Source organism: Streptomyces broussonetiae (assembly GCF_009796285.1).
GTDB classification, from domain to species: Bacteria; Actinomycetota; Actinomycetes; order Streptomycetales; family Streptomycetaceae; genus Streptomyces; species Streptomyces broussonetiae.
Genome location: NZ_CP047020.1, coordinates 4032404 through 4147746, shown reverse-complemented (window position 1 = coordinate 4147746; position 115343 = coordinate 4032404). Strand labels below are relative to the sequence as shown.

94 protein-coding genes, 3 rRNA genes and 1 pseudogene (2 of these 98 running past the window's edge) are annotated in these 115343 nt (G+C 71.0%); 53 read left to right on the top strand and 45 right to left on the bottom strand.

What is annotated here, in order from left to right; all coding sequences use genetic code 11:
- The 3 genes from GQF42_RS19125 to GQF42_RS19115 all read right to left on the bottom strand — a co-directional run.
- Positions 1–527 carry the 5' portion of a hypothetical protein gene (locus GQF42_RS19125; RefSeq protein WP_158921520.1) on the bottom strand. The gene continues 250 nt to the left of window position 1, outside the view, so 527 of the gene's 777 nt are visible here — the first part of the coding sequence; its start codon is at positions 525–527; the stop codon falls past the left edge of the window.
- A gap of 283 nt (positions 528–810) precedes the next feature.
- Positions 811–2031 (bottom strand): acetyl-CoA C-acetyltransferase, encoded by a 1221-nt coding sequence (locus tag GQF42_RS19120; protein WP_158921518.1) that lies wholly within the window; start codon positions 2029–2031, stop codon positions 811–813.
- A gap of 121 nt (positions 2032–2152) precedes the next feature.
- Positions 2153–3172 (bottom strand): SGNH/GDSL hydrolase family protein, encoded by a 1020-nt coding sequence (locus tag GQF42_RS19115; protein ID WP_199272724.1) that lies wholly within the window; start codon positions 3170–3172, stop codon positions 2153–2155.
- 162 nt (positions 3173–3334) lie between these two features.
- Here GQF42_RS19115 and GQF42_RS19110 point away from each other — a divergent pair, with 162 nt between their 5' ends.
- Positions 3335–4726: a cystathionine beta-synthase gene (locus GQF42_RS19110; protein ID WP_158921516.1), complete on the top strand. Its 1392-nt coding sequence runs from the start codon at positions 3335–3337 to the stop codon at positions 4724–4726.
- Between the two features lie 390 nt (positions 4727–5116).
- On the opposite strand, the gene GQF42_RS19105 is transcribed toward GQF42_RS19110, so the two are convergent.
- Entirely contained in the window at positions 5117–5950 is an 834-nt protein-coding gene (locus tag GQF42_RS19105; protein WP_158930320.1) for a helix-turn-helix transcriptional regulator, read from the bottom strand.
- A gap of 168 nt (positions 5951–6118) precedes the next feature.
- Here GQF42_RS19105 and GQF42_RS19100 point away from each other — a divergent pair, with 168 nt between their 5' ends.
- Complete coding sequence (locus GQF42_RS19100) at positions 6119–6880, top strand: SDR family oxidoreductase (protein ID WP_158921514.1); 762 nt, start codon at positions 6119–6121, stop codon at positions 6878–6880.
- Between the two features lie 15 nt (positions 6881–6895).
- Here the strand turns inward: GQF42_RS19100 and GQF42_RS19095 are convergent, their stop codons facing one another.
- From GQF42_RS19095 to GQF42_RS19065, 7 genes are all read right to left on the bottom strand, one after another.
- Positions 6896–7321 (bottom strand): hypothetical protein, encoded by a 426-nt coding sequence (locus GQF42_RS19095; protein WP_158921512.1) that lies wholly within the window; start codon positions 7319–7321, stop codon positions 6896–6898.
- 60 nt (positions 7322–7381) lie between these two features.
- Positions 7382–7990 carry a carbonic anhydrase gene (locus tag GQF42_RS19090; RefSeq protein WP_158921510.1) on the bottom strand — a complete coding sequence of 203 codons (609 nt, stop codon included), beginning with the start codon at positions 7988–7990 and terminating at the stop codon, positions 7382–7384.
- A gap of 118 nt (positions 7991–8108) precedes the next feature.
- Positions 8109–9527, bottom strand: a complete 1419-nt coding sequence (locus tag GQF42_RS19085) for a purine-cytosine permease family protein (RefSeq protein ID WP_233273384.1) — start codon at positions 9525–9527, stop codon at positions 8109–8111.
- On the bottom strand, positions 9528–10460 hold the full coding sequence (locus tag GQF42_RS19080) for an ABC transporter substrate-binding protein (protein WP_158921508.1): 933 nt from the start codon (positions 10458–10460) through the stop codon (positions 9528–9530).
- Positions 10461–10552: 92 nt separating this feature from the next.
- Complete coding sequence (locus GQF42_RS19075; RefSeq protein WP_158921506.1) at positions 10553–11215, bottom strand: ABC transporter permease; 663 nt, start codon at positions 11213–11215, stop codon at positions 10553–10555.
- A gap of 1 nt (position 11216) precedes the next feature.
- Entirely contained in the window at positions 11217–11858 is a 642-nt protein-coding gene (locus tag GQF42_RS19070; RefSeq protein ID WP_158921504.1) for an ABC transporter permease, read from the bottom strand.
- A complete protein-coding gene (locus GQF42_RS19065) occupies positions 11855–12889 on the bottom strand; it encodes an ABC transporter ATP-binding protein (RefSeq protein WP_158921502.1) in 1035 nt (344 codons plus the stop codon). Before GQF42_RS19065 ends, GQF42_RS19070 begins: the two co-directional genes overlap by 4 nt.
- 141 nt (positions 12890–13030) lie before the next feature.
- Here GQF42_RS19065 and GQF42_RS19060 point away from each other — a divergent pair, with 141 nt between their 5' ends.
- From GQF42_RS19060 to GQF42_RS19050, 3 genes are all read left to right on the top strand, one after another.
- Positions 13031–14548 (top strand): aromatic amino acid ammonia-lyase, encoded by a 1518-nt coding sequence (locus tag GQF42_RS19060; protein WP_199272723.1) that lies wholly within the window; start codon positions 13031–13033, stop codon positions 14546–14548.
- Positions 14545–15429, top strand: coding sequence for a MurR/RpiR family transcriptional regulator (locus GQF42_RS19055; protein WP_158921498.1), 885 nt, complete (start codon positions 14545–14547; stop codon positions 15427–15429). The genes GQF42_RS19060 and GQF42_RS19055 overlap by 4 nt, the downstream gene beginning before the upstream one ends.
- Before the next feature lie 106 nt (positions 15430–15535).
- On the top strand, positions 15536–16129 hold the full coding sequence (locus tag GQF42_RS19050; RefSeq protein ID WP_158921496.1) for a hypothetical protein: 594 nt from the start codon (positions 15536–15538) through the stop codon (positions 16127–16129).
- 4 nt (positions 16130–16133) lie between these two features.
- Here the strand turns inward: GQF42_RS19050 and GQF42_RS19045 are convergent, their stop codons facing one another.
- The 5 genes from GQF42_RS19045 to GQF42_RS19025 form a co-directional block, all read right to left on the bottom strand.
- Positions 16134–16508, bottom strand: coding sequence for a roadblock/LC7 domain-containing protein (locus tag GQF42_RS19045; RefSeq protein ID WP_158921494.1), 375 nt, complete (start codon positions 16506–16508; stop codon positions 16134–16136).
- Positions 16509–16537: 29 nt separating this feature from the next.
- Positions 16538–17035 (bottom strand): roadblock/LC7 domain-containing protein, encoded by a 498-nt coding sequence (locus GQF42_RS19040; protein ID WP_158930318.1) that lies wholly within the window; start codon positions 17033–17035, stop codon positions 16538–16540.
- Between the two features lie 46 nt (positions 17036–17081).
- Positions 17082–17876, bottom strand: coding sequence for a transcriptional regulator (locus GQF42_RS19035; protein ID WP_158921492.1), 795 nt, complete (start codon positions 17874–17876; stop codon positions 17082–17084).
- On the bottom strand, positions 17873–18259 hold the full coding sequence (locus tag GQF42_RS19030) for a hypothetical protein (protein WP_158921490.1): 387 nt from the start codon (positions 18257–18259) through the stop codon (positions 17873–17875). Before GQF42_RS19030 ends, GQF42_RS19035 begins: the two co-directional genes overlap by 4 nt.
- 169 nt (positions 18260–18428) lie before the next feature.
- Entirely contained in the window at positions 18429–19811 is a 1383-nt protein-coding gene (locus GQF42_RS19025) for a type III PLP-dependent enzyme domain-containing protein (RefSeq protein ID WP_158930316.1), read from the bottom strand.
- 150 nt (positions 19812–19961) lie between these two features.
- Between GQF42_RS19025 and hutU the strand changes: the two genes are divergently transcribed.
- The 4 genes from hutU to hutI are packed head-to-tail and all read left to right on the top strand — an operon-like array spanning position 19962 to position 25421.
- Positions 19962–21626, top strand: a complete 1665-nt coding sequence (gene hutU, locus GQF42_RS19020; RefSeq protein WP_158921488.1) for a urocanate hydratase — start codon at positions 19962–19964, stop codon at positions 21624–21626.
- Between the two features lie 53 nt (positions 21627–21679).
- Positions 21680–22882 carry an allantoate amidohydrolase gene (locus GQF42_RS19015; RefSeq protein WP_158930314.1) on the top strand — a complete coding sequence of 401 codons (1203 nt, stop codon included), beginning with the start codon at positions 21680–21682 and terminating at the stop codon, positions 22880–22882.
- Positions 22879–24216, top strand: coding sequence for a formimidoylglutamate deiminase (locus GQF42_RS19010; RefSeq protein ID WP_158921486.1), 1338 nt, complete (start codon positions 22879–22881; stop codon positions 24214–24216). Before GQF42_RS19015 ends, GQF42_RS19010 begins: the two co-directional genes overlap by 4 nt.
- Positions 24217–24245: 29 nt before the next feature.
- On the top strand, positions 24246–25421 hold the full coding sequence (hutI, locus tag GQF42_RS19005) for an imidazolonepropionase (protein ID WP_158921484.1): 1176 nt from the start codon (positions 24246–24248) through the stop codon (positions 25419–25421).
- A gap of 31 nt (positions 25422–25452) precedes the next feature.
- Here hutI and GQF42_RS19000 read toward each other — a convergent pair whose 3' ends face one another.
- Together GQF42_RS19000 and GQF42_RS18995 are read right to left on the bottom strand one after the other, a co-directional pair.
- Positions 25453–27084 (bottom strand): RICIN domain-containing protein, encoded by a 1632-nt coding sequence (locus tag GQF42_RS19000; protein ID WP_158921482.1) that lies wholly within the window; start codon positions 27082–27084, stop codon positions 25453–25455.
- Between the two features lie 1052 nt (positions 27085–28136).
- Entirely contained in the window at positions 28137–29033 is an 897-nt protein-coding gene (locus tag GQF42_RS18995; RefSeq protein ID WP_158930312.1) for an RNA polymerase sigma factor SigF, read from the bottom strand.
- Between the two features lie 263 nt (positions 29034–29296).
- Between GQF42_RS18995 and GQF42_RS18990 the strand changes: the two genes are divergently transcribed.
- The 6 genes from GQF42_RS18990 (at position 29297) to GQF42_RS18965 (ending at position 34838) form a co-directional block, all read left to right on the top strand.
- The gene (locus tag GQF42_RS18990; RefSeq protein ID WP_158930310.1) at positions 29297–29689 is read left to right on the top strand and encodes an STAS domain-containing protein; all 393 of its coding nucleotides are present in this window, start codon (positions 29297–29299) and stop codon (positions 29687–29689) included.
- A gap of 278 nt (positions 29690–29967) precedes the next feature.
- Complete coding sequence (locus tag GQF42_RS18985; RefSeq protein WP_158921480.1) at positions 29968–30537, top strand: ATP-binding protein; 570 nt, start codon at positions 29968–29970, stop codon at positions 30535–30537.
- Positions 30538–30752: 215 nt separating this feature from the next.
- Entirely contained in the window at positions 30753–31481 is a 729-nt protein-coding gene (locus GQF42_RS18980; RefSeq protein WP_158921478.1) for an LPXTG cell wall anchor domain-containing protein, read from the top strand.
- Positions 31482–31546: 65 nt separating this feature from the next.
- Positions 31547–32437 carry a COG1470 family protein gene (locus GQF42_RS18975; RefSeq protein ID WP_199272721.1) on the top strand — a complete coding sequence of 297 codons (891 nt, stop codon included), beginning with the start codon at positions 31547–31549 and terminating at the stop codon, positions 32435–32437.
- On the top strand, positions 32434–33564 hold the full coding sequence (locus GQF42_RS18970; protein WP_158921476.1) for a hypothetical protein: 1131 nt from the start codon (positions 32434–32436) through the stop codon (positions 33562–33564). Before GQF42_RS18975 ends, GQF42_RS18970 begins: the two co-directional genes overlap by 4 nt.
- Positions 33561–34838 carry a hypothetical protein gene (locus GQF42_RS18965; protein ID WP_407699499.1) on the top strand — a complete coding sequence of 426 codons (1278 nt, stop codon included), beginning with the start codon at positions 33561–33563 and terminating at the stop codon, positions 34836–34838. The genes GQF42_RS18970 and GQF42_RS18965 overlap by 4 nt, the downstream gene beginning before the upstream one ends.
- Positions 34839–34909: 71 nt before the next feature.
- Here GQF42_RS18965 and GQF42_RS18960 read toward each other — a convergent pair whose 3' ends face one another.
- On the bottom strand, positions 34910–36415 hold the full coding sequence (locus tag GQF42_RS18960) for an oligopeptide:H+ symporter (RefSeq protein ID WP_158921474.1): 1506 nt from the start codon (positions 36413–36415) through the stop codon (positions 34910–34912).
- A 495-nt stretch (positions 36416–36910) separates the two neighbouring features.
- Here GQF42_RS18960 and GQF42_RS18955 point away from each other — a divergent pair, with 495 nt between their 5' ends.
- The gene (locus GQF42_RS18955; RefSeq protein WP_020940464.1) at positions 36911–37588 is read left to right on the top strand and encodes a response regulator transcription factor; all 678 of its coding nucleotides are present in this window, start codon (positions 36911–36913) and stop codon (positions 37586–37588) included.
- Positions 37589–37628: 40 nt separating this feature from the next.
- The gene (locus GQF42_RS18950; RefSeq protein WP_158921472.1) at positions 37629–38900 is read left to right on the top strand and encodes an ATP-binding protein; all 1272 of its coding nucleotides are present in this window, start codon (positions 37629–37631) and stop codon (positions 38898–38900) included.
- Between the two features lie 113 nt (positions 38901–39013).
- Here GQF42_RS18950 and GQF42_RS18945 read toward each other — a convergent pair whose 3' ends face one another.
- Complete coding sequence (locus tag GQF42_RS18945; protein ID WP_158921470.1) at positions 39014–39520, bottom strand: GtrA family protein; 507 nt, start codon at positions 39518–39520, stop codon at positions 39014–39016.
- Positions 39521–39702: 182 nt separating this feature from the next.
- Here GQF42_RS18945 and GQF42_RS18940 point away from each other — a divergent pair, with 182 nt between their 5' ends.
- From GQF42_RS18940 to GQF42_RS18930, 3 genes are read left to right on the top strand one after another with little or no spacing between them, the layout of a single operon-like run.
- Positions 39703–40842: a 5-(carboxyamino)imidazole ribonucleotide synthase gene (locus tag GQF42_RS18940; RefSeq protein ID WP_158921468.1), complete on the top strand. Its 1140-nt coding sequence runs from the start codon at positions 39703–39705 to the stop codon at positions 40840–40842.
- Complete coding sequence (gene purE / locus GQF42_RS18935) at positions 40839–41360, top strand: 5-(carboxyamino)imidazole ribonucleotide mutase (protein WP_158921466.1); 522 nt, start codon at positions 40839–40841, stop codon at positions 41358–41360. Before GQF42_RS18940 ends, purE begins: the two co-directional genes overlap by 4 nt.
- Positions 41361–41365: 5 nt before the next feature.
- Complete coding sequence (locus GQF42_RS18930) at positions 41366–42550, top strand: dipeptidase (protein ID WP_158921464.1); 1185 nt, start codon at positions 41366–41368, stop codon at positions 42548–42550.
- Between the two features lie 5 nt (positions 42551–42555).
- Here GQF42_RS18930 and GQF42_RS18925 read toward each other — a convergent pair.
- Positions 42556–43638, bottom strand: a pseudogene (locus GQF42_RS18925) (alkene reductase); the annotation flags it as partial.
- A 61-nt stretch (positions 43639–43699) separates the two neighbouring features.
- Between GQF42_RS18925 and GQF42_RS18920 the strand changes: the two are divergent.
- Positions 43700–44059 carry a MerR family transcriptional regulator gene (locus GQF42_RS18920; protein WP_158930306.1) on the top strand — a complete coding sequence of 120 codons (360 nt, stop codon included), beginning with the start codon at positions 43700–43702 and terminating at the stop codon, positions 44057–44059.
- Between the two features lie 125 nt (positions 44060–44184).
- Complete coding sequence (locus GQF42_RS18915) at positions 44185–45285, top strand: dipeptidase (protein ID WP_158921462.1); 1101 nt, start codon at positions 44185–44187, stop codon at positions 45283–45285.
- A gap of 1 nt (position 45286) precedes the next feature.
- On the opposite strand, the gene GQF42_RS18910 is transcribed toward GQF42_RS18915, so the two are convergent.
- Together GQF42_RS18910 and GQF42_RS18905 are read right to left on the bottom strand one after the other, a co-directional pair.
- A complete protein-coding gene (locus GQF42_RS18910; RefSeq protein ID WP_158921460.1) occupies positions 45287–45679 on the bottom strand; it encodes a VOC family protein in 393 nt (130 codons plus the stop codon).
- A gap of 143 nt (positions 45680–45822) precedes the next feature.
- Positions 45823–47166 (bottom strand): UDP-glucose dehydrogenase family protein, encoded by a 1344-nt coding sequence (locus GQF42_RS18905; protein ID WP_158921458.1) that lies wholly within the window; start codon positions 47164–47166, stop codon positions 45823–45825.
- Positions 47167–47345: 179 nt separating this feature from the next.
- Here GQF42_RS18905 and GQF42_RS18900 point away from each other — a divergent pair, with 179 nt between their 5' ends.
- A complete protein-coding gene (locus tag GQF42_RS18900; RefSeq protein WP_158921456.1) occupies positions 47346–48503 on the top strand; it encodes an acyl-CoA dehydrogenase family protein in 1158 nt (385 codons plus the stop codon).
- A gap of 164 nt (positions 48504–48667) precedes the next feature.
- Positions 48668–49030, top strand: coding sequence for a four-helix bundle copper-binding protein (locus tag GQF42_RS18895; RefSeq protein WP_158921454.1), 363 nt, complete (start codon positions 48668–48670; stop codon positions 49028–49030).
- A gap of 83 nt (positions 49031–49113) precedes the next feature.
- On the opposite strand, the gene GQF42_RS18890 is transcribed toward GQF42_RS18895, so the two are convergent.
- Positions 49114–50439 (bottom strand): LCP family protein, encoded by a 1326-nt coding sequence (locus GQF42_RS18890; RefSeq protein WP_158921452.1) that lies wholly within the window; start codon positions 50437–50439, stop codon positions 49114–49116.
- Between the two features lie 119 nt (positions 50440–50558).
- On the opposite strand from GQF42_RS18890, the gene GQF42_RS18885 reads away from it, so the two are divergent.
- Positions 50559–51119 carry an acyl-CoA thioesterase gene (locus GQF42_RS18885; RefSeq protein ID WP_158921450.1) on the top strand — a complete coding sequence of 187 codons (561 nt, stop codon included), beginning with the start codon at positions 50559–50561 and terminating at the stop codon, positions 51117–51119.
- A gap of 165 nt (positions 51120–51284) precedes the next feature.
- Here GQF42_RS18885 and GQF42_RS18880 read toward each other — a convergent pair whose 3' ends face one another.
- On the bottom strand, positions 51285–52790 hold the full coding sequence (locus GQF42_RS18880; RefSeq protein ID WP_446447336.1) for an LCP family protein: 1506 nt from the start codon (positions 52788–52790) through the stop codon (positions 51285–51287).
- 128 nt (positions 52791–52918) lie between these two features.
- Here GQF42_RS18880 and GQF42_RS18875 point away from each other — a divergent pair, with 128 nt between their 5' ends.
- Positions 52919–53947, top strand: coding sequence for a glycosyltransferase family 2 protein (locus tag GQF42_RS18875; RefSeq protein WP_158921448.1), 1029 nt, complete (start codon positions 52919–52921; stop codon positions 53945–53947).
- Positions 53948–54052: 105 nt separating this feature from the next.
- On the opposite strand, the gene GQF42_RS18870 is transcribed toward GQF42_RS18875, so the two are convergent.
- From GQF42_RS18870 to GQF42_RS18855, 4 genes are all read right to left on the bottom strand, one after another.
- The gene (locus GQF42_RS18870) at positions 54053–55654 is read right to left on the bottom strand and encodes an LCP family protein (protein ID WP_158930302.1); all 1602 of its coding nucleotides are present in this window, start codon (positions 55652–55654) and stop codon (positions 54053–54055) included.
- A 143-nt stretch (positions 55655–55797) separates the two neighbouring features.
- The gene (locus GQF42_RS18865; RefSeq protein ID WP_158921446.1) at positions 55798–57555 is read right to left on the bottom strand and encodes an LCP family protein; all 1758 of its coding nucleotides are present in this window, start codon (positions 57553–57555) and stop codon (positions 55798–55800) included.
- Positions 57556–57785: 230 nt separating this feature from the next.
- Positions 57786–59000, bottom strand: a complete 1215-nt coding sequence (locus GQF42_RS18860; RefSeq protein ID WP_158921444.1) for an LCP family protein — start codon at positions 58998–59000, stop codon at positions 57786–57788.
- Positions 59001–59144: 144 nt separating this feature from the next.
- Complete coding sequence (locus tag GQF42_RS18855; RefSeq protein WP_158921442.1) at positions 59145–59900, bottom strand: TIGR03089 family protein; 756 nt, start codon at positions 59898–59900, stop codon at positions 59145–59147.
- Positions 59901–60009: 109 nt separating this feature from the next.
- On the opposite strand from GQF42_RS18855, the gene GQF42_RS18850 reads away from it, so the two are divergent.
- Positions 60010–61362 (top strand): peptidoglycan recognition protein family protein, encoded by a 1353-nt coding sequence (locus tag GQF42_RS18850; protein ID WP_158921440.1) that lies wholly within the window; start codon positions 60010–60012, stop codon positions 61360–61362.
- Positions 61363–61575: 213 nt separating this feature from the next.
- Positions 61576–62658: a mannose-1-phosphate guanylyltransferase gene (gene manB / locus GQF42_RS18845; RefSeq protein WP_158921438.1), complete on the top strand. Its 1083-nt coding sequence runs from the start codon at positions 61576–61578 to the stop codon at positions 62656–62658.
- Positions 62659–62870: 212 nt separating this feature from the next.
- On the opposite strand, the gene GQF42_RS18840 is transcribed toward manB, so the two are convergent.
- The 4 genes from GQF42_RS18840 to GQF42_RS18825 form a co-directional block, all read right to left on the bottom strand.
- The gene (locus GQF42_RS18840) at positions 62871–63893 is read right to left on the bottom strand and encodes a DNA-3-methyladenine glycosylase family protein (protein ID WP_199272719.1); all 1023 of its coding nucleotides are present in this window, start codon (positions 63891–63893) and stop codon (positions 62871–62873) included.
- A 77-nt stretch (positions 63894–63970) separates the two neighbouring features.
- Complete coding sequence (locus tag GQF42_RS18835; protein ID WP_158921436.1) at positions 63971–65278, bottom strand: coenzyme F420-0:L-glutamate ligase; 1308 nt, start codon at positions 65276–65278, stop codon at positions 63971–63973.
- Positions 65275–66234 (bottom strand): 2-phospho-L-lactate transferase, encoded by a 960-nt coding sequence (gene cofD, locus GQF42_RS18830; protein WP_158921434.1) that lies wholly within the window; start codon positions 66232–66234, stop codon positions 65275–65277. Before cofD ends, GQF42_RS18835 begins: the two co-directional genes overlap by 4 nt.
- 93 nt (positions 66235–66327) lie before the next feature.
- Positions 66328–66870: a cysteine dioxygenase gene (locus GQF42_RS18825; RefSeq protein WP_158921432.1), complete on the bottom strand. Its 543-nt coding sequence runs from the start codon at positions 66868–66870 to the stop codon at positions 66328–66330.
- Between the two features lie 614 nt (positions 66871–67484).
- Between GQF42_RS18825 and GQF42_RS18820 the strand changes: the two genes are divergently transcribed.
- From GQF42_RS18820 to GQF42_RS18810, 3 genes are all read left to right on the top strand, one after another.
- A complete protein-coding gene (locus tag GQF42_RS18820; RefSeq protein WP_003975777.1) occupies positions 67485–67748 on the top strand; it encodes a WhiB family transcriptional regulator in 264 nt (87 codons plus the stop codon).
- Between the two features lie 171 nt (positions 67749–67919).
- The gene (locus GQF42_RS18815) at positions 67920–71594 is read left to right on the top strand and encodes a glycosyltransferase family 2 protein (protein WP_158921430.1); all 3675 of its coding nucleotides are present in this window, start codon (positions 67920–67922) and stop codon (positions 71592–71594) included.
- Positions 71591–73129 (top strand): DUF5719 family protein, encoded by a 1539-nt coding sequence (locus tag GQF42_RS18810; RefSeq protein WP_158921428.1) that lies wholly within the window; start codon positions 71591–71593, stop codon positions 73127–73129. The genes GQF42_RS18815 and GQF42_RS18810 overlap by 4 nt, the downstream gene beginning before the upstream one ends.
- 78 nt (positions 73130–73207) lie before the next feature.
- Here the strand turns inward: GQF42_RS18810 and GQF42_RS18805 are convergent, their stop codons facing one another.
- Positions 73208–73591, bottom strand: coding sequence for a metallopeptidase family protein (locus tag GQF42_RS18805; protein WP_158921426.1), 384 nt, complete (start codon positions 73589–73591; stop codon positions 73208–73210).
- 483 nt (positions 73592–74074) lie between these two features.
- Here GQF42_RS18805 and GQF42_RS18800 point away from each other — a divergent pair, with 483 nt between their 5' ends.
- The 6 genes from GQF42_RS18800 (at position 74075) to GQF42_RS18775 (ending at position 79924) form a co-directional block, all read left to right on the top strand.
- On the top strand, positions 74075–74497 hold the full coding sequence (locus GQF42_RS18800) for a DUF3499 domain-containing protein (protein ID WP_010034669.1): 423 nt from the start codon (positions 74075–74077) through the stop codon (positions 74495–74497).
- 125 nt (positions 74498–74622) lie between these two features.
- On the top strand, positions 74623–75987 hold the full coding sequence (locus GQF42_RS18795) for a phosphomannomutase/phosphoglucomutase (RefSeq protein WP_158921424.1): 1365 nt from the start codon (positions 74623–74625) through the stop codon (positions 75985–75987).
- A 160-nt stretch (positions 75988–76147) separates the two neighbouring features.
- Positions 76148–76318 (top strand): Trm112 family protein, encoded by a 171-nt coding sequence (locus GQF42_RS18790; protein WP_158921422.1) that lies wholly within the window; start codon positions 76148–76150, stop codon positions 76316–76318.
- Positions 76319–76437: 119 nt separating this feature from the next.
- On the top strand, positions 76438–77565 hold the full coding sequence (locus GQF42_RS18785) for an SIS domain-containing protein (RefSeq protein WP_158921420.1): 1128 nt from the start codon (positions 76438–76440) through the stop codon (positions 77563–77565).
- Between the two features lie 86 nt (positions 77566–77651).
- Positions 77652–78803, top strand: coding sequence for a mannose-6-phosphate isomerase, class I (manA, locus tag GQF42_RS18780; RefSeq protein WP_158921418.1), 1152 nt, complete (start codon positions 77652–77654; stop codon positions 78801–78803).
- 140 nt (positions 78804–78943) lie between these two features.
- The gene (locus GQF42_RS18775; protein ID WP_158921416.1) at positions 78944–79924 is read left to right on the top strand and encodes a cation diffusion facilitator family transporter; all 981 of its coding nucleotides are present in this window, start codon (positions 78944–78946) and stop codon (positions 79922–79924) included.
- A gap of 19 nt (positions 79925–79943) precedes the next feature.
- Here GQF42_RS18775 and lepB read toward each other — a convergent pair whose 3' ends face one another.
- Both lepB and GQF42_RS18765 read right to left on the bottom strand, forming a co-directional pair.
- Positions 79944–80636: a signal peptidase I gene (gene lepB, locus GQF42_RS18770; protein WP_158921414.1), complete on the bottom strand. Its 693-nt coding sequence runs from the start codon at positions 80634–80636 to the stop codon at positions 79944–79946.
- A 200-nt stretch (positions 80637–80836) separates the two neighbouring features.
- Positions 80837–82987: a fructose-specific PTS transporter subunit EIIC gene (locus GQF42_RS18765; protein WP_158921412.1), complete on the bottom strand. Its 2151-nt coding sequence runs from the start codon at positions 82985–82987 to the stop codon at positions 80837–80839.
- A gap of 468 nt (positions 82988–83455) precedes the next feature.
- On the opposite strand from GQF42_RS18765, the gene ahcY reads away from it, so the two are divergent.
- Both ahcY and GQF42_RS18750 read left to right on the top strand, forming a co-directional pair.
- Positions 83456–84913, top strand: a complete 1458-nt coding sequence (ahcY, locus tag GQF42_RS18755) for an adenosylhomocysteinase (protein WP_158921408.1) — start codon at positions 83456–83458, stop codon at positions 84911–84913.
- A 169-nt stretch (positions 84914–85082) separates the two neighbouring features.
- Positions 85083–85697, top strand: coding sequence for a hypothetical protein (locus tag GQF42_RS18750; RefSeq protein ID WP_158921406.1), 615 nt, complete (start codon positions 85083–85085; stop codon positions 85695–85697).
- 97 nt (positions 85698–85794) lie between these two features.
- Here the strand turns inward: GQF42_RS18750 and GQF42_RS18745 are convergent, their stop codons facing one another.
- On the bottom strand, positions 85795–86754 hold the full coding sequence (locus GQF42_RS18745; RefSeq protein WP_199272718.1) for an RDD family protein: 960 nt from the start codon (positions 86752–86754) through the stop codon (positions 85795–85797).
- Positions 86755–86905: 151 nt separating this feature from the next.
- On the opposite strand from GQF42_RS18745, the gene GQF42_RS18740 reads away from it, so the two are divergent.
- The 4 genes from GQF42_RS18740 to rrf all read left to right on the top strand — a co-directional run bounded on the left by GQF42_RS18740 (position 86906) and on the right by rrf (position 93644).
- Positions 86906–87913 (top strand): stage II sporulation protein M, encoded by a 1008-nt coding sequence (locus tag GQF42_RS18740; protein WP_158921404.1) that lies wholly within the window; start codon positions 86906–86908, stop codon positions 87911–87913.
- 576 nt (positions 87914–88489) lie between these two features.
- Positions 88490–90015 (top strand): 16S ribosomal RNA (locus GQF42_RS18735).
- Positions 90016–90330: 315 nt separating this feature from the next.
- Positions 90331–93434 (top strand): 23S ribosomal RNA (locus GQF42_RS18730).
- A gap of 93 nt (positions 93435–93527) precedes the next feature.
- Positions 93528–93644 (top strand): 5S ribosomal RNA (rrf, locus tag GQF42_RS18725).
- The 16S, 23S and 5S rRNA genes sit together here, the layout of an rRNA operon.
- 102 nt (positions 93645–93746) lie before the next feature.
- Here rrf and GQF42_RS18720 read toward each other — a convergent pair.
- From GQF42_RS18720 to GQF42_RS18700, 5 genes are all read right to left on the bottom strand, one after another.
- Positions 93747–95057, bottom strand: a complete 1311-nt coding sequence (locus GQF42_RS18720) for a DUF58 domain-containing protein (protein ID WP_158921402.1) — start codon at positions 95055–95057, stop codon at positions 93747–93749.
- Positions 95057–96046, bottom strand: coding sequence for an AAA family ATPase (locus GQF42_RS18715; RefSeq protein ID WP_158930296.1), 990 nt, complete (start codon positions 96044–96046; stop codon positions 95057–95059). The genes GQF42_RS18720 and GQF42_RS18715 overlap by 1 nt, the downstream gene beginning before the upstream one ends.
- A complete protein-coding gene (locus GQF42_RS18710) occupies positions 96046–97242 on the bottom strand; it encodes a DUF4350 domain-containing protein (protein ID WP_199272717.1) in 1197 nt (398 codons plus the stop codon). Before GQF42_RS18710 ends, GQF42_RS18715 begins: the two co-directional genes overlap by 1 nt.
- The gene (locus GQF42_RS18705) at positions 97239–97940 is read right to left on the bottom strand and encodes a DUF4129 domain-containing protein (RefSeq protein ID WP_199273071.1); all 702 of its coding nucleotides are present in this window, start codon (positions 97938–97940) and stop codon (positions 97239–97241) included. Before GQF42_RS18705 ends, GQF42_RS18710 begins: the two co-directional genes overlap by 4 nt.
- A 91-nt stretch (positions 97941–98031) precedes the next feature.
- Complete coding sequence (locus tag GQF42_RS18700) at positions 98032–99375, bottom strand: proline-rich domain-containing protein (RefSeq protein ID WP_158921398.1); 1344 nt, start codon at positions 99373–99375, stop codon at positions 98032–98034.
- A 140-nt stretch (positions 99376–99515) separates the two neighbouring features.
- Between GQF42_RS18700 and mtnA the strand changes: the two genes are divergently transcribed.
- The 7 genes from mtnA to GQF42_RS18665 all read left to right on the top strand — a co-directional run bounded on the left by mtnA (position 99516) and on the right by GQF42_RS18665 (position 108468).
- Positions 99516–100655, top strand: coding sequence for an S-methyl-5-thioribose-1-phosphate isomerase (mtnA, locus tag GQF42_RS18695; protein ID WP_158921396.1), 1140 nt, complete (start codon positions 99516–99518; stop codon positions 100653–100655).
- An 8-nt stretch (positions 100656–100663) separates the two neighbouring features.
- Positions 100664–101353 carry a two-component system response regulator MtrA gene (mtrA, locus tag GQF42_RS18690; RefSeq protein WP_191870552.1) on the top strand — a complete coding sequence of 230 codons (690 nt, stop codon included), beginning with the start codon at positions 100664–100666 and terminating at the stop codon, positions 101351–101353.
- A gap of 1 nt (position 101354) precedes the next feature.
- Complete coding sequence (gene mtrB / locus GQF42_RS18685; protein ID WP_199272716.1) at positions 101355–103472, top strand: MtrAB system histidine kinase MtrB; 2118 nt, start codon at positions 101355–101357, stop codon at positions 103470–103472.
- Positions 103462–105300 (top strand): LpqB family beta-propeller domain-containing protein, encoded by a 1839-nt coding sequence (locus GQF42_RS18680; RefSeq protein WP_199272715.1) that lies wholly within the window; start codon positions 103462–103464, stop codon positions 105298–105300. The genes mtrB and GQF42_RS18680 overlap by 11 nt, the downstream gene beginning before the upstream one ends.
- Positions 105301–105613: 313 nt before the next feature.
- Positions 105614–106513: a ComF family protein gene (locus tag GQF42_RS18675; protein ID WP_158921394.1), complete on the top strand. Its 900-nt coding sequence runs from the start codon at positions 105614–105616 to the stop codon at positions 106511–106513.
- Between the two features lie 311 nt (positions 106514–106824).
- The gene (gene hpf, locus GQF42_RS18670) at positions 106825–107517 is read left to right on the top strand and encodes a ribosome hibernation-promoting factor, HPF/YfiA family (protein ID WP_158921392.1); all 693 of its coding nucleotides are present in this window, start codon (positions 106825–106827) and stop codon (positions 107515–107517) included.
- 204 nt (positions 107518–107721) lie between these two features.
- On the top strand, positions 107722–108468 hold the full coding sequence (locus GQF42_RS18665; protein ID WP_158921390.1) for a response regulator: 747 nt from the start codon (positions 107722–107724) through the stop codon (positions 108466–108468).
- Between the two features lie 13 nt (positions 108469–108481).
- Here the strand turns inward: GQF42_RS18665 and GQF42_RS18660 are convergent, their stop codons facing one another.
- Entirely contained in the window at positions 108482–109657 is a 1176-nt protein-coding gene (locus GQF42_RS18660) for a winged helix-turn-helix domain-containing protein (RefSeq protein WP_158921388.1), read from the bottom strand.
- A gap of 63 nt (positions 109658–109720) precedes the next feature.
- Positions 109721–110290 (bottom strand): GNAT family N-acetyltransferase, encoded by a 570-nt coding sequence (locus GQF42_RS18655; RefSeq protein ID WP_158921386.1) that lies wholly within the window; start codon positions 110288–110290, stop codon positions 109721–109723.
- Positions 110291–110544: 254 nt separating this feature from the next.
- On the opposite strand from GQF42_RS18655, the gene secA reads away from it, so the two are divergent.
- On the top strand, positions 110545–113355 hold the full coding sequence (secA, locus tag GQF42_RS18650) for a preprotein translocase subunit SecA (RefSeq protein WP_158921384.1): 2811 nt from the start codon (positions 110545–110547) through the stop codon (positions 113353–113355).
- Positions 113356–113470: 115 nt separating this feature from the next.
- Here secA and GQF42_RS18645 read toward each other — a convergent pair whose 3' ends face one another.
- On the bottom strand, positions 113471–113989 hold the full coding sequence (locus GQF42_RS18645) for an Rv3235 family protein (protein WP_158921382.1): 519 nt from the start codon (positions 113987–113989) through the stop codon (positions 113471–113473).
- Positions 113990–114281: 292 nt separating this feature from the next.
- Here GQF42_RS18645 and GQF42_RS18640 point away from each other — a divergent pair, with 292 nt between their 5' ends.
- On the top strand, positions 114282–114794 hold the full coding sequence (locus GQF42_RS18640) for a DUF6912 family protein (RefSeq protein ID WP_158921380.1): 513 nt from the start codon (positions 114282–114284) through the stop codon (positions 114792–114794).
- Positions 114795–114852: 58 nt separating this feature from the next.
- On the top strand, positions 114853–115343 hold the 5' portion of the coding sequence (locus GQF42_RS18635) for an HAD family hydrolase (protein ID WP_158921378.1). The gene runs 178 nt beyond the window's last position; the window shows 491 of its 669 coding nt (coding positions 1–491); its start codon is at positions 114853–114855; its stop codon lies beyond the right edge, outside the window.

Sequence of the window (115343 nt, the reverse complement as noted above, 5' to 3'; positions counted from 1 at the left end):
CGGTCGGCGGCCAGCTGCTCCAGCGTGGTCACCGTGCGCTCGTGGTCGTTCACGGCCGGGGACTGCGCCGGGACGAAGTCGGGGTGCGAGGGGTGGCGGCGGCGGGCCGCGGCCAGCTCCGGGGACTCCCCGGCGAACTCGTCGGCCTCGGCGGTCGGCTCCGACACGGGCTCCAGGCCGGCGAAGTCGCTCTGCCGGGGCAGGAAGAGATCGGCGTCGGACAGGCCGAGCAGCGAGGGGGCGTCGGAGACGTCACGCGCCTCCTGGGCGGCCCAGAAGGCACGCGCCTCGGCCAGCTCCCGCTCCCGCTCCTCGGCGAGCGCCTCGGCCACGGCCGCGCGTATCTGGTCGGCGTGGGAGCGGGCGCTCGGCAGCAGGGCGCGCGTGGCGGCCTGCTGGTTCTCGGTGAGCTGCCGCTGCAGCTCACCGAGCTGACGGCGCAGCTTGAGAACGGTGCGCAGGACGGCGACGCCCACGGCGCCGGTGGCGGCCGTGGTGAGCAGCAGGGCGATCGGCATGGCGCTCACTGACGTTCTCCCGGTTCAAAGTCGACCCCCGACTTCCTACATCAGCTTGAAGGGTGGACTAACCAGCTGTCAGTGCGTAACGTCACGAAACGGACAGGACTTTGGCTCTGTGGATTCCTCGCAGACCGCGCCGACCCGCGCTGACCTGCACTTATACGCCGGGCGAGCGAGATAGGTCACATCCTGGGGGAGATTGGATCACGGAAAGGCCCGGATCCGTGGTGTTTCCTCGGATCCGGGCCGATTCCTGACGTGACGTGCCTGTCCCGCTACGGACGGTGGGTCAGCTGAGGCGCTCGATGACCATCGCCATGCCCTGGCCGCCGCCGACGCACATCGTCTCCAGGCCGAACTGCTTGTCGTGCCACTGCAGGGAGTTGATGAGCGTGCCGGTGATACGGGCGCCGGTCATGCCGAAGGGGTGGCCGACGGCGATGGCGCCGCCGTTGACGTTCAGCCTGTCGATGTCGATGCCCAGCTCCCGGTAGGAGGGGATCACCTGGGCGGCGAAGGCCTCGTTGATCTCGACCAGGTCGATGTCGTCGATGGTCAGGCCGGCGCGGCGCAGGGCCTGCTTGCTGGCCTCGACCGGGCCGAGGCCCATGATCTCGGGGGACAGGCCGGAGACACCGGTGGAGACGATGCGGGCGAGCGGGGTCAGGCCCAGCTCGCGGGCCTTGGTGTCGGACATGATGACGACGGCCGCGGCGCCGTCGTTGAGCGGGCAGCAGTTGCCGGCCGTGACCAGCCCGTCCGGGCGGAAGACCGGCTTGAGCCCCGCCACGCCCTCCAGGGTGACGCCGGCTCGGGGGCCGTCGTCCTTGCTGACGACCGTGCCGTCCGGAAGGGTCACCGGGGTGATCTCGCGCTCCCAGAAGCCGTTCTTGATGGCCTGCTCGGCGAGGTTCTGCGAGCGGACGCCGAACTCGTCCATCTCCTGGCGGGTGACGCCCTTGGCGCGGGCCAGGTTCTCGGCGGTCTGGCCCATCGCGATGTACGGGTCGGGCACCAGGCCGTCCTCGCGCGGGTCGTGCCAGGTGGAGCCGGTCGACTCGGCCACGGCGGCGGTACGGGCCTCGGCCTCGGCGAACAGCGGGTTGTGCGTGTCCGGCAGGCCGTCGGAGCTGCCCTTCACGAACCGGGAGACCGTCTCGACACCGGCCGAGATGAAGACGTCGCCCTCGCCGGCCTTGATGGCGTGCAGGGCCATGCGGCTGGTCTGCAGGGAGGAGGAGCAGTAGCGGGTGATCGTGCAGCCCGGCAGGTGGTCCATGCCCATCTGCACGGCGACGATACGGCCGAGGTTGTGGCCCTGCTCGCCGCCGGGCAGGCCGCAGCCGAGCATCAGGTCGTCGATGTCCCTGGGGTCCAGCTCGGGGACCTTGGCGAGCGCGGCCTGGATGATCGTGGCGGTCAGGTCGTCGGGGCGCAGATCCTTCAGGGAGCCCTTGACGGCGCGGCCGATGGGGGAGCGGGCGGTCGAGACGATGACGGCTTCGGGCATCACGGCTCCAGTGGGCGGTGTTGTGTGAGCAGGGCCGTTTGGGAAGTTACCCGTACGTATGAACCAGGTCACTGGTGTGGTGGTGTGACACTGACCGCAGTTTTCTAAGCGCTTGCTTGGGTCAGATCGACGGAGTCGCCGGCTCGGCCTCCGGCACCCTGCGCCGCCGCCTCCGCTTGAGCAGCGCCCACGGTCCCCGCGGCCCCGTCGGCATCGCCGCCGTGACCTCCGTGCCCGCCTCCGAGGCCGCCTCGGCCGCGGCGCGGGCCACCGGCAGGAAGCCCTCGCGGCGCGTCACGTCCGGGCGCTCCTCCTCGGCCGGCCACAGGCCGAGGGCGGCGCAGACGGTGGGCAGGACGGCCATCGCCGCTGTCGCATAGCCCTCCGCCGAGGGGTGGTAGTTGTCCGGACCGAACAGCTCGCGCGGGTTCGCCTGGAACTCCGGGCCCAGCAGGTCGCCCAGCGACACCGTGCGGCCCCCCTGCTCCACCGCGCCGATCGTCTGGGCCGCCGCGAGCTGCCGGGACGCCCGCCGGGCCAGCCAGCGCAGCGGCTGCTGCACCGGCTCGATCGTGCCGAGGTCGGGACAGGTGCCGACCACCACCTCGGCGCCCGCCGTGCGCAGCCGTCGTACCGCCGCCGACAGGTGCCGTACCGAACGGGTCGGCGGCATCCGGTGGGTCACGTCGTTCGCGCCGATCATGATCACGCAGACGTCGGGAACGGGCGTCGGGGCGGCGAGGACCGACGCCACCTGGCGGTCCAGGTCGTCGGACTGGGCTCCGGGCACGGCGACGTTGCGCAGGTCCACCGGGCGCTCGGCCACCGCCGCGAGCCCCGACGCCAGCAGCGCCCCCGGCGTCTGGCCCGCCCGGTGCACGCCCTGTCCGGCCGCCGTCGAGTCGCCGAGCAGCGTCAGCCTGAGGGGCGGTTCGCCGGGGACCTCGTAGGTGTGGCCGTACACGCCGTCGGCCACCGGCACCCGGCCCCCGCTGCCGTTGCCCACATGGCGCCGGGCCAGCCGTACCTCCGCCAGCAGCAGACCGACGGCGGCCGCGCCGACCAGTCCGGCCCCGCCACCGCCGTACGCCGCTCCGGCCGCGATGCGCCGGGCCACTCGCGCCCTAGACATGCTCGTCATGCGTCGCCGCCACCTCCCACGTAGCCGTACACCCACTCCTTGCCCCGTACAGGCCGTACGCCAATCTCAACAGGGAGTGAACGGCCACCACGGCTCACTCGTGGGCCGTAGGCTGGCGGAACCACTACGACCACTGTTTTTTTGCAGCAACCGGAGACAACGGTGCAATTCCACGACTCGATGATCAGCCTCGTCGGCAACACCCCGCTGGTGCGGCTCAACAACGTGACCAAGGGCATTCAGGCGACAGTCCTTGCCAAGGTGGAGTACTTCAACCCCGGCGGTTCCGTGAAGGACCGCATCGCCCTGCGCATGATCGAGGCCGCCGAGCAGAGCGGCGAGCTGAAGCCCGGCGGGACGATTGTGGAGCCCACCAGCGGCAACACCGGTGTGGGGCTGGCGATCGTCGCCCAGCAGAAGGGCTACAAGTGCATCTTCGTGTGCCCCGACAAGGTGAGCACCGACAAGATCAACGTGCTGCGCGCCTACGGTGCGGAGGTCGTGGTCTGCCCTACCGCCGTGGATCCCGAGCACCCCGACTCGTACTACAACGTCTCCGACCGGCTCGTCCGCGAGACCCCGGGCGCCTGGAAGCCGGACCAGTACTCCAACCCCAACAACCCGCTCTCCCACTATCACTCGACCGGTCCCGAGCTGTGGGAGCAGACCGAGGGGAAGATCACCCACTTCGTGGCGGGCGTGGGCACCGGCGGCACCATCTCCGGCACCGGCCGCTATCTCAAGGACGCCAGTGACGGCACGGTCAAGGTCATCGGTGCCGACCCGGAGGGCTCCGTCTACTCCGGCGGCTCCGGGCGGCCGTACCTGATCGAGGGCGTCGGCGAGGACTTCTGGCCGACCGCCTACGACCGCACCGTGGCCGACGAGATCGTCGCCGTGTCCGACAAGGACGCCTTCCAGATGACCCGCCGCCTGGCCAAGGAGGAGGGGCTGCTGGTGGGTGGCTCCTGCGGCATGGCCGTCGTGGCCGCGCTGCGGGTCGCCGAGCGGCTGGGCCCCGATGACGTGGTCGTCGTCCTGCTGCCGGACAGCGGGCGTGGTTACCTGTCGAAGATCTTCAACGACGAGTGGATGGCCGACTACGGCTTCCTCGAGGACGAGGGCCCCAGCGCCCGTGTCGGTGACGTCCTCAACTACAAGGCGGGCGGCTCCATTCCGTCCCTGGTGCACATGCACCCGGACGAGACCGTCGGAGAGGCCATCGAGGTGCTGCGCGAGTACGGCGTCTCGCAGATGCCGGTCGTCAAGCCCGGCGCCGGGCACCCCGACGTGATGGCCGCCGAGGTCGTCGGCTCGGTCGTGGAGCGCGAGCTGCTGGACGCCCTGTTCTCCCAGCGGGCCTCCCTGGGCGACCCGCTGGAGAAGCACATGTGCCCGCCGCTGCCGCAGGTCGGCTCCGGCGAGCCGGTCGGCGACCTGATGTCGGTGCTCGGTGCGGCAGACGCGGCCATCGTCCTGGTCGAGGGCAAGCCGACCGGCGTGGTCAGCCGCCAGGACCTGCTGGCCTTCCTGGCCGACGGCGGGAAGCAGTAGCCGAACAGGTGGTGAACTGCCGGTTTCCGTGCGCCCCCTGCGGGTGGTCTGCCGGTCGGGCGGACTTCGCGGAAGTGGTACGAGCGTGTCACGTCCGCGCAGCACACGCTTAACACGACTCCGGCACATTAGTGGGTGTCGGCAGGGCAGCGGGGTACCTCCCAGGCGTTGAGCACTGGGGGAGGCTCCCCGCCCCGGCCGGCGCCGAACGGCGCCAAGGACCTCCGGAGCGGCTCCCGGACCTCCATGGACGCCACGGACGCGTAAGCCCGGCCCTGACCCGGCCCGCGTCCTTCGCGGGGACCGCCGTCGTCCCGCCCCCCAGCAATGGGGGTGCGGCGGTCCCCGCGCAAGTCCTTCCGGCCGGCCCGGCCCGAGGGCGCAAGAGGGTCAGACGGCCGTCCAACTGCCCAGCAGGGCCAGACGCTCCGCCGTCCGTGAACCCTTCTCCGGCGTGTACACCACGAGCGTCTGCTCCGGGTCATGGCCGACCGCCAGGGTCTCGTACGGCAGGGTCAGCAGGCCTGCGACCGGGTGCCGGATCTTCTTCACGCCGTACGCGCACTCCTTGACCTCGTGGTCCGCCCACAGCCGCCGGAAGTCCGCGCTCTTCAGGGAGAGTTCGCCGACCAGGGCGCACAGGCCGGGGTCGTCGGCGTACGTGCCGGCGGCAAGCCGCAGGTTCGCCACCGTCGTCGCGGCCACCGCCGACCACTCCGGGTACAGGTCATGGGCGGACGGGTTCAGGAAGACCTGCCGGGGCATGTTCCGCTCGGCCGGGGCGAGGCGGCTGAAGCCGTTCACCGCGTCGCCGAGCGCGTTCCACGCGAGCACGTCCATCCGGCGGCCCAGCACGAACGCCGGGCTGCGCTCCATGCCGTCGAGCAGCGTCTGCACACCGGGGCGGACCTGCAGCGCGGGCTGCCGAGGGGACCGTCTGCCCTGCTGCCGGTGCTGCGGGCGGGCCACGGTCCGCAGGTAGGCGTGCTCGGTCTCGTCCAGCCGCAGCACCCGGGCGATCGCGTCCAGCACCGCATCGCTCACGCTGGGGCCCCGGCCCTGCTCCAGGCGGATGTAGTAGTCGACGCTCACCCCCGCGAGCTGGGCCACCTCCTCGCGGCGCAGGCCCGGTACGCGGCGCCGCCCGTGCCCGGGCAGGCCCACCTCCTCGGGCCGGATGCGTGCACGGCGCGAGCGCAGGAAGTCGCCGACCTCGCCGTCCAGCCAGTCCCCGTCTGCGTTCATGCCCCGATCGTAGGGGAGGTGCCCGGGGCGGAACCTGGTACTGGCAGACCCAGGAAAAGTGCATCCCTGGGTACGGCCGCGGGATCCGGCGAGGGTGGTGTCGGCCGCCGGGGAACCGCTCCGGCACAGCTCCCCAGGGGGAACCCCATGTCGTACCCGAACCTGTCCGGTCGCACCGTCGTCGTCACCGGGGCCGCCAGCGGTATCGGTGAGGCGCTCGCGCTGCAGCTTGCCGCCGAGGGCGCCCGGGTGGCGCTGCTCGCCCGGCGTGCCGACCGGCTGCGGGCGCTGGTGGAGAGGATCCGGGCCGACGGGGGCGAGGCGCTCGCCGTGGCCGCCGACGTCACCGACGATGCGTCCGTGGACGCCGCCCGGGAACTGGTGCACACGACGTTCGGGGCCGTCGACCTCGTCGTCAACAACGCCGGTGTCATGCTTCCGAACCCCGTCGCCGAGGGCCGGATCGACGAGTGGCAGCGGATGCTCGACACCAACGTCGCCGGTGTGCTGCGGATCGTCCGCGCCTTCGGCGCCGACCTGGTGGCCGCGGCTGCCGAGGGCCGCAGCGCCGACCTGGTGAACGTCTCCTCCATCGGCGCCCACATCCCGTTCCCCAACTACGCGGTGTACGGCGCCACGAAGGCGGCCGTCACCCATCTCTCGCAGTCGCTGCGCACCGAGTTCGGGCCGCGGGACGTGCGGGTGACGAACATCGAGCCGGGGCTGACGGAGACCGAACTCGCGACGCACATCGACAGCGCCGAGCTGTCCGGGCAGCTGGACGGCATGCTGGAGGCCGTCGGCACCCTGTCGGCGGCGGAGGTCGCGGACGTCGTCGTCTACGCCACGAGCCGCCCCCGGCACGTCAACCTGCGCCAGATCGTGGTGCTGCCCACCCGGCAGGCCTGAGCCCGCAGGGCCCGGTCAGGCGTCCTCGTGGGAGCGGTCGCGCCGGCCGGCGAGCAGCTCGGGGTTGAGCCGGACCGCCTGGGCGAAGTTGACGCCGACGATGCCGGCCCAGGCGGCGATCGTCCCGGTCGTCCCCGCGATGCCGCCGGCGACAGCGGTCAGCGGGATCGCCAGGACCAGCGAGATGATCGCGAACCCGAAGCGCTCCACCCAGGTGTCGGCGTCCTTCGGCCGCCGGGCACCGCGCGCGCTCACCATCTGCTGCTCGGCCAGGTGCCGCCGCACCCGGCGGTCCACCGCGTCGTCGATCCGCCGCTCGACCTTCTCCAGGAAGGAGTCCACCAGGGCGGCGTCGTAGTCGTCGCCCAGGTCGCGGCGTGCCCGCACCGTGGCGTCGAGTTCCTTGCGCAGGTCCACGTCCCGCGGGTCCAGAGTGCTCATGCCGTTCAGGGTAGGCAGCGGTCCCCTGCGCCGCACTGGGGTTAGCCCCCTTGTTGCGGGTCAGGGCAGCAGGCGCACGACCCCGGTGCCCGGGTCGAACCGGGCCGCCTCCACCCCGGCGGAACCGAACGCGGGGTCGGCGCGGATCACGTCCCGTACCCACGCGGTGTGTGCCCGCATGGTGTGCTCGGCCCAGTTGCCGGGCCGGACCCGGGTGCGCCGGGCGGCCGGGGCGATCTCGTCCACCAGCAGTTCCAGATGGCCCGGTACGGCCGCCCCCGTGCGCACGTGTTCCAGCGTGGCGGCGACGGCGCCGCACCGCTCGTGCCCGAGCACCAGCACCAGCCGGATGCCCAGCTCCTGGACGCCGTACTGGACCGAGCCGAGCACGGCCTCGTCCAGCACCTGGCCGGCCGTCCTGGTGCACAGCAGGTCCCCGAGCCCCTGGTCGAAGACCAGCTCCGCGGGCTCCCGGGCGTCGACGCAGCCGACGATCACCGCGAACGGGTGCCGCCTGGCCGCCGGCAGCGGCCGGCGGGGGCGGCCGGCGGCGTAGCGGGCGTTGCCGGCGAGGAGTTCGTCGAGCGCGGCGGCCGGCGAATCCGCGACGGGGGCGGCCGGGCCCGCGGCGGTGGCAGCGGTCAGGAACGTCCTGCGGGGGGAGACCATGACGCTTCCTCAGAAGTCGTACCAGTAGCGCCTGTTCGCGACGTACGTGTTCACGGTACGCAGGGGAAACGTCACGCTCGGTGGCCGTTTAACGACCTTTGGCCGATTCGTCGTCGGATCATCGCCGTGGCGATACCGCCCCTTGGCCGGCGGTGGGCGCGGGCGCCGCGGGCTCCGGCGCGTGCGCCGCGCCTCGCCGTCCGGCCAGCCAGTACAGCAGCGCCGGTACGGCCAGACCGACGATCCAGGAGATGTCCGCGCCGCCCAGCGGCTCCACCAGCGGGCCGGTGTAGAAACTCGTGGCGAGGAACGGCAGTTGGGCGAGCAGGCCGACCGCGTAGACGGTGAGGGCGTCCCAGCGCCAGGCGCCGTAGCGGCCGTGCGGGTCGGACAGGGCCGGGATGTCGTACCGCTCCTTGGCGATCAGGTAGTAGTCGACCAGGTTGATCGCCGACCACGGCGTGAAGAAGGTCAGCAGGAACAGCAGGAAGTCCTTGAAGGAGGACAGGAAGCTGTCCTTGCCGAGCAGGGCCACCGCCGTGCCGGCCACCATGACCAGCGCGATGTAGGCCGCCCGTCCCGTCCGCGACAGCTCGCGCTGCCCCCGGAAGCCGCTGACGCCCGTCACCATCGACATGAACCCGCCGTAGGTGTTGAGCACGTTGATGGTGAGCTTGCCGAGCGCGATCACGAAGTAGAAGAAGGACGCGACCAGGCCGGTGCCGCCGAGCGCGACGACGTAGCCGACCTGGCTGTCCAGGAACTTCTGGCCCGCCGTCGCCGCCACCAGGACACCGAACGTCATCGACCACTGCGAGCCGAGTGCCGAGCCGGACAGGGTCCACCAGAAGGTCGCCCTCGCCGACGTCGTGCGGGGCAGATAGCGCGAGTAGTCCGCGACGTACGGCCCGAAGGCCAGTTGCCAGGAGGCGGACAGGGACATCGCCAGCAGGAACATCGGCAGGGAGAAGTGCGCGTCGTGCAGCAGGGCGCCCACGTCGGCGCGATCGAGGAGGCGTATGCCCAGGTAGACGAAGGCGAGGGCGCAGACGGTGCTCGCGATGCGGCCGAGGGCGTGGATGACCCGGTAGCCGACCGCCGCCATGAGGGCCGTGACGGCCGCGAAGACGACGATCCCGGTCGTGTCGTTCGTGTGCGTCAGCTCGCCCACCGCCTGCCCGGCGAGCACACTGCCGGAAGCGAAGAAACCGACGTACATCACGACCACCAGCAGCAGCGGTACGGCCGCCCCGCGCACCCCGAACTGCGCCCGCGACTGGATCATCTGCGGCAGCCCGAGCCGGGGACCCTGTGCCGAGTGCAGGGCCATCACGGCGCCGCCGAGCAGATTGCCCAGCACCAGGCCGACCAGCGACCAGACGACGTCCCCGCCGAAGACGACCGCGAGCGCGCCGGTGACGACGGCCGTGATCTGCAGGTTGGCGCCGAGCCAGAGGGTGAACTGGCTGAAGGCCGTGCCGTGCCGCTCCTCGTCCGGGACGACGTCGATGGAGCGCAGTTCCACCAGGCCGCTCATCTACTTCACCAGTCCGTGCTGCTTGGCGTAGGCGTTCGCCACGTCCTCGGGGTCCTTCTTGTCCTTGTCCACCAACCGGTTCAGCTCGGTGAGCTGGGCCGTGGTCAGCAGGTTGCCCAGCTGGGCGAGGGCCCTGCGGACCGTGTCGTCGGCCTTGCGGTCGGCGACGAGCGGGACGATGTGCTGGCTGGGGATCAGGTGCTCGGGGTCGCTGAGCACGACCCAGTCGTTGGCCTGGATGTCGGTGTCCGTCGTGAACAGGTTCGCCACGTCCACGTCGCCCTTCTTCAACGCGCCCTTGACCAGCGGACCGTCGGAGTCGAGCGACTTGAACTCCTTGAACGTGACGCCGTAGACGGCCTTCAGGCCGACCGCGCCGACCTGGCGCTTCTTCACCTCGGGCGCGGCCCCGATGACGAGCCTGCCGTTCTGCTTCCTCAGGTCCGCGAGGGACGCCAGCCCGTACTTCTTCGCGCTCTCGCGGGTGACGACGAAGGCGTCGGAGTCCTCCGCCATGCCGTACGGGAGCACCTGGAGTCCGGAGGGCAGGGCCTGGGCGAGGGCGTTCTGCATCGCGCCGGACTCGGTGGCCGTGGCCTTGGGGTCCAGGTAGTTGAGCAGGGCGCCCTGGTACTCGGGCAGCAGGTCGATGTCGCCGCCCTCGAGGGCCGGGATGACGATCTCGCGGGTGCCGAGGTTGGGGCGGACGGTCACCTTCACGCCCGCCCCCTGCAGGGCGGCCGCGTAGAGGTAGCCGAGCACCTGGTTCTCGGTGAAGTTGGCGGTACCGATGGTGACTCCGCCCTTGCTGGAGCCACCGCCGCCGGCGCCGGAGCCGCCCGCCTTGAGGGAGGTGACACCGCCCGCGCAGGCGGAGAGGGCGGGGACGGTGGCGACCGCGAACAGGCCGCCGAGGACAGTACGTCGGTTCATTTCGGGGTTCCCGGGTCTTGGGCGGTTCGGTGGTCGGACGGAGTGATGGTCGGACGGTGGTCGGACGGGGTGATGGTCGGACGGTGCGGCGGTCAGACGGTGCGATGGCGGAAGAGGAAGCGCTGGAGGCCGGCGAGGGCCACGTCCAGGACGACGGCGACGGCGGCGACCAGCACCGCGCCGCCGAGCACCTGGACCAGGTCGCGCTGGGCGAGGCCGTCGAAGACGTAGCGGCCGAGGCCGCCGAAGGAGACGTACGCGGCGATGGTGGCTGTCGCGACCACCTGGATCAGGGCGAGGCGCAGGCCCGTCATGATCAGCGGCAGTGCGAGCGGCAGCTCGACCTGACAGAGCACCTGGTGGCCGCGCATGCCCTGGCCGCGCGCCGCGTCCTTCACGTCCGGGTCGACGGCGGTCATGCCCGCGTAGGTGTTGGTGACGATCGCGGGGACGGCGAGGGCGACCAGTGCGACGTACACCGGCAGCATCGACAGGCCGCCGGCCAGGAAGACCAGCACGACCAGGCCGACGGTCGGCAGGGCGCGGCCGAAGGAGGCGAGGTTGATCGCGAGGAAGGCGCCCTTGCCGGTGTGGCCGATCAGCAGGCCGAGCGGGAGGCCGATGGCGGCGGCGATGAGCGTGGCCAGCAGGGAGTACTGCAGGTGCTCGGCGAGGCGGTGGGCGATGCCGTCGGGGCCGGTCCACTGGGCACTGCTGGTCAGCCAGGTGCCGAGGTTCTTCAGGAGCGTGTACATCTCAGGCTCGCCTCCTGGCCCAGGGGGTGAGGGCGTACTGGACGGCGACCAGGACCGCGTCGGCGACGACGGCGAGGAGCAGGGTGAGGACCACTCCGGCGATCACCGGGGTCGGGAAGTTGCGCTGGAAGCCGTCCGTGAAGAGCTGACCGAGGCCGCCGTCGCCGATGTAGGTGGCGACGGAGACGAGGGAGATCGACATGACGGTGGCGATACGGACGCCCGCGAAGATCACGGGGAGCGCGAGGGGGAACTCGACGGTGAGGAGCGTGCGCAGGGGGCGCGTGCCCATCGCCTTCGCCGCCTCCTTCACCTTCGCCGGGACCGAGTCGAGGCCCTCGACGGTGTTCCGCAGCAGGACGACCAGGGTGTAGACGGTCAGGCCGGTCACGGTGGTGGTGCGGGTCAGGCCGCTGACCGGCAGCAGCAGCACGAAGATCGCGATCGACGGGATCGTGAACAGGATGTTGGACAGGCCGAGCAGCGCGCCGCGCAGCCGGGGGACGCGGTGGGCGACCACGGCCAGCGGGAGCGAGATCAGCAGGCCGAGGGCGACGGCCGTCAGGGCGGCCTGGAGGTGGGAGAGCGTGAGGGTGGTGAGGTCGTCGGTGTGGGCCGATATCCAGGACCAGTCGATCGTCATGCGACCACCCGCACTTCGGCGTGGGCCCGGCCGGCGTGTTCGTGGATGTCGTCGCGGGAGGAGACACCGGTGAGGGTGCCGTCGGCGTCGACGCGGGCGATCAGGCCGGTGGGGGAGGCCACCGACTCGTTGAGGGCCGACAGCAGGGAGTCGCCGTCCGTCAGCGGGCGGACCGGGACCTCGGTGTCCTTCGAGGCCCAGTGCAGGGGCCTGCCCTGCGCGTCGAGGACGAGGGCCCAGGTGCCGCCTTGCGGCGCCGGTCCCTGGGGGACGTCGGCGAGGGTCTTGAGGGACAGCAGCTTCAGTCCGCGTTCGGCGCCGAGGAAGTCGGCCACGAAGTCGTCGGCCGGGCGGGCCAGGAGGTCGGCGGGCGGGGCGCACTGGACGAGGTGGCCGCCCGTGCGGAACACGGCGATCTGGTCGCCGAGGCGCACCGCCTCGTCGATGTCGTGCGTGACGAACACGATGGTCTTGCTCAACTCGTCCTGGAGCCTGAGCAGTTCGTCCTGGAGCTGGGTGCGTACGACCGGGTCGACCGCGCCGAACGGCTCGTCCATCAGCAGCACCGGCGGGTCGGCGGCCAGGGCGCGGGCCACGCCGACGCGCTGCTGCTGGCCGCCGGAGAGCTGGTGCGGGTAGCGCTTGCCGGCCTCGGGGGCGAGGCCCACGGTCTCCAGCAGTTCGGCGGCGCGGGCCCGGGCCCTCCTGCGCGACTGGCCCAGCAGGAGCGGGACGGTGGCGATGTTGTCGAGCACCGTGCGGTGCGGGAAGAGGCCGGCCTGCTGGATGACGTAGCCGATGGAGCGGCGCAGCTCGGCCGCGTCCTGCCGGGTGACGTCCCTGCCGCCGACGCGGATGGTGCCGGAGGTCGGCTCGACCATCCGGTTGATCATCCGCAGGGTGGTGGTCTTGCCGCAACCGGAAGATCCGACCAGGACGGTGACGCCGCCCTGCGGCATTTCCAGGGTGAGGTCGTGGACTGCTGTGGTGCCGTTGGGGAAGCGCTTGTGGACCGCGTCGAACTGGATCATGAGATGTCCCTTGCCCGGCTGTATAACGTCATGCAGAGTTCTTGGTGTGTGAATAGCTTGTCAACGGGTCGGTGTTAATCCGCTGTAACGGATGACCGAGGAGCAAGACCTGATGTCCGGGTTGAGGGGAGTTTGGGCGTGATGTCGTCTCGCATCGTGGACGCACCGTTGTCCGTGCCGTCCGCCAGGACCGCGACCGTGGTCCTGGACGGCTCCGCACTCGGCGTCGAGGACGTCGTACGCCTCGCCGACGGCGCCGCGCGCCCCGCCCCCGGGGCCGACGCGATGGTGCGCGCGGAGCACTCCTGGAACGCCGCCCGGCAGATCGCCGCGACCGGGCGCGTCTACGGCCGCTCCACCGGCGTCGGCGCCAACCGGAACGAGGACGTGCCCACCCGGGCCGCCGCCGGCCACGGCCTGCGCCTGCTGCGCAGCCACGCCGGTGCCATCGGCGCCGAGCTGCCCGCCCGGCAGGTGCGCGCGGCGCTCGCCGTCCGGGCCAACCAGCTGCTGGCCGGCGGCGCCGGACTGCGGCCGAGCGTGGTCACCGCGCTGTGCGAGGCACTGGAGTCGGGCGCGTATCCGGTCGTCAACGAGTTCGGCTCCGTCGGCACCGGCGACATAGCGGCCCTCGCGCAGGTCGGGCTCGCGCTCGCCGGGGAGCACCCGTGGCGCGGTGCCGGTGCCCCCGTCCCCCAGCCCCTCGACAACAACGACGCCCTCGCCCTGATCAGCAGCAACGCCTTCACGCTCGGCCAGTCCGCGCTCGCCCTGCACGAACTGCGCGGGCTCATCGGCGCCACCCAGGTCGTCGCGGCGCTCTCCCTGCTCGCCGTCGACGGCTCCCACGAGGCCTACGCCGCCCCCGTCCACGCCGCCCGCCCGCACCGGGGGAGCGCCGAGGCGGCCCGGCGGATGCGGGAGCTGATCGGCGCCGCGGACCGGCCGACCCCGCCGCTCGGCCGGATCCAGGACCCGTACGGCTTTCGCTGTCTGCCCCAGATACACGGTCCCGCGCACGACGCCGCCGACGCCCTGGAGCAGGTGCTGACCGTGGAGATCAACGCAGCCGCCGAAAACCCGCTCATCGCCCCCGAGGACCTCGCCGCCTACCACCACGGTGGCTTCTACCAGGCCCAACTCGCCCTGGCCCTCGACCACTTCAGGCTCGCGCTCACCCAGGTGGCCCGGCTGTCCACGTCCCGCCTGTCCACCCTCAACGAGCCCGCCTACACCCGGCTGCGGCCCTTCCTCGCCGACAACGAACCGGCCTCCTCCGGCGTGATGATCCTGGAGTACGCGGCCGGCGCCGCCCTCGGCGACCTGCGGGCCTTCTCCGCGCCCGCCTCGCTCGGCCACGCTGTACTCTCCCGGGGCGTCGAGGAACAGGCGAGTTTCGCCTCGCTCGCCGCGCGGCAGACCCTGCGCGCGTGCGGTGCGTATCGTCTGGTGGTCGGCTGCGAACTCGTCGCCGCGGTCCGCGCGCTGCGCCAGCGCGACCTGCGGCCCGACCCGGGGCTGCCGGCCGGCCGGGCGTTCGCGCTCGCCGAGCCGGTCCTCGACGCCGACCCGGCCGACCGGCCGCTCACGGACGACGTGACGGCGGCAGCCGCACTGCTCGACCGGTTCACGGACATCTGGAGGGGGAGCGCGACATGAGCGTGGACAGGAGTACCGGTACGACGGAAGGTGCGCCGTCCGGTGCCGTGGACAGTCCCGCGGGCCGGTTGCAGGCGCTCTTCGAGGGGCACCGGCTCACCCCGACCCAGCGCCGGATCGCGCACAGCATGGTCCGGCGGGCCGCCGACGTCCCCTTCCTGTCCAGCGTGGAGCTGGCCGAACTGGCCGGGGTCAGCCAGCCGTCGGTGACCCGGTTCGCCGTCGCCCTGGGCTTCGACGGCTATCCGGCGCTGCGCAGGCACCTGCGCGAGGTCGTCCCCGCCGAACCGGCCTCCGAGGCGGGCGCGTTCAACGAGTACCAGCAGGCCGTCGAGGCCGAGATCGAGAACCTGCGCCACCTTGCCGACCTGCTCGCCGACCCGCGCCCGGTGCAGAAGGCCGGCCGGATCCTCGCCGCCTCCCGGCCGCTGCCGGTGCTCGGCCTGCGCGCGGCGGCCTCCCAGGCGTACGGCTTCGCCTACTTCGCCGCCAAGGTCCACCCGGACGTCCGGCTGCTCAACGAGGGCGGCACGATGATCCAGGACCGCATCGACGCGGCCGTCCGCGCGGGCGCCCGCGCGCTGCTGTGCTTCGCGCTGCCCCGGCATCCGCGCGAGGTCGTCGACACCCTCGCCTACGCCAAGGACGTGGGCCTCACGACCGTCACCGTTGCCGACTCCGTGTTCGCGCCGGTCGCCAAGTACTCCGACCTGCTGCTGCCCGCCGCCGTCGGCACCGGGCTCGCCTTCGACACCGCGTGCGCGCCGATGCTGCTCGGGCGGGTGCTGCTGGAGGCGGTCTGCGACGACCTGCCCGAGGCGCAGGCCCGGCTGGAGGAGTTCGACGCGAAGGCGGCGACCCGGGGCCTGTTCGTGGAGTGAGCCTCTGAGGGGGCGCTCTCAGACTCGTCTCACGTTCCCTCGTTACCGTGCCCGGCCGACAGCACTGTGCCGACAGCACGGTGCCGGGACGACGAGGAGGCGGATCATGGGGCGCGGAGCACACGGAGCACAGGGCCTGGCTCGGGTGGCCGTCGTCGTACGGGCCGGGGCCGCACCGCTGTGGTGGTCCGGGGTGGCTGCGACCGGGTTCGGGGCGCTGCCGCCCGGGGTGGGCGGACGCCGGATCGGGGTGCTGGCCGGGGCCGCGATGTTCATCGTCGCCGCCGCCGTCGTACCCCTGGTACGGCGGCGGCGGTACGTCGTACTTGCCCGCGCGGCGACCCGCGCGGGCAAGTACGACGTGCTGCAGGACCGGGCGGTGACCGTGCGCAACTGGCGCCGGGGCCACCGCTGGTGGCTGCTGCTGGCCTTCGCCGCCGCCCTCGGCTCCGCCTTCGCGATCCCCGCGGCCGGCGGCATGCTGCTCGCCGGGCTCGGCACCGGGCTGCGGCTGAAGGCCGCCTGGATCGGGCGGCGCGAGCGGGCCGGGCAGACGCTGCTGTGGGTGCGCGTCGACTGGCTCGGCCGGCGCGGCGGACGCCCGGTGGGCAAGGCCGTGAAGGGCCTGCGCGGTACGGGCGTCGCGGCCGGCGACGCGGCCCCGGGCGGGGCCCGCCGCCGTAGTGCCGCACTCGTCTAGCGGTTCAGACCTCCAGGTCCTCCTCGATCCGCTTGAGCTGGTGCCGGGCCATCGCCAGGTTGGCCCGGCCGGCGTCGAGGACCAGGTAGAGGAACAGGCCGTTGCCGCCGCGGCCCTTGAGCAGGCGGATCAGGTGGTACTGGTCCGACAGCGTGATCAGGATGTCCTCGATCTCGGCCTTGAGGCCCAGGTGTTCCATCGTGCGCATCTTGGCGCGGATGACGTCGGTGTTGCCGGCCGCGGCCACGTTCAGGTCGAAGCTCTTGCTGCCGCCCATCGTGCCCAGCGCCATGCCGCTGGTGTAGTCGACGAGCGCGACGCCCGTGGCACCCTCGATGGAGGTGAGGGCTTCCTTCAGCGCGGTCTCGGTGTTGGCCATGGTGGTCCTTTCGAAACGTTCGGATGTGCTCAGCTGTCGGTCGTGGTGTGCGCCTCGGTGGTCGTGGCGCGGGGTGTGCGGGTGGGACGGGTCCGTGCGGGTGCGCTGCGGGTGGTCGTCGGACGTGCCGTGGCCCGGGCGGCGGCCTCGGCGGCGTCGAGCAGCTCCCCGATCCGGGCGCCGGCCCGGCGGCCCTCCAGGTGCAGCCGGCCGACGTTGACCCGGCCTTCGGCGAGCAGGGTCAGCACGGCGGTGCGGCCGGCCGCGTAGGTGGCGACGTAGCCGCCCTCGCCGCGCACCAGCAGCTCGCGCAGGCCGCCGTGCCCGGTGGCGTCGCTGATCCTTACGGCGACGCCGAGTGCGGCGGCGGTGAGCGCGGCGAGGCCCTCCGGGTCGACCCCGGGGGTGTCATGGGCGACGACCAGCCCGTCGACGCCCGCCGCCAGGGCGCCGGTGAGCTGCGGCACCCGGGTCCGCAGTCGGCGCAGCTCCTCCAGAACGGTCTGGAGGTCCTCCTCGGACACGATCAGCTCTCTCCTCTCGGCGGGGCGGTGCTCGGCGGGGCGGTGCCGTTCAAAGCGCCTCCAGCGCATCCCTGAGCCTCTTCAGCAGCGCGATGTCGGGGTCGGTGACCGGGGGTGGGTGGGCCGGGGCGGGGGCCGGGACCGTGGGGTGCGCCGCTACGAGGTGACCGGCCGCCGCGAGCCGGCGTACGTCGACCAGCGTGTGGAACGCCTGCCTGCCCAGGTCACGGGCGATTCCGGTGGCCGAGCGGATGCCGTCCACGCGGTCCAGGACCGCCCGCTGCCGGGGGGTGACCGGGGCGGCGGTGACCGGGTCCGCGCGGATCAGCGGTGCGCTGTCGGTGGCCGGGTCCGGCCACAGCCGGTGCAGCAGCAGGCGGCGGCGCAGCGTCTCGCGTTCCAGCGCGACGACCGGCACCGAGGGCAGCGGGCCGAGCCGGGGGCCGTTGTCGTAGCGGAAGCGGCCGGGGGCGCTGCTCGGGGCCAGCGTGAAGAACCCGGCGTCGTACAGAGCGTCCAGATGGCACAGTTCCAGCGCGCCTGACGGTAACTTGCCCGAATCCAGAAGGAGTTCGGCCGCTTGTGACGGGCCCGTGCAGTGCGCGGCGGCCTGCTGCCAGGCGGCGGTCGCAAGGGTGCCGTGGGCCGTGAGGAGCACGTCGAGGCCCGGGGAGCAGGGGCTCTCGGCGTGCACCACCCGGCCCTCGGCCAGGTACAGGGTGCCGTGCTCGCGGACCAGGACGCCGGTGGCCCGTTCCTCGGCGAGCCGGGTCAGCATCGGCGACAGGGCCCGGCCGGCCGAGGTGTCCCGTACCGGCAGCGGCGGTATGTGCGTCACGGTCATCCCAGCACCAGCCGCGCGGCCATCTCGCCGAGCCGGATCCGGGCGAGCGCGAGATTGCCGTCCTCGCGGCCGATCCACAGGTGCAGGAACACGCTGCTGTCGAAGGAGGTGTCCACGAAGCGCAACAGGTGGTAGCTGTCGCGGTTGCTGACGATCACGTCCTCGACCGGCGGCCCCTCACCGTCGGCCCCCGCAGTGAAGGCGCCGTGCTCGGCGGCCATCCGGGCCAGCTCGGCCGCCTCGGCGGCGGTCGTCTCATGGTCGCCGCCGGGGGCGTCGCCGACCGTGCCGAGCGCCAGTCCGCTCGTCCAGTCCACCAGCGCGGCGCCCCGCGCACCGGGCAACCGCATTGCTTCCAGCAGACACTCGTCGATTCCGGGCACCGTGGCTCCCCTCCCGCCTGGGAATCCGGCTGAGTGACGCAGACACTACGCAACGTGTGCGCGAGGGGTGAGGCCTTTGGCATTTTCCAGTGGAACATGCGTCCGGCGTACTAGTGTGGGTCAACTGACCTCTGTTGCGGGTGAGTTGATCCATTTCGCCGGGAGTACGTCAACGGCTCCCGGGCGCCCGCAGGGTGGTGAGCGCATCCGCGTGCGCCCCACCGGACTCCGCCACCACCTCGGCGACGGTCTGCGGCTCCCGTACGGTGGCGAAGGCGATGCCGCCCGAGCCGTCCGGAGCGAAGCCGTAGATTCCGGGCCGGGCGAGGGAGTTGTAGGCGTAGTGGTGGGCGAAGTAGTACGCGCCGGTGTCCAGTGCCGCCGCATGGTCGCCCTGCTCCAGCTCGGGCAGCGTCCGCCCCTCGGCGAGCAGGTCGCCCGAGAAGCAGGCCGGCCCCGCCACGTCCTGCACCACCTCCGGCCCCTGCTTGGGGCGCCCCTTGGCGTCGTACGCGGCGATCCGCAGCGGCCATGCCTCGGGCGCGTACACCGTCCGCGTCGCCACCTGCACACCCGCGTGCGTCACCGCGATCCGCCGCCCGCCCGCGCTCTTGGCGTACTCCACCCGTGCCACCACGGTCCCGTGCCGGGCCATGAGGGAGCGCCCGAACTCCGTCACCAGCCCGTACCGCCCGTCGAACAGCCCGGGCGCCTCCTCGGCCAGCACGCGCACGTACTGCGCGTACGTCGGTGCCGACGCCTCCGAGGCGAAGTCCACCGACAGCCCGCCACCGATGTCGAGCGTGTCGACCTGCCGCCGCCCGGCGCGTGCGTTGATCTCCTCCGCGAGCGCGTACGTCTCCGCCGCGCCCCGCGCCAGCAGCGGCAGCGGGATGCCCTGCGAACCGGTGTGCGCGTGCAGCCGGGTCAGCCACGGCCGCTCCAGGAACGCCCGGACGACCCAGTCGCGCGCCCCCTCGTCGCGCAGGCCCACCCCGAACTTCGCGGTCGCCGTAGCCGTGGAGGTGGCCCGGATGGCGCCGCCGCCGAGCTGCGGGTTGACCCTCAGGCCCAGCGGGGAGCGAGGGGCCGCCCGGCCGACCAGGGCGTCCAGCCGGTCCAGCTCCTGCGGGTTGTCGGCGTTCACGGCGATGCCCAGGGCCAGCGCCTCGCGCAGTTCGGCCGGTGTCTTCGCGGGCGCGTCCAGCACCGTCCGCTCCGCCGGAATCCCGGCCGCCCGCGCCAGTGCCAGCTCGCCCGGGCTCGCCACTTCCGCGCCGAGGCCCGCCTCGCGCAGCAGCCGCAGCACCGGCACCAGCGGGGTGGCCTTCACGGCGAAGGCGTGCAGCACCGGGGTGCCGGGCGGCACGGCCGCGTCGAACGCCGCCCGCAGGGCCGCCGCCGACTCCCGGATCCCGCTCACGTCCAGCAGTCCCACCACGGCCGCGTCCGGACCGAGCAGGCCCTGCTCCGCGGCGGCACGCACCGCCTCGTCCCGCCGGGCGACCCGCTCCCGCGCCTGTCGCACCTCGCCCGCAGCCCGGCCCTCGATGTCCCGTTCCACAGCTTCTCCCCTCGTGTCCGCCTTCGGTGCATCCAGCCAAACACCACCGGCGCGCGAAGAGGCCCGCCCTGATGTATTGACTAGTTCTATTCAGGCGGACAGGATGTGAATAGACGTAGTAACAGGAGGAGGCAGACGATGTCGGGACCCCGCCCCGTACGAGCACCGCGCGGCACGGAACTGAGCGCCCTGGGATGGCAGCAGGAGGCCGCCCTGCGGATGCTGCAGAACAACCTCGACCCCGAGGTCGCCGAGCACCCCGACAAGCTCGTCGTCTACGGCGGCACCGGCAAGGCCGCCCGCGACTGGCGCTCCTTCGACGCGATGGTGCGCACCCTGAGGACCCTCAAGCAGGACGAGACCATGCTGGTCCAGTCCGGCCGCCCGGTCGGCGTGATGCAGACCCACGAGTGGGCCCCGCGCGTGCTGATCGCCAACTCCAACCTGGTCGGCGACTGGGCCAACTGGGAGGAGTTCCGCCGCCTGGAGGCCCTCGGGCTGACCATGTACGGCCAGATGACCGCCGGCTCCTGGATCTACATCGGCACCCAGGGCATCCTCCAGGGCACCTACGAGACCTTCGCCGCCGTCGCCGCGAAGAAGTTCAACGGCACCCTGGCCGGCACGATCACCCTCACCGCCGGCCTCGGCGGCATGGGCGGCGCCCAGCCGCTCGCCGTGACGATGAACGACGGCGTCGCCATCTGTATCGACTGCGACCCGCGCGCCATCGAGCGCCGCATCGAGCACCGCTACCTGGACGTCAGGGCGGACTCCCTCGACCACGCGCTCCAGCTGGCCACCGAGGCCCGCGACGCCCGCCGCCCGCTGTCGATCGGCGTCCTCGGCAACGCGGCCGAGCTGGTCCCGCAGCTGCTCGCGATGAACGCCCCCATCGACATCGTCACCGACCAGACCTCCGCCCACGACCCGCTGTCGTACCTGCCGGTGGGCGTGGCCTTCGAGGACATGGCCGACGCCGCCGCCAAGGACCCGGCCGGGTTCACCACGCGTGCGCGTGAGTCCATGGCGAAGCACGTCGAGGTCATGGTCGGCTTCATGGACGCCGGCGCCGAGGTCTTCGACTACGGCAACTCCATCCGCGGCGAGGCCCAACTCGCGGGCTACGACCGCGCGTTCGCCTTCCCGGGCTTCGTCCCCGCCTACATCCGCCCGCTCTTCTGCGAGGGCAAGGGCCCCTTCCGCTGGGCCGCCCTGTCCGGCGACCCCGCCGACATCGCCAAGACCGACAAGGCGATCCTGGAGCTGTTCCCGGAGAACGAGTCCCTGGCCCGCTGGATCAAGATGGCCCGCGAGCGCGTCCACTTCCAGGGCCTGCCCGCGCGCATCTGCTGGCTCGGCTACGGCGAGCGCGACAAGGCCGGCGAGCGCTTCAACGACATGGTGGCCTCCGGCGAGCTGGCCGCCCCGCTGGCGATCGGCCGTGACCACCTGGACTGCGGCTCCGTGGCCTCGCCGTACCGCGAGACCGAGGCCATGCTCGACGGCTCCGACGCCATCGCCGACTGGCCGCTGCTCAACGCCATGGTGAACGTGGCGTCCGGTGCGTCCTGGGTGTCCATCCACCACGGCGGCGGCGTGGGCATGGGGCGGTCCATCCACGCCGGGCAGGTGACGGTCGCCGACGGTACGAAGCTGGGCGGCGAAAAGATCCGGCGCGTACTGACCAACGACCCCGGTATGGGTGTCATCCGGCATGTGGACGCGGGCTACGACATCGCGGAGTCGGTGGCGGCCGAGCGCGGGGTCCGGGTGCCGATGCGTGAGGGTGACGAGGCGTGACGGTAGAAGTGGGCGGAACGGCTTCCGCCCCCAGCGCCCCCTCCTTCCAGGAGATGTGGCGCGAGTTGCTTCCCGTCGGCCGTCACCCCGGCTCCGGCGGTTACCGGCGCTTCGCCTGGACCGGCGCCGACGCCGAGTGCCGGGCCTGGTTCAGGCAGCAGGCCGAGGGCCGCGGGCTGGCGTACGAGGTGGACCGGAACGGGAACCAGTGGGCCTGGCTCGGTGACCCGGCTGCCGGGGACGCCGTCGTCACCGGGTCGCATCTCGACTCCGTGCCGGACGGCGGGGCCTTCGACGGGCCCCTCGGGGTCGTGTCCTCCTTCGCCGCCCTCGACGAACTGCGCCGCAGGGGAGCGCGGTTCAGCAGGCCGCTGGCCATCGTCAACTTCGGGGACGAGGAAGGCGCGCGCTTCGGGCTCGCCTGTGTCGGCTCCCGGCTCACCGCCGGGCAGTTGACCGTGGAGCAGGCGCACCGGCTGACCGACGGGGACGGGATCACGCTCCCGCGGGCCATGGAGGCCGCCGGGTACGACCCCGAGGGCATCGGGGCCGACCCCGAACGGCTGGCCCGGATCGGCGCCTTCGTGGAACTCCACGTCGAACAGGGCCGGGCGCTGGACCTGTCCGGCGACCGGGTCGGCATCGCCAGTGCCATCTGGCCGCACGGCCGCTGGCGGTTCGACTTCCGGGGCGAGGCCAACCACGCCGGCACGACCCGGCTGGTGGACCGGCGCGACCCGATGCTGTCGTACGCCGAGACCGTGCTCGCCGCCCGCCGCGAGGCCCGGCTCGCCGGTGCCGTCGCCACCTTCGGCAAGATCTCCGTGGAGCCCAACGGGGTCAACGCCATCCCGTCCCTGGTGCGCGGCTGGCTCGACTCCCGGGCCGCCGACCAGGACACCCTGGACACGGTGGTCGGCGGCATCGAGAAGGCGGCCCGGGAGTACGCCGACGCCCACGGCATCGATCTCGACGTCGTACGGGAGTCCTTCACGCCCGTTGTCGAGTTCGACCACGCCCTGCGCGACGAACTCGGCCGCATCCTGGGCAAGGACACCGGACTGACGGTGCCCGTCCTCGGGACCGGGGCCGGACACGACGCCGGGATTCTCTCCGGGAGCGTTCCGACCGCCATGCTGTTCGTGCGCAACCCCACCGGTGTCTCGCACTCCCCGGCCGAGTCCGCCGCCGAGGACGACTGCGTGGCCGGGGTGCACGCACTCGCCGACGTACTGGAAGGGCTGGCCTGCAGGTGACCAAGGCGACCTACTGGCTGGAGCACGCCTGGCTCGACACCCACGTCGAGCCGGGCGTGGCTCTCGCCACCGAGGACGGGCGGATCAGCGCCGTCCGTACCGGCGTCCCCACCCCGCCGCCCGGTGCCGAGGTGCTGCGCGGCCTGACCCTGCCCGGCCTGGCCAACGCCCACAGCCACGCCTTCCACCGGGCGCTGCGCGGCACCGTCCAGGTCGGCTCCGGGACCTTCTGGACCTGGCGCGAGGTGATGTACTCCGTCGCCGACCGGCTGACCCCGGAGACCTACCACGCGCTGGCCCGCGCGGTGTACGCGGAGATGGCCCTGGCCGGCATCACGGCCGTCGGCGAGTTCCACTACGTGCACCACGCCCCCGGCGGCACCCCGTACGCCGACCCCAACGCCATGGGCGAGGCGCTGATCGAGGCCGCCGCCGACGCCGGTATCCGCATCACCCTCCTCGACACCTGCTACCTGTCCGCCGGCTTCGGCGAGGCCCCCAACGGCCACCAGCTCCGCTTCTCCGACGGCAGCGCGCAGGCCTGGGCGGCACGCTGTGCAGTTCTCAAGGAACGGGATCACGCACGGATCGGGGCGGCGATCCACTCCGTACGGGCCGTGCCCGCCGACCAGTTGGCGACCGTGGCCGGATGGGCCGAGGAGCGGCGGGCCCCGCTGCATGTGCACCTGTCGGAGCAGACCGCCGAGAACGATGCCTGCCTCGCCGCCCACGGCTGCACGCCCACCCGGCTGCTCGCCGACCACGGCGTGCTCGGGCCGCGCACCACCGGCGTGCACAACACCCACCTCACGGACGAGGACATCGCGCTGCTCGGCGCCAGTGGCACCGGCACCTGCATGTGCCCGACGACCGAGCGGGACCTGGCCGACGGCATCGGCCCCGCCGTCGCCCTCCAGCGGGCCGGCTCCCCGCTCAGCCTCGGCTCCGACAGCCACGCCGTCGTCGACCTGCTCGAAGAGGCGCGCGCGATGGAGCTGAACGAGCGGCTGCGCACCCGCACCCGGGGCCACTGGACGGCCGCCGCCCTGCTGCGGGCCGCCGGCGCCGACGGGCACGCCGCCCTCGGCTGGGACGCGGCCGGCACCCTCGAGGCGGGGGCGCTCGCCGACTTCACGACGATCGCCCTCGACTCGGTCAGGACAGCGGGCCCGCTGCCCAGGCTGGGCGCCGAGACGGCCGTATTCGCGGCGACCGGGGCGGACGTGCGGCATACGGTCGTGGGCGGGCGGCATGTCGTACGCGACGGGGCGCACACCCTTGTACCCGACGTGCCGCAGGCGCTGTCGGCCGCTGTCGAGGCCCTCCGCGACTGAACCCCATCGCCCCCCACAAGGACGACACCATGAGCAGCAGCACCGTCATCACCAACATCGCCACGCTGGTCACCAACGACCCCTCCTCCGGTGACGGATCCCCCCTGGGCCTGATCCAGGACGCGGCCGTCGTCATCGACGGCGACCGCATCGCGTGGACCGGTGAATCCAGCAAAGCACCCGCCACTGACAACCGGGTCGACGCGGGCGGCCGGGCGGTGCTGCCGGGCTTCGTTGACTCCCACTCGCACCTGGTGTTCGCGGGCGACCGCACGCAGGAGTTCAACGCCCGGATGTCCGGCCGCTCCTACACCGCGGGCGGCATCCGCACCACGGTCGCCGCCACCCGGGCGGCGAGCGACGAGGACCTGGAGGCGAACCTCACCCACTACCTGGCGGAGGCGCTCCGGCAGGGCACGACCACCTTCGAGACGAAGTCGGGCTACGGCCTCACGGTCGAGGACGAGGCCCGCGCCCTGCGCATCGCCGCGCGGCACACCGACGAGGTGACGTACCTCGGCGCGCACATCGTCTCCCCGGACTACGCCGACGACCCGGCCGCCTATGTCGCCCTGGTCACCGGCGAGATGCTGGACGCCTGCGCGCCGCACGCCCGCTGGATCGACGTGTTCTGCGAGAAGGGCGCCTTCGACGGCGACCAGGCCCGCGCGATCCTCACCGCCGGCAGGGCGAAGGGCCTGCACCCCCGCATCCACGCCAACCAGCTTTCCTACGGCCCCGGCGTCCAGCTCGCCGTCGAACTCGACGCGGCCAGTGCCGACCACTGCACGCACCTCACCGACACGGACGTGGACGCCCTGGCGAACAGCGACACGGTCGCCACGCTCCTGCCCGGCGCGGAGTTCTCGACCCGTGCTCAGTGGCCGGACGCCCGCCGTCTCCTCGACGCCGGCGCGACGGTCGCCCTGTCCACGGACTGCAACCCGGGCTCGTCGTTCACCTCCTCCGTCCCCTTCTGCATCGCCCTGGCCGTCCGCGACATGCGGATGACCCCCGACGAGGCGGTCTGGTCGGCCACGGCGGGCGGTGCGGCGGCCCTGCGCCGTACCGACATCGGCCGCCTCGCCCCCGGCGCCTTCGCCGACCTGACCCTTCTGGACGCGCCGAGCCACGTCCACCTCGCCTACCGGCCGGGTGTACCGCTGGTCGACGGGGTGTGGCGGCGGGGAGTGCGGGTGGCCTGAACGGCCTTACGCCCTGGGGGAGTCGGGGCTGTCAGGCGGCGCCCGCCCGCCACTGCTGGTCCGGGTCGCCGTCCAGCGGTTCCAGGGACACCCCGTACCGGCCGTCCGGGGTCACCGCGGTGTCTGGGGCGATGTCCGGGCGGATCGTGCCGTCGACGGCGACCGTGAAGCGGAGGTTGTCGCCGTTGTCGCCGTAGACCGAGTCGCAGGTCCAGATGCCCACGCCGCGGTCGGTCGCGCCCCGGCTGTCCAGGCAGAAGGAGTCGTCGGCCGCCGAGCGCAGGACGCCCAGGCGGGTGTCCACGCGCCAGCGTTGGGTCGGGGAGCCGGAGCAGCGGGCCGTGACGACGTCGTTGCCCTGTTCCAGGTCGCCGTCGCGGATGTCCAGGCAGCGGCCCGTGGCGAGGTTGACCACCTGGGCGAAGGCCGTTCCCGGGGGCTCGGGAGCGGGGGCCTGGGGATGTGCGGTCGGTGTCGGCGTCGGGCCCGGTGCAGACACGGACGCACTGGCTGAAGTCCGGCTTGGCGCGGGCGGGTTGGAGGAGGCCGACGGGGATGAGGGCGGGGTCGGGGACGCGGACGGGGACGTCGAGACCGTTGCCGTCACCGTCACCGGGGGAGGGGTCGGTGTCGCCGCGGTCGGCTCCTGGCCCGCGGGACCGTCCGGGGTGAGCAGGAACACCAGCAGCGGGGTCAGGGCCACGCCCAGGGCCGCCGAGGCCAGCAGGAGGCGTCGCGCGGGCGGCCAGGTCGCCCGTACCGAGGGCACTTCGTGGGTGGCCGGCGGCTCGTGCGCGCGCAGGTACGCCGTGCCGCGCCACGGCAGGAGGCCCTCCGCCAGGGTCTGCCGGGGCGTGTCCCGCAGGGCCCGCAGGTCCTCGAACGCGGCCGTGCAGTGCGGGCAGCGCGCCATGTGGGCGTCCAGATCGGCACTGCGGCGTGGGCCGTCCGGCCGTACGGCCTCCTCGATCAGCCGGCGGAAGTCGGCACAGCGCGGGTCGTCGGAGGCAGCCAGGCGCCGACGGAGACAGGCCTGGGACAGGGCCTGGAGCGCCTGTGGGGTGCCGTACGCCACGTCCGTGCCGCTCAGGCCGAGGAAGGCGGCGGTCCGCTCCTGCGGCTCCCGCTCCAGTACGCCGTACCAGATCAGGCCCTGGGTGCGGGAGGGCAGCGAGCGGAACGCGGGGAGGAGGGGCGGGGTGGGGCCGTCGGGCAGGCCGGACGCGTTCAGTACGAGCAGCAGGCCGGGGTCGACGCCCGCGGAGCGCTCGTCCTGCGCCCAGGCCGTCGCCAGCCTCGCCGTCAGCAGCAGGAGCCGGTGGCGCAGCGGGACGGCCGGGTCGACGCCGCGGGCTGTCTCGCGGGCCGCCGTGGTGAAGGTCTCGGCCGCCAGCCGCCGGGCGGCGGACTCGCCCGCGGCACACAGCCGGGCGTAGGCCAGGACCGCCGGGTGGTGACGTCTGCGCAGTTCCTGGAGCGCCGGGTAGGCGGTGGGGGCGGGGGAGCGGAGGAGGTCGGTGAGCCGGGAGTCCGCGGCGCCCTCGAGTCCTCCACCCGCCGTGGCCTCGCCCGCTCCGGCCCGGCCGCTCTCGGCGCCGTCCGTCCCGGCCTCGCGGGTTTCGGCCCCTTCCGGCCCGTCCCCGACGCCGTCCCCCTGAGCCATCGTCCAGCCTCCTCGTGACGCCGGGTGGCCGCGCCGTTGCGACCCCCGTCCGGCATACCAGCCGGTTTGGGGGCCCATGCTGGTGGAGGGGACCGTGCGGGAAAAGAGGTTTCCCCCGGTAACCGGATAACGGTTGGGGCCGGGGGCGGAGAGCCACGGGTCAGGGGGGCGGAGCCCGACGGGCCGGGGCGGAGGCTGAAGGCCGGGGGCTGGGGCCGCTGGCGGTGGCCGGTGGCCGGTTGCCGAGGACGGTGGCGGGGCCGGAGGAGGACTACGGCCGGGAGCGTCGCCGTGGCCCGGTACCAGCGGGGCAGGGGGTTGGTGGCTGGTGGCCAGAGGACCGTAGCCGGGTACGTTGCAGAGCCCCGGGGCGCCGGCGGGGCTGGTGGCCGAAAACGGCGGCGGGTGGAGGGCCGCGGCCGGGGATGCCGCGACGGGAGCGGTTGCCGGGAACGGTGGCGGGCCGGTGGCCGAGAGCCGCGGCCGGGGGCGGTCGCGGTGGCCCGGTGCCGGCGGTGGCTGGTGGCGGTAGCCGGTGGTCGAGCATGGTGGCGGCGGGTGGATGGCCGCGGCCGGGGATGCCGCGACGGGAGCGGTTGCCGGGAACGGTGGCGGGGTCGGTGGCCGAGAGCCGCTGCCGGGGGCGGTCGCGGTGGCCCGGTGCCGGCGGTGGCTGGTGGCGGTAGCCGGTGGTCGAGCATGGTGGCGGCGGGTGGAGGGCCGCGGCCGGGGACGCCGCGGTGGTCCGGGCCCGACGGGGCCTGTGGCTGAGTACGGGTCCGGTGGCCGAGCGCGGGGCCGGCGGGTGGAGGGCCGTGACCGCGGACGCCGCGGCGGTCCGGTGCCGACGGGGCCTGTGGCTGAGTACGGGTCCGGTGGCCGAGTGTGGCGGTGGGGCCGCAGGGCGGCGGCGGGCCGGAGACCGGTGGCGAAGGGGTGTGGCCGGTGATGAAGGGGCGGGGCCGGGGACGCCGCAGCGCCCCGGTACCGGTGGGGGCCGGTGGCCGGGGCGCTGCGGCGGTGTCGGCGGCGTCAGGGACAGGAGGTGGTGGTCACTCCTCCACCGTCAGCCCCCTGCGCAATCGCACCAGCGTGCGCGACAGCAGCCGGGACACATGCATCTGGGAGATGCCGAGTTCGTCGCCGATCTCGGACTGCGTCATGTTCGCCACGAAGCGCAGGGAGAGGATCTTCCGGTCCCGGGGCGGGAGTTCGGCGATCAGCGGCTTGAGCGACTCGACGTACTCGATGCCCTCCAGGCCGTGGTCCTCGTACCCGATCCGGTCCGCCAGCGCGCCCTCGGTCTCGTCCTCCTCGGGCTGGGCGTCCAGCGAGGAGGCGGTGTAGGCGTTCGAGGCGGCCATGCCCTCGACGACCTCGTCCTCCGAGAGGCCGAGCCGCTCGGCCAGCTCCGCGACCGTGGGCGCGCGGTCCAGCTTCTGCGCCAGCTCGTCCCCGGCCTTGGCCAGGTCGAGACGGAGTTCCTGCAGCCTGCGCGGGACCCGCACGGACCACGAGGTGTCACGGAAGAAACGCTTGATCTCGCCGATGATCGTCGGCATCGCGAAGGTGGGGAACTCCACTCCGCGCGAGAGCTCGAAGCGGTCGATCGCCTTGATCAGGCCGATGGTGCCGACCTGGATGATGTCCTCCATCGGCTCGCTGCGGGAGCGGAAGCGCGAGGCGGAGAACTTCACGAGCGCGAGGTTCAGCTCGACGAGGGTGTTGCGGACGTACGAGTACTCGTGCGTCCCTTCCTCCAGCGAGGCGAGGCGCTCGAAGAGGGTCTTGGACAAGGCCCGTGCGTCGACGGGACCGATCTCGTCGTACGGCGGGATCTCCGGGAGTCCCTCGATGGGGTCGAGGGGTTCGATGGCATGATCCAGCTGGTCCGGTGGGGGTGTCGACGTCGCGTTCTGGGTATGCGATGCGTCGAGCCGGGGTGACATGGTGTCCTCCATCGTTCTCGGCATATGGCAGCCGAAGCCAGTGCGTGCACTGCGGTGTGCGGCGCCTCCGAAGCCGACGTGGGCCCGTTGCGGGCCCGGTGGGAAATGTTTCCTTACTACCCCTACCGGCTTCCCTGAACCGATCGCAAGTGCGTTCTGTTCGAGTATGTCCGATTATGCGAGGTTGTTCGGGTGTCGAAGTGTGCTTGGAAGGCGTAATGTTCGAGGGCATCAGCAGCCACGACCTCGGGAGAGAGAACGGCATGGACCACGGGATGGTCGGCAGCGCACAGTCGGGCCGGCTTCTGGTGGAGGTGCGGGAAGAGGGCTCGAGCGCTGTCGTGAAACCGGCGGGTGAACTCGATCACCACACCGCCGATCTGCTGCGCGAGCCCCTCGACAACCTCCTGGCCAAGGGTTACTCGCGTCTTGTCGTGGACTGCACGCGCCTGGACTTCTGTGACTCCACCGGCCTGAACGTCCTGCTCGGCGCCCGGCTGAAGGCGGAGGCCGCCGGAGGCGGGGTTCACCTGGCGGGGATGCTGCCGGTGGTGGCCCGCGTGTTCGAGATCACGGGGGCCGAGGCGGTCTTCACCGTGCACGACTCCGTGGCGGCGGCCCTGGCCGGTGACGGCGCCGACGACCGCGCCGACTGAGCCCGGCCTGCTGCTTTCCGTCCTTCTGTCGTCCCGCTCTCCCGTCTGTCGCCCCGTCGAGGGGACCGCTATGTCCCATGCCGTCACCGGAGGCCCGGTGGAGGGGGCGAAATGGGGGGTGTTCCGCCGGGTCGGCCGGGCAGGAGAGGGCAGGAGGAGGCGGGAGTGCACAGAAGCAGGCAGGAACGGGCAAACAAGAAGACCGGTCGGTGTCGGCCGGTGCAGGCCCTTTGAATCGTTGAATTGTGAAACTGGTGGATCGGTGAGGTGAAGCGCTGATGAGCACCACCCGGCCTTGCTCGCCGGGCGACCGCGGCCCGGAGCCGGGCGGCGCTGCCGGGGTGTCCGAGGAGGGTGCGCCGAGCATGGGCGCGCCCGCGGGGGCAGCCGCGTCGTCCGTGTCGTCCGGCTCCGTCGACGGCATCGCGGGCACCGGCGGCCGGCAGGTCCGCCGTCTCGTACTGGAGGGGGAGAGCGGGGTCGTCCCGCTCGCCCGCGACTTCACCCGCCAGGCGCTGTACGCCTGGGGCTGGCTGCCCGCCGCGACCGCCGACCAGCGGGCCGCCGGCGAGGACGTGCTGCTCGTCGTCTCCGAACTGGTCACCAACGCCTGCCTGCATGCCGAGGGTCCCGACGAACTCGTCCTCGTCCGCTACGACAAGGTGCTCCGGCTGGAGGTCTCCGACCGTGGCACCGGCGAGCCCGCCCCGCGCACTCCGCACCGCGCCGGCCGCCCCGGCGGTCACGGCATGTTCATCGTGCAGCGGCTGTGCCTGGACTGGGGTGTCGTACGTGTTCCGGGGCGGGCGGGAAAGACGGTGTGGGCGGAGCTGGGCGCTCCGCTCTGAGGGCGGTTCGGTGCCGTCCGGGTGTCCGTCGTCTTCGGGCGCGGGCGCGTCTGTGGTGGCTCGTACGGCTCCCCGCTCCCCTTGGGGCGCTCCCCTCCGGGGCGCTCGCATCGTCACAGATCCTCCGTGCGCCTTGTCTTCCCTCCTTGCGACCCCGGGCGTACCTTGACGGCCGAATCTGATGTGTCGTCAGGAATGAATGGGGTGGACCGACCGTGTCGTACCCGAAACGAACCGCCGCGCTCGCGTCCGCCGCGGCGCTCGCCGGCTCGGTGGTGCTGCTGGCCGCGCCGGCGGCCCACGCCGACGTCATCGACGTCAACTACCGCTGCCAGACACCGATCGGGATCAAGAGCGCCGTCTCGCCCATCGACATGAAGGGCGTCAAGAGCGGCAGCGGCTACAAGATCACCATGTCCTGGCAGAAGGGCGTGTCCTCCAGCCCGGTCGAGCTGGGCAAGGGCGCGATGAGCCCGAGCGCCACCATCGTGCTGGGCGGTGCGGACAGTGGCACGCTGCCGGTCAGCGGTCCGCCCAACGCGGCCGCGATCCCTGCCAACACCCCCATCAAGATCAGCGACTTGAGCGGTACCTACACGCCGAAGAAGACCGGCAAGGTCACCTTCACGCCGGGCACGCTCACCATCAAGGCCCTCGGTACGACCACGACCTGCACGCCGACCAACAGCCCGGGGCCGGGACTGACGCTCGACGTGACGGCGGCCGGCGGCGGCTCGTCCTCCGGAGGCTCCTCCTCGTCGTCCTCGGGCGGCTCCTCCTCGTCCTCCGGTGGTTCCGCGTCGTCGTCCTCCGGCGGACAGCTCCCGCAGACCGGCCCGCAGGACTCGGCGGTCGCCCTCGGCACGCTCGGCGCCACGGTGTTCCTCGCCGGCGCGGCGGGCACGTTGTGGCTGACCCGGCGCGGCCAGTCCCTACGCCGCTGACCCCAGGCCCACGACCCGCGGCCGAGCCGTCCGCCGCCGCACCCCGGCCACCGCTGGAGCCGCCCATGCCGTCCGTCGCCCGCACCCTGCCCGTGACCCTGTGCCTGCTGTTCACCGCGCTGGGCGCGGCACCCCGTGCCGCCGCGGACACGGGCGCGGCCACGGACTGGTCCGCCGCGCCCGCGGGCGGCGCCCGCCCGTCCTTCTACGCCGAGGGCACGCCCGGAACGGTCCTGCAGGACACGGTGACCGTCACCAACTCCGGGCGCGCGCCGGTCGTCGTACGGTTCTTCGGTACCGGCCTGCGGACCGTCTTCGCCCGGAAGGCCGGGCAGGGGCTGCGCGTTCCCGCCCGGACCCGCGCCGAGGTGCCCTTCACGGTGACCGTGCCGACCGCGGCCACGCCCGGCGTCCGCTCCGGCGCCGTCGTCGTACGGGACGCGCGCGGGCGCACGGCGAGTGTCCCGGTCCGGCTGCGCGTCGGCGGTCCGGTGCTCGCGGCGCTGACCGTCGAGCACCTCGCCGTACATGCCCACAGCATGACGTACGACCTGGTCAACCGCGGTACGACCGTCCTTGTGCCGACCCTCGCGGTGCGCGCGGACGGTGTGTTCGGGCGGGTCCTGGACCGTGCCCCGCGCACGCTCCCGGTCCGGCTGAGCCCCGGTGCGCGCCGGAAGCTGACCGAGCCGTGGCCGGGCCGGCCCGCGCTGGACGCCGTCGACGTACGGCTGACGGTCACGGCGCAGGGCGGGGCGCACGACACGGCGACCGTGTCGGCACGGTTCGTGCCCTGGCCGGGGATGGCGGAGGCGGGCGGCGCGGCGCTGGCCGGGGCGGGCGCGGTGCTCGCCGTACGCCGCCGCCGAAGCAGGGCGTCCATCGGGCCGCGGGGTGCCCCGGTACAGGAACTCCCTTGCCCAGAGCACGAGTTGACGGAAGGGGTGGCGAAGTGAGCGGAACGGCAAGGCTTCTGCGGCTGTCCACGTGCCTGGCGGTGCTCGCGCTGCTCCTGCTCCCGCTCGGCACCCCGGCGACCGCGGCGGACGGGCCGACGGTGCAGCTGTCGGCGACCCAGGCCGGTACCGGCGGCTCGGTCACCGTCAGCGGGACCGGCTGGCGGTCGCACACACTGCTGATGCTGCTGATCTGCGGACGGGCCACCCCCTCCCGGGGCGTGATCGGCGGCACCAACTCCTGCGCCAACGGCGACGGGCGGGCCGTGACCACCGACGCGCAGGGATCCTTCAGCCGCGCACTCCCGGTCGCCGAACCGCCCGTGCCCTGTCCCTGTGTGGTGCACGTGGCCACGGTCACCGGGACCGCGGCGCAGGCGGACGCCGTCCTGGACGTCGCCGGGCATCCGGTCGCGCCGCTGCCCGCCGAGGACTCCGGCGGCCGGCTGGCGATCCTGTCCGACACCCGGCTGTCCGGTTCGAGCGGTCTGCTCACCTGGTTCGGAGCGCCGCCGAGCCGGTCCCTGGTCCTCACCGTCGGCAACACCGGCCTGGGCACGATCAAGGACCCGGTGTTCCAGGTCGGCTCGGCGCACGGCGTCTTCGCCCCGCAGTGGGACGACCAGCAGTGGCAGGGCACCCTCGCACCCGGCAGGAAGGCGCAGGTCAAGCTGCCGGTCGAGCTGACGGCCGGGGCCCACGGCGACTACACCGTGTCCCTGAAGTACGACGGCAAGGTGCTCGCCGAGCAGCCCTGGGGCGTGGCCCGTCCCTGGGGCGTGACCCTGTTCTGGATCCTGCTCTGCCTGGTGATCCCGGCCGCGTTGTTCCGCATCGGCATGGCCGTCGTGGACCGGCTACGGCCGCACCGCCCGGGCGGCGCCCGCCGCACCGGCGCCCGTCACAGCGACGTGAGCCGCACCGGCCCCTGGCGGTTGCCCCGGCCCGCCCTGCGGCTGCCACTGCCGGGCTTGCGCGCCGACGCCGAAGAGCAGCCCCCCTCGACTCCGGCCCTGCCGTGGTTCACCCCGGACTCCGTCCCGGGCGGCCCGGCCGGCCGGCTCTCCGCACCGCACACCGACAGCCCGTCGAGTCCTACGACTCCCACCACGAAGGGACCCACGTGAGCATCCGAAGGAGAGGTACGGCCGCGGGCGCGGCGCTGGCGCTGTGCGGTGCGGGCGTCCTGCTGGGCCTCGCCGCGACCCCCGCACAGGCGGCCGACGTGTCGTTCGCCACCCACTGTGTGCCGCCCGCCGGCATCACTCCCGTCGACGGCACCACCAAGGTCGAGATCACCGCGCCGGCCACGGCGAAGGTCGGCGACACGGTGGACGTCGTGTGGAAGTTCGTCCAGGCCGCCTCCAAGAATCCGAACATCATCGACCTGCCCGCGAACTCGGTCCAGCCCTCCGGGGTGCTGAAGGCGGCCGGCGCGCAGAGCGCCGACATCGCCATGCAGGGCCCGCGGCAGAACCCCGCGATCCCCAAGGGCGGTGACATGGTGCTGTCCGACATGAAGGGCAGCCTGAAGCTGACGAGCGCCGGCGAGGTGACGCTGACGCCGGACGCCTACACCGTCAACGCGATGTCGACCGACACCAAGTGCACGCCCAAGGAGACCGTCCAGAAGGCGGCGACGATCCAGGTGACCGGCGGCGGCACGTCCAGTACGACGCCGACACCGACGCAGTCGACGACCCCGACCCAGTCGGGCACACCCACCCAGTCGGCCACCCCCACCGCCACGTCCTCCGGCGGCAGCGGCGGGCAGAGCGACTTCACGGGCAAGGAGGTGCAGATCCCGTACGCCTGCAAGACCCCGATCGGCGACAAGAGCGCGACCTCGCCGGTGCAGATCAACGCGAAGAAGAACGGCGGGAACTTCGACGTCACCGTGGAGTTCAAGAAGTCCGTGATGGACAGCCCCGCCGACATCCCGGCGAACTCCGTGAAGCCGTCCATGGAGGTGGCGCTGGGCGGCGCCGACAAGGGCACGGTGCACGTGGAGGGGCCGACCAACGCGAACCCCATCAAGTCCGGCGACCCGATCACCATCCCCAACCTCACCGGCACCTACAAGCCCGGTGCCAGCGGCACTTCGACGCTGTCCCCGGGCGTGCTGACGGTCAAGGCGCTCGGGACGACCACGACGTGCACACCGACCAGGACGCAGGTGTCCCTGACCCTGGACACCAGCCAGCAGCCGGGCGGCGCCTCGGGCGGTACGTCCACCTCGGGCGGCTCGAGCGGCGGCAGCACCAGCGGCGGCTCCGGCGGCCTCGCCCAGACGGGCGCGAGCGACCACGGCGCGCTCAAGGCACTCGGTCTGGTGGCGGGCACGGCGATCCTGCTGGGCGGCGCGGTGTTCACGTTCATGCCGGGACGCAGGACGCGCTGAGCCCGGACATGTGAAAGAGGGCCATCGCATCCGGAGACGCGATGGCCCTCCTCGGGCTTCGGGGAGCTACGTCAGTGCACGTCGCCCATCAGCTTGTTGACCTTCTTGCGGTACATCCACACCGCCGCACCGGCGAGCACGGCGAGCACGGCCTCCAGGGCGACGAAGCCCTGCTTGTCGAGGTTCATGCCGCCGACGGCCGGGTTCGACACCAGCGCGGTGATCGAGTCGCCCGCGGTGACCGCGAGGAACCAGACACCCATCATCTGGGAGGCGTACTTCTTCGGCGCCATCTTCGTCGTCACCGACAGACCCACCGGGGACAGCGTCAGCTCACCGATGGTCTGCACGAAGTAGATCGCGACCAGCCACATCGCCGCGGCCTTGTGACCGCCGTCGGCGATCGACAGCGGGGCGAGGAAGAGGAAGAAGGACGCGCCGATCAGCACCAGACCGGAGGCGAACTTCACGATCGTGCTCGGCTCCTTGCCGCGCCGGTTCAGCCACAGCCACAGCCAGGCGAAGACCGGCGCCAGGGCCATGATCATGACCGGGTTGACCGACTGGTACCAGGAGACCGGGAAGCCCCAGCCGAGGATCGAGTTCTTGGCGCTGCTGTCGGCGAACAGCGACAGGGTCGAACCACCCTGGTCGTAGATCATCCAGAAGACGGCGGCGGCGACGAAGAACCAGATGTACGCCGAGACCTTCGACTTCTCGCCCGCGTCCAGGTCCTTGTCCCGGCGGATGCGGGCGATGACCAGGATCGGCACGATCAGGCCGATGACCGTGAGCGGGATCAGCGCCCAGTTCAGGGTGAAGTGGCCGGTGCCGCCGACGACGCCGTAGAAGACCGCGGCGATCGCCAGCCAGATCAGGCCCTTGCGCAGGGTGGCGGACTTCTCCTGGGCCGTCAGCGGGGTCGGGACCTTGCTGCTCTGCTCGCTCAGGTGACGGCCGCCGAGCAGGTACTGGGCCAGACCCAGCGCCATGCCGAGCGCGGCCAGCGCGAAGCCGAGGTGCCAGTTGACGTTCTCACCGACGGTGCCGATGACCAGCGGCGCGACGAAGGCACCGACGTTGATGCCGATGTAGAAGAGAGTGAAGCCACCGTCACGGCGCGGGTCGTCCGGGCCCTTGTAGAGGTGGCCGACCATCGTGGAGATGTTGGCCTTCAGCAGACCCGAGCCGATGGCGACGAGGCCGAGACCGACGAAGAAGCTGGCGGCCACGGGCAGTGCGAGGCACAGGTGACCGAGCATGATGATCAGGCCCGCGACGGCGACCGTCTTGCGGGGGCCGAGCACGCGGTCGGCGAACCAGCCGCCGGGAAGGGCGAGCAGGTACACGAGCGACACGTACACCGAGTAGATCGCGGTTGCCGTGCCCGCGCTCAGATGCAGGCCACCCGGGGCCACCAGGTACAGCGGAAGCAGGGCCCTCATGCCGTAGTAGGAGAAGCGCTCCCACATCTCGGTCATGAAGAGAGTGGCCAGGCCGCGGGGGTGGCCGAAGAAGGTCTTCTCGGAGCCGGGGGTGCCCGGGCGGACCGAGTCCTTCGTCAGGCTGGACGCCATGGTCGTTCCTTGCTGGTCGGGACGCGCTGCTGGAGCGTTGCGCGCCCGGTGGGGGTGCGGCCGGCACCGGCAGGGTCGGTCGTCCACCCCCACGCCCGGGGGGAGTCCGTCTCCGGATCACGGAAGCGGCGGACGGCGACCACCGGGATCCACGCCCCGACGCGACGATGCGTCCGGGGCCCGGCCAGAGGTCATTCCTTTCGAGGCTGGCGCTTGCCAACCCGTACACAAAAGAGACCTTCAGCGTCAGATGCCCGCCAAAGGTCCCCGGATGTACTACAGGCGTTCACGTCACTGTACGGCAGGACACTGCCGGATATGGAAGGACTTGAGACGCGGATCACAGGTGTTGGGGGAACCGCGGAACCGGATTCGAAGGTCTCCCCTACGATCGCATCTCCGGACCGATGGTTCGTACCAGCAGTTCAGCAAGGTAAGAGTTCCGGGAAGCGATCACACCCCAGCAGAGTGTGCGAGCGGTCTACCATCACCTCTATGACCCGTGTACTGCTCGCCGAGGACGACGCGTCCATCTCGGAGCCGCTGGCCCGCGCCCTGCGCCGGGAAGGTTACGAGGTCGAGGTGCGCGAGGACGGACCCACCGCGCTCGACGCCGGAATGCAGGGCGGCGTCGACCTGGTCGTACTGGACCTGGGGCTGCCCGGTATGGACGGCCTGGAGGTCGCCCGCCGGCTGCGGGCCGACGGCCACACCGTGCCGATCCTCATCCTGACCGCGCGCGCCGACGAGGTGGACACCGTCGTCGGCCTCGACGCGGGCGCCGACGACTACGTCACCAAGCCCTTCCGGCTCGCCGAACTGCTCGCCCGGGTGCGGGCGCTGCTCCGGCGCGGCGCCGCCGAGCCCCAGCAGCCGCCGGCCACCCACGGGGTGCGGATCGACGTCGAGTCGCACCGCGCCTGGATGGGCGACGAGGAACTGCAGCTCACCGCCAAGGAGTTCGACCTGCTGCGGGTGCTGGTGCGCGACGCCGGCCGGGTCGTCACCCGCGACCAGCTGATGCGCGAGGTCTGGGACACCACGTGGTGGTCGTCCACGAAGACCCTCGACATGCACATCTCCTGGCTGCGCAAGAAGCTGGGCGACGACGCGGCGAACCCTCGCTACATCGCCACCGTACGAGGCGTGGGCTTCCGCTTCGAGAAGAGCTGAGCCCTCCCCGGGGCTCAGCGATCACCGCAGGTAACGGAACATGCGCCGACGTCTCATCCAGTCCACCCTCGCCGTCGTCCTCGTGGTGATCGCCGTCTTCGGCGTCTCCCTGGTGATCGTCGAGACCCGGACGATCAGCAACAGTGCCCAGGAGCGGGTGGATTCCGAGGCGGTGCGGCTGGCCAGCATCGTGGACAGCCGGATCCTCGCCGCGGAGAACGTCAATGCGGACGTGCTGCGCAATCCGGTCAGCAAGGAGCAGTACGCGGTCATCCGCATGCCCGGCCAGGCGCCCATAGAGATCGGCACCAAGCCGCAGGGCGATGTGATCCACGCCACCCAGCAGGGCGAGGAGGGCGAGACGGTCACCGTGCAGGAGCCGCGCTCCGCGGTGACCCGGGAGGTCGGCCGTACCCTGCTGATCATCGGCCTGGTCGCGCTGCTCGCCGTCGTCGCCGCCGTCCTGCTCGCCGTACGCCAGGCCAATCGGCTCTCGACCCCGCTGACCGATCTCGCCGAGACCGCCGAACGCCTCGGCTCCGGCGACCCGCGCCCGCGGCACAAGCGGTACGGCGTCCCCGAGCTGGACCGGGTCGCCGATGTGCTGGACTCCTCGGCCGAGCGGATCGGGCGGATGCTGACCGCCGAGCGGCGCCTGGCCGCCGACGCCTCCCACCAGCTGCGGACCCCGCTGACCGCCCTCTCGATGCGGCTCGAGGAAATCACCCTCACGGATGACCCCGAGATCGTGAAGGAAGAGGCGAACGTCGCGCTCACCCAGGTCGAGCGGCTCACGGACGTGGTCGAGCGGCTGCTGACGAACTCCCGCGACCCGCGCACCGGCTCCGCCGTCACCTTCGACCTGGACGAGGTCATCCAGCAGCAGCTCGCCGAGTGGCGGCCCGCCTACCGCAACGTCGGCCGGGCCATCGTCAGCTCCGGCAAGCGGCATCTGCAGGCCGTCGGCACACCGGGCGCGGTCGCGCAGGTGCTGGCCGCACTGATCGAGAACTCGCTCATGCACGGTGGCGGCACGGTCGCGCTGCGTACCCGGGTCACCGGCAACCAGGCCGTGGTCGAGGTCACCGACGAGGGTCTTGGCGTCCCGGCCGACCTGGGCGCGCGCATTTTCGAGCGCACGATCAGCGGCCGCAACTCCACGGGCATCGGTCTGGCCGTCGCCCGCGACCTCGCCGAGGCCGACGGCGGCCGCCTGGAACTCCTGCAGACGACCCCTCCGGTCTTCGGCCTGTTCCTCTCCCGCACGCCCCCGTCCCGCAAGACGGACGAGGAACGGCCGACGGTGCGCTGAGCGCTGCGCCGGGAGGGCGGAGGCGGAGACGGCGAAGCCACGACGGCCGCCGCTTGTCCGCGGCGGCCGTCGTGGCTGCTTGCACAGTTCCCCGCGCCTCTGGGGAGTGCCGGCTACGGAACCCGCTGGGTCTTGGGCTCCGGCTCGGGCATCGGCTTCTTGGACTCCGCCGCGAGGATGGACTCCGCCTCCTGGGACGGCTGCACCCGGAACACCCAGGTGCGGTACGACCAGAAACGGAACAGCGTCGCGACGCCGATGCCCACGAACTTGAAGATGTTGCTCTGCAGCGAGCTGTCCCAGCCCATGCCGTAGGTCGCCGCGTACAGCACGCCGTTCTCGATCACGAGGCCGATCGCGCTGAAGAACAGGAAGAGGGTCAGCTCCTTGGTGCGCCCGCTCCGCTCACGGTCCCGGTACGTCCAGTAACGGAAACCGACGTAGTTGAAGGCGATGGCGACCACGGTCGCGATGATGCTCGCGCGCACGACCGGCAGGTCGGAGGCGTGTCGCACCAGGTTGAAGACAGCGAGATTGACAAAGATGCCCGCGACACCGACGGTGCCGAACTTGGCCACCTCGCGCACGAGTCGTTGCAGCCCCGAGGAACGAGGTTCCATAGCTGGGCAGCTCCCGTCGGTAGGTTTCGTCAGCCCAGCCATGCTAACCACCCGAATCGCCGTACGCCTGCGCTCCAGGCCACAGCTGGGAAACAGTCCGGGAAGAGGTCGGGAAGTCGGCGGTAAGAGGCCGTGAGAGGGACGCGATCCGGTCGCCCCTGCGTGGCCGATACGCTATAGGCGTGACGTTCCCGGTAGTCGGCATGGTCGGCGGGGGGCAGCTCGCGCGTATGACGCACGAGGCAGGCATCCCGTTGGGCATCAGGTTCAAGCTTCTCAGTGACACCCCTCAGGATTCCGCGGCGCAGGTCGTGAGCGATGTCGTCATCGGCGACTACCGCGATCTGGACACGCTGCGTGACTTCGCGCGCGGGTGCGATGTGATCACCTTCGATCACGAACACGTACCCACCGAGCATCTCAGGGCCCTGGAGGCGGACGGCATCCCCGTGCGCCCGGGGCCCGACGCGCTGGTGCACGCCCAGGACAAGGGCGTGATGCGCGCGAGGCTCGACGCGATCGGCATCCCGTGCCCACGGCACCGGATCGTCAGTGATCCGGAGGACGTGGTCCGGTTCGCCGCGGAGGGGGACGGCTTCCCGGTCGTCCTCAAGACCGTGCGCGGCGGCTACGACGGCAAGGGCGTGTGGGTCGTGGAGACCCCCGAGGAGGCCGCGGAGCCGTTCCGCGCGGGTGTCCCGGTCCTCGCCGAGGAGAAGGTCGACTACGTCCGCGAGCTGGCCGCCAACGTCGTACGCTCCCCGCACGGCCAGGCCGTCGCCTACCCGGTGGTGGAGTCGCAGCAGGTGGGCGGCGTCTGTGACACCGTGATCGCGCCCGCCCCCGACCTGGACGAGGCCCTCGCGCTGAGGGCCGAGGAGATGGCCCTGACCATCGCCAAGGAACTCGGAGTCGTCGGGCATCTGGCCGTGGAGCTGTTCCAGACCCGCGACGGCCGCGTCCTCGTCAACGAACTGGCGATGCGCCCGCACAACTCGGGCCACTGGACCCAGGACGGCGCGATCACCAGCCAGTTCGCCAACCACGTCCGCGCGGTCCTCGACCTCCCGCTCGGCGACCCGCGCCCGCGCGCCAAGTGGACCGTGATGGTCAACGTCCTGGGTGGTGACTACCCGGACATGTACTCCGCGTACTTGCACTGCATGGCCCGCGACCCCAAGCTCAAGATCCACATGTACGGCAAGGACGTGAAGCCCGGCCGCAAGGTCGGACACGTGAACACCTACGGCGACGACCTGGACGACGTGCTGGAGCGCGCCCGTCACGCTGCCGGCTACCTGAGAGGCACCATCACCGAATGAGCCCTGTTGTTGGCATCGTCATGGGGTCGGACTCCGACTGGCCCGTCATGGAGGCCGCCGCCAAGGCCCTCGACGAGTTCGAGATCGCGTACGAGGTCGACGTCGTCTCGGCGCACCGCATGCCCCGCGAGATGGTCGCGTACGGCGAGCAGGCCGCCGACCGCGGCCTGAAGGTGATCATCGCGGGTGCGGGCGGTGCCGCCCATCTGCCCGGCATGCTCGCCTCCGTGACCCCGCTGCCGGTCATCGGCGTGCCGGTGCCGCTCAAGTACCTGGACGGCATGGACTCGCTGCTGTCCATCGTGCAGATGCCGGCCGGTGTCCCGGTCGCCACCGTCTCCGTCGCCGGTGCCCGCAACGCCGGGCTCCTCGCGGCCCGTATCCTCGCCGCGCACGACGAGGACCTGCTGCACAGGATGCGTGACTTCCAGCAGGACCTCAACGACCAGGCCACCGAGAAGGGCAAGCGGCTGCGCTCCAAGGTCGAGAGCCAGGGCCACTTCGGCTTCGGGAAGTGACGCCGATGACCCCCCTCGAGCAAGCCCACGCGCTGCTGCGCGAGTTCCCGGTCGTCGACGGCCACAACGACCTGCCGTGGGCGCTGCGCGAACAGGTCCGCTACGACCTCGACGCCCGCGACATCGCCGGACACCAGAACGAGCATCTGCACACGGACATCCCGCGGCTGCGCGAGGGCGGGGTCGGGGCGCAGTACTGGTCGGTGTACGTGCGCTCGGATCTGCCGGGCGCGGTGCCTGCGACGCTCGAACAGATCGACTGCGTACGGCAGTTGATCGAGAGGCACCCCGCCGATCTGCGGGCCGCGCTGACCGCCGCCGACATGGAGGCGGCGCGTGCCGAGGGCCGTATCGCCTCCCTCATGGGCGCGGAGGGCGGTCACTCGATCGACAACTCGCTGGGCACCCTGCGCGGTCTGTACGGGCTGGGCGTGCGCTACATGACGCTCACCCACAACGACAACAACGACTGGGCGGACTCGGCCACGGACGAGCCCAAGGCCGGCGGGCTGTCCGCCTTCGGCCGTGAGGTGGTGCGCGAGATGAACCGCCTCGGCATGCTCGTCGACCTGTCCCACGTGGCCGCGACGACCATGCGCGCGGCGCTGGACACCACGTCCGCGCCGGTGATCTTCTCGCACTCCTCCGCACGCGCGGTGTGCGACCACCCGCGCAACATCCCCGACGACGTCCTGGAGCGGCTGCCCGCCAACGGCGGCGTGGCGATGGTGACGTTCGTGCCCAAGTTCGTGCTCCAGGCCGCCGTCGACTGGACGGCGGCGGCCGACGACAACATGCGCGCCCACGGTCTGCACCACCTCGACTCCAGCCCGCGGGCGATGGAGATCCACCGCGCCTTCGAGGAGCGTCACCCGCGCCCGATCGCCACGGTCTCCACGGTGGCGGACCACCTGGACCACATGCGCGAGGTGGCCGGCATCGACCACCTGGGCATCGGCGGCGACTACGACGGCACCGCGTTCACCCCGGACGGCCTCAGCGACGTCTCCGGCTACCCGAACCTGCTCGCCGAGCTGCTGGAGCGCGGCTGGTCCAAGGCCGATCTGGCCAAGCTGACCTGGCAGAACGCGGTGCGGGTGCTGGGCGCCGCGGAGGACGTGGCCCGCTCGCTCCAGGCGAGGCGGGCGCCGTCCAACGCCACCATCGAGTCGCTCGACGGCGTCGCCTGACCCGCGAGGGCGGGGTAGTCGTTGTAGCCGGCGGCCCCGCCCACGTACATGAAGTACCGGTCCCGGACCGGGTTGAGCGGCGCGCCGAGGCGCAGTCGTTCGACCAGGTCCGGGTTGGCGAGGAACGGGCGGCCGAGCGCCACCAGATCGGCTCCGGCGGCCAGCATCTCCCGGGACGCCCGGGTCACGGCCCGGGTGGACAGGTCGGTCAGATCCGGGTTGCCGATCAGCACGCCGGGCCAGTCGGCGCGGATGCGCCGGTACCAGCCGGCCTGCGGGTCGGAGCGCACCAGGTGCAGATAGGCGAGGTCCAGCCCTTTCAGCCGGTCCAGGAGCGCGGCGTAGAGGCCGCCGGTGTCGTCCTCGTGGACGCCGTTGACGGTGGAGGCGGGGGAGAGCCGGATGCCCACCCGGTCGGCGCCGATCGCGTCGGCCACCGCCTCGGTCACCTCCGCCGCGAACCGCACGCGCCGCTCGACGGAGCCGCCGTAGGCGTCCGTACGGCGGTTGGTGTTGTCGGCGAGGAACTGGTGCAGCAGCATCCCGTTGGCCGAGTGCACCTCCACGCCCTCGAAGCCCGCCTCGACGGCCCGGCGCGCGGCGGCGGCGAAGTCGGCGATCGTGGCGCGGATGTCGAAGGCCGTCATCTCGCGCGGGACGGCGGCCGGCCGGTGCCCGCCGGCCGTGAAGATCGTCTCCGGCAGCGGGAGCGGGGAGGGCGCCACCGGGGCCAGGCCCGTGGTCGCCGGGTGACCGACCCGGCCGCCGTGCTGGAGCTGGAGGAACATCCGCCCGCCGGCCGCCGTCACCGCGTCGGTGACCCGCCGCCAGCCGGCCACGTGCCGGTCGGTGTGGATCGCGGTGATGTCCGGGTACGTCTGCCCGACCGCGTTCGGCGTCGACCCCTCGGCGATGATCAGTCCGGCGGAGGCGCGCTGGGCGTAGTGCGTGACCATCAGGTCGCCCGGGGTGCCGTCGGCCTCGGCGCGGTTCCGGGTGAGCGGGGCCATCACGAGGTGGTTCGGGAGGGCGAGCCGGCCGAGCCGGGCGGGGGCCAGGAAGTCCGTGGAGTCCGTTGTCTGCGTCATGCCGGCACGGTAGAACTTGACACTGATGTCAGATTCAAGCCCCCTTCCGGCGGAGGCCGACATGCGGATCGGTGAACTGGCCCGGCGCACCGGCGTGAGCGAGCGCTCGCTGCGCTACTACGAGACCCAGAGCCTGCTCGTCGCCGAGCGCACCCCCGGCGGCCACCGCGACTACCCCGAGCGTGCCGTCGACCGGGTCATCCGGATCCAGGAGCTGTACGCGGCCGGGCTGCACAGCGAGAAGATCCGGCAGCTGCTGCCCTGCATGCGCGACCAGGACGGCGGCCCCTCCACGATCGCCACCCCGCGCCTGGTCAAGGACCTCACCGCCGAGCGCGACCGCATCGACCGCATGATCGCCGACCTGGTGCGCTCCCGCGAGACGCTGGACGAGGTGATCCGCACGGCCTGCGAGAGCTGACCGCCGTACCCCCGAACGCCCCACTCACCAGGAAGCTCTCGTTGCCTCCGTGCGACCGTGTCGGTACGCCAGCCACATCACGACGTAGCTCACGACCGACGTAGTCCACGACGTACGGAGCCGCCATGGCCGACCTCCAGCACGACATCCCCACGACCACCGAGGTCGGCGCGGACGAGGGCCTGCCGGACGACCCCTTCACACAGGACGCGCTCGACGCACTCCTGGTACAGGCCCACGCCCTGCTCGCCGAGCACCCGGTGGCCGACGGCTACAGCGGACTGCCCTGGGCGCTGCGCCATCTGCCCTGGTACGACCTGGAGCTGGGCGAGGCCGCCGTCGACACCGACGTGCCCCGGATGCGCGAGGGGCACGTCGGCGTGCTGTTCTGGTCGCTGCACCTGCCCGAGGGGCCCGGCGGCGACCGGGCGACGGCGGCGACCCTGGAGCTGCTGGACCAGGTGCGCTCGGTGGTCGAGGCCCATCCGGACGGGCTGCGCCTGGCGGGCACCGCCGGGGAGGTCATCGACGCCCGCAACCGCGGCCGGGTCGCCGTGGTGCCCGGGCCCGCCCACGCCGGCGCACTCGACGACTCCCTCGGCGTCCTGCGGATCCTGCACACCCTCGGCGTACGCGTCCTCAGCCTCGTGGGCACGGCCTGGGCGGGCGAGCGCGGGCTGAGCCGGTTCGGCGAGGAGGTGGTCCGCGAGATGAACCGGCTCGGCGTGCTCGCCGATGTCTCCGGCGCCTCCGCGGCCACTGCCGAGCGCACCCTCGCCCTGTCCAAGACCCCGGTGCTGTGCACCCGATCCGCCGCCCGCGAGCTGCGCCCGCATCCGGCCAACCTGCCCGACAGGCTGCTCGTGGCGCTGGGGGAGGCGAAGGGGCTGTGCATGGTGCCGCTGACCGCAGAGCAGACCGGGCCGACGATCAGGGACGTCGCCGACCACCTCGACCACGTCCGCGACGTGGCCGGCCCGGAGTGCGTCGGCCTGTCCGGTACCTACGACTCCGGCGCCGTCCACCCCCGTGACCTCGCCGACGCCTCCCGCTACCCCCACCTGATCGCCGAACTCCTGCGCCGTGGCTGGTCCGAGACCGAACTGTCCCTGCTGGCCTGGGGGAACGTCCAACGGGTCCTGCGCAGCGCGGACTTCATGGCCCGCGCCGCGCAGGACCGCAGGGAGGCGTCGAACGCGAAGCGGGCGGAGCTGGACCACTCCTAGTTCAGGCGTGGTCGATCCGGCACAGGCAGAACGGATGCCCGGCCGGATCGGCGTACACCTGGAAGTCCTTGGTCTCCCGGTCCTCCAGATCCAGCGGACGGGCGCCCAGCGCGAGCACCCGCTCGTGCGCCGCGTCGACGTCGGCCCAGGTGGGGCCGGCGTCGAAGTCGAGATGGAACTGCTGCCCGTTGCGGTCCGCGCGCGGCCACTGCGGCGGGGTGTACCCCTCGGCCCGCTGGAAGCCCAGCCGGGGACCGCCCGGGACCTGGAGCACGACCCACTCCTCGTCCTCGGGCCGGGGGGTGCCACCGGCCACGGCCGCGTAGAAGGCGGCCAACGCGAGCGGATCGGGGCAGTCGAGCACGACGTTACGCAGACGGGCGACGGGCGCCATGGGGTCCTCCCTGCTCTCGGCGGGCAAGCACACGCTAAAACACAGGGAGTTGACCGGCCACGCAATTGGCCCGTGGTGCAGAATGCGCGAAGACGCCGGTTCGGCCGACTGAGCCTCGGCCGAACCGGCGTCGCGCTGTGTGCCTAGGCGGTCGGGCGGCCCATCGCACGGTACGTCCAGCCCGCGCGGCGCCACAGCTGCGGGTCGAGGGCGTTGCGGCCGTCCAGGATCAGACGGGCCGGCGCGGCCTCGCCGAGCGCCGCCGGGTCCAGCTCGCGGAACTCGCGCCACTCGGTCAGGTGCAGCACGGCGTCGGCACCCCGGACGGCCTCCAGCGCCGAGCCGGCGTAACCGAGCGTCGGGAAGACCTTGCGGGCGTTGTCCATGCCCTTGGGGTCGTACACGGTGACCTGCCCGCCCTGGAGGTGGATCTGGCCGGCCACGTTCAGCGCGGGCGAGTCGCGCACGTCGTCCGAGTCGGGCTTGAAGGTGGCGCCGAGCACCGCGATCCGCCTGCCGAGGAAGGAGCCGCCGCCCAGCGCCTCCCGGGCCATCTCGACCATCTGGCCGCGTCGGCGCATGTTGATGGAGTCGATCTCGCGCAGGAACGTCAGCGCCTGGTCGGCGCCCAGCTCGCCCGCCCGGGCCATGAACGCCCGGATGTCCTTGGGCAGACAGCCGCCGCCGAAGCCGATCCCGGCGCGCAGGAACTTGGCACCGATCCGGTCGTCGTACCCGATGGCCTCCGCGAGCTTCGCCACGTCACCGCCGCCGGCCTCGCACACCTCCGCCATCGCGTTGATGAAGGAGATCTTGGTCGCGAGGAAGGAGTTCGCGGCCGTCTTCACCAGCTCGGCGGTCGGGAAGTCGGTGACGACGAACGGCGTGCCCTCGCCGATCGGGGTGGCGTACACCTCGCGCAGCAGCTTCTCCGCGCGCTCGCCGCGCACACCCGCCACGATCCGGTCCGGGTGCAGGGTGTCCTCGACGGCGAAGCCCTCGCGCAGGAACTCCGGGTTCCAGGCCAGCTCGGCGTCGCCACCTGCCGGGGCGTTCTCGGCGAGGTGGACGGCCAGCCGCTCGGCGGAGCCGACGGGCACCGTCGACTTGCCGACGACCAGGGCCGGTCGGTGCAGGTGCGGGGCGAGCGAGGCGATCGCGGAGTCGACGTAGGACATGTCGCAGGCGTACTCGCCGTGCTTCTGCGGGGTGTTCACACACACGAAGTGGACGTCACCGAAGGCGCCGATCTCGGCCCAGTCGGTGGTGAACCGCAGCCGCCCGGTGGAGCCCTCGAGGCCCACCACGTGCTTGCGGAGCAGTTCCTCGAGCCCCGGCTCGTACATCGGGGTCTCGCCGCGCTCCAGCATCGCGATCTTCTCGGGTACGACATCGAGCCCGAGCACCTCGAAACCGAGTTCCGCCATGGCCGCGGCGTGCGTGGCGCCGAGGTAGCCGGTGCCGATCACGGTGATCTTCAGGCTCATGGGTGCGCTCCAGCTCCGTACGTCGGTGATGCGGCCCTGAGCATAGTCGGGCCCCTCGCCGGGCAATTTCCCTGCTGTCGCGTAGCTCACGTAGGCGTCCTGCGGACCGGCCTCTAAAATTTGAGTTACTTAACGGTAATTAGCGTCAGTATCACTGCGTCTTTGGAGCGTGAGAGACCGTGGCCGGATCGGCTGACTTCGACCTGTACCGCCCGTCCGAGGAGCACGACATGCTCCGCGACGTCATCCGCTCCCTGGTCGAGGCGAAGATCGCGCCGTACGCCGCGGCGGTGGACGAGGAGGCCCGCTTCCCGCAGGAGGCCCTCGACGCCCTCGTCGCCAACGACCTGCACGCGGTGCACGTCCCCGAGGAGTACGGCGGCTCCGGCGCCGACGCCCTCGCGACAGTCATCGTGATCGAGGAGGTGGCCCGTGCCTGCGTCTCCTCCTCCCTGATCCCGGCGGTCAACAAGCTCGGCTCGCTGCCCGTGATCATCTCCGGCTCCGAGGAACTCAAGAAGAAGTACCTGGGCCCGCTCGCCAAGGGCGACGCGATGTTCTCGTACTGCCTCTCCGAGCCGGACGCGGGCTCGGACGCGGGCGGCATGAAGACCAAGGCCGTGCGCGACGGCGACCACTGGGTCCTCAACGGCGTGAAGCGCTGGATCACCAACGCGGGCGTCTCCGAGTACTACACGGTCATGGCCGTGACCGACCCGGACAGGCGCACCAAGGGCATCTCCGCCTTCGTCGTCGAGAAGTCGGACGAGGGTGTCTCCTTCGGCGCCCCGGAGAAGAAGCTCGGCATCAAGGGCTCCCCGACCCGCGAGGTCTACTTCGACAACGTCCGCATACCCGCCGACCGCATGATCGGCGCGGAGGGCACCGGCTTCGCCACCGCCATGAAGACCCTGGACCACACCCGCATCACCATCGCCGCCCAGGCGCTCGGTGTCGCGCAGGGCGCCTTCGACTACGCCAAGGGCTATGTCCAGGAGCGCAAGCAGTTCGGCAAGGCGATCGCCGACTTCCAGGGCATCCAGTTCATGCTCGCGGACATGTCGATGAAGATCTCGGCGGCCCGCGCCCTCACCTACCAGGCCGCCGCCGCCTCCGAGCGCGGCGACGCCGACCTCACCTACCTGGGCGCCGCCGCCAAGTGCTTCGCCTCGGACGTGGCGATGGAGGTCACCACGGACGCCGTCCAGCTGCTCGGCGGCTACGGCTACACCCGTGACTACCCGGTGGAGCGCATGATGCGTGACGCCAAGATCACCCAGATTTATGAGGGCACGAACCAGGTTCAGCGGATCGTCATGGCCCGCAATCTGCCGTAACGGCAAGGGGGTTGCACCGTCCGACGAAAGGCGCCCTGCGGGGCGCCTTTCCGTTTCCCGGGCGGTGCCTGCCGACCGGTCGGTCACATGCGGGGCGGGGCTCGGGGACGTAGGACGGAAGCACACGGGACCCGCCCCGGATCCCCGCCTCCCCAGGAGGAGCCATGACCCAGCCCGGAACGATGACGCCCATGACGCAGCAGATGCAGGAGTGCGTCGACGCCTGCATGACCGCGCACCGCATGTGCGAGGAGACCATGAGTTCCTGCATGCAGATGGGCGGCCAGGTCCAGATGAAGATCATGCGGGCGCTCATGGACTGCTCCGAGACGACCCGTATGTGCGCCGACATGATGATGCGCCGCTCACCCATGGTGGGCGACATGTGCGCGATGTGCGCCAGGGCGTGCGACATGTGCGTCGAGGCGTGTAGCACGATGCCGGACGACCCGCAGATGATGCGCTGTGCGGACGCGTGTCGCAGCGCGGCGGAGATGTGCCGCGCCATGGCGGGCGCCAAGATGTGACGCTCGCCCGCACGCGATCGAGGGCACCCGCGTCCGCGCGGGTGCCCTCGATCTCTGCATGCCCTCGGCCCCCGGGCCGTCGGTCAGTTGCCGGTGACGGTGACCTTCTGGTCGTTGTTCAGCTCGTCCACCAGGGTCTTGACCTTCGCCTTGTCCCAGACGAGGTTGCCGCCGACGGAACCGGAGATCGGCATGTTCAGGGACGTGCCGTTACCGCCCTGGACGCCCTTCATCGCCCAGAACATCGAGCCCAGGTCCCACAGGGACATGCCCTTGTCGACGATCAGGGAGTCCAGGCCCGCGCCCATCACCGGGTAGAACTTGAACGGGTTCAGGACCGTCGACGGGGTGGCCACCTGGTGGGCCAGCGCCGACAGGAACTTCTGCTGGTTCTTGGTGCGCTGCAGGTCGGAGGCGGCGAACGCATGCCGGGTGCGGACGAAGGCGAGGGCCTGCTGGCCGTTCAGGGTCTGCGTGCCCGCCTGGAAGTTCGCGCCCGAGTAGCTGTCCTTGAAGCCCTTGTCGATGGTCATCTGGACGCCGCCGACCGCGTCGACGATGTTCGCGAAGCCCTCGAAGCCGATCTCCACGTAGTGATCGATGTGCAGACCGGTGTTGGCCTCGATCGTGCGGACCAGCAGCGTCGGGCCGTCCTCGGCGTAGGTCGCGTTGAGCTTCTCCTGACGGCCCTGGGCCGGGTAGACCTTCCCGGACGTCGAGCCCTTGTACGACGGGACGGTCACGTTGGAGTCGCGCGGCAGCGAGACCAGCGTGTCGCCGTTGTCGCCGACGTGCAGGATCATCATCGAGTCCGTGCGCTTGCCCTCGGCGGCACCGGTGTGCAGCTTCTTCTCGTCCGCCTTGGTCATGCCCTCGCGGCTGTCCGAGCCGACGATCAGGTAGTTCGTGCCCGAGCCCGACGCGGGACGGTCGATCACCTGGGACAGGTCGACCTCGCGGCGCAGCTTGGAGTCGGCCCAGAAGTAGGTCGCGACGGATGTGACGACCACCACGGTCACCAGCGTGATCGCGATCCACTTGATCCGGCGCCGCCAGTTCGGGCGCTGCCGGTAGCGCTGGAGTTCCGGGTCCGGGTCGTTGTCGTTGGGTACGAAGCCGCCGCCGCGGTGGCCGCCGCCGTACACCTGCCCGGTGTTGTAGCCGCTGTCGTAGCCGGCGCCTTCGTCGTATCCCTGGCCGTCCGTGTACGACGGCTGCTGCGGGACACCGGCTCCGTACGGCGGTGCCGCCGGGCCGGGGTCGCCGTAGGAGCGCTGCCCGGGCGGTACCGCCGGGCCGCGCCGCACCTGACGCATCGCACGCGCGCCCTCCGGCTGCGCGCCGGCGCTTCCGCGTCCGTACCGGGGTCCGCCATTGTTGTCGGACCATCCCTCGGGCCAGTCATTCATGCGCCCCAGTGTGCAGGGCGCCGCCAGGTGCCTCACAAGGGCTGTCGGGAAATAGGAGCGACGCTGTTGCGAAGCCAACACAAATTCCGCGATCGCCGCCTCGGCATAAGGTGGACGGCATGACAGACCAGGTCACGGACACGGAACCGGCCATGGAAGCGGACATTCCAGGCAAGCCCACGTCCGCCTCCCGCACCACTCTCAGTCACATCATGACCCACAACGACACCAACCTGCTGGGGACGGTGCACGGCGGTGTGATCATGAAGCTGGTCGACGACGCGGCGGGCGCGGTGGCCGGCCGGCACTCCGGCGGTCCCGCCGTCACCGCGTCCATGGACGAGATGGCCTTCCTGGAGCCGGTCCGCGTCGGTGACCTGGTCCATGTGAAGGCCCAGGTGAACTGGACCGGCCGGACCTCCATGGAGGTCGGCGTCCGGGTCCTCGCCGAACGCTGGAACGAGTCGGCCCCACCCACCCAGGTCGGATCGGCCTACCTGGTCTTCGCCGCCGTCGACGCCGACGGCAAGCCGCGCCGGGTCCCGCCGGTGCTCCCGGAGACCGACCGTGACCGCCGCCGCTACCAGGAGGCCCAGATCCGCCGGACCCACCGGCTGGCCCGCCGCCGGGCGATCCGGGAGCTGCGGGAGCAGAGGGCGGCGGAGGGGTTCGAGGAGTAGAGGCCCAGCTAGGTCCTGTCGTCGAACTCCCGCCTGCCTCGCGATGCCATGCGGGCCCCGGCCCGAGTACGTCGTTGAAGGGGCGCCGTGGCTTTCCTGCGACCTGATCCGCCGGGCAGACCCGAGGACCCTGGTGCCGGCGCATGTCCCGGCCGAGGGGGCCCCTCAGGTGAGGGAACACACCACCTGGCTGCCGCGCACGGCGGCCGGCTGCGGCTGGGCGGGATCCTCGAAACGGACCTTGTGCACGTCCTTGAAGTCGGCTCCGGCGGTCACCTTGAGCAGCGGGCCCTGCCCCGGCACGGCCCGTAGCTCGGCCCCCGGCAGGGCCGCGGCCAGGGCGCGGGCGGAGCGGTCCCAGTCGGGGTCGTACGTGATCACCGTGCGCTTGGCGTCATGGGCCGAGGCCGTCACCGGCAGGTGGTTCGTCGCGAAGCCCGTCGCCGCGAGCGCCGCGTCGACCCGCTTGGCGAGCCCCGCCGTGCCGGTGCCGTTCTCCACCTGGACCCGGATCTGCCGGGGGTCCACCTCCACCGGCGCCACCGCGGCCCGCGCCGGGCCCGGGTGCGGCTGGTCCGCGGTGAGCGGCTTGTCGTCGCGCAGCGAGGAGAACAGCTGGTCCGCCTTGACCGGGTCCCACTTCAGGGTCGAGCCGATCCCCTTGACCTCGTAGTCCATCCGGCCGATGGGCACGGTGACGAACTCCGAGGAGGACGGGGAGAAGTCCCGCATGGCCCGCCCGAGGTCGAGCAGCTCGTCGGTGCCGAAGCCCTCGTCCGCGCGGACCGAGCCGAGCACCGCCCGGGTCACGTCCCGGAACCTGAGCGGGTTCAGCAGCACCCCCGAGGAGGCGGCCTTCTCGATCAGCGCGGCCAGGAACCGCTGCTGCCGCTTCATCCGGCCCAGGTCGCTCGTCGCGTCGAGGTGCCGGGCCCGTACGTACTGCAGCGCCTGCCCGCCCATGAGCGTGTGCGTGCCGGGCGCGAGGTCGAGGCCGCTGTACGCGTCCTTCAGCGGGGTCGGCGTACAGACCTTCACTCCGCCGAGGACGTCGACGGTCTTCATGAAACTCGTGAAGTCGACCTCCAGATAGTGGTCGATCTTCAGATGGGTCATGTTCTCGACCGTGCGGACGGTCAGCTGCGGGCCGCCCTCGGAGTAGGCGGCGTTCAGCCGGACCGGGTGCGCCGCGCGCTGCCGTCCGGTGGCCTGGTCGGTCTGCGCGGGTACCTCGGCGTAGGAGTCGCGCGGCAGGCTCACCACGGTGGCCCGGTCCCGGTTCTCCGAGATGTGCACGATCATCATGGTGTCAGTGCAGTGGCAGGGTGCCCCGCCCAGCCGGAAGGCCCGCCGCTCATGCTCGGTGATCTTGTCGCGACCGTCGGTGCCGACCAGCAGCACGTTCATGCCGTGTCCCGCGCGGGGGCGGTTCTTCATGTCCTTGAACGCGTCCACCCGGGCGATGTCCGCGTCCAGGCTGCTGATCACCGCGTGCCCGATCCCGGCGGAGGCGAGCACCACCACGGACAGCGTGGAGACCGCCCGCATCGCCCAGCGCGGCCGTCGGGGTGTACGCAGGGATCGCACGGGCTGCTCGGGCGGGTGCGGCACACGGCGGGGCGGCTGGGGTCGGCGCTGCGGACGCGCGGGGGACCGGGGCGGGCTGGCCAAGGGGGACACCTCCGGGCGAGGCCGTACGTGGGATCCGTGAGCACGGTAGGCCGATACGATCTCCTGCCCGGTCCTACGCCCCGGCGGCGCGCACCGCTGTCCCCCGTTCGCGGTAACGTGAGCCCCCTATGAACTCCAAGCCCGACGTGCGGCTCCCCGCTGTTTCCGTGATCATGCCCGTCCTCAACGAGGAGCGGCATCTGCGCGGGGCCGTCCAAGCGATCCTCGCGCAGGAGTACGCCGGCGAGATGGAGGTCGTGATCGCTCTCGGTCCGTCCACGGACCGCACGGACGAGATCGCGGCTCAGCTCGTGGCGGAAGACGCGCGTGTGCACACCGTCCCGAACCCCACCGGCCGTACGCCCGCGGCACTGAACGCGGCGATCAAGGCCTCCCGGCACCCGATCGTGGTCCGTGTCGACGGCCACGGCATGCTCTCGCCGAACTACATCACCACCGCCGTCCGGCTCCTGGAGGAGACCGGCGCGCAGAACGTCGGCGGCATCATGCACGCCGAGGGCGAGAACGACTGGGAGCACGCGGTCGCCGCGGCCATGACCTCGAAGATCGGCGTCGGCAACGCGGCCTTCCACACGGGCGGCGAGGCGGGCCCCGCCGAGACGGTCTACCTCGGCGTCTTCCGCCGTGAGGCGCTGGAGCAGCAGGGCGGCTACAACGAGGAGTTCATCCGCGCCCAGGACTGGGAGCTGAACTTCCGCATCCGCGAGGCGGGCGGACTGATCTGGTTCTCGCCCGAGCTGAGGGTGTCATATCGGCCGCGGCCCTCGGTGAAGGCGCTGGCCAAGCAGTACAAGGACTACGGCCGCTGGCGGCATGTCGTCGCCCGCTACCACTCCGGCTCCATCAACCTGCGCTACCTCGCCCCGCCGACGGCGGTGTGCGCGATAGCTGCGGGCGTCGTGGTCGGCGCGGCCCTCACCCCGTGGGGCCTCGTCATCCCCGGCGGCTATCTCGCGGCCATCGCCGCGGGCTCCCTCCCGGCGGGCAAGGGCCTGCCCCTGAAGGCGCGACTGCAGATCCCGGTGGCCCTGGCCACCATGCACATGTCGTGGGGCTGGGGCTTCCTGACCAGCCCGAAGTCGCTGGCGAAGCGGGTCATCGCCTCCCGGCGGCCGGCGGTCCTCAGCGCGCACTGAACCGGTGCCGAGCGGCGATACCGAGCAGCTGTGAAAGGCCCCTCCCGGATGCCCGGGAGGGGCCTTTGCGATCTGTGCCCGCAGGGGGTCAGCCCTGGTCGGGCCTCACCACTGATACGGCTTGTAGACGTCCATGCAGTCGTTGGTGTCCGCGCCGTTGACCGAGTCGGCGTTGGTCGGCAGGTCCCCGGCCCTCGGCTTGGACTGCTTGGGATAGCTCGCGCCGGTCCGCCAGTCCGCGCCGATGACGACCGTCACCCCGGACACCCCCGTCGACTGCTGCACCGAACTCGTCGGAATGCCCAGCGCCTTGGCCACGCTCTGGGCGTCGCCCGCCAGGTCGGCACTCGGGTACTGCACGACCGTCTTGTCCGCGGACTGTGTCACGGAGGTGTCGGCCGCCGCCCTGGTGTAGCCCAGCTGCGCGAGCGCCTGGCTGATCGCCCCGGCCCGGCCCGGCACCGCCGCCTCGGTCGAGCTCTGTGTGGCGTTCTGCACCAGCACCCCGAGCCGGGCCGGGTCCGTCGAGGGCTTCTTGGCCGTCCCGGTCGGCTTGTCCGACGGCTGCTTCGTGTCCGACGCCTTGCCGTTCTTGTCGAGCGGCACGTCGTCGCGGAGCATCTCCCACAGCTTGTCGGCGTTGGCCGCGTCCGCGACGACGTGGTTCTTGGGGTCCTGCGGATCCTCGAGGTTGGGCATCGTCGCGCTCGTGATGCGGTTCGACGGCACCGACTTCAGCTGCATGCCCAGGTCGTACAGCTTCTTGACCGTGCCGATCTCCTCGGAGACCTGCAGTGACTTGGTGGCCGCCTCGGCAAGGTGCATCAGCCGACCGGTGTCGGTGAACACGTTCTGCTTCTTGAGCGTACGGATCATCGAGTTCAGGTACATGTGCTGGGCGCGGGCGCGCATCAGGTCGCTGCCCCATGCGTGCCGGGTGCGCAGCCACTGCAGGGCCTGCACGCCCTGGACCTTGTGCGTGCCCGCCGTCATCTTCAGCCCGGATCCGCCGGGCACCGAGGGGGTCGGGTGGTCCCACACGTTCTGCCGCACACAGACGTCGACCCCGCCGATGGCGTCCGCCATGCTCACCACACCGGAGAAGTCGACCATCATCCAGTGGTCGATGTAGACCCCGGTGAGGTTCTCCCACGTGGTGAGTGTGCAGCCGGCTCCGCCCCGGGCCAGGGTGGTGTTGATGATGTCGTTGGTCGCCGGGTAGACCTTGCCGGTCTTGGGGTCCGTGCACTTGGGGATGTCGACGCGGGTGTCCCGGGGGATGCTCACCATGGCGGCGCTCTTGCGGTCCGCGGAGAGGTGGATGAGCATCTGCACGTCGGCCAGCGGAGGAGCGCCCACACTGTCCCTGCTGCCGCCGAGCTTGAGGTTCTCCGCGGAGTTACGGCTGTCCGAGCCGATCAGCAGGATGTTCAGCGGGGTCTGGCCGGCCGCGTTGGGCGCGGTCTTCTGCGCACGGGCGTCGCCGCTGCTGCGCTCGCCCTTGCGGATGTTGCCGTTGAGGTGCTCGTAGTACAGGTAACCGGCCGCCGCCGTACCGAGTATGACCACCGCCAGCACGGTCGCCGACCAGCGCAGGGCGCGCCGTCTGCGCCGCCGTCTGTCGGTCTGCCCGCCGCCTGTGCCCCGCCTGCCCCCATGCCGGCCGGAGCCTTCCGCCGCGTCCGCGGTCCGCGGGGTGAGCGACATCGTGTCGTCCCCCGCGGCAGCCTCCCCCTGCACATCGCTGTGTGCCAAGCTTCCTGCCCTCCCCACCCTTGCGCCCCACCCTTGCGCCACGAAACGGGCCCGTCCCGCGTCGGGTTAGACGCACGACGGGCCCGCAGGGTTACCTATGAGGCGCACTTGACCTCGTTGGCCGTGGACTTGTCGACGTCCGGCGCCTTCTGCGCGGCGGTGAAAGACACCCCGGCGCCCTTGAAGTCCTTGCCCAGGGTCAGTGTCATCGCCGGCAGCCCCTGGGAGTTGATCACGCTCTTGCCGGGCTTGAGCGCGGAGCCGGGCAGTCCCATCAGCGCGGCCAGTTCCCGCGCCTGAGCGGCCTGGTCGGGGGCGTACTCCAGCGTGGTGTTCTTCGCCTGCGCCGGGGCGTTGCCCGCGTTCTCCGACTTGAGCACGCCCTTCTGGGTCTGCATCCAGGACAGCTCCTCCTGCGCGCTGCCCGCGTCGGCACCGCCGTTGAGGATCCGTACCCGCACGTCCGCCGGCGCGGACCTGCTGCCCTTGAGCCGGGCGGCCTCGGCGTCCTTAGCCGCCTTCTGCTTCTTCTTCACCTCGGTGAAGGAGACGTCGTTCTTGACGGCGTCGAAGACGGCCGGCGCCGCCGACTGGTTGACGACCACGGTCGCGTGGACCTTCTCGGCCGGATTGTCGATCACCGGGACCGTGGTGAAGGTGATGTTCTTCGGCGGCACCTTCTTCATCTCCAGCGCCATGTCCTTGAGGGTGCCGATGCTGTCGATGCCGGTGTCGACGGTCAGCGCCTTGGTCGCCGCCTCCGCGAGGTCCAGCAGCTTGGAGGGGTTGGTGAGGGTGTCGCTGGAGGACATCTTGCGCATCAGCGAACCCAGGAACTGCTGCTGGACCTTGATGCGGTCCAGGTCGCCCTGGTTGCCGAAGCTGTGCCGGGTGCGGACGAAGGCCAGGGCCTGCTCGCCCTCCACCACCGACTTGCCCGCGGGCAGCTTGAGATGGGACTCCTTGTCGTTGACGGGGTGGGTGACGCACACCTCGACGCCGCCCACCGCGCTCGACAGGGTCTTCACCGCGTTGAAGTCCGCCATCATGAAGTGGTCCACGTGGATGCCGGTGACCGCCTCGACGGTGCGCATGGTGCAGCCCGGGTCACGGCCGTCCTGACCGAGGCTGGTGTTGAAGCGCACGTTGGCCGTGCCGGGGATCACCTTGGTGCTGCCGTCCGGCTGCTTCGTCGGACAGTCCGGGACGTCGACGATCAGATCGCGCGGGATGCTGAGCGCGGTCGCGTTCGTCCGGTCCTTCGACACGTGCAGCAGGATGTTGGTGTCCGCGTGCCCGACGCTGCCCTTGTCGCCGTAGCCCTCGTTGCCCTTGCCGGTGCGTTTGTCGGTGCCGATGACCAGGAGGTTGAAGGCCTCGTCCTTGCTGAAGCCCTTCGAGCCCGCGTCGCCGACGTCGGTGGAGCTGATGTTGCCCTCGAGGTGCCGCAGGTAGAGGTAGCCGGCGGTGCCCGCGGCGACCAGCACGAACGCGGTGCCGCCCGCGGTCCACGCCAGGACCTTCTTGACCTTCGACTTCTTCTTCACCGGCCGCCGCGAGGCGCGCCGCCCCGGCGGCGGCTCCGGCTCACTGCCCCGGCGCCGGGACGACCGCGGCGCAGGGACGTCCCCAGCGCGCACCGATCGCATCTCCCGGGTCTCGCCGGGCGCCTTGTCGTTGCGGCGGCGCCGCGTGCCGCCGTCCTCCTGGGCAGCCGGTCTGCGCGGACCGGGGACCGACGACTGCGGTGCGGAAGTGCCCAGTCGCAATTCGTATTCGCCGGTCTCCGGATTGAGTACCCACTGGTCAGCGGGATCGATGTCGTCCGCCCGCCCACGGCCTTGCGCGTCCACGATTGTCCGAATCCTCCGTCGGGGCCACGCGGCACCTTCCCCCTCAAAGGCGCTCAGGTCTTGGTGAATCAGTGCACGACCCCAGGACGGACCTCGCGGTCGGGTGCACCGGATCGCTCACACTATCCGCCCAGTTCAGCGTCAAGCGACGTCGGTGACAAATTCGCCTTCCTACAACTGGGCAATACCCCTCATTTTCTGAGCGGAATGCGGGCGCGCCGGTGTGCGCCTCACGCGCAGCCGTGCTCGGCGGCGGTACTGCCGCGGAAGGTCGGCGCGGGCGAGGGAACGCCCTTGCCGGCCCTCCCGTCCTCGCCGTCGGCCGTGTCGTCGCCCTTGGGGCGCGGCGCCGTCGGCCCGGTTCCCGGGGCGTTCTTCGTCACCGCCACCGGCTGATCGGCCCGCAGCCGGGCGAACAGCTTCTCGGCCTCGGGCTCCACGAGTTGGTCACGATTGGCGTCGTAGACGTACGACTCCCTCGGCACCGTCAGGAACTGCACCTGTTTGACGGGGATGGTGCGCAGCCCGCGCACCAATTGGTACATGCCGCGCAGACTGGCCAGTTCCGGATCGGTGGTCAGCGAGGACGTCGCCGCGTCCAGCACCGGATACAGCTTCGCCGGGTTCAGCAGGACGTCACCGCTCTGCACCCTTTTGACGAGCGCGCCGAGAAAGCGCTGCTGCCGCTCCATCCGCTCGGTGTCGCTGCCGTCCCCCAGCGACTTGCGGGCCCGTACGAAACCGAGCGCCTGCTCCCCGTCGAGCATGACCCTGCCCGCGGGCAGCCTGAGCCTGGCGGCCTTGTCGTCGATGGGCTCCTTCAGGCAGACCCGCACACCGTCGACGGAGTCCACCATCTTCTTGAACCCGCGGAAGTCCACGACCACGTGATGGTCGATCCGTACGTCCGTCAGCTTCTCGACGGTACGGATCGTGCACGCCGAACCGCCCACCTGGAATGCGTGGTTGAACATCGCGAACACCGGCTGGCTGCGGCTGCCGTCCGCCTTCTGGCAGCCGGGGATGTCCACCATCAGATCCCTCGGCAGGGACACGGCGGTGGCGCTGCGCCGGTTCGCGGCCAGGTGCAGCAGGATCGTCGTGTCCGACCGCTCGCTGCCCAGATCCCGCCCGTACTGCGCGTTTCCCTCACCGGCCCGCGTGTCGGACCCGATCAGCAGGATGTTCTGCGCGCCACGTACCAGCGCGGTGGGCCGCTCCCGCTCGTACCGGGCGAGTTCCCGGGCTGCCGCGTCGTCCGCCGTGATGTTGGCGCTGAGCTTGGCGTACAGGGCCCAGCCGGCACCGCCGGCCACCACGAGGAGCCCGGCCAGCCCGAGTGCCGTCCGTTCGGCCCACCGTCGGCGCCGCCGCCGCACCAGCCCGTCCCCGGTGGCCGAGGCCCCGGGACCGGGCCCGGGAGCCCTGCCTGCGGTGTCGGTCACGGGCGGGGCACCCCCTCGTCGGCGTACGAGCGTCATGTGCTGCTCCTACGACGATGGCGGGGAAGGGGGCGGGCAGCGCCCTTTGCTACGCCGATCGGGGGAGGACCGGGGGGAGGACCGAGGAAGGGGGGGCGGCCCCGGGGCCTACCGCCGAACCGCGGTCACCCTCTCGCTCTCGATCCGCTGCGCGAGCCCCTCCTCACCCAGCCGGTCGAGGTTCCGGCAGAGCACCACGGACCCGCCGACGGCCAACGGCGAGAACAACCCGGCGCTGACCCCCTCCCACGTGTCGTACGACATCCCGGACAGCAGGCGCGAACCGGGCCCCGTCAGATCCAGTGCCGGCGCTTCGGCCAGGGCTCGCTCGACCACCTCGGCCGCGCTGAACTCCCGTCCGGCGACGATCAGCGCCGGCTCCTCGGGATCCACCGGTGCGAACGCCGCGAACCGGTCCCCCTGGCCCGGCACCTCGAGGGCGTAGTCCGCGAACCCCTCCGGCTGCTGCGGAAAACGCCCGCCCAGCGGCCGTAGCGCGAGAGCGATCCGCTCCCCCCGGCAGGCCCGCGCCGCGTCGAGCGCGTCCGGGCCGCTGACCACCACGTCGGCTGTCGCCGGATCCCCGCCGATGTCCGCGACCGCACCCACCGAGGAACAGGCCAGCAGCCACACCGCCGTCTGCCAGTGCGCGGGCAGCAGCAGGGTGACCCGGTCGCCGGGCTCGGCGGCGAGGTCGCCCTGGAGCAGGTTCGCCGTCTTGGCCACCCAATTGGCGAAGGTGGCCACGGACAGTTCGACGCGTTCGCCCGTCGCGTCGTCGTAGAAGGTCACCAGCGGGCGGCCGGGGTCCGCGGCGAGCGCGGAAGCCAGCAGGTCGGCAGGGGTGCGATCGGTGGCGTTCACCCGGGAAAGGGTACGCGGGCGGGCGCAGGCACCGCGTGCCCGTGCCACCGGTTCGGCGCAGCGGTGTCCGACGGTCCGTCAGATCACCGTTGGACAGGATTGTCTGACTATGTCAAAGATCATGCCCATGCGTGGATTCCTGACTTCCTCGATCGGTGTCACCTGCGCCGCGATGCTCGCGTTCCCGCTGCCCCTGCCGACGGTCACCGCGGTGGCCGCGACCGCCGAAACCACGGCCGCGGGCGGTACCCGCTCGCTGCCCCTCGTCCCCCTCTCCCAGGAGCGGGGCCTCGGCGCGCCCCCCGGGCTGGGCCTGTACCGGGCAAGCGGTGAGCGTTTCTCGCTGCTCGGGGTGGTGTGGGACGACCCCGGCACCGAACTGCACGGCCGGGTCCAGGTGCGCACCCGGTCGGCGGCCGAACGGACCTGGTCGGGCTGGCAGGACGTCGAGACGCAGGGCGCCGGCCACGGCCCCGACCCGGGTACGGCGGAGCGGACCGCACGACGGGTGCGCGGGGCGACCGCGCCGCTGTGGGTGGGGGCCTCGGACGGCGTGGACGTACGGGTCCGCGCCGAGAGCGCGGCCACGGCGCGCAGCCGTACGGCGGCCGGTCCGCGGGGGCCCCTGCCGTCCGGCCTGCGTGTGGAACTGGTCGACCCCGGGGGCGACGGCACGCCGCCCCCGGGTGCGCCGGCCGACCCGCCCCGCACCGGCCAGGACACGGACGCGCAGCGCACGGCCTCCGCCGCCAACAGCGACCTCACCGGCTTCGGCGCTCTGGAGATCCCGGAGCTGGACAGGCAGGCCACCGGGCAGGAACTCGCCCGGCTGCAGGGCCCGGTGCAGGGGCAGCCGTACATCGGTCCCCGCCCGCGGATCGTCACCCGCCGGGGCTGGGGCGCGGACGAGTCGCTGCGCGAACCCGGGTTCGGCTACACGAGGAACGTCAAGGCGGTGTTCCTGCACCACACGGGCTCGGGCAACCAGTACACCTGCGCCCAGGCCCCCTCCGTCATCCGCGGTATCTACCGCTACCACGTCACGAGCATGGGCTGGCGGGACATCGGCTACAACTTCCTCGTCGACAAGTGCGGAACCGTCTACGAGGGCCGGGCCGGGGGCGTGGCGAAGGCGGTCCTCGGCGCGCACACCCTCGGGTTCAACGGCGACAGCACGGGCATCGCCGTGATCGGCACTTACGAGACAACCAAGCCGCCCGGCGCGGTGGTCACGGCCCTCGCCCGGCTCACCGCGTGGAAGCTCGGGCTCTACGGGGGCGATCCGAGCGGAAGGACATATCTCACGTCGGGTGGTGGCAACCTCTATCCCCAGGGTAAGAACGTACGACTGAACGTGATCTCCGGCCATCGGGACGGGTTCGCCACCGAGTGCCCCGGCGCGTTGCTCTACGCCGGTCTCGGTAGGGCCCGTTCCCGTGCGGCGCGCTACCAGGGGCGCTGAATGCCCCGTTCTGGGCGTGCCGGCGGGGGCGCGCGTTCACCGCCGTCGGCGGGGGCTCGCCGGTCTCACACCGTTCTATTACCGATCTCGTGGCAAACTACGGGGTCGTCAAGGGCGCCGTCGCTACGGTCTGCATACACTGACCGGCCGAAACCGAAACGAGTAGAACGAGTAGTTCGACCGGTCCCGGCAGGAAGAAAGCAGAGACGACAGGTGACAGAAGCGATCCTCCTGGTCGGTGGCAAGGGCACCCGGCTGCGTCCGCTCACGGTGCACACGCCCAAGCCCATGGTCCCGGCCGCCGGGGTGCCGTTCCTCACGCACCAGCTGGCACGGGCCAAGGCGGCAGGCGTGGACCACATCGTCCTCGCCACCAGCTATCTGGCCGAGGTCTTCGAGCCGTACTTCGGTGACGGCTCCGCCCTCGGCCTGACCATCGAGTACGTCACGGAGGAGGAGCCTCTCGGCACCGGCGGCGCGATCCGCAACGTCGCCTCGCGGCTGCACTCGGGCCCCGACGAACCGGTCCTGATCTTCAACGGTGACATCCTCACCGGCCTGGACATCAAGGCGCTGGTGGACACCCACGAGTCGACGGGCGCGGACGTCTCGCTGCACCTGACGAAGGTGACGGACCCGCGCGCCTACGGCCTGGTCCCGACCGACGAGACGGGCAGGGTGCTGGCCTTCCTGGAGAAGCCGCAGACGCCCGAGGAGATCGTCACCGACCAGATCAACGCGGGAGCCTACGTCTTCCGCCGCTCGGTCATCGACGCGATCCCGCTGGGCCGCCCGGTGTCCGTGGAACGCGAGACGTTCCCCGACCTCCTGGCCGCCGGTGCCCACCTGCAGGGCATGGTCGACTCCACGTACTGGCTGGACCTCGGCACCCCCGCGGCCTTCGTGCGCGGTTCGGCCGACCTGGTCCTGGGCCGCGCCCCGTCCCCGGCCGTCCCCGGCCGCTGCGGGGACCGCCTGGTCCTGCCGACGGCCACGGTGGCGGCGGACGCCAAGCTGACGGGCGGCACGGTGGTGGGCGAGGGCGCGTTCGTCGCCGAGGGAGCACGGATCTCCGGCTCGACGATCCTCCCGGGCGCCGTCATCGAGCCCGGCGCGGTGATCACCGATTCCCTGATCGGCACGCGGGCCCGCGTCGGCGAACGCTCCGTCCTCACCGGCACGGTCGTCGGCGACGGCGCGGTCGTCGGCCCCGACAACGAGCTGCGCGAGGGCGTACGGGTGTGGTGCGACGCCCACATCCCTGCGGGGTCGCTCCGCTTCTCCTCGGACCAGTAGCCGTACGGGTGGTTCCGGGGACCGCAGCCCGTGGAGGCTGCGCCCCCGGAACCCCATCGAGTACGGGACGGTCTGCGCCGAGTACAGGGCGGTGTCCGCCGAGTACGGCGGGGCGGTGTCAGCCCCGATGCCGCCGTTCGGGCCTGTCGTGCGTTCCGGCCCGGCGTGGCTCGTCGCGCCGTTCCTCGTGCCCGGTGCCCCTGCGGGCCGTCTCACAGCAGGCCGATGTCCACCCGGGGCATCTTCGGCGTCCGCCGGGCCGGCACCTGACCGCTCAGCAGGACCAGCCGGGCCGCCCGATGCCGCTGTCCGGCATACGGCTCGAGCAGGCGCAGCATCACCGCATCGTCGGCATCCCGGTCCCCCGCCAGCGCCCACCCGACGATCCGCGGCAGATGCAGGTCCCCGACCGTCACCGCGTCCGCCGCCCCATGGCTGCGCTGCACCACCTCCGCCGAGGTCCACGGCCCGATCCCCGGTACGACCTCCAGCCGCGCCTGCGCCTCGTCCGCCGGCATCTCCACCGCCTGCTCCAGCCGCGCGGCGACCCGCACGGCCCGCAGGACCGTGGCCGCCCGTTTGTCGTCGACCCCGGCCCGGTGCCACTCCCAGGAGGGAATCAGCGCCCAGGTCCGCGGCGCGGGCATCACCCACATCGGCCGCTCGGACGTCCCGGCGGGACCCGGCGCCGGCTCCCCGAACCTGCGCACCAGCAGCCGCCAGGCCCGGTACGCCTCCTCGGTCGTGACCTTCTGCTCCAGTACCGACGGGATCAACGACTCCAGCACCAGCCCGGTCCGCGTCAGCCGCAGCCCCGGCCGCCGGTGCCGCGCCAGCGCCACCAGCCGGTGCCGGGGCACGAACGCCTCCGGATCGTCGGCCGCGCCGAGCAGCTCGGGCAGCCCGTCCAGCAGCCACTGCGCGCCCGGCCCCCAGGCCTCGCCGAGCACCTCACCGCCGTACGCGCGCACCCGCAGCGTGCCCGGCCCGGCCGGCGTACGGCTGGCCCGCCACACGGATCCGTCCGGGGTGGCCCGGAAGGTGGGATCGGCGGGCCCGCGCCGCAGCGGTCCGAGCACCAGGGCGAGATCGAGCGGCCCCTGCGGCGTCCACCGCCGTACCCGTGCGGGCTCCGCCGCCTGCCGCGGTATCCCCGGGGCCCCGCGTGCGGGCACACCGGCATGGCCGCCGCGCACGGTCGTACGCGTGGGCCGCTGAGCGAATCGTCCTGCCACGGGTGAGGTCCTGGGGAGCGGGTGCAGTCCTACGAGACTAGGCGCTTGTACGAGGGTTGCGGCGGCGTACGCCGAACTCAGCGCACCTCGATGAACGCCCCCGCGTCCCGCTCCGGCCGCGGTCTCGGCTCCTCGGCCGGGTGGCCGACGGCCACCGCGCCCATGGGATCCCAGTGCGCCGGCAGCGCGAGCGTCTCGCGCACGACGTCCGCGCAGAACATCGTGGACGACACCCACGCCGAACCCAGCCGCTCCCCGGCGAGCGCGACGAGGAGGTTCTGCACGCCCGCGCCCATCGCGACGACGAACATCTCCCGCTCGGCGCCGTCCCGCCGTGCGTCCCCGTAGTGGTGCGAGCCGTCCATGACCAGGCAGGGGACGACCAGGTAGGGCGCGTTGCGCAGCACGTCCCCGCGGCGCACCCGCCTGGCGACGGACTCCTCGCTCCTGCCGTCCCGGCGCAGGTCGGCGATCCAGGCGTCCCGCATCGCGTCCAGCAGCCGTGTCCGCGACTCCTGCGACTCCAGCAGCACGAACCGCCAGGGCGTGGTGTGGTGCGGGGCCGGTGCGGTCACCGCCGCCGCCACCGCGCGCCGCACCGCACCGGGGTCCACCGGTTCGTCGGTGAAGGCCCGGACCGTGCGCCGCTGGGTGACCGCCTCGCGGACCGCCTCGGAGGTGCCGAGCCGGAACATGTCGTCCCGCGGGGTGCGCACCAGCGCCCCCGCGCCCTCGGCGTCGTCCCCCTCCAGCACGTGCGGCAGCCCGCGTACGAGGGCGACCGGCCGCCCGGCCGCCTTGCCCTTGACCAGGTCGCCCGCGGCGGCCAGCTCGTCCGCCGTGGCCACGACCGTCGCGCTGAGCGGATTGCCGTACGCGTCCGTGCCGCCGCGCAGATCGTCCAGCACGCGCACGCCCGCGGCGCCGACCGCCACGTCGGTGAGCCCCGAGCGCCAGGGCCGCCCGAAGGTGTCGGTGACGACCACGCCCACGTCGACGCCGAGGGCGGCGCGCAGGCCGTCGCGGATCGCGCGCGCGGACGCGTCCGGGTCCTCGGGCAGCAACAGCACGGTGCCCGCCGGGGTGTTGGAGGCGTCGACACCGGCGGCGGCCATGACCAGGCCCTGCCGGTTCTCGACGATGCGGAGGGTGCCGCGGCGGGCCACCACCCGGACCGTCTCGGCGTCGATCGCCGCCTCCCGGTCGTCCGCCCGGACGACCCGGCCCTCGGCCTTGGAGACGATCTTGGAGGTGACCAGCAGGACGTCCCCGTCGGCCAGGCCCGGCTCCGCGGCGGCGATCAGCTTGGCGAGGTCGTCGCCCGGCTGCACCTCGGGGATGCCGGACAGGGCCCGGACCGTGTACTCCGGGCGGCCCTCGGTCATACCGCCCGCACCTCCTCGGCCAGTGCCAGCGCCTCGCGCGCCATCTGCGCGGCGGCGTCGACGTCGGTCATCATCAGCGGCACGGCCCGGCAGCGGATGCCGTCGGCCTCGACCCGCCCGACGGCGGCCTCGTCCACGGTGTCGACCAGCCAGCCGTCCAGCAGGCCGGAGCCGTAGTGCTCGGCGACCGCGGCGGCCGTGGACTCCACGCCGACCGCGGCGAGCACCTTGTCCGCCATCCCGCGCACGGGCGCGTCCCCGACGATGGGGGACAGGCCGATCACCGGCACGCCCGCGTCCGCGATGGCCTCACGGACGCCGGGCACGGCGAGGATGGTGCCGATGGACACGATCGGGTTGGACGGCGGGAAGAGGATGACGTCCGCCGCGGCGATGGCCTCGAGGACGCCGGGGGCCGGCTTGGCCTGCTCGGCGCCGACGGGCACGATCGCCTCCGCGGGGACCTCGGCGCGCAGCCGTACCCAGTACTCCTGGAAATGGACCGCCCTGCGCTCGCCGTCCACCTCGACGGCCACATGCGTCTCCACGCGGTCGTCGGACATGGGGATCAGCTTCACGCCCGGCTGCCAGCGCTCGCACAGCGCCTCGGTGACCGCGCTGAGCGGATAGCCCGCGCCGAGCATCTGCGTCCGCACGATGTGCGTGGCGAAGTCCCGGTCGCCGAGACCGAACCACTCCGGCCCGACCCCGTAGGCCGCCAGCTCCTCCTTGACACGGAACGTCTCGTCCGTCCGCCCCCAGCCCTGCTCCTCGTTGATGCCGCCACCCAGCGTGTACATCACCGTGTCGAGGTCCGGACAGACCTTCAGCCCGAAGAGGTGGATGTCGTCGCCGGTGTTGCCGATCACCGTGATGTCCGCGTCCGGCACGGCCCGCTTCAGACCGCGCAGGAAACGGGCACCGCCGATGCCGCCTGCCAGAACCACAATGCGCATGGGCCCAAGTCTTGCAGGCGGGTACGACAACGCGTCAGGCAGTCGCCGGACGTGCGACGGTCGGGTTTCGGGCAGGTCGGGCAGGCGTGCGGTTCAGGCGGTGACCGGGCGCGGCTCGCTGGGTGCCTCGCAGTGGGGAGAGGTGGAGGTCTCCCCGGCCGAACGAAGCCGAGACTGGGGGAGCATGGGCATCTCGGTCAGGCCCGGGTAGTAGACGTGCAGGGTGACCGCCGGTTCGAGCGTGTCGTTGACGACCTCGTGGACGTACCCCGGCGCGAACACCCGCTGTGCGCCCGACGCCAACGCGCGCGTGCCGCGCTCGGTGCGTTCGGTGAGGGCGCCCTCCAGGACGGTGAGGACACCGGAGGAGCGGCCGTGGTCGTGCAGTCCGCTGCCCTGTCCGGGCACCCAGGACAGCAGCCACACCTCGTAGCCGGGGCCGGTGCGCAGCCGGTGGTACCAACGGGTCGTCGCGTCGTAGCGGACCAGATGTGCCCACTGGGAGCGGTCGGCGGCGATCGCGCGGGCGAGGCCCACGAACTCGGCAACCGTGGCCGGGTGCTCGCGCGGCGGCTGGAGCAGGTGCGGGACTTCGAGGATGTCGCCGGCGATCTGGAGATCGTTGTCGCTGTTCATGGGGTGCGCTGGTTCCTCAGTGAAAGAAGGCCAGAGGGAACGGAAGAACGGGGACCGCGTCGCAGGGGGACACGGCCTGCAGCCGGAGCGAGGTGTGGCTCAACAGCTGGAACAGCAACAACAGCTACAGCACACCCGGGCAGCACCGAGGGACCCGGCGGTGCGGGTCGAGGTGGGAGCCGAATGCGCGAGCATGCCCACCAGCACAGCGGCTCACACCTGTGCTGTCAACTCGGCGCCCGATATGTGGGACGCGTTTCACCTCATCCGGTTCTTCTGTCAGGTGAAAGGTTTGTTCACCCGGGCCTCCGGACACATGCGGCACAACCGAGCGCTCAAGCCTCGTTGCAACGCGATCGAACACGGAGCCGTCCTTCTTCGTACAGAGGGGGTACGGGTTCGACCGCCCCCTCGGGCCTCGGCCGCGTGTCAAGGTTTATGGCGATTTGAACACTTTCCGCATGGCCTTGGTTCCGCAGAGTGAATAACGGGCTCAATAGCAGATCTCGGCTTGACTCGCCCGGAGCAGCACACTTGTAATTTCACTCGTGTCGTTCAGCCGAAATCGGTAGCGGCTGACGCACGGGGACGCGAAAGACAGACGAGGGGCGCACATGACCGAGCTGGTGCAGCAACTGCTGGTCGACGACGCGGACGAGGAACTCGGCTGGCAGGAGCGCGCGCTGTGCGCCCAGACCGACCCCGAGTCCTTCTTCCCCGAGAAGGGCGGCTCCACCAGAGAGGCGAAGAAGGTCTGCCTCGCCTGCGAGGTCCGCTCCGAATGCCTCGAGTACGCCCTCGCCAACGACGAGCGCTTCGGCATCTGGGGCGGCCTGTCCGAGCGGGAACGCCGTCGCCTGAAGAAGGCCGCCGTCTGACCGCACATCCACACCAAATCGTCACGAACGGCCCGTCGCTCATGGGTTATCCACAGGCGGCGGGCCGTCGACATGGGCAGCCGATAGTGTGGGCGCTCGTCCGAGACGCCCCGCTGTCCCCGCACGGCACGGGTGTCCACCGCAGTCCATCGAACCGGGGCCCGTACCTCGATGTCCGTGCACAGCCATACGGCAGCCCAAGACCCGGCTGCCACGCCCGAGTTCCCGCGCCATGTCGTCACCGCGGTCCTCGTCGCCCACGACGGCGCCCGCTGGCTGCCCGACGCCCTCGCCGGGCTGCTCGGCCAGGAGCGTCCGGTCCAGCACGCGGTCGCGGCCGACACCGGCAGCGCGGACGACTCCGCCCGGCTGCTCACCGAAGCCCTCGGCGAGGGCAACGTCCTGCACCTCGCCCGCCGCACCGGCTTCGGCCAGGGCGTGGAGGAGGCGAGCCGCACCGCTCCGGTCCTCACCCCGGAGGAGCTGCCGTACCTCAAACGCCCCAGCGGCTGGGACCCGGTCACCCGCTCCTGGCGCGACGACGCCTACGACCTGCCCGAACTCCCGCACGGGGAGCCGGTCCAGTGGCTCTGGCTGCTGCACGACGACTGCGCCCCCGAACCCGATGCCCTCGCCCAGCTGCTGCGGGTCGTCGAGACCGAACTCGAGCTGGGCCGTGACGACGTGGCGGTCGTCGGCCCCAAACTGCGCGGCTGGTACGACCGCCGGCAGCTGCTCGAGGTCGGCGTCTCCATCGCCAACTCCGGCCGCCGCTGGACCGGCCTGGACCGCCGCGAACAGGACCAGGGCCAGCACGACCACGTGCGCACCGTGCTGTCGGTGTCCAGCGCCGGCATGCTCATCCGGCGCGACGTCTTCGAACAGCTCGGCGGCTTCGACCGCAGACTGCCCCTCATGCGCGACGACGTCGACCTGTGCTGGCGCGCCCACGCCGCCGGCCACCGCGTCCTCGTCGCCCCCGAAGCCGTCGTACGGCACGCCGAGGCCGCCTCCCGCGAGCGCCGCGCCGTCGACTGTGCGGGCCGCACCGCCGCCTCCCCGCACAAGGTCGACAAGGCCGGTGCCGTCTACACCCTCCTCGCCAACACCCGCGGCGCCGCGCTGCCCTGGGTGCTGCTGCGACTGGTCCTCGGCACGGTCCTGCGGACCGTCGCCTATCTGGTCGGCAAGGTCCCGGGCCAGGCCGTCGACGAGATCCGCGGCCTGCTGAGCACCCTGCTGCGCCCCGAGCGGATCATCGCCGCCCGGCGCCGCCGCGGCCCCTCGCAGATCGACAAGGGCGAACTGCGCCAGCTCCTGCCCCCGCCCGGCGCCACCGTCCGGGCCACCGTCGAGCAGATCGCGGGCAATTTCTCCGGCGGCTCCGACCCCGACACCTCCTCCGCCGGCCGGCACGGCGGCGCCGTGGAGTCCGGGCCCGGCGGCGACGACGCCGAGTTCCTGGAGGTCGAGCAGTTCGCCCGGCTCAAGCGGATCGCCCGCAGGCCCGGCCCGGTGCTCTTCCTCGCGCTGCTGCTCATCTCCCTGGTCGCCTGCCGCGCCCTGCTCGGCAGCGGCGCACTCACCGGCGGCGCCCTGCTGCCCGCCCCGGCCGGCGCCGGGGAGCTGTGGTCCCGCTTCGCCGACGCCTGGCATCCGGTGGGCGCGGGCGGCACCCCGTCCGCACCGCCCTACCTCGCGATCGTCGCGATGCTCGCCACGATCCTGTTCGGCTCCACCGGACTCGCGGTCACCGTCCTGCTGGTCGCCTCGGTGCCGCTCGCCGGGTGCACCGCCTACTTCGCCTCCCGGCCGCTCGTCGCCTCCCGGCTGCTGCGCGCGTGGGCGGCCATCGCCTACGCCTTCCTGCCCGCCACCACCGGCGCCCTGGCCGGCGGCCGTATCGGCACCGCCGTCCTCGCCGTACTGCTGCCGCTCATCGCGCGCGCGGGCATCGCCGCCAGCGGCCTCGCGAACCGCTCCGGCGCTCGCGGCAGTTGGCGCGCCACCTGGGCGTACGCGCTGCTGCTGACCATCACCACCGCCTTCACGCCGATCGTCTGGCCCCTGGCGCTGCTTCTCGGCCTCGGAGTGCTGGTCCTGCGCCGCGGCGACCTCGTCGCCCACTCCTTGCGCTTCCTCGCCCAGCTCGGCACCCCGCTGCTGCTCCTCGCCCCCTGGTCGCTGACCCTCCTCCCGACCGGCTTCTTCAAGGAAGCCGGCCTGGACTACGGCCCCTCGACCGCCTCCGCGCTCGACCTGCTCGGCGCCAGCCCCGGCGGCGCGGGCACCGTGCACGGGCTGATGCTCATCGGCATCGTCCTCGCCGCCCTCGCCGCGCTCCTGCGCTCCGAGCGCCAACTGGGCATCCGCACGGCCTGGGCCGTCGCCCTCGTCGGCCTCGTCCTCGCCGTCCTGTCCAACCGGTCCGCCTGGGCCGGACCGGCCACCCTCGTCTACGGCATCGCCCTGCTGTCAGCCGCCGCGCTCGGCGCCGACGGCGCACGCGCGCGCGTGGCCGAGCAGAGCTTCGGCTGGCGCCAGCCCGTCGCCGCCCTGATCGCCTTCGCCTCCGCCGCCGGACCCGTGCTCATCGCCGCCGGCTGGATGATCGGCGGCGCCGACGGCCCCCTCAAGCGCCACGACCCCACCCAGGTGCCCGCGTTCGTCGCCGAGGACTCCAGCACCGGCGACCAGGCCCGCACCCTGATCCTCGACAGCGACTCCACCGCGCGCGTGCGCTACACCCTGGTCCGCGGCTCCGGCGCTCGCATGGGCGACGCCGAACTCGGTGCCGCCGGCGCCGAGAACACCAGGCTGGACAAGGTCGTCGCCAACCTCGTCGCCGGCTCCGGTGCCGACCAGGCCGACCAGCTCGGTGGCTTCGCCGTGCGCTACGTCCTCGTCCACAAGGGCGCGCCCCGCGACTTCACCCGTGTCCTCGACGCCACCCCCGGCCTGTCCCGGCTCAGCCAGCAGGGCGGCAGCGCCCTGTGGCGCGTCGACCAGGAGGTCTCCCGCGCCGCCATCGTTCCCGCCGGCGGCTCGGGCACCGCCCAGTCGGTCAGCGCGGGACCGGTGGAGATCCACACGACCGTCCCGACCGGATCCGACGGCCGCGTGCTGCGCCTCGCCGACACCGCCTCCGCCGGCTGGACGGCCACCCTGGACGGCAAGCCGCTCACCCGCACCACGGTCGACGGCTGGGCCCAGGGCTTCCAACTGCCCGCCTCCGGCGGTCGGCTGGACGTCACCTACGACGATCCGTTCACCCACACCGCGTGGCTGTGGGCCCAGGGCGCGCTCGCCGTCGTCCTGGTCGTCCTCGCCCTGCCCGGCCGCCGCCGTGACGTCGACGACGACCTGCCCGAGGAGCAGCCGCTGCCCGCCCAGGCCGGCCCGGGCGAGGGCCGCCGCGCCCGCCGCCTGCGTGCCCAGGCCGAGGAGCAGGCCGCAGACCAGCAGCAGGAGCAGGGGCAGGCCGGCGCGCCCGAGATGCCGCAGGAGCCCCCGGCCGCCGCCGTACCCCACCAGCAGCCCTACGGCGACTGGGACCAGGCCACCTACGCGAACGCCGGATACACCGGCTACGGCACCGACCAGTTCCAGCACGGCGGGCAGTACCAGACCCCCGGCTACGACCAGCAGGCCTACGCCCACGACCCGTACCAGACGGGCCAGTACGACCCGTACGCCTACGGCGGTACGGCCGACCAGATGCCCTACGACCCGACGGGCTACCAGCAGGGCTACGACCCGGCGTACGACCCCGCCCAGCAGGGCTACGACCCGGCCCAGCACCCCCACGGCACCGGCAGCGAGCGCCCCGACGGGAGCCAGCAGTGAACCGCACCACCCTGTCCCTGATCGCAGGCACCACAGCGGTGGCCGCCATCACCGCGTTCGCCGCGCTTGAGGGCCCGGCCGCGTCCGGCGCCGCCCCCAAGGCGGCCGCCAACCTCCCCGTGGAGCGCACGAGCCTGCTGTGCCCGGCGCCTAGCATCTCGGACATAGCCGACACGTCGTACACCTCGTTCACGCCCGTCACCGAGGGCACCACGAGCAGCGGCACGGCCCAACTCCAGGCGGCTGCCGAGCAGTCGGCGGACGGTACGGGCAACTCCCAGACGGGCGGTTCCCAGACGGGCAAGGGCGCGAAGGGAGCCAAGGGCGCAAAGAAGACCGCGGGCCAGCCGGTGCTCACCCCCAAAGCGCCCGGCACCCCGGCCACCGGTGACACCTCCGGCTCCGACGGGCCCGCGCTCATCGGCACCGCCGACGGCAGGTACGCGCCCGGCTGGACGCTCCAGGAGACCACCGAGGTCGCCGCCGGCACCGGCCGCGGCCTGCAGGGCGTCAACTGCAGCGCCGCGGATTCCGAGTTCTGGTTCCCGGGCGCCAGCACGTCCGCCGACCGCACCGACTACGTGCACCTGACCAACCCCGACGACTCCGCCGCCGTCGTCGACATCGAGCTGTACGGCAAGGACGGCGCGATCAAGTCCCCGCTCGGCGAGAACCTCACCGTCCCGCCGCACGCGAGCAAGCCGATCCTGCTCTCCACGCTCACCGACGAACGACAGGCCGACCTGACCGTGCACGTCAGCGTGCGCAGCGGCCGGCTCGGCGCGGCCGTCCAGGCCCTGGACGCCAAGGTGGGCGGCGACTGGCTGGCCCCGGCCGCCGACCCGGCCCCCAGCCTCGTCCTGCCCGGCATCCCCAAGGACGCCACCGACGTCCGGCTGATCGCCTTCACCCCCGGCGGCGACGACGCCGACCTGAAGGTCCGCCTGGCCTCGCCCGACGGCCTGATCACCCCGGCCGGCAACGAGACCCTGCACGTGAAGTCCGGCATGACGACCACGGCCGACCTCGGCGCGGTCACCCGTGGCGAGGCGGGCTCCCTGGTGCTGACCCCCACGGACCAGTCGGTCCCGGTCGTGGCGGCGCTCCAGGTGCTGCGCGGCAAGGGCGACAAGCAGGAGACGGCCTTCATCCCGGCCACCGCCCCCGTCGGCACGCGCGCGACGTCGGCCGACAACAGTGCCAAGGGCAGCACCCTCGCCCTGACCGCGCCCACCGCCACGGCCACGGTCAAGGTCACCGCCTCGGCGGGCAGCGAGGGCGGCACGGCGGCGACGAAGACGTACACGATCAAGTCCGGTACGACCCAGGACGTCGACGCCCCCGTGCCCTCCGGCCTCCAGGGCACCTACGCACTCACCGTCGAGACCACCTCGGGCGGCCCGGTCTACGCCTCCCGCACGCTGGCGGCCACCGAGGGGGGAGTGCCCGGTTTCACGATCCAGACCCTCCCGAACGACCGGGGGATGGTGGCCGTGCCGCGGACGACGCAGGACTTCTCGGTGGTGCAGAAGTAGGACCGCGACCACGGGCAGAGCGGGGGAGCGGGCGGATCGGTCCGCTGCCCCGCCCCGTCCCGCCCGGTCGCTGGTCCGTCAGTCCTCCCCGTACCGCGGATCCACGGTCTCCGGAGTCAGCCCCAGCAGCTCGGCCACCTGCTCCACGACCACCTCGTGCACCAGCGCGGCCCGCTCGTCCCGCCCCTTCGTCCGGATCTCCACCGGCCGCCGGTAGACGACGACCCGCGCCCGCCGTCCGTCCCGCGCGGGAACGACCCCGCCCAGCGGCACGGCCTCGTCGCTCCACACCTGATCGCCCCGCCCCTCCAGGCGAGGCACCTCCAGCACGAGGAAATCGATGTCGGCGAGCTGCGGCCAGCGCCGCTCAAGACGCTCCACGGAGTCCTGCACCAGGTCCGCGAACACATCGGCACGGCTGGCCGCGAGCGGCACCTGCGGCGGTGCGATCGGTCCTCGCATGCCCCGCCCGTGGCGATCACGTCGACGGGGCCCGGGGCCGGTGGCACGGGGCGGTACACGGTTGTCCATCACCGGTGAAGCGTAGTCCCCGCCCGTTCCCCCCGCCCGGCTCCACACGACACCGGACACCGGCCTCCGCGGCGGCAGCGCCTCCCCCACCGCAAACGCCTCCCCGCGACCCCGCCGTTCGGCTCCTGCCCCTCGGCCCCCTGTGCCGATCGGCCCGCCGCCGATCGGCCCATCCGCCCCTCCTGGCCGGAACCCACCTCATCTGTCACAGGATGACCGTTCCAGCCAACGTCTGGCTCGTTTCCATATCCCTCCAAGACCGCCGAACTCAAGGCAATTGACGGTGTTTGTACCGACTCATGACCGGATCCCGTCCCGCCCCGGATCCGCCGAGGATCCGTCCACGCAGGTCAACCGGGCCTCCCCGAAGGGGTGTGTGGGACGTTTCACAGCACGACACAGTGGAGTGACCTGGTGGAGAGTCGTCGCGGCCCGCTCAAGAGTGCGGTACCGTCCAACGTCGTGAGCCCTGTACGTCGCTGTTCGCGCACCGCCTGCGGCCGACCCGCCGTGGCGACGCTGACGTACGTCTACGCCGACTCGACCGCGGTCCTCGGCCCGCTCGCCACCTACGCCGAACCCCACTGCTACGACCTGTGCGCCGAGCACTCCGAGCGCCTCACCGCCCCGCGCGGCTGGGAGGTCGTACGCCTCCTGGACGGCTCGGCCCCAGCGCGCCCCAGCGGCGACGACCTCGAAGCCCTCGCCAACGCCGTGCGCGAGGCGGCCCGCCCTCAGGAGCGCGCCGCCGGGGCGGGCGGCGGAGGCCGCGCGGCGGACCCCATGGAGGTCGCCCGCCGCGGCCATCTCCGGGTGCTGCGCTCCCCGGACAACTGACCGACCCGCCCCGATCCGGCGGTCACGACGGTCACGGCTCAGTCCGCCCATGGTGTCCGCACACCACTCCCTTACCCCCGACGGGTAGTTTGTGGGCACCCATAGAACTTTCAGGAGGGTTGGCCGTGGCTGTTGATCTGTCGCAGATCGTGAAGGCGTACGACGTACGGGGAGTGGTCCCGGACCAGTGGGACGAGTCGCTGGCCGGGCTCTTCGGCGCCGCCTTCGCGGAGGTGACGGGAGCCACGGCGATCGTCGTCGGCCACGACATGCGGCCCTCGTCCCCGGGCCTGTCCCGCGCCTTCGCGCGCGGCGCGGCGGACCGCGGCGTGAACGTCACCGAGATCGGCCTGTGCTCCACGGACCAGCTGTACTACGCCTCGGGCGCGCTGGACCTGCCCGGCGCCATGTTCACCGCCTCCCACAACCCGGCCCAGTACAACGGCATCAAGCTGTGCCGCGCGGGCGCCGCCCCGGTCGGCCAGGACACCGGCCTGACGCAGATCCGCGAACTGGTCGAGCAGTGGCTGGAGTCGGGCCACCCCGAGCCGGTCGCCGAGCCGGGAACCCTGTCGTCGCGCGAGACGTTGGAGGATTACGCGACGCACCTGCGCTCCCTCGTCGACCTGACCTCCATCCGCCCCCTGAAGGTCGTGGTCGACGCCGGCAACGGCATGGGCGGCCACACGGTCCCCACGGTCTTCGCCGGCCTGCCCCTGACCCTCGTCCCGATGTACTTCGAGCTGGACGGCACCTTCCCGAACCACGAGGCCAACCCGCTCGACCCGGCCAACCTCGTGGACCTGCAGAAGCGGGTTCCCCAGGAGGGCGCCGACCTCGGCATCGCCTTCGACGGCGACGCCGACCGCTGCTTCGTCGTGGACGAGCACGGCGACCCGGTCTCCCCGTCCGCGGTCACCGCGCTGGTCGCCGTGCGCGAACTCGCCCGCAACGGCGGCAAGGGCACGATCATCCACAACCTGATCACCTCCCGCACGGTCCCGGAGGTCGTGAAGGAGAACGGCGGCACGCCGGTCCGCACCCGCGTCGGCCACTCCTTCATCAAGGCCGAGATGGCCCGCAGTGGCGCGATCTTCGGCGGTGAGCACTCCGCGCACTACTACTTCAAGGACTTCTGGAACGCCGACACGGGCATGCTGGCCGCCCTGCACGTCCTCGCGGCCCTGGGCGGCCAGGACGGCCCCCTCTCCGCGCTCGTGGCCCAGTACGACCGCTACGTCGGCTCCGGCGAGATCAACTCGACCGTCGCCGACCAGGCCGACCGCCTCGCCGCGATCCGTGCCGCGTACGAGAACCGCGCCGACGTCACCCTGGACGACCTCGACGGCCTCACGGTCGCCGCGGCCGACTGGTGGTTCAACGTCCGCCCCTCCAACACGGAGCCCCTCCTGCGCCTGAACGCCGAGGCGAAGGACGAGGCCACGATGGCAGAGATCAGGGACGAGGCCCTGGCGATCATCAGGGGCTGAGACCGGCTTCCCGCCCGGCCGCGACGGGTGGCCGGGCGAGAACGACGGGGTCCAGGGGGCAAAGCCCCCTGGGCGGTGCCCGTGGCCCGGCCCAGCCTGCCCAGCAGCGGTACGCTGACCAGCGGCCAAAGAAAACTCCGCCCTCGAAGGGAACCCCCTCATGCCGCTCGAAGCCGGCCTCCTGGAGATCCTCGCCTGCCCGGCCTGCCACGCCCCCCTCAAGGAGCAGGACACCGAGCTGGTCTGCACGGGCCAGGACTGCGGTCTCGCCTACCCGGTCCGCGACGACATCCCGGTCCTCCTCGTGGACGAGGCCCGCCGCCCCGAGTGACGAGGCCCATCCCCGCGTAGACCCCCTCGTAGCGAAAAGGCGCCCGCCGCGCAGCGAAGAGGCGCCCACCCCCCTGGAAAGGCTCCGCACAGGACGCCAGGCGACCGGAGGCTGCCGCCATGCTGGACGAATCGCTGCTCGATACCCCGGAGGGCCTCGCCGAGGCCGACCGCCGAGGCCTGCTGCGCGGTGCCGCCGAGGCCGGCGCCCGCGTCCGCACTGCCGTCCGGCATGCCACCGAGGCGGGCGTCGGCGACCTCAAGCCCGACGGCCGCCCCCGCGCCGTCCTGATCGCCGGCCCCGGCGCCGCCGCCACCCACACCGCCGACCTGATCGGCGCGCTGGCCGGCGTCGGCAGCCCCGTGGTCCGCCTGGCCCCGACCGGCGTCGCCCCGGCCGCCGGCGCCCTGCGCTGGGAACTGCCGGGCTGGACCGGTTCCGTGGACCTGCTCCTGATCGCCACCCCGGACGGCACCGAGCCCAGCCTCTCGCTCCTCGCCGACCAGGCCTACCGCCGCGGCTGCTCGGTCGTCGCCGTGGCACCGCCCGGCACCCCGCTCGCCGAGTCCGTCGCCGGCGCGCACGGCCTGTTCGTACCGATGGCAACAGCGCCGTACGACCAGGACGAACCGCTCGCCGCGTCCTCCCCCGGCGTCTTCTGGGCGCTGCTCACCCCGCTGCTGGCCCTGCTGGACCGCATCGGCCTGCTCAGCGCCCCGCCCGAGGCGCTCGAGAAGGTCGCCGACCGGCTGGACCACATCGCCGAGCGCTGCGGTCCCGCCATCGCGACGTACAGCAACCCGGCCAAGACCCTCGCCGCCGAACTCGCCGACGCGCTCCCGGTGGTGTGGACGGAAGGAACCTCGGCGGGCCCTGCCGGACGCCGTTTCGCCGCCGCCCTCGCTGAACTCTCCGGCCGCCCCGCGCTCGTCGCCGAACTGCCCGAGGCGCTCGCCGTGCACAGCGCCCTGCTGGCCGGACCGCTGGCCGCCAGCGCCGACCCCGACGACTTCTTCCGCGACCGCGTGGAGGAGGCCCCCGCGCTGCACGCGCGCGTGGTGCTGCTTCGCGACCGCCCGATCAGCGGCCTCACCGCCGCCCCGGCCGCCCGCGACCTGGCCCTCAGCCACGACACGCCGATCAGCGAGCTCGAACCGGAGGAGGGCGGCGATCTGGAGACGCTCGCGGAACTGATCGCCGTCACGGATTTCGCCGCCGTTTACCTGGCGCTCGCTTCGAGGGCCTGATCTGGCTACGGGCCGGAGTCCGCGCCCCTCACCGGTCGACGCCGACCGAGCAGCGTACGAACGACAGACAGAGAAGACACATACACATGGACCGCCTCGACAACACCGTCCGCCCCTACGCCTGGGGTTCCCCCACCGCCATCCCGCACCTCCTCGGCGTCGAGCCGACCGGTGAGCCACAGGCGGAGATGTGGATGGGCGCGCACCCGGGCGCCCCCTCGCGCACCGAGCGCGGGAGCCTCGTCGAGGTCATCGACGCGCACCCGGAGGCCGAGCTGGGCAAGGCGGCCGTGGCGAAGTTCGGCCCGCGCCTGCCCTTCCTGCTCAAGATCCTCGCCGCCGGCGCGCCCCTCTCCCTCCAGGTGCACCCCAACCTGGAACAGGCGAAGGAGGGTTACGAGGACGAGGAGCGCCGCGGCATCCCGGTCGACGCCCCGCACCGCAACTACAAGGACGCCAACCACAAGCCCGAACTGATCTGCGCGCTCACCGAGTTCGACGGCCTGTGCGGCTTCCGTGACCCGGTCCAGGCCGCCGACCTGCTCGCCGGACTCGGCGTCGACTCCCTCAAGCCGTACGTCGACCTGCTGCACGCCCACCCCGAGGACGCGGCCCTGCGCGAGGTCCTCACCGCGATCCTCAGCGCCGACCGCGACGAGATGGCCCGCGCGGTCGCCGAGGCCACCGCCGCCGCCACCCGCCTCGGCGGCGCCTACGCGCCCTACGCCGACATCGCCCACCACTACCCGGGCGACCCCGGCGTCATCGCGGCGATGCTGCTCAACCATGTCCGCCTGCAGCCCGGCGAGGCCCTCTTCCTCGGCGCCGGCATCCCGCACGCGTACCTGAACGGCCTCGGCGTCGAGATCATGGCCAACTCCGACAACGTGCTGCGCTGCGGGCTGACGCCCAAGCACGTCGACGTCCCCGAACTGCTGCGCATCGTCCGCTTCGAGGCGAGCGACCCGGGCGTGCTGCGCCCCGAGGCCTCCCCGGACGGCGAGGAGGTGTACGAGACGCCGATCGACGAGTTCCGCCTGTCCCGGTACGTCCTCCCCGAAGGCGCGGCGGCCCACGACCTCACCCTCGACACCCCGCAGATCCTGCTGTGCACGGCCGGTTCCGTCCGCGCGGGCGAGCACGAGCTGGACCCGGGCCGGTCGGTCTTCGTCCCGGCGGGCGAGAAGGCCGAGGTCTCCGGCGCGGGAACTGTCTTCCGTGCCACTGTGATCGTATGACCGGGGTTGTGGATACCTGACGCACCGGGGCCCGGCCGGGCTGCAAGAATGACCCATCGGCAAAGGCCGGGCAAAGCCGGGACCTGCCCGGACACGGCGGGGCGTACGAGGGCGACAGAGGCGAAGGGACACGCGGACACATGAGCGCGTCAGGCGGTACGAAGGCGATCGTGGCGGCACTCGGCGCCAATCTCGCGATCGCGGCATCGAAGTTCGTGGCGTTCGCGTTCAGCGGCTCCTCCTCGATGCTCGCCGAGGGCGTCCACTCGCTCGCCGACTCCGGGAACCAGTTCCTGCTGCTGATAGGCGGCAAGCGCGCACAGCGCGAAGCCACCCCGCAACACCCGTTCGGCTACGGCCGTGAGCGCTTCATCTACGCCTTCCTGGTCTCGATCGTGCTCTTCTCCATCGGCGGCATGTTCGCCATCTACGAGGGCTACGAGAAGATCAGCCACCCGCACGAGCTGGAGCACTGGTACTGGCCGGTGGGCGTCCTGCTCTTCGCGGTCGTCGCCGAGGGCTTCTCCTTCCGCACGGCCATCAAGGAGTCCAGCGAACTGCGCGGCAGCCTGTCCTGGGCGCAGTTCATCCGCCGCGCCAAGGCACCCGAGCTGCCGGTCGTCCTGCTGGAGGACTTCGGCGCGCTCATCGGCCTGGTCCTCGCCCTGCTCGGCGTCGGCCTCGCTGCGCTCACCGGCGACGGCGTCTGGGACGGCATCGGCACCGTCTGCATCGGCGTCCTGCTCGTCTGCATCGCCCTGGTCCTGGCCGCCGAGACCAAGTCGCTGCTGCTCGGCGAGGCCGCGGGCCTGGACGTGATCAAGCGGATCGAGGAGGCGACCGTCGACGGCGACACCGTCACCGGCCTCATCCACATGCGCACGCTGCACCTCGGCCCCGAGGAGCTGCTGGTCGCCGCCAAGATCGCCGTCCAGCACGACGACACGGCCACCGAGGTCGCGAACGCCATCAACGCCGCCGAGGCACGTATCCGCGCCGCCGTCCCGATCGCCCGCGTCATCTACCTCGAACCGGACATCTACAGCGAGACCGAGGCCGCCAAGGGCCCGGACCCGGAGGCCACCCCGGGCGGCCCGAACCCGCACGCGGCCGGCCACTGACGCCTGCCGCCGCGCCCGGTCAGCTCCCCGTCGGCTGCATCGGCCAGGGCATCTGCGGGACCTGCGGCACCTTCCGCCGTCGTACGGCGAGGAAGGCGATGCCGAGGCCGCCCCCGACCAGGAGCAGCACGACGCCGACGAGCAGAGCCGCGACCAGCAGGAACGGGACCGTGCGGTCATCCGTCACCCGGCCCCGCACCGCGTCGGCGGACACCGTCCCACCCTGCTCGCCGGAATGGAAACGCGAGTCATTGGAGTTCGCGCGGTTGTCGCCCAGCAGGAACAGCCGCCCCCGGGGGACCGTCACGTCGTACGACTTGTGCACGCCGTCGGCGTCACCGCCGTACACGTACGGCTCCTCGACCGGCTTCCCGTTCACGGTCACCCGCTCCCGCGAGCCCGCCGCCGTGCAGCACGTCACCCGGTCCCCGCCCACGCCGACGACCCGCTTGAGCAAAGGCCCGTCGAACCCGTAGTCGGCGGGCGGCGTGAACAGCACGACGTCACCGCGCCGTACCTCGCTCCCGTCGACACGCTCCCAGACGATCCGGTCACCCCGGTCGTACGACGGCCGCATACTGCTGCCCGCCACGGTGGAGGCCCCGTACGCGGACCTCAGGAAGCCGAAGCCGCCGACCGCCAGCACCAGCCCCAGGAGCCCCACCACGAGCGCCGATATCCCCAGCCCTCGCCCCCGCCTTGCGCCTGCCATGTTCCGTCCTCCCCAAGCGGCCCATCCGAGGCGCGGATCCTAGCGGCCCCCTGTGAACACTCTGTGCCACAGCGGGCCTCGCCGTACGGTCGTACGCGGGCCGTGCACAGGAGCAGGTCAGGGGGTGGGGTGGAACACCGGCCCGGGCCCCGCCCCCCTCCCGCCGACTCGGCGCTCTCGGTTCTCTCAGCTCTGCCGGCTCAGCCGATCTCACCGAGCACGTCGAGCACCGCCCGCTCGTCCGGCGCCGCCAGCAGCCGCTCCCGGAAACCGGGATCCATCAGCTTGCGGGACAACAGCGCGAGGATCCACAGGTGTTCGTCGCCGGCGGCCGCCTGCGGTACGGCGATCATGAACACCAGCCGGGCCTTCGTACCGTCCAGCGCACCCCACTCGACCCCCTCGGCGGACCGTGCGAAGCCGACGACCGGCGCCGTCACCGCATCGGTCTTGGCATGGGGGATGGCAATCTCCTCCCCGAGCCCGGTCGTCCCCTGCTCCTCACGCCGCAGCGCGGTCGCCACCAACTCGTCCACATCGCCGACCCGCCCACTGCGGCCGAGCAGTTCGGCCATCTCCCGTATCGCGGCGTCCTTGTCCTCGGAGGCGAGCGAGACCTGGACGGTGCGCTCGGTCAGATACCCGGAGAGGACCTCGGACCGAACTTCCTCACGGTCCTCCGACACCACCACCACCGCCCTGCCCGAACCCACAGTCGCCGACGACGAGGACTCCTCACCGGAGCCCCTCGCACCCGTCGACGCCGACGATGCCTGCGCGGGTGCTGCGGGCGGGAAACCGTCCCCCACCGCACCCGAAGGCGCACCCGAACCCGCACCGACCGGAACGGCCTCCACCGCTGCGACAGGTACAGCCGCCGCCCCCGCCACACGCCCCCGACGCCCACTCGCGTCGACCAGCGCCACAGTCGTCAGCGCGGTCACCACCGACCCGATCACCACGGCGACGAAGAACATCGGCACGCCACTCACCGCCCCCAGCACCGCCACGATCGGCCCCCCGTGCGGCACCGCGTCCTTCACCCCGGCCAGCCCCGCAACGGCACCGGCCACCGCGCCACCGAGCATGTTCGCCGGAATGACCTGCGCCGGACGCGCCGCCGCGAACGGAATCGCGCCCTCGGAGATACCGAAGCAGCCCATGAACAGCGCCGCGAGCCCCGTCTCCCGTTCCTGCTCGGTGTACAGCCGGCGGCGGATCAGCGTGGCCATTCCCTGGCCCAGCGGCATCACCGGGATCGCGGCCGCGCACATGCCCATCACCGTCTGGTTGCCGCTCGCGATGAGACCGGCACCGAAGAGGAACGCCGTCTTGTTGACCGGCCCGCCCATGTCGAACGCGATCATCAGCCCGAGAATCGCGCCGAGCAGGATCGCGCTCGTCCCGGTCATGCCGCCGAGCCAGCTCGTGAGGTGCTCGAACACCCAGGAGATCGGCTTGCCGATGACATAGATGAAGAACAGCCCGAGCGCCGTCGTCGCCACGATCGGGATCACGATGATCGGCATGATCGGCTGCACGAACCTGGGTACCCGGACCTTCTTGATCCACAGCACCAGATAACCGGCGAGGAACCCGGTCACGATCGCCCCGATGAACCCCGCGCCGGCCTTGGAGTCGTACAGCGCGCCCGTGTTGGCGATCCACCCGCCGATCATTCCCGGCACGAGCGCGGGCCGGTCGGCGATCGCGTAGGCGATGTAACCGGACAGGATCGGGATCATCAGCTGGAAGCCGATCCCGCCGATCGCGTTGACGTGCGCCCAGAAGGTGCCGTCCGGGATCACATACCCCTTGGACGTGGCATGCCCGCCGAGCGCGAGCGAGACCGCGATCAGCAGACCGCCGACGACCACGAACGGGATCATGTACGACACACCGTTCATCAGCGCCTTGTACACGGGCCCGCGTTCCTTGCCGCGCCCTGCGGTCGCGGACGCCGGGCCCCCGGCTGCCCCACCCGGCGCGTGCACCGGCGCCGAGAGCACCCGCTCGATCAGCTGCTCGGGATGGTGGATGCCCTCGGCGACCCCTGCCGTCAGCACGCGCTTGCCCGCGAAACGGCTCAGGTCGACGTCCTTGTCGGCGGCGACGATGATGCCGTCCGCACTTCTGACATCGTTGTCATCGAGGACGTTCTCGGCCCCGATGGATCCCTGGGTCTCCACCTTCATCTCGATGCCACGGCTCGCCGCGGCCTGTGCGAGCTTCTCCGCCGCCATGTACGTGTGCGCGATGCCGGTCGGGCAGGCGGTCACCGCCAGCAGCTTCACCTGCCGCCGCTCGTCATCGCGGCCATCCGTGGGGGGAGGGCCGGCCGGACTGGTCACGTCGATCTCCTAACACCTTGGTCGCGCGCAGCGCCGTCCCGGGCGCCTCGCGGGCGAGGGCCGGAACTCCCGGCCCCTGTGCATCCTGCCGTACCGGCAGGCCGGCCCAAAGACGCAAAGTTCCCTGTTCCTCCTGGTCCGTAGGCTCCCGCGTCCGGGTTTTCGGACCTTGCCGGCACCCGGCCTGCCCCCGCCCGGCCCCTCGAAACCGCTCTTTGGCCGGATCGAACCTTGCAAAGGCGAACTGGGGGCGACCCGGCTCTCCGGTGTAGCTTGGAACGGAGCCAGACGTCGCTGCTGATGGCGGTCGGGCGGTCCCACGCGGACCGACCGAGGGAGAGAGGGCCTCCGACGGACTGCGCTGCGCGTACGCGGGCATGCCTGTGTCCTCTTTTCAGGCACTCCTGTGTCCGCCGCCGCGCAGACCAGCCGTACCCACCTCGCCCCGATACCGAGGAGCAGCCCGCAATGACGACTGTCGACAACCGGCAGGACTTCAAGGTCGCCGACCTCTCCCTGGCCGAGTTCGGCCGCAAGGAGATCACCCTCGCCGAGCACGAGATGCCCGGCCTGATGGCGATCCGCAAGGAGTACGCCGAGGCCCAGCCGCTGGCCGGTGCCCGGGTCACCGGTTCCCTGCACATGACGGTGCAGACCGCCGTGCTGATCGAGACCCTGGTCGCGCTCGGCGCGCGGGTCCGCTGGGCCTCCTGCAACATCTTCTCCACCCAGGACCACGCGGCCGCCGCCATCGCCGTCGGCCCCAACGGCACGCCCGACAACCCGCAGGGCGTTCCGGTCTTCGCCTGGAAGGGCGAGACCCTCCAGGAGTACTGGTGGTGCACCGAGCAGGCGCTGACCTGGCCGGACAGCCCCACCGGCGGCCCGAACATGATCCTGGACGACGGCGGTGACGCCACCCTCCTCGTCCACAAGGGTGTCGAGTACGAGAAGGCCGGCGAGGTCCCCGCCCTGGAGACCGCCGAGTCCGACGAGCACCGCGTCATCCTCCAGCTGCTGCACCGCACCCTGGGCGAGAACTCCCAGAAGTGGACCCAGCTCGCCTCGGAGATCCGCGGGGTGACGGAGGAGACCACGACGGGTGTCCACCGGCTGTACGAGATGCAGCGTGACGGGGTTCTGCTGTTCCCGGCGATCAATGTCAACGACGCTGTGACCAAGTCGAAGTTCGACAACAAGTACGGTTGCCGGCATTCCCTGGTCGACGGCATCAACCGGGCCACGGATGTGCTGATCGGTGGCAAGACGGCGGTGGTGTGCGGTTACGGCGATGTCGGCAAGGGCTGTGCGGAGTCGTTGCGGGGTCAGGGTGCCCGGGTGATCGTGACGGAGATCGACCCGATCTGCGCGTTGCAGGCGGCGATGGACGGTTACCAGGTGACGACGCTGGACGAGGTTGTCGACAAGGCCGACATCTTCATCACGACGACGGGCAACAAGGACATCATCATGGCCGGTGACATGGCCAGGATGAAGCACCAGGCGATCGTGGGGAACATCGGCCACTTCGACAACGAGATCGACATGGCGGGTCTGGCGAGGGTGCCGGGGATCGTGAAGGACGAGGTCAAGCCGCAGGTTCACACGTGGACGTTCCCGGACGGCAAGGTGATCATCGTGCTGTCGGAGGGGCGGCTGCTGAACCTGGGCAACGCGACGGGGCATCCGTCGTTCGTGATGTCCAACTCGTTCGCGGACCAGACGCTGGCCCAGATCGAGCTGTTCACCAAGCCGGACGCGTATCCGGTGGGTGTGTACACGCTGCCCAAGCACCTGGACGAGAAGGTCGCCCGGCTTCACCTGGACTCCCTCGGCGTCAAGCTGACCAGGCTGCGTCCGGAGCAGGCCGCGTACATCGGTGTCGAGGTCGACGGGCCGTTCAAGTCGGACCACTACCGCTACTGAGCCGGCCACCGCGCGGCCCCGCCGGCCGGGGAGCGCGCCGGTACCCCGCCGCGCTCTCCGACAGCAGGTCCTCCGAGGCAGGCCCCCGCACCCCCGTGCCGGGGGCCTGCCCCTTTGTCCCGACCGTCAGCCCGTCCGGACCGTCAGCCCGTCAAGAGCCAGGACCCCCATGCCCCGCGGCCGTTATTCGCTCCACGATCCGCACGATCACACCCCCCTCGCAGAAGAACACTTCCAATGCGCCCCCGGCCCGTCCGGCTGGCGCTATGTCGCCCGGCTGACCGGCCCCGCCGGTGACCACCGTGGCTCGGTGGATCTCGCCCTGGACGACCTCGGCCGCCCCATCCGTCTCGAGCTGCTCGCGGGAGGCTGGCAGGTGCGCGGCGCCGCCCTCGACGGCGTCACCTGGGTCCGCACGGACCCCACCGGAACCCATGCCACCGAAGGCAATGTGCGCGCCCACGCCTTCACCGGCACGTCCCCCGCGTTCCTCATCGCCACCGCCCGTCTCCTGCGCCTCACCCCCTCGTCCTCCGCGACCCGTGTACGCCTGGTCGCCTTCACGGATCCGGTCCTCGCCCCCCGCACCGTGGACCAGTCCTGGGCCTTGGTGAACAGCGAAGCACACGCCACTGACAACGGCCTGCTGACCGTGGACGAATACCAGGTCACAGCCCTGGACACGGGCGAACGGCACAGTGTCCACATCGCCGGCGATGTCGTTCTGGCCGCTCCCGGGATCGAGCTGGAGGACCTCCAGTCACCGCCGTCGACGTTCGATTGAACCGAACGCGCAGGGATCCGACCGGGGAGGGGATCCGACCAAGCAGGAGTCCGGTCGGCAAAGAGTCCGAGCGCCGATAACTTCCCGCGCCCGCGTCCTACGCGGGCGGCGCGAATCCGGTGGTGGGCCGGCCGGCCGGCGGCTCGTCCCGGGGCGATGCGGCCGGCGGCATGACGGGAGCCTGCGGTTGCCGAGCCCAGTCCTGCGACTGGACCGGCGGAGCGGGGCTCTGCGGCCGGGCAGCCGCGGCAACGGGCGGCTGATAGGAGGCGGGCGCGCCGGGTCCGGCCGCCGGTGCGGTGGGCCCTGTGGTGCCGAACGCCCGCCGGGCCTCACGGGACTGGCGCTCGTGCAGCACGGCCGCCAGGAACGCGGCCGCCGGCAGATCCGGTGGCACCGACGCGCCCGTACGCGCCGCGAGGTCGGCCGCGAGCCGCTGGGCCATGCCCAGGGAAACCTGCGGATCGAGCTGCGGCATGCGCGTGAGGTACTGGCGCACGGCAAGCCACAGCCCGTCCGGCACGGCGGAAAGGTCCAACCCGGCGAACCGCCCCGCGAGCCACGGCGGCGGAGGCGGCACGAAAGCGGTCCGACCGGTGGGTATGCGCTCACGCACGACCAGCGTGCCCGCGAACACGTCGCCGAGCCGTCGGCCCCGTGCGGACACCAGCGAAGCGATGCAGGCCACCACGCCGAACGTCAGCAGGATCTCCACCACACCGATCGCACCCCGCACCAGCGCATGCCGGAACCGGATCGGCCCACCGTCGTCCCGCACCACCCGAAGCCCGAACGCCAGCTTCCCCAGCGAGCGCCCGTGACTGAGTGTCTCCACCGCGATAGGCCCGCCGACCAGCACCAGCAGAAACGACGCAATCGACAGCGCCACCTGCGCGGCCTCGTCCAAAGAGGCCGTCGACATCACCAGCACGACGGTGACGACGGCGTACACGACCACGGTCACCACCAGGTCGAGCAATACGGCAAGCGCCCTGCTCGGCAGCTTCGCCGGCCGTAGTTCGAGCGCCACCGCCTCGCCCGTCACCAGCTCACTCACGCCCGCCGTCCTTCCCTGAACTGCCCCCGGAACCGCAAGTCTGCCAAGCTGTGGGCGCATCGCGTCGCAGTACGACAAGCTGACAGCAAACGCGAGCATCCCCGACGAGCGGACAAGCTGTCGAGGACCAGCCAAGGAGCAGGCAGACCCGATGGACCTGGACGTCTTCGTCTCCGCCCACCGAGCCGAGTGGGACCGCCTGGACGCCCTGCTCCGCCGCCGACGCCGCCTCAGCGGCACCGAAGCCGACGAACTCGTCACGCTCTACCAGCGCACCGCCACCCACCTCTCCCTCATCCAGTCCAGCGCTCCGGACCCGCAGCTGACGGGACGGCTCAGCCAACTGGTGGCACGCGCGCGTAGTGCCGTCACCGGCACCCGCCGTGCCTCGTGGCGCGATGTGACGCGCTTCCTGGGCCAGGGCTTCCCGGCCGCTGTCTACCGCGCGCGCCACTGGTGGGTGCCCACGGCGGTGCTCTCCACGGTCATCGCGATCCTCCTGGGCTGGTGGATAGGCACCCACCCGGACGTCCAGTCGTCCATCGCCGCCCCCAGCCAACTGCGCGAGCTGACCCGTCCCGGTGGTGAGTACGAGACGTACTACTCCAGCCACCCCGCGACCGCGTTCGCCGCCCAGGTGTGGACGAACAACGCCCAGGCCGCCGCGATGTGCCTGGTCCTGGGCGTTTTCCTCGGCCTGCCCGTCCTCTGGATCCTCTTCGAGAACATGCTCAACCTGGGCGTCGGGGTCGGCCTGATGTCCTCCGCCGGCCGGCTCGATACATTCCTCGGCCTGGTTCTCCCGCACGGCCTGCTGGAACTCACCGCGGTCTTCGTGGCAGCCGGTACGGGACTGCGCCTGGGCTGGACGCTCATAGACCCCGGCCCACGTACCCGCCGCACGGCTCTCGCCGAGGAGGGAAGGGCAGCGGTGGGCATGGCCATCGGTCTGGCCTTGGTCCTTTTCGTCTCCGGCGCCATCGAAGGCTTTGTCACCCCGTCTGGTCTGCCCACCTGGGCCCGCATCAGCATCGGCGTCGTGGCCGAGCTGGCATTTCTGACCTACGTCTACGTCCTGGGCGGCCGTGCGGTGGGTGTCGGCGAAACGGGTGATCTTGAAGCGACGAGTCGCAGCGCCACCGTCCCGACCGCCGCCTGATGTGCGTTTCACCCCTGTGAGCTGCTAGTCTCCTCTTCGCCCCGCAAGACCCGTTGACACGGGTGGCGAGGGGAGGTAGATTCAAACAGTTGCCTGGAACTGGACAAGTTCGGCGGCGAACGTTAGAATCTATGAGCTTCTCCAGGGAACGTCGAGAACGGCGTCTCGAAGAAGCATCCCCCGATTACTCAGAAATGAGCGGCCGGTCAGACCGGCCAAGAACTTCTGATAAAGTCGGAACCGCCGGAAAGGAAACCGCGAAATAACGCGGGAACCTGGAAAGCGCCGAGGAAATCGGATCGAGAAAAGATCTGATAGAGTCGGAAACACCGAAGGGAAGCCCGGAGGAAAGCCCGAGAGGGTGAGTACAAAGGAAGCGACCGTTCCTTGAGAACTCAACAGCGTGCCAAAAGTCAACGCCAGATATGTTGATACCCCGTCTGTCGGAACATTCCGATGGTCGAGGTTCCTTTGAAAAAACACAGCGAGGACGCTGTGAACCATCGGATTATTCCTCCGGTGGTTCCGCTCTCGTGGTGTTGCACCGGCTGAATTAATTTTCTGGCCGAGTAAACATTCACGGAGAGTTTGATCCTGGCTCAGGACGAACGCTGGCGGCGTGCTTAACACATGCAAGTCGAACGATGAAGCCCTTCGGGGTGGATTAGTGGCGAACGGGTGAGTAACACGTGGGCAATCTGCCCTTCACTCTGGGACAAGCCCTGGAAACGGGGTCTAATACCGGATACGAGCCTCCAAGGCATCTTGGAGGTTGGAAAGCTCCGGCGGTGAAGGATGAGCCCGCGGCCTATCAGCTTGTTGGTGAGGTAATGGCTCACCAAGGCGACGACGGGTAGCCGGCCTGAGAGGGCGACCGGCCACACTGGGACTGAGACACGGCCCAGACTCCTACGGGAGGCAGCAGTGGGGAATATTGCACAATGGGCGAAAGCCTGATGCAGCGACGCCGCGTGAGGGATGACGGCCTTCGGGTTGTAAACCTCTTTCAGCAGGGAAGAAGCGAGAGTGACGGTACCTGCAGAAGAAGCGCCGGCTAACTACGTGCCAGCAGCCGCGGTAATACGTAGGGCGCAAGCGTTGTCCGGAATTATTGGGCGTAAAGAGCTCGTAGGCGGCTTGTCACGTCGATTGTGAAAGCTCGGGGCTTAACCCCGAGTCTGCAGTCGATACGGGCTAGCTAGAGTGTGGTAGGGGAGATCGGAATTCCTGGTGTAGCGGTGAAATGCGCAGATATCAGGAGGAACACCGGTGGCGAAGGCGGATCTCTGGGCCATTACTGACGCTGAGGAGCGAAAGCGTGGGGAGCGAACAGGATTAGATACCCTGGTAGTCCACGCCGTAAACGGTGGGAACTAGGTGTTGGCGACATTCCACGTCGTCGGTGCCGCAGCTAACGCATTAAGTTCCCCGCCTGGGGAGTACGGCCGCAAGGCTAAAACTCAAAGGAATTGACGGGGGCCCGCACAAGCGGCGGAGCATGTGGCTTAATTCGACGCAACGCGAAGAACCTTACCAAGGCTTGACATACACCGGAAAGCATTAGAGATAGTGCCCCCCTTGTGGTCGGTGTACAGGTGGTGCATGGCTGTCGTCAGCTCGTGTCGTGAGATGTTGGGTTAAGTCCCGCAACGAGCGCAACCCTTGTTCTGTGTTGCCAGCATGCCCTTCGGGGTGATGGGGACTCACAGGAGACCGCCGGGGTCAACTCGGAGGAAGGTGGGGACGACGTCAAGTCATCATGCCCCTTATGTCTTGGGCTGCACACGTGCTACAATGGCCGGTACAATGAGCTGCGATACCGTGAGGTGGAGCGAATCTCAAAAAGCCGGTCTCAGTTCGGATTGGGGTCTGCAACTCGACCCCATGAAGTCGGAGTCGCTAGTAATCGCAGATCAGCATTGCTGCGGTGAATACGTTCCCGGGCCTTGTACACACCGCCCGTCACGTCACGAAAGTCGGTAACACCCGAAGCCGGTGGCCCAACCCCTTGTGGGAGGGAGCTGTCGAAGGTGGGACTGGCGATTGGGACGAAGTCGTAACAAGGTAGCCGTACCGGAAGGTGCGGCTGGATCACCTCCTTTCTAAGGAGCACTTCTTACCAACTCCGGTTGGTCAGAGGCCAGTACATCGGCGGATGTCCGATGCTGGTTGCTCATGGGTGGAACGTTGACTATTCGGTCCAGACCTCGGGTCGGGGGCTGCTAGTACTGCTCGTCAGAGCGTGGAACGCATGATCTCCGGACGGGAGTGGGCCGGGCACGCTGTTGGGTGTCTGAGGGCACGGCCGTATGGTCTGTCTCTCGGTCGCCGGCCCCAGTGAACTCACCGGTTTGTCTGGTGGGGTGATGGGTGGCTGGTCGTTGTTTGAGAACTGCACAGTGGACGCGAGCATCTGTGGCCAAGTTTTTAAGGGCGCACGGTGGATGCCTTGGCACCAGGAACCGATGAAGGACGTGGGAGGCCACGATAGTCCCCGGGGAGTCGTCAACCAGGCTTTGATCCGGGGGTTTCCGAATGGGGAAACCCGGCAGTCGTCATGGGCTGTCACCCGCTGCTGAACACATAGGCAGTGTGGAGGGAACGAGGGGAAGTGAAACATCTCAGTACCCTCAGGAAGAGAAAACAACCGTGATTCCGGGAGTAGTGGCGAGCGAAACCGGATGAGGCCAAACCGTATGCGTGTGAGACCCGGCAGGGGTTGCGTATACGGGGTTGTGGGATCTCTCTTCTGTTGTCTGCCGGCGACAGGACGAGTCAGAAACCGTTGATGTAGGCGAAGGACATGCGAAAGGTCCGGCGTAGAGGGTAAGACCCCCGTAGTCGAAACATCAGCGGCTCGTTTGAGAGACACCCAAGTAGCACGGGGCCCGAGAAATCCCGTGTGAATCTGGCGGGACCACCCGCTAAGCCTAAATATTCCCTGGTGACCGATAGCGGATAGTACCGTGAGGGAATGGTGAAAAGTACCCCGGGAGGGGAGTGAAATAGTACCTGAAACCGTGTGCCTACAAGCCGTGGGAGCACTTCGGTGTGACTGCGTGCCTTTTGAAGAATGAGCCTGCGAGTTTGCGGTGTGTTGCGAGGTTAACCCGTGTGGGGAAGCCGTAGCGAAAGCGAGTCCGAATAGGGCGTTGGAGTAGCACGCTCAAGACCCGAAGCGGAGTGATCTAGCCATGGGCAGGTTGAAGCGGAGGTAAGACTTCGTGGAGGACCGAACCCACCAGGGTTGAAAACCTGGGGGATGACCTGTGGTTAGGGGTGAAAGGCCAATCAAACTCCGTGATAGCTGGTTCTCCCCGAAATGCATTTAGGTGCAGCGTCGTGTGTTTCTTGCCGGAGGTAGAGCACTGGATAGGCGATGGGCCCTACCGGGTTACTGACCTTAGCCAAACTCCGAATGCCGGTAAGTGAGAGCGCGGCAGTGAGACTGTGGGGGATAAGCTCCATGGTCGAGAGGGAAACAGCCCAGAGCATCGACTAAGGCCCCTAAGCGTACGCTAAGTGGGAAAGGATGTGGAGTCGCACAGACAACCAGGAGGTTGGCTTAGAAGCAGCCACCCTTGAAAGAGTGCGTAATAGCTCACTGGTCTAGTGATTCCGCGCCGACAATGTAGCGGGGCTCAAGCGTACCGCCGAAGTCGTGTCATTGACATATATAGCCCCAACGGGTGTGTTGATGGGTAGGGGAGCGTCGTCTGCCGGGTGAAGCGGCACTGGAAGGTAGTCGTGGACGGTTGACGAGTGAGAATGCAGGCATGAGTAGCGATTCACACGTGAGAAACGTGTGCGCCGATTGACTAAGGGTTCCTGGGTCAAGCTGATCTGCCCAGGGTAAGTCGGGACCTAAGGCGAGGCCGACAGGCGTAGTCGATGGATAACCGGTTGATATTCCGGTACCCGCTGTGAAGCGTCAAACATCGAGCATCGTGATGCTAAGGCCGTGAAGCCGCCCTGATCTCTTCGGAGTTGAGGGGAGTGGTGGAGCCGCCGGACCAAGCGGTTAGTAGGTGAGTGATGGGGTGACGCAGGAAGGTAGTCCATCCCGGGCGGTGGTTGTCCCGGGGTAAGGGTGTAGGCCGGTGTGTAGGCAAATCCGCACACCTTGTGGCTGAGACCTGATGCCGAGCCGATTGTGGTGAAGTGGATGATCCTATGCTGTCGAGAAAAGCCTCTAGCGAGTTTTATGGCGGCCCGTACCCTAAACCGACTCAGGTGGTCAGGTAGAGAATACCGAGGCGTTCGGGTGAACTATGGTTAAGGAACTCGGCAAAATGCCCCCGTAACTTCGGGAGAAGGGGGGCCACGCCTGGTGAGAACACTTGCTGTTCGAGCTGGGGGTGGCCGCAGAGACCAGCGAGAAGCGACTGTTTACTAAAAACACAGGTCCGTGCGAAGCCGTAAGGCGATGTATACGGACTGACGCCTGCCCGGTGCTGGAACGTTAAGGGGACCGGTTAGCTTGGATTCGTCCAGGCGAAGCTGAGAACTTAAGCGCCAGTAAACGGCGGTGGTAACTATAACCATCCTAAGGTAGCGAAATTCCTTGTCGGGTAAGTTCCGACCTGCACGAATGGCGTAACGACTTCTCGACTGTCTCAACCATAGGCCCGGTGAAATTGCACTACGAGTAAAGATGCTCGTTTCGCGCAGCAGGACGGAAAGACCCCGGGACCTTTACTACAGTTTGATATTGGTGTTCGGTTCGGCTTGTGTAGGATAGCTGGGAGACTTTGAAGCAGGCACGCCAGTGTTTGTGGAGTCGTCGTTGAAATACCAGTCTGGTCGTGCTGGATGTCTAACCTGGGTCCGTGATCCGGATCAGGGACAGTGTCTGATGGGTAGTTTAACTGGGGCGGTTGCCTCCTAAAGAGTAACGGAGGCGCCCAAAGGTTCCCTCAGCCTGGTTGGCAATCAGGTGTTGAGTGTAAGTGCACAAGGGAGCTTGACTGTGAGACCGACGGGTCGAGCAGGGACGAAAGTCGGGACTAGTGATCCGGCGGTGGCTTGTGGAAGCGCCGTCGCTCAACGGATAAAAGGTACCCCGGGGATAACAGGCTGATCTTCCCCAAGAGTCCATATCGACGGGATGGTTTGGCACCTCGATGTCGGCTCGTCGCATCCTGGGGCTGGAGTCGGTCCCAAGGGTTGGGCTGTTCGCCCATTAAAGCGGTACGCGAGCTGGGTTTAGAACGTCGTGAGACAGTTCGGTCCCTATCCGCTGTGCGCGTAGGAGTCTTGAGAAGGGCTGTCCCTAGTACGAGAGGACCGGGACGGACGAACCTCTGGTGTGCCAGTTGTTCTGCCAAGGGCATGGCTGGTTGGCTACGTTCGGGAGGGATAACCGCTGAAAGCATCTAAGCGGGAAGCCTGCTTCGAGATGAGGACTCCCACCCACTTGATGGGGTAAGGCTCCCAGTAGACGACTGGGTTGATAGGCCGGATCTGGAAGCCAGGTAACTGGTGGAGGTGACCGGTACTAATAGGCCGAGGGCTTGTCCTCAGTTGCTCGCGTCCACTGTGTTGGTTCTGAAACCACGAACAGCCCCACGTTTCACAGAACGTGGTGTGGCATGGTTCGACAGTTTCATAGTGTTTCGGTGGTCATAGCGTGAGGGAAACGCCCGGTTACATTCCGAACCCGGAAGCTAAGCCTCACAGCGCCGATGGTACTGCAGGGGGGACCCTGTGGGAGAGTAGGACGCCGCCGAACAAATTTTGAGAAAGGCCCACGCCATCCGGCGTGGGCCTTTCTGCGTTTCGGAACCGGATTTCTCGGCCGTACCTTCCAGAAGGACGGCGGAGCGGGCCCGTATCAGAGCCGACCCGCCGCCTTCAGGGCGAGGTATGCGTCCGCCAGTGCTGGTGCGAGTTCTTCTGGAGTCGCGTCCACCACCGTCACTCCATGGCGCCGGAGCTGTTCCGCGGTGTGCTGACGTTCGCTCTGTGCCTGTGCGGCGGCCGCGGCCTCGTACACCGCTTCCGTGCTGCCCCGGGTCTTGGCCATGCCCGCGATGTGCGGGTCGGCCACCGAGGCGACCAGAACCGTGTGCCGTTGAGTGAGCTGGGGGAGTATAGGGAGCAGTCCCTGTTCCACCGGTGCGGCGTCCAGCGTGGTGAGCAGGACGATCAAGGAGCGGCGAGGCGCCGTGCGCAGCGCCGACGCGATGAGACCGCGTGCGTTGGTCTCGACGAGTTCCGGTTCGAGCGGAGCCATCACGCTGACCAGGGCCGGCAGCACGTCTCCTGCGGAGCTGCCGTGGACCAGAGCGCGTACCCGGCGGTCGTAGGCGAGGAGAGCCACACGGTCGCCGGCCCTGGAGGCGAGTGCCGCGAGGAGCAGGGCCGCGTCCATGGCGGCGTCGAGGCGTGGGGCGTCGCCGACGCGTCCGGCGGAGGTGCGGCCGGTGTCCAGGACCAACAGGATGTGCCGGTCGCGTTCGGGGCGCCAGGTGCGCACGGCGACAGCGGACTGCCGGGCGGTGGCCCGCCAGTCGATCGAGCGGGTGTCGTCGCCGGGGACGTACTCGCGCAGGCTGTCGAACTCGGTTCCCTCACCGCGTGTCAGCACACCGGTGCGGCCGTCAAGTTCACGCAATCGGGCGAGCTTTGACGGCAGATGCTTTCGGCTGGTGAATGGGGGCAGAACTCGTACAGCCCAGGGCACCTCGTGGGCGCCTTGGCGGGAGAACAGGCCGAGGGGGCCGTAGGAGCGAATCGTGACGCGGTCGGCCTGGCGATCGCCGCGGCGGGTGGGACGAAGTCTCGTGGTCACGCGCCTGCGCTCGCCCGGGGGGATGGTCAGGCGGTGCCGGGAGGCCTCGATCTCGGTACCGGCCTGCCAGCTGCTCGGCGGCCATGCGTCCCGTAGTTGTGCCCGCAGGGGGCGGCGGGACGGGTTGGTGATCGTGAGCGTGACGTCGGCGGTCTCGCCGAGGCGTGTGGAGGTGTCGCCGGAACGGGTCAGGACGAGACGTCGTACGGGGGCGGCGAGCGCGAAATCGCAGGCACAGGCCAGGGCCAGGGGGCCGTTGACCGCGAGGAGGCCGGTCCAGCCGGGCTCCAGGATGCCGACAGGGATCGAGCCGAGGGCCGCGAGGAGGGCGGCGCGTCCGGTGAGTGCCATCAGCGGGGGACCGAGACGTGCGCGAGGACGGCGTTGATGACGGAGTCTGCGGTCACGCCCTCCATCTCGGCCTCGGGGCGCAGTTGGATCCGGTGGCGCAGGGTGGGCAGCGCGAGGGCCTTGACGTCGTCGGGGATGACGTAGTCGCGGCCGGTGAGCCATGCCCACGCGCGTGAGGTGGCCAGGAGGGCGGTTGCGCCACGCGGGGAGACGCCGAGGGTGAGGGAGGGCGACTCGCGGGTGGCGCGGCAGATGTCGACGACGTAGGAGGTGATCTCGGGGGACGCGGTTGTCTTGGCGACCGCGGCGCGGGCCGCTTCCAGGTCGGCGGCGCCGGCCACGGGGCGTACGCCGGCGGCGCGCAGGTCACGCGGGTCGAAGCCGGAGGCGTGGCGGGTGAGGACGTCGATCTCGTCCTGGCGGGACGGCAGAGGGATCGTCAGTTTGAGCAGGAAGCGGTCCAGTTGGGCTTCCGGGAGGGGATAGGTGCCCTCGTATTCGACGGGGTTCTGCGTCGCGGCGACCAGGAATGGTTCGGGAAGCGGGCGCGGGGTGCCGTCGACCGTGACCTGGCGCTCCTCCATGGCCTCGAGGAGGGAGGACTGGGTTTTGGGCGGCGTGCGGTTGATCTCGTCCGCGAGGAGGAGGTTGGTGAAGACCGGCCCCTCCTGGAAGGAGAACTCGGCGGTGCGCACGTCGTAGACGAGGGAGCCCGTGACGTCGCTCGGCATCAGGTCGGGGGTGAACTGGACGCGCTTGGTGTCGAGTTCGAGCGCGGATGCGAGGGTGCGGACGAGCAACGTTTTGGCGACTCCGGGGACTCCTTCTAGTAGTACGTGTCCGCGGCAGAGGAGGGCGACGACGAGGCCGGTCACGGCGGGGTCCTGGCCGACCACGGCTTTGGCGATCTCGGCGCGCAGAGCCTCCAGGGACGCTCGGGCGGCGCCCGGGTCCCCGGTGTTCCCGGCGTTGTCAGTGGTCGGGGCCATCATGGACGGCGTACCTCTCTTTCGAGGGCGTCGAGTTGGTCGGTCAGTGCGATGAGGGCCGCGTCGTCGCCGGGCGGCGGTCCGAAGAGAAGGGAGTGCAGGGCTTGTCCGTCGCCGTCCAGGTGGGCGGACAGGGCGGGGAGCAGGGCCTCGGGCGTGTGCGCCTGGGTGACGGGGATGCCGACGAGGGGGGCGAGCCGGGTGCGGGTGACGGAGCGAAGAGCGGTGGCAGCGCGGTCGCGGGCGTTGGCCCTGCGGTAGAGGCGGGCGCGGCCCTCGGCGGTTTCGGAGGCACGGATCGCGACAGGGAGTCTTTCGCGTACGAGAGGGCCGAGGCGGCGTGCCCGCCAGAAGGCGGCGAGGGCGGCTGCGATGAAGAGTTGGAGGGCGCCCCAGAGCCAGCCCGAGGGAAGCAGGTCGAGGAAGTTCTTCTGATCGTCTGCGGGGGCGGCCGAGGTGTCGGAGAGCGAGGGGAGGTACCAGACCAGATGGGGGCGGGAGCCGAGGAGTTGGAGGGCGAGCGAGGCGTTGCCCTGCTTGTCGAGGCGGTCGTTGTAGAGAATGTCGGGCGCGCCGAGCACGACGGTGTCGCCGCCTCCGGATGCGGCGGGGAGGCGCAGCAGAGTGGCGAGGCGCTGGCTGGGGTAGCAGGAGTCGGCGTCGAGGCGGGTGGTGGTGTAGCGGATACCGCCGGCGTCGGCGCTGCCGGCCCGCTGGGCTTCGAGGAGGGGGCACTGGGGGGCGAGTGTGGTGCGGCTGCTGGTGACGGGGTCCGCGGTGACCCCTGGGGCGAGCCGCTCGACGGACCAGCTGCCGGCCGCGACCAGGACGGTGCGGCCCCTGGAGGCCGCGATCGCCTGGTGCAGCTGGATCTGTTGACGTTCCGTCAGAAGATCGGGTACGGCGACCAGGAGGGTGGTGTCCGGACCGGCGGCGGTACGTGCCGAGTCGAGCGTGGTGACCACGCGGGTGGAAACACCGCGGTCGGCGAGGAGTTGGGCGATGGCGTGGCTGCCATGGGGGTCGGCGGAGCGCGGGTCCAGTTCGCCGTGCCGGGTGGTGGAGCGTACGGCGGCCATGGCGACGGCCGCGGCGAGGATCAGGACGACGGCGAGCGTGATGCCACGCGTGCGGGTCCACATCTGGCGAGGGGTCGGCGCTGTGGAGGTCGACGGCAGGGTGGCCCCGGCGGTCACTCGGCGTCCCCCTGGCGGGTGTTGTGGGCGGGACTGGCGGTACTGGCTGCGCTGTGGGCGAGGGCAGGCCTCGTGCGTTCCAGGTCGCGGTCCAGTTCGGCGATGCGGTGGTACGAATCCTTGCTCGCGCGGCGTCCGCCGTACGTCACGTCGTCGAACTCCCGGGCGGCGGCCACGAGTCGGCCCAGGTGCGAGGGGAGGGTGCGGCCGGCCTCGGCGGCCGCCTCGTCGGCGGTGCGGCCGGGGCGGACATCGAGCAGGGCCCGTTCCTCCAGGGAGCGGACGATGGCCCGCATGCGTTCCTGGACGGCCTGGTTCCAGTGGCTCTGTGCCGCGTGCGCCTCGCCGGCCGCACGGTGCTCGGCGGCGCTACGGGGACGGTCGTCGAACAGGACGGCTGCGGAGGCGGGTTGGCGGCGCGGGATGCCCAGGCGCCACCACAGGGCGGCCAGAACGGCGACGACGAACAGGACCACGACGATCAAGCCGAGCGTGCCGCCGGGTGTCGCCGAGGCGGCAGAGCTGAAGAGCCGGTCGAGCCAGTCCCAGAACGCGTTCAGGGCGCGCTGGAACAGGCCGGGGTCGTTCTCGTGGTACATCCGCTTGGCCAGCTCGCGCCGGGCCGCTTCCCGCGCGGGATCGCGTGGGGTGGTCACGGGCGGCCCGTCCCCCGAGCCGCCGGCCGCGAGGAGGGCCATGTCCGATGTGCGCAGCAGGCCGCGTACGACCGTGCCGCCGACGCCGGACAGGGCCGCCGCCGTGAGAACTCCCCCCGTGAGGCTCACCGCATCAGCTCCCCCGGACGGGACCGGGTGCGCCGGTGCCGTAGTCCTGGACGCCGGCGGCGCGGGCCAGTTCGAGGTCGAGAGCCTCACGGCGGATGCGCTGGTCGATGTAGAGGAGCACGGTGACGCCCGCGCTGATCGGGAGGGTGAGAGTAGTGCCGATCAGCGCGCCGATCCCGCTGATGATCAGGGCCGCCCAGCCCACGTGCCCGCCGCTGGTGCCGAGCAGGTTGTCCATGCTGTCGCCGCTCACGGCGGCCCCGATGGCGGTGAAGGGGATGGTGATGATCGCCGAGACGATGCCCGTGATGAGGAGGGTGAGCAGCATGATGCCGAAGATGCGCCACCAGGAGCCGCGCACGAGCTTCGCCGAGCGCTTGAGGGACTTGACGATGCCCTGGCGCTCCAGCATCAGGGCGGGCGCGGCGAGGTAGAAGCGGATCCACAGCCACACCGTGACGATGCTGGCGGCGAGGACGCCCAGGGAGAGCAGGGCCGATCCGGCGTTGTCGCCGCCGGCGACCAGGACGAGCAGACCGGGCAGTGCGCCGGCCAGCATGACGCCGGCGAAGATCAGACCGAGCAGGATGAGCAGACCGAACAGCTTAGGGATCTGCGGCCGGGCTTCGCGCCAATTCTCTCGGGCCGTGACCGTTCTGCCGAGGACGGCCCGGCTGGTGACGGGGGTGAGCAGAGCGGTCGCGACGATGATGGCGATCGTCCGGATCACCGAGACGACGCCGGCGCCGATCATGGTGTCGCGCAGGGCGTGGAGTGCTTCGGCAGGGGTGGCGTTGGGGTCGCTGAGCGTGTTCTGGACGACGACGTCGTTCAGGACGAAGCCCTGGATCAGGACCATGCTGACGTTCATGATCAGCGCGACGATCAGCGAGATGCCGAGCACCGTGCGCCAGTAGGCGCGCATGGTGGAGACGGCACCGTCGAGGATCTCGCCGACGCCGAGCGGGCGCAGCGGAATGACACCGGGCTTGGCCGCCGACGGGGGGCCGCCCCAGCCGCCGCCCCAGGCTCCGTAGCCGCCGGGGCGGCCATAACCGGCTCCGTACCCGCCGGGGCCCGGAGCGCCGGGCTGCTGTCCGCCCCAGCCGGGGCTGGGCGGCGGGGCCTGGTGCGGGCCGGAGGCACCGGTGGGGGCGGACCACTGCCCCGGTGGCGGCTGCTCCTTGGACCACTTCGCGCCTGGGCCCTGCGGGCCCGTGCCCGGCTGCGGCGCGGGCTCGGTCTCGCCGGGGCGGTCGGCGGGCTCGGTGGGGCCGGACGCGCCGGGTTCCCGCCCCTCGGACGACGGGGCGGATCCGGGCGAGGCCCAGCCCGGAGTGTCTGTCATCGAAGCTCCTTCTCGGTGCCTGTCCGCTGTCGCGGCGGCAGGTTGGCAGCCATCGTGCCATGGGGTGGTCATCCAAGGGCCTGTCGCGGTGGGCGCCGAAGACCTTCAATTGTGTGAGGGATCCGGGGCAGACTGACCGCATGGCTGATCAGCAGGCGCGAACCGACGGGGACAAGCGGCCGACCGAGATACCCGTGATCCGATGGGAGGAACCACCCGAAGGCCCTGTGCTGGTCCTTCTCGACCAGACGCGGCTCCCGACCGAAGAGGTCGAGTTGGTGTGCACGGACGCGCCGGCGCTGGTGGAGGCGATCCGTTCGCTCGCCGTACGCGGGGCACCGCTGCTGGGGATCGCGGGGGCGTACGGCGTCGCGCTCGCCGCCGTGCGGGGCTTCGAGGTGGCCGAGGCGGCGCGGGCGCTCGAGGGTGCCCGGCCCACCGCGGTGAACCTGTCTGTAGGCGTGCGCCGGGCCCAGGCCGCGCACCAGGCGGCGCTGGCGAAGACCGGAGATCCGGCTGCGGCGGCCGCGGCGGCGCTGGCCGCCGCGCGGACGCTGCACCGCGAGGACGCCGAGGCCAGCGCCCGGATGGCGGCGCACGGCCTGGCACTGCTCGAGGAGCTGCAGCCCGGCGGTGGGCACCGGATCCTCACGCACTGCAACACCGGTTCGCTGGTGTCGGGCGGGGAGGGCACGGCCTTCGCGGTGGCTCTGCGCGCGCATCGGGAGGGACGGCTGCGGCGGTTGTGGGTGGACGAAACGCGTCCGTTGCTGCAAGGTGCTCGCCTGACGGCGTACGAAGCGGCCCGCAGTGGCATGGCGTACACCTTGCTCACCGACAACGCGGCGGGTTCCCTGTTCGCGGCGGGCGAGGTGGACGCGGTGCTGATCGGGGCGGACCGGATCGCGGCCGACGGCTCGGTGGCGAACAAGGTGGGGAGCTATCCGCTCGCTGTGCTGGCGCGGTACCACCATGTGCCGTTCATCGTGGTGGCGCCGGTGACGACGATCGACCCGGACACCCCTGACGGGGCGTCCATCGAGGTCGAGCAGCGTCCCGGCTTTGAAGTGACCGAGGTCACAGCACCCCAGGTGCCGGTGACAGGAGCAGGAGGCGGGATTCCGGTGGCACCCCTGGGGACCCAGGCGTACAACCCGGCGTTCGACGTGACGCCGCCCGAGCTGGTGACGGCCATCGTCACCGAGGCGGGAGCCGTTTCACCCGTGACGGCCGAGGCTCTTGGGACGCTGTGTGCCAGCTCACGCCAGGTAACGATTTAGCTAATGGGATGATGTCGTTTATGAAGGGACGAGTCCTTGTCGTCGACGACGACACCGCACTGGCCGAGATGCTCGGCATCGTGCTGCGTGGTGAAGGTTTTGAGCCGTCTTTCGTAGCCGACGGTGACAAGGCGCTGGCCGCTTTCCGGGAGACCAAGCCTGACTTGGTGCTGCTCGATCTGATGCTGCCCGGCCGGGACGGCATCGAAGTGTGCCGGCTGATCCGGGCGGAGTCCGGGGTGCCGATCGTGATGCTCACGGCCAAGAGCGACACCGTCGATGTCGTGGTGGGCCTGGAGTCGGGTGCCGACGACTACATCGTCAAGCCGTTCAAGCCCAAGGAGCTGGTCGCCCGGATCCGGGCGCGGCTGCGGCGGTCGGAGGAGCCCGCGCCGGAGCAGCTCACCATCGGTGACCTGGTCATCGACGTGGCGGGGCACTCGGTGAAGCGGGACGGGCAGTCGATTGCGTTGACTCCGCTGGAGTTCGACCTGCTGGTCGCCCTCGCGCGCAAGCCGTGGCAGGTGTTCACGCGGGAGGTGCTGCTCGAGCAGGTGTGGGGCTACCGGCACGCCGCCGACACGCGGCTCGTCAATGTGCACGTCCAGCGGCTGCGTTCCAAGGTCGAGAAGGACCCGGAGCGTCCGGAGATCGTGGTGACCGTCCGTGGTGTCGGCTACAAGGCCGGACCGAGCTGACATGTCCAGGGACGGCGCCGCTTCGGCTCCCGGCCGGTCCGGGGCCCGTCCGGGGCGGCCTGCCGGCCGGACAGCCGGTGCGCGCTTCAGGAGCCTCTTCGAGGGCGGGCTGCTCGAGGGCGGGGTCCAGGGCAGCCCGGTCCTCAGACTGTTCCTGCGCTGGGTGCGTCGTCCGCTGCTGCCGGTGATGCGGCTGTGGCGGCGCAACATCCAGCTCAGGGTCGTCGCCACGACCCTGCTGATGTCGCTGGGTGTCGTCCTGCTGCTGGGCTTCGTCGTGATCGGGCAGGTGCGCAACGGCCTGCTGGACGCCAAGGTGAAGGCCTCGCAGAGCCAGGCCACGGGCGGGTTCGCGGTGGCCAAGCAGAGGGCGGACGAGGCGGCGAGCGGTGCCGTCACGGGCACGAACACGACAGCCGGCACCGGTGACGGCACCTCGACCGCGGACGGACGGCAGTCGCAGAACGTCATCCAGTGGATGAGTGATCTCGTGGAGTCGCTGTCCAGCGGTGGTGCGGGCGCCTTCGACGTGGTGACGCTGCCCGTCGGTGACGACAGCGGCGGGGGACGCAGCCCGCGCGGTTCCGGGAACGTCAACCCGACCTCCAGCGTGCCCGCCGATCTGCGCGAGCGGGTCAACAGCGGGATGACGGCCGCCCAGAGCTACACCCGGATCGTCTACTCCAACGGCAAGGACTCGCAGCCTGCGCTGGTCATCGGCAAGCAGGTCAACGACCCCAACGGGCGGCCGTACGAGCTGTACTACCTCTTCCCGCTCACGCAGGAGGAGAAGTCCCTGAGCCTGGTCAAGGGCACCCTGGCGACCGCGGGGCTGTTCGTCGTCGTGCTGCTCGGCGCCATCGCCTGGCTGGTGGTGCGCCAGGTCGTCACGCCGGTGCGGATGGCCGCCGGGATCGCGGAGCGGCTGTCCGCCGGGCGGTTGCAGGAGCGGATGAAGGTCACCGGCGAGGACGACATCGCGCGCCTCGGTGAAGCCTTCAACAAGATGGCGCAGAACCTCCAGGTGAAGATCCAGCAGTTGGAGGACCTGTCGCGGATGCAGCGCCGGTTCGTGTCGGACGTCTCGCACGAGCTGCGCACCCCGCTGACGACCGTCCGGATGGCCGCGGACGTCATCCACGAGGCGCGCGAGGACTTCGACCCGGTGACCGCGCGGTCGGCGGAGCTGCTCGCCGACCAGCTGGACCGGTTCGAGTCGCTGCTCGCGGACCTGCTGGAGATCAGCCGTTTCGACGCGGGCGCGGCGGCGCTGGAGGCCGAGCCGATAGACCTCAGGGAGGTCGTCCGGCGCGTGGTCAGCGGCGCCGCCCCGCTCGCCGAGCGCAAGGGCACGCACATACGAGTGCTCGGCGACCAGCAGCCCGTCGTCGCCGAGGCGGACGCGCGCCGCGTGGAGCGCGTGCTGCGCAACCTCGTGGTCAACGCCGTGGAGCACGGCGAGGGCAAGGACGTCGTCGTCAAGCTGGCCGCGGCGGGCGGCGCGGTCGCCGTCGCGGTGCGCGACTACGGCGTGGGGCTCAAGCCGGGTGAGGCGACGCGCGTCTTCAGCCGTTTCTGGCGGGCGGACCCGGCACGCGCGCGTACCACCGGAGGTACGGGACTTGGGCTGTCGATCGCCCTGGAGGACGCGCGGCTGCACGGCGGCTGGCTGCAGGCCTGGGGCGAGCCGGGCGGTGGCTCGCAGTTCCGGCTGACGCTGCCGCGGACCGCCGACGAGCCGCTGCGGGGCTCGCCCATACCGCTGGAGCCCAAGGACTCGCGCCGCAACCGTGGCCTCGACGAGGCCGGTCTGCCCGGCGGGGGCGAGGAGAAGCGGGCCACGGTTCCGGTGCAGCAGGGCGGCACTCAGGTGCCCGCGCTGCCGCCGCGCGCGTCGATCGCGCCGCGGCTGGCCGGTGTCACCCCGGCCGCCGGCCCGACCGCCCTGCCGGGCAACGGCAACGGCACGCGCGTGGTGCCCCGGCCCACCGGTGGCACGCGGCGCCCGGACGACGGGTCCGCCGCAGGCCCTGCGGGCGACGCGGGCGCGGCTCCGCAGGAAGCGGCCGCAGCGGAGGACTCGACGACCGAGCCAGGGGAGGCATTTCGTGGGCGCTGACCGCATGGGGGGCGCCCGGTGGCGACCCGGGCGCGCGGTGGCGTACGCCGCTTCGGGGGTCGTTCTGCTGGCCGGGTGCGCCTCGATGCCCGACAACGGGGACTTGCGGAACGTGGAGTCCACGCCGCGGCAGGACACCGGCGTCCGGGTGTTCGCCATGCCGCCGGCCGAGGGTGCTGGGCCGGCCGAGATCATGCAGGGCTTCCTGGAGGCGCTGACCAGCGACGATCCGGACTACGACACGGCCCGCAAGTATCTGACGGACGACGCCGCGCGCGCATGGCGGCCGGAGCGGTCGACCACGGTCCTCGCGAACGGGCCGAGTATCGAGCCCGACTGCCGCCCGGGCGGCAAGCCGGATCCGACCAGCAGTGTCACCTGCGTGCTGGAGGGCACCCGGGTTGCGGCCGTGGACTCGCAGCAGGCGTATCAGCCCGCTGACGGCTCCTACAGCAAGAAGGTGCACCTCACGCGGAACCCCAAGACCGGGCAGTGGCGTATCGACGGGCCGCCCGACGGCGTCGTCATGGGCAAGTCGGACTTCCAGCGCAACTACACGTCCGTTGACAAGTACTACTTCGCGTCCGACACGACGGCCGGGGCGACGGGACAGCCGGTGGCGGTCGCCGACCCGGTGTTCGTGCGCAGCAAGGTGGACCCGATGACGCAGATGGTCCGCTCACTGCTGAGCGGCCCGAGCAGATGGCTCGGCCCGGTCGTCAGGTCCAGTTTCCCGACCGGTACGGCCTTGCAGAAGGACGTGTCGGGGCTGGCGCCGGACGACCAGAACAAGCTGACGGTGCCGCTGAACCTCAAGGTGTCCCAGGTCGCGGCCACCAAGTGCACCGAGATGGCGACGCAGCTGCTGTTCACGCTGCGGAACCTGGCGCCGACGCTGGACTCGGTCGAACTGCAGGGCGTCGGCGGTCGTCGGCTGTGCGATCTGAGCGAGGAGCGCGCCGAGTCCGCCGCCTGGCACGGGTCGGCCAAGAGCCCCGAGTACCTGTACTTCCTGGACGGCAAGCACCGGTTGGTGCGGATGCCGACGGGGAGCACGGGTACGAGTGCCGTTCCGGTGCCCGGTCCGCTCGGTGAGGGTGACAAGGGGCTGCAGTCGGTGGCTGTGTCGCGGGACGAGCACAGCGCGGCCGGGGTCGGCGATACGGGCAGGTCGTTGTACGTGACGTCGCTGTCGTCGGGCGATTCGCTCGGGAATCCGCTGCTGACCAGCGCGGGCGCGACGCCGGCCGACCGGCTGACGACCCCGAGCTGGGACGCGCGCGGCGATCTGTGGGTGGCCGACCGCGACCCGCACCGTTCACGGGTCTACGTCGTGGCGCAGGGGAGCAGCAAGCCTCAGGAGGTCGCGGTCCCGGAGCTGTCCGGCCAGATCAAGGACGCCCGGGTGGCGGCCGACGGGGTACGGATCGCGCTGGTCGTGGAGAAGGACGGCAAGCAGTCCCTGCTCATCGGCCGGATCCAGCGTGACGACGGGACCGGGCAGGGTATCTCCGTGGTGGAACTGCGGTCGGCCGCACCCGACTTGGAGCAGGTCAGCGCCCTGTCCTGGGCCGGGGACAGCAGGCTGCTCGCGGCCGGCAGGGAGCAGGGGGGCGTGCTGCAGATGCGCTACGTCCAGGTCGACGGCTCCACGCTCGACGGTCCGGCCCCCGGCGCGCTGACCGGCGTCAAGGCGATCGCCGCGTCCGAGGACGAGCGGGTGCCGCTGGTGGCCTACTCGGAGGACGACGGGATCGTACGGCTGCCGTCCGGAGCGCAGTGGCAGAAGGTGGACAAGGACGGAACGGCACCGGCCTATCCGGGCTGAGCGTCCTGTTGCCCGGTGCCTTTGCTCTCGGGTGGCTGTGCTGAGCGTCGTGTCGTCTGGCGTCTTCGCTCTCGGGCGACCGGGCTGAGCGTCGTGTCGCCGTGCCGTTTTCTCCCCCGGTCGCCCGGCTGAGCGGTGTGTCGTGTTCCCCGCCGTGACCGTCTCCGTGCTCGTGCGTTTTGCTCGGGTGTCGTGTCGCGCGATCCCGGGTTCTCCCGTGTGGGTGACGGTTGCAGCGCGGTGGTCATGGTTGTCCACAGGGGGTTTTCCACAGGGGTGGTGGGGCGGCTCGGCCGTTGGCACAGTGGTGGGCATGCGGGGCTGGTGGCGGGACCTCAGCGACCTGGTGCTGCCGGCCGACTGCGCGGGCTGCGGAGCGCCTCGTACGGTGCTCTGCACGCGCTGCCGGGCCGCGCTGGGCAGGGGCGCGGCCCGGCGGGTGCGGCCGGTGCCGGAGCCGGCCGGGCTGCCGGTGGTCCACGCGGCGGCTCCCTATGCGAAGGAGGTGCGGGAGCTGCTGCTCGCACACAAGGAGCGGGGCGCGCTGGCCCTTGCGGGAGCGCTGGGCGTAGCGCTGGCGGGGGCCGTGCGGGCGGGGCTCGGCCCGGGCGGTGCCCGTGCCGGAGGCGCTGGTGAAGAGCCGGTCGACGCCGGGGGAGACGCGGCGAGCGTGGTACTCGTCCCTGTGCCCTCCGCACGCTGGGCCGTGCGGGCGCGTGGGCACGATCCGGTACGGCGGATGGCGCTCGCGGCGGCCCGGGAGCTGCGGCGCACCGGGACACCGGCCCGGGTGGCGGCCGTGCTGCGCCAGCGGCGGCCGGTGGCGGACCAGGCCGGGCTCGACGCGCGGCGGCGCCTGGCGAACCTCTCGGGCGCGCTGGAGGTGACGGCGGGCGGTGGCCGGCTGCTCGGCACGGGACGGGTCGTGCTCGTCGACGACCTGATCACGACCGGCGCCAGCCTCGCAGAGGCCGCACGGGCTCTTGGGGATGTGGCCCCGTCGCGTCGCGAGGAGGAACGCGAAGTGAGAACGTCCGTGTATGCAGCCGTAACTCGGGAAGGAAGGGAGGAACGACGGAGCGGAACGCGTCCGGAACGCGGGAAGTGGGTGCATGGTGCACCGGAAAGGACGGCGGAGAAGGCCCTCGGGTACGCGCTCCGCGCGGCCGTGGTCGCGGCTCCCGGCGATTCTTTCGAAATAAACAGGAACTGACCATCTACCTGCATCGTTGCAGGTAGTGAGAGGGGGAATTCACCTGAACGGAGGTACGCCGCAGTAGAGGGTGACGACATCCGTCCGGGCGAGATATGTTCGGTTGTGAGGAAAGGCGCAGGCCACACCTCTCATATCCGAATGCCGTGGCGTGGGTTTTCCACATTCACCCGCGCCGCTGGGGTGGAGATCTTGCCGCTGGGGGAGGAGGAGGTGAAGTCACCGAGTCCGAGGTCCGGTGCTCACCGGACCTGGTGCAAAAGGGAGATGCTCCGCCGACCGAGCGGAGCGATCCGGGAACGGAGTTCTGCGTGGACATCGTCGTCAAGGGCCGCAAGACCGAGGTGCCCGAGCGGTTCCGCAAGCACGTGGCCGAGAAGCTGAAGCTGGAGAAGATCCAGAAGCTCGACGGCAAGGTGATCAGCCTCGACGTCGAGGTGTCCAAGGAGCCCAACCCCCGACAGGCCGACCGCTGTGACCGAGTGGAGATCACCCTCCGCTCCCGCGGTCCGGTGATCCGGGCGGAAGCGGCGGCCAGCGACCCGTACGCGGCACTCGACCTGGCGGCGGAGAAGCTGGACGCGCGGCTGCGCAAGCAGCACGACAAGCGTTTCTCGCGGCGCGGCGCGCGCCGGATCTCGGCGGCCGAGGTCCCCGACCACGTCCCCGGCGCGGCGACGCTGAACGGCAACGGCCTGCCCGTCCAGGAGGACGAGACGGACGGAGTGCCGACGAAGAAGATCGGCTCGCTGGAGATCAAGGGGGAAGGCCCCCTCGTCGTTCGCGAGAAGACCCACGTAGCCGCACCCATAAGCCTGGACCAGGCCCTCTACGAGATGGAACTGGTCGGCCACGACTTCTACCTGTTCGTCGACGCCGAGACGAAGCAGCCGAGCGTCGTCTACCGGCGCCACGCCTACGACTACGGCGTGATCCATCTCGACCCGGACCGGATGGTCGCTGAGGCACAGCCCCACGCGGCGGGGGGCACGCTGGGCGGCTGACCCACCCGGAAGAAGCGGAGCAGGTGCCCCTGGCAGCGCGTGTGCGCCCCCAGGGGCACCGGTGTGCGACCACTTCACGCCCCGCATGTCACCTCCGCGTCGCCCAGGCATGAAATCATGGCCGGACCGGCCCAACCGGTGGGCCGTTGCCTTGGGTTGGCGATGGCGCGGGACAACAGGCCACAGCCTTCAGGGGGAGGAACGATGGCGGACACCTTCGGACCGATGCGGGACGAAGATGCCGAAGACGGTGTCATCGGCAGGGACCCGGACGCGGGCTCCTCACGTGGGGAGCCGATCAGAGTCCTGGTGGTGGACGACCACGCCCTCTTCCGGCGGGGCCTGGAGATCGTGCTCGCGGCCGAGGAGGACATCCAGGTCGTCGGCGAGGCCGGTGACGGCGCCGAGGCCGTAGAGAAGGCCGCCGACCTGCTGCCCGACATCGTGCTGATGGACGTTCGCATGCCCAAACGGGGCGGGATCGAGGCCTGCACCTCCATCAAGGAGGTGGCCCCCAGCGCCAAGATCATCATGTTGACGATCAGCGACGAGGAGGCCGACCTCTACGACGCGATCAAGGCGGGGGCGACCGGATATCTCCTCAAGGAGATCTCCACGGACGAGGTGGCCACCGCCATTCGTGCGGTGGCCGACGGGCAGTCGCAGATCAGCCCGTCCATGGCGTCCAAGCTCCTCACCGAGTTCAAGTCGATGATCCAGCGCACCGACGAGCGCCGGCTGGTTCCGGCGCCCCGGCTGACCGACCGGGAACTGGAAGTCCTCAAGCTCGTCGCCACCGGGATGAACAACCGCGACATCGCCAAAGAGCTGTTCATCTCCGAGAACACCGTGAAGAACCACGTCCGCAACATCCTGGAGAAGCTCCAGCTGCACTCCCGGATGGAAGCCGTGGTCTATGCGATGCGGGAGAAGATCCTCGAGATCCGGTAGCGGATCGCCGGGGCTAGGCCAGGGCGCGGGCGAGTTCCCTCTCCAGGGGCTCGCGCCATTCGGGTGCGTCCACGCGCTCGACGCGGACGTCCGTGCAGTCCACCCAGTCGGCCGCCTCGAGCAGGGCCTGGGCGACCGCCGGGACCGCCTTCGCACCGTCCAGGGTGACCTGCTTGGCCACCAGCGTGCGGCCCTCGCGGGCAGGGTCCACGCGCCCGACCAGCCGGCCGCCCGCCAGGACCGGCATCGCGAAATAGCCGTACACCCGCTTGGGCCTGGGGACGTACGCCTCCAGGCGGTGGGAGAAGCCGAAGATCCGCTCCGTGCGCGCCCGTTCCCAGATCAGGGAGTCGAACGGCGACAGCAGCGTGGTCCGGTGCCGGCCGCGGGGCTCGGTCGCCAGGGCCGCGGGGTCGGCCCAGGCCGGCCTGCCCCAGCCCTCGACCTCGACCGGCACCAGCCCGCAGTCGGCGATCACCGCGTCGACCTGCTCGCCCTTGAGACGGTGGTAGTCGGCGATGTCCGCGCGCGTGCCCACGCCCAGGGACTCACCGGCCAGCCGGACCAGACGGCGCAGGCACTCGGTGTCGTCCAGCTCGTCGTGCAGCAGCGTGTCCGGGATCGCGCGCTCGGCGAGGTCGTACACGCGCTTCCAGCCGCGCCGCTGGACGCACACCACCTCGCCGTACATCAGCGCGCGCTCCACCGCGACCTTGGTGCCCGACCAGTCCCACCACTCGTTCGTCTTCTTCGCGCCGCCCAGCTCCGTGGAGGTCAGCGGGCCTTCCGCGCGCAGCTGCTTGAGGACCTGGTCGTAGGCGCCCTCGGGCAGTTCGTGGTTCCAGTGCGGGCGATGCCGGTAGGCGCGGCGGCGGAAGGCGAAGTGCGGCCACTCCTCGACCGGGAGGATGCATGCGGCGTGCGACCAGTACTCGAAGGCATGCGTGTCGTCCCAGTAGGCGGCCTCGACCGTCTTGCGGCCGACCGCGCCGAGCCGGGCGTAGGGCACCAGCTCATGGGAGCGGGCGAGGACCGAGATCGTGTCGAGCTGGATCGCGCCGAGGTGGCGCAGCACGCCTCTGACACCGGCCCGCCGGTCGGGCGCGCCGAGGAAGCCCTGGGCCCGCAGGGCGATACGGCGGGCGTCGTCCGCGGTGAGGATGGTGGTCGGGCGCGGAAGGGTCGTCATGGTCCGGACCCTAGAGGGTGCCACTGACAATCCGCCCTGAGCTGGGCATTCGCCCGCCTGCGGTCAGATGCGGGCAGGCAGGTACGGCGCCGTGGACGGCAGGCCCAGGTCAGAGGGGAGCAGGGAGCCGACCCAGCAGTCCCGGCGTACCCCTTTGTTGTTCACAGCGGAGCGCAGGGTGCCCTCGATGGTGAAGCCCGCGCGTTCGGCCACCGTGCGGGAGGGGTGGTTGCCGACCTCGGCGCGCCATTCGACCCGGTCGACGCCGACCTCGGTGAAGATCCACCGGCAGGCGGCGAGCGTGGCCTCGGTGACGTAGCCACGCCCGCGGTGCTGCACGGCCGCCCAGAAGCCGACCTCCGCCACGCCGAGCGAAAGCATGGTCAGAGAGAGCATGCCGGCGAGTTCCCCGTCCGGGAGGAAGATGCCGAAGGTGAACATCGAGCCCTGTGCCCAGCCGTCGGGGACCAGCTTCTGCGTGAAGCCGCTCGCGTGCTCGGGCAGATAGGGGGACGGTACGGTCGTCCAGCGCTGGATGCCGGGGTCCTGGGCGGCCTCGTACACGGCCTGGGTGTCCTTGGGACCGACGGCGCGCAGGACCAGGCGATCCGTGGTGAGTGTGACGGGTTCCATCGGCCGATTGTGCTCGGCGACCCGCGCGCGAGTCATCGATTTTCGCTGTGCGTGAGCGTGTGATCACAATTCGCGCAATTCCTCGCGTCGATGCGGCACTATCGCCCTGCCCCGTCCGTTGTCCAGGTTGAGGGCAGCCGTCGGGCCGCCAGGCCTCCCGGCCCAGCCGGGTCCTCGCATACGATGGCCGTTGCTCAGTACGTCAAATGGAAACCCGACCGTCCCAGGCCCGACCGGCAAGGAGACAAACCCCCGTGTCCGTCCTCTCGAAGATCATGCGTGCAGGCGAAGGCAAGATCCTGCGCAAGCTGCACCGCATCGCGGACCAGGTCAACTCCATCGAAGAGGACTTCGTCGACCTCTCCGACGCCGAGCTGCGGGCCCTCACCGATGAGTACAAGCAGCGGTACGCCGACGGTGAGAGCCTGGACGACCTGCTCCCCGAGGCGTTCGCCACCGTCCGCGAAGCCGCCAAGCGCGTGCTCGGTCAGCGGCACTACGACGTGCAGCTGATGGGTGGCGCCGCCCTCCACCTCGGCTACGTGGCCGAGATGAAGACCGGTGAGGGCAAGACCCTCGTCGGCACGCTGCCCGCGTATCTGAACGCCCTGTCCGGTGACGGCGTTCACCTCATCACGGTCAACGACTACCTGGCCGAGCGCGACTCCGAGATGATGGGCCGCGTCCACAAGTTCCTGGGCCTGAGCGTCGGCTGCATCCTCGCCAACATGTCGCCGGCCGAGCGTCGCGAGCAGTACGCGTGCGACATCACCTACGGCACGAACAACGAGTTCGGCTTCGACTACCTGCGCGACAACATGGCGTGGTCGCAGGACGAACTGGTGCAGCGCGGCCACAACTTCGCCATCGTCGACGAGGTCGACTCCATCCTGGTCGACGAGGCCCGTACCCCGTTGATCATCTCCGGCCCGGCCGACCAGGCCACGAAGTGGTACGGCGACTTCGCCAAGCTGGTGCTGCGCCTGAAGAAGGGCGAGGCGGGCAACCCGCTCAAGGGCATCGAGGAGACCGGCGACTACGACGTCGACGAGAAGAAGCGCACGGTCGCCATCCACGAGTCCGGCGTCTCCAAGGTCGAGGACTGGCTGGGCATCGACAACCTCTACGAGTCGGTGAACACCCCGCTCGTGGGCTACCTGAACAACGCCATCAAGGCGAAGGAACTGTTCAAGTGCGACAAGGACTACGTCGTCATCGACGGCGAAGTCATGATCGTTGACGAGCACACCGGCCGTATCCTCGCCGGCCGCCGCTACAACGAGGGCATGCACCAGGCGATCGAGGCGAAGGAAGGGGTGGACATCAAGGACGAGAACCAGACGCTCGCCACGATCACCCTGCAGAACTTCTTCCGCCTCTACGGCAAGCTCTCCGGCATGACCGGTACGGCGATGACCGAGGCCGCCGAGTTCCACCAGATCTACAAGCTCGGCGTGGTCCCGATCCCCACGAACAAGCCGATGGTTCGCAAGGACCAGTCGGACCTGATCTACCGCACTGAGGTCGCCAAGTTCGAGGCGGTCGTCGACGACATCGCCGAGAAGCACGAGAAGGGCCAGCCGATCCTGGTCGGCACCACCTCGGTCGAGAAGTCCGAGTACCTCTCGCAGCAGCTCTCCAAGCGGGGCATCCAGCACGAGGTGCTGAACGCCAAGCAGCACGACCGTGAGGCGACGATCGTCGCCCAGGCCGGCCGCAAGGGCGCGGTGACCGTGGCGACCAACATGGCCGGTCGTGGTACGGACATCAAGCTCGGCGGCAACCCCGACGACCTCGCCGAGGCCGAGCTGCGCCAGCGCGGCCTCGACCCCGAGGAGCACATCGAGGAATGGGCGGCGGCTCTGCCCGCCGCTCTGGAGAAGGCCGAGCGGGCGGTCAAGGCCGAGTTCGAGGAGGTCAAGGAACTCGGCGGTCTGTACGTCCTCGGCACCGAGCGGCACGAGTCGCGCCGTATCGACAACCAGCTGCGCGGTCGTTCCGGCCGTCAGGGCGACCCGGGCGAGTCCCGGTTCTACCTCTCCCTCGGCGACGACCTGATGCGCCTGTTCAAGGCCCAGATGGTCGAGCGCGTCATGTCGATGGCGAACGTGCCGGACGACGTGCCGATCGAGAACAAGATGGTCACGCGCGCGATCGCGTCCGCGCAGTCGCAGGTCGAGCAGCAGAACTTCGAGACCCGTAAGAACGTTCTGAAGTACGACGAGGTGCTCAACCGGCAGCGTGAGGTCATCTACGGCGAGCGCCGCCGCGTCCTGGAGGGCGAGGACCTGCACGAGCAGATCCAGCACTTCATGGACGACACGATCGACGCGTACGTCGGCGCGGAGACCGCCGAGGGCTTCCCGGAGGACTGGGACCTGGACCGGCTGTGGGGCGCCTTCAAGCAGCTCTACCCGGTGAAGGTCGACATCGAAGAGCTGGAGGAGGCCGCCGGCGACCGGGCCGGTCTGACGGCCGAGTTCATCTCCGAGTCCGTCAAGGAGGACATCCACGAGCAGTACGCGGCCCGGGAGGCGCAGCTCGGCTCCGAGATCATGCGCGAGCTGGAGCGTCGGGTCGTGCTGTCGGTCCTCGACCGCAAGTGGCGCGAGCACCTCTACGAGATGGACTACCTCCAGGAGGGCATCGGCCTGCGTGCGATGGCCCAGAAGGACCCGCTGGTCGAGTACCAGCGCGAGGGCTTCGACATGTTCACCGCGATGATGGAGGGCATCAAGGAGGAGTCCGTCGGCTATCTGTTCAACCTGGAGGTCCAGGTCGAGCAGCAGGTCGAGGAGGTCCCGGTCGAGGCTGCCGAGCCGGCCGTCGAGGGTGTCCAGGACACGGTGCCGGCGCAGGCCGGCGCGCGGCCGGAGATCCGGGCGAAGGGGCTCGACGTCCCGCAGCGCCGGGACATGCACTTCTCCGCGCCGACGGTGGACGGCGAGGGCGGCATCCTCGAGCGTGATCTGGAGGACGACGAGCCGGTGCGCTCCGAGTCGGACGGGCTGACCCGGGCCGAGCGGCGCCGGCAGGCCAAGGGCGGGCGGCGCCGCAAGAAGTAACGGCGCTCTGTGGCGCCTCAGCCGTTGAGAAGGGCCGGGTTCCTCGTGGAACCCGGCCCTTCTGTGCTGCCTGGGGTGTGGTGGCCCGTGGCTGCTTCGTTCCGTCGCCGGTGGTCTACGAGGCCGGCCGGGAGTGGGACGCGGCTTCGACCGCCGTACAGCGCCAGCGGAGGTCCTGGCCGAGTTCCAGGCGGAAGGCCAGAGCCCGCAGCTGGTTGCCGGCGGCGATGCGGGCGAAGACCTCCAGGGCGCCGTCGCGGGGGACGTAGTAGCCGATGTCGCGGACGACGGGGCGGGAGCCGCGGGCGCGCAGGGGACCGCGTTCGGCGAGACGGGCCAGGTCGTCGTAGGCGCGGCCTGCGGTGTGGCGGAGCATCCAGTGGACGGGGCGCTGACCGCTCAGGACGGCCAGGAGGCGGTCGGCGAAGAGATCGGTGGGGCGCAGCGGGGGTTCGGCGGCTTCCGGGGCCGTGCGGGGCGGGCGGGTGGTCCTGGTGGCCGTCGACGGCGTGTCGCGGGCGGTCCTGGTCGGGGGCTTGCGGGGTGGGGCGCCTTTCGGGCGGCGGGTGTCGTGGCGGGTCGGCGGGCGGTGGCGCGGGCGGGGCTGGGCGGTACGGCTCATGACCTTGTTCATGCGGTCCCCGTTCGGCGGGCCCGGTTTGATACCGGGCGGTAACTCGCTGGTGGGGATCTTGTACGGGGGTGGGGAGCCGGGTGGCAAGGGCGACGCCACGGGCCGGGGAGGGGCCGGAAAGTTCGCCTATCCGGGGGACTCGGAGGGCCACGAACCCCGGGATCGTGCGGGTGGACCGGGTGAATGCGTGGACCGATGTGGACGGCTTCGGGGGTGCGGGCAGGGACTCGAAAGGGGACGGGCGCACGTATCCTGAAGGCCCTCGAGGCTTTGATCAGGAAAGAGCGGCAGTATGCGCGTCTACGTCCCCCTGACCCTCACCGCTCTCGCCGAGGCGCACAGGACGGGTGAGGTGGGGAGTGGCCCCTTCGTCGCGTATGCCGTCACGCCCGCGCTGCGCGAGTGGTACCTCTCCGAGGACATCGAGGAGCTGGAGTACGCCGCGCTCAGCCGGGCCGCGCTGGCCTCGCTGCGACTGCTGACGGCCGATCCGGCCGCGGTACGGCGCCGGGTCGTGGTCGCCGTGGACGTGCCCGACGGTGCCGCGAGCGTCGATCCCGACCGTGGGCCGGACTCCTCCGCGCTGGGCGAGGTGACCGTGACGTCCACCGTGCCGCTCGCGAAGGCGGCCGCGGTGCATGTCGACGCCGATGACGCGGAGCAGGACGTGGCCGCGGCGGCGGACGCGCTCGTCGCGGCCGACGGCGGGGACGACGACGCCCAGTTCGTCGTGGACGGGGCGGACGACCACGAGCTGCTGTGGTACGCCACGCAGGAGATCCCCAACCTGGTCGGGCCCGCCTGACGCCTGCCACGGCCGCTGCCCGCCCCGATTGTCAGTGGCGGCGGGTACGGTTTTCGGCATGGGGATGCACGTAAGCGCGCACATCGTCTGGGACTGGAACGGCACGCTGTTCCACGACAATGACGCGATCATCGGGGCGACGAACGCGGCCTTCGCCGAGCTGGGGCTCGCGCCGATCACACTGGAGCAGTACCGGACGCTGTACTGCGTGCCGGTGCCGAAGTTCTACGAGCGGCTGCTCGGCCGGCTGCCGACCGATGCCGAGTGGGAGCTGATGGACGTGGTGTTCCATCGGCACTATGCCGAGCAGCGCGGACGGTGCGGGCTGACCGAGGGGGCGGCGGAACTGCTCATGGAATGGCGGACCGCGGGGCACAGCCAGTCGCTGCTGAGCATGTACGGGCATGAGGAGCTGGTCCCCCTGGTGCGGGGCTTCGGCATAGAGGCGCACTTCCTGCGGGTCGACGGGCGGACGGGGCCCTCCGGAGGCAGCAAGGCCGGGCACATGGTGCGGCATCTGGAAGCGCTGGGTGCGGGCGTGGAGCCGGC

Coding starts and splice junctions, on each gene's coding strand:
- GQF42_RS19120 (WP_158921518.1), bottom strand. CDS start 2,031: ATGCCCGAAGCCGTCATCGTCTCGACCGCCCGCTCCCCCATCGGCCGC.
- GQF42_RS19115 (WP_199272724.1), bottom strand. CDS start 3,172: ATGACGAGCATGTCTAGGGCGCGAGTGGCCCGGCGCATCGCGGCCGGA.
- GQF42_RS19100 (WP_158921514.1), top strand. CDS start 6,119: ATGTCGTACCCGAACCTGTCCGGTCGCACCGTCGTCGTCACCGGGGCC.
- GQF42_RS19095 (WP_158921512.1), bottom strand. CDS start 7,321: ATGAGCACTCTGGACCCGCGGGACGTGGACCTGCGCAAGGAACTCGAC.
- GQF42_RS19090 (WP_158921510.1), bottom strand. CDS start 7,990: ATGGTCTCCCCCCGCAGGACGTTCCTGACCGCTGCCACCGCCGCGGGC.
- GQF42_RS19085 (WP_233273384.1), bottom strand. CDS start 9,527: ATGAGCGGCCTGGTGGAACTGCGCTCCATCGACGTCGTCCCGGACGAG.
- GQF42_RS19080 (WP_158921508.1), bottom strand. CDS start 10,460: ATGAACCGACGTACTGTCCTCGGCGGCCTGTTCGCGGTCGCCACCGTC.
- GQF42_RS19075 (WP_158921506.1), bottom strand. CDS start 11,215: ATGTACACGCTCCTGAAGAACCTCGGCACCTGGCTGACCAGCAGTGCC.
- GQF42_RS19070 (WP_158921504.1), bottom strand. CDS start 11,858: ATGACGATCGACTGGTCCTGGATATCGGCCCACACCGACGACCTCACC.
- GQF42_RS19065 (WP_158921502.1), bottom strand. CDS start 12,889: ATGATCCAGTTCGACGCGGTCCACAAGCGCTTCCCCAACGGCACCACA.
- GQF42_RS19060 (WP_199272723.1), top strand. CDS start 13,031: ATGTCGTCTCGCATCGTGGACGCACCGTTGTCCGTGCCGTCCGCCAGG.
- GQF42_RS19055 (WP_158921498.1), top strand. CDS start 14,545: ATGAGCGTGGACAGGAGTACCGGTACGACGGAAGGTGCGCCGTCCGGT.
- GQF42_RS19050 (WP_158921496.1), top strand. CDS start 15,536: ATGGGGCGCGGAGCACACGGAGCACAGGGCCTGGCTCGGGTGGCCGTC.
- GQF42_RS19045 (WP_158921494.1), bottom strand. CDS start 16,508: ATGGCCAACACCGAGACCGCGCTGAAGGAAGCCCTCACCTCCATCGAG.
- GQF42_RS19035 (WP_158921492.1), bottom strand. CDS start 17,876: ATGACCGTGACGCACATACCGCCGCTGCCGGTACGGGACACCTCGGCC.
- hutU (WP_158921488.1), top strand. CDS start 19,962: ATGTCGGGACCCCGCCCCGTACGAGCACCGCGCGGCACGGAACTGAGC.
- GQF42_RS19015 (WP_158930314.1), top strand. CDS start 21,680: ATGTGGCGCGAGTTGCTTCCCGTCGGCCGTCACCCCGGCTCCGGCGGT.
- hutI (WP_158921484.1), top strand. CDS start 24,246: ATGAGCAGCAGCACCGTCATCACCAACATCGCCACGCTGGTCACCAAC.
- GQF42_RS19000 (WP_158921482.1), bottom strand. CDS start 27,084: ATGGCTCAGGGGGACGGCGTCGGGGACGGGCCGGAAGGGGCCGAAACC.
- GQF42_RS18995 (WP_158930312.1), bottom strand. CDS start 29,033: ATGTCACCCCGGCTCGACGCATCGCATACCCAGAACGCGACGTCGACA.
- GQF42_RS18990 (WP_158930310.1), top strand. CDS start 29,297: ATGGACCACGGGATGGTCGGCAGCGCACAGTCGGGCCGGCTTCTGGTG.
- GQF42_RS18985 (WP_158921480.1), top strand. CDS start 29,968: ATGAGCACCACCCGGCCTTGCTCGCCGGGCGACCGCGGCCCGGAGCCG.
- GQF42_RS18975 (WP_199272721.1), top strand. CDS start 31,547: ATGCCGTCCGTCGCCCGCACCCTGCCCGTGACCCTGTGCCTGCTGTTC.
- GQF42_RS18960 (WP_158921474.1), bottom strand. CDS start 36,415: ATGGCGTCCAGCCTGACGAAGGACTCGGTCCGCCCGGGCACCCCCGGC.
- GQF42_RS18955 (WP_020940464.1), top strand. CDS start 36,911: ATGACCCGTGTACTGCTCGCCGAGGACGACGCGTCCATCTCGGAGCCG.
- GQF42_RS18950 (WP_158921472.1), top strand. CDS start 37,629: ATGCGCCGACGTCTCATCCAGTCCACCCTCGCCGTCGTCCTCGTGGTG.
- GQF42_RS18945 (WP_158921470.1), bottom strand. CDS start 39,520: ATGGAACCTCGTTCCTCGGGGCTGCAACGACTCGTGCGCGAGGTGGCC.
- purE (WP_158921466.1), top strand. CDS start 40,839: ATGAGCCCTGTTGTTGGCATCGTCATGGGGTCGGACTCCGACTGGCCC.
- GQF42_RS18930 (WP_158921464.1), top strand. CDS start 41,366: ATGACCCCCCTCGAGCAAGCCCACGCGCTGCTGCGCGAGTTCCCGGTC.
- GQF42_RS18920 (WP_158930306.1), top strand. CDS start 43,700: ATGCGGATCGGTGAACTGGCCCGGCGCACCGGCGTGAGCGAGCGCTCG.
- GQF42_RS18915 (WP_158921462.1), top strand. CDS start 44,185: ATGGCCGACCTCCAGCACGACATCCCCACGACCACCGAGGTCGGCGCG.
- GQF42_RS18910 (WP_158921460.1), bottom strand. CDS start 45,679: ATGGCGCCCGTCGCCCGTCTGCGTAACGTCGTGCTCGACTGCCCCGAT.
- GQF42_RS18905 (WP_158921458.1), bottom strand. CDS start 47,166: ATGAGCCTGAAGATCACCGTGATCGGCACCGGCTACCTCGGCGCCACG.
- GQF42_RS18895 (WP_158921454.1), top strand. CDS start 48,668: ATGACCCAGCCCGGAACGATGACGCCCATGACGCAGCAGATGCAGGAG.
- GQF42_RS18890 (WP_158921452.1), bottom strand. CDS start 50,439: ATGAATGACTGGCCCGAGGGATGGTCCGACAACAATGGCGGACCCCGG.
- GQF42_RS18885 (WP_158921450.1), top strand. CDS start 50,559: ATGACAGACCAGGTCACGGACACGGAACCGGCCATGGAAGCGGACATT.
- GQF42_RS18875 (WP_158921448.1), top strand. CDS start 52,919: ATGAACTCCAAGCCCGACGTGCGGCTCCCCGCTGTTTCCGTGATCATG.
- GQF42_RS18870 (WP_158930302.1), bottom strand. CDS start 55,654: ATGTCGCTCACCCCGCGGACCGCGGACGCGGCGGAAGGCTCCGGCCGG.
- GQF42_RS18850 (WP_158921440.1), top strand. CDS start 60,010: ATGTCAAAGATCATGCCCATGCGTGGATTCCTGACTTCCTCGATCGGT.
- GQF42_RS18835 (WP_158921436.1), bottom strand. CDS start 65,278: ATGACCGAGGGCCGCCCGGAGTACACGGTCCGGGCCCTGTCCGGCATC.
- cofD (WP_158921434.1), bottom strand. CDS start 66,234: ATGCGCATTGTGGTTCTGGCAGGCGGCATCGGCGGTGCCCGTTTCCTG.
- GQF42_RS18825 (WP_158921432.1), bottom strand. CDS start 66,870: ATGAACAGCGACAACGATCTCCAGATCGCCGGCGACATCCTCGAAGTC.
- GQF42_RS18820 (WP_003975777.1), top strand. CDS start 67,485: ATGACCGAGCTGGTGCAGCAACTGCTGGTCGACGACGCGGACGAGGAA.
- GQF42_RS18815 (WP_158921430.1), top strand. CDS start 67,920: ATGTCCGTGCACAGCCATACGGCAGCCCAAGACCCGGCTGCCACGCCC.
- GQF42_RS18805 (WP_158921426.1), bottom strand. CDS start 73,591: ATGCGAGGACCGATCGCACCGCCGCAGGTGCCGCTCGCGGCCAGCCGT.
- GQF42_RS18790 (WP_158921422.1), top strand. CDS start 76,148: ATGCCGCTCGAAGCCGGCCTCCTGGAGATCCTCGCCTGCCCGGCCTGC.
- GQF42_RS18785 (WP_158921420.1), top strand. CDS start 76,438: ATGCTGGACGAATCGCTGCTCGATACCCCGGAGGGCCTCGCCGAGGCC.
- manA (WP_158921418.1), top strand. CDS start 77,652: ATGGACCGCCTCGACAACACCGTCCGCCCCTACGCCTGGGGTTCCCCC.
- GQF42_RS18775 (WP_158921416.1), top strand. CDS start 78,944: ATGAGCGCGTCAGGCGGTACGAAGGCGATCGTGGCGGCACTCGGCGCC.
- lepB (WP_158921414.1), bottom strand. CDS start 80,636: ATGGCAGGCGCAAGGCGGGGGCGAGGGCTGGGGATATCGGCGCTCGTG.
- ahcY (WP_158921408.1), top strand. CDS start 83,456: ATGACGACTGTCGACAACCGGCAGGACTTCAAGGTCGCCGACCTCTCC.
- GQF42_RS18750 (WP_158921406.1), top strand. CDS start 85,083: ATGCCCCGCGGCCGTTATTCGCTCCACGATCCGCACGATCACACCCCC.
- GQF42_RS18740 (WP_158921404.1), top strand. CDS start 86,906: ATGGACCTGGACGTCTTCGTCTCCGCCCACCGAGCCGAGTGGGACCGC.
- GQF42_RS18720 (WP_158921402.1), bottom strand. CDS start 95,057: ATGGCACTCACCGGACGCGCCGCCCTCCTCGCGGCCCTCGGCTCGATC.
- GQF42_RS18715 (WP_158930296.1), bottom strand. CDS start 96,046: ATGGCCCCGACCACTGACAACGCCGGGAACACCGGGGACCCGGGCGCC.
- GQF42_RS18705 (WP_199273071.1), bottom strand. CDS start 97,940: ATGGCCCTCCTCGCGGCCGGCGGCTCGGGGGACGGGCCGCCCGTGACC.
- GQF42_RS18700 (WP_158921398.1), bottom strand. CDS start 99,375: ATGACAGACACTCCGGGCTGGGCCTCGCCCGGATCCGCCCCGTCGTCC.
- mtnA (WP_158921396.1), top strand. CDS start 99,516: ATGGCTGATCAGCAGGCGCGAACCGACGGGGACAAGCGGCCGACCGAG.
- mtrA (WP_191870552.1), top strand. CDS start 100,664: ATGATGTCGTTTATGAAGGGACGAGTCCTTGTCGTCGACGACGACACC.
- mtrB (WP_199272716.1), top strand. CDS start 101,355: ATGTCCAGGGACGGCGCCGCTTCGGCTCCCGGCCGGTCCGGGGCCCGT.
- GQF42_RS18675 (WP_158921394.1), top strand. CDS start 105,614: ATGCGGGGCTGGTGGCGGGACCTCAGCGACCTGGTGCTGCCGGCCGAC.
- GQF42_RS18665 (WP_158921390.1), top strand. CDS start 107,722: ATGGCGGACACCTTCGGACCGATGCGGGACGAAGATGCCGAAGACGGT.
- GQF42_RS18660 (WP_158921388.1), bottom strand. CDS start 109,657: ATGACGACCCTTCCGCGCCCGACCACCATCCTCACCGCGGACGACGCC.
- GQF42_RS18655 (WP_158921386.1), bottom strand. CDS start 110,290: ATGGAACCCGTCACACTCACCACGGATCGCCTGGTCCTGCGCGCCGTC.
- GQF42_RS18645 (WP_158921382.1), bottom strand. CDS start 113,989: ATGAACAAGGTCATGAGCCGTACCGCCCAGCCCCGCCCGCGCCACCGC.
- GQF42_RS18640 (WP_158921380.1), top strand. CDS start 114,282: ATGCGCGTCTACGTCCCCCTGACCCTCACCGCTCTCGCCGAGGCGCAC.